108 protein-coding genes, 1 tRNA gene, 1 other RNA gene, 1 pseudogene and 1 riboswitch are annotated in these 108,689 nt (G+C 39.6%); of the genes and pseudogenes, 22 read left to right on the top strand and 89 right to left on the bottom strand.

What is annotated here, in order from left to right; genetic code table 11:
* Positions 1-372: 372 nt before the first annotated feature.
* The 4 genes from NON16_RS16055 to NON16_RS16070 form a co-directional block, all read right to left on the bottom strand.
* Positions 373-681 (bottom strand): hypothetical protein, encoded by a 309-nt coding sequence (locus NON16_RS16055; RefSeq protein ID WP_257350433.1) that lies wholly within the window; start codon positions 679-681, stop codon positions 373-375.
* Between the two features lie 105 nt (positions 682-786).
* Entirely contained in the window at positions 787-2,472 is a 1,686-nt protein-coding gene (locus NON16_RS16060; protein ID WP_257350434.1) for a formate--tetrahydrofolate ligase, read from the bottom strand.
* Between the two features lie 24 nt (positions 2,473-2,496).
* Positions 2,497-2,646, bottom strand: coding sequence for a hypothetical protein (locus NON16_RS16065; RefSeq protein ID WP_257350435.1), 150 nt, complete (start codon positions 2,644-2,646; stop codon positions 2,497-2,499).
* A gap of 76 nt (positions 2,647-2,722) precedes the next feature.
* Positions 2,723-3,598 (bottom strand): CvfB family protein, encoded by an 876-nt coding sequence (locus NON16_RS16070; protein ID WP_257350436.1) that lies wholly within the window; start codon positions 3,596-3,598, stop codon positions 2,723-2,725.
* 160 nt (positions 3,599-3,758) lie between these two features.
* On the opposite strand from NON16_RS16070, the gene NON16_RS16075 reads away from it, so the two are divergent.
* On the top strand, positions 3,759-4,079 hold the full coding sequence (locus tag NON16_RS16075; RefSeq protein WP_257350437.1) for a 2Fe-2S iron-sulfur cluster-binding protein: 321 nt from the start codon (positions 3,759-3,761) through the stop codon (positions 4,077-4,079).
* 275 nt (positions 4,080-4,354) lie between these two features.
* Here NON16_RS16075 and NON16_RS16080 read toward each other — a convergent pair whose 3' ends face one another.
* The 3 genes from NON16_RS16080 to NON16_RS16090 form a co-directional block, all read right to left on the bottom strand.
* Positions 4,355-5,029: an HD domain-containing protein gene (locus NON16_RS16080; protein WP_257350438.1), complete on the bottom strand. Its 675-nt coding sequence runs from the start codon at positions 5,027-5,029 to the stop codon at positions 4,355-4,357.
* A gap of 107 nt (positions 5,030-5,136) precedes the next feature.
* Positions 5,137-5,334, bottom strand: coding sequence for a zinc-finger domain-containing protein (locus tag NON16_RS16085; protein ID WP_257350439.1), 198 nt, complete (start codon positions 5,332-5,334; stop codon positions 5,137-5,139).
* A 334-nt stretch (positions 5,335-5,668) separates the two neighbouring features.
* The gene (locus tag NON16_RS16090) at positions 5,669-6,199 is read right to left on the bottom strand and encodes a type 1 glutamine amidotransferase domain-containing protein (RefSeq protein WP_257350440.1); all 531 of its coding nucleotides are present in this window, start codon (positions 6,197-6,199) and stop codon (positions 5,669-5,671) included.
* Positions 6,200-6,350: 151 nt separating this feature from the next.
* Between NON16_RS16090 and NON16_RS16095 the strand changes: the two genes are divergently transcribed.
* On the top strand, positions 6,351-6,743 hold the full coding sequence (locus tag NON16_RS16095; RefSeq protein WP_257350441.1) for a reverse transcriptase-like protein: 393 nt from the start codon (positions 6,351-6,353) through the stop codon (positions 6,741-6,743).
* A 52-nt stretch (positions 6,744-6,795) separates the two neighbouring features.
* On the opposite strand, the gene NON16_RS16100 is transcribed toward NON16_RS16095, so the two are convergent.
* Both NON16_RS16100 and ssrS read right to left on the bottom strand, forming a co-directional pair.
* The gene (locus NON16_RS16100; RefSeq protein WP_257350442.1) at positions 6,796-7,674 is read right to left on the bottom strand and encodes a 5'-3' exonuclease; all 879 of its coding nucleotides are present in this window, start codon (positions 7,672-7,674) and stop codon (positions 6,796-6,798) included.
* A 112-nt stretch (positions 7,675-7,786) separates the two neighbouring features.
* A non-coding RNA gene (gene ssrS, locus NON16_RS16105) (6S RNA) lies at positions 7,787-7,968 on the bottom strand.
* Between the two features lie 185 nt (positions 7,969-8,153).
* Positions 8,154-8,238: riboswitch (cyclic di-GMP riboswitch) on the top strand.
* Positions 8,239-8,273: 35 nt separating this feature from the next.
* Between ssrS and NON16_RS16110 the strand changes: the two genes are divergently transcribed.
* Together NON16_RS16110 and NON16_RS16115 are read left to right on the top strand one after the other, a co-directional pair.
* Positions 8,274-8,420: an anti-repressor SinI family protein gene (locus tag NON16_RS16110; RefSeq protein WP_257350444.1), complete on the top strand. Its 147-nt coding sequence runs from the start codon at positions 8,274-8,276 to the stop codon at positions 8,418-8,420.
* An 86-nt stretch (positions 8,421-8,506) separates the two neighbouring features.
* Positions 8,507-8,839, top strand: a complete 333-nt coding sequence (locus NON16_RS16115; protein WP_257350445.1) for a helix-turn-helix domain-containing protein — start codon at positions 8,507-8,509, stop codon at positions 8,837-8,839.
* A gap of 33 nt (positions 8,840-8,872) precedes the next feature.
* Here NON16_RS16115 and NON16_RS16120 read toward each other — a convergent pair whose 3' ends face one another.
* The 8 genes from NON16_RS16120 to NON16_RS16155 form a co-directional block, all read right to left on the bottom strand.
* A complete protein-coding gene (locus NON16_RS16120) occupies positions 8,873-9,181 on the bottom strand; it encodes a helix-turn-helix domain-containing protein (RefSeq protein ID WP_257350446.1) in 309 nt (102 codons plus the stop codon).
* Positions 9,182-9,195: 14 nt separating this feature from the next.
* Entirely contained in the window at positions 9,196-9,447 is a 252-nt protein-coding gene (locus tag NON16_RS16125) for a hypothetical protein (protein ID WP_257350447.1), read from the bottom strand.
* 9 nt (positions 9,448-9,456) lie between these two features.
* Positions 9,457-10,077 carry a class D sortase gene (locus NON16_RS16130; RefSeq protein WP_257350448.1) on the bottom strand — a complete coding sequence of 207 codons (621 nt, stop codon included), beginning with the start codon at positions 10,075-10,077 and terminating at the stop codon, positions 9,457-9,459.
* Between the two features lie 6 nt (positions 10,078-10,083).
* A complete protein-coding gene (locus tag NON16_RS16135; RefSeq protein ID WP_257350449.1) occupies positions 10,084-10,809 on the bottom strand; it encodes a TasA family protein in 726 nt (241 codons plus the stop codon).
* Between the two features lie 106 nt (positions 10,810-10,915).
* Positions 10,916-11,512 (bottom strand): CalY family protein, encoded by a 597-nt coding sequence (locus NON16_RS16140; protein ID WP_257350450.1) that lies wholly within the window; start codon positions 11,510-11,512, stop codon positions 10,916-10,918.
* Between the two features lie 75 nt (positions 11,513-11,587).
* Entirely contained in the window at positions 11,588-12,154 is a 567-nt protein-coding gene (gene sipW / locus NON16_RS16145) for a signal peptidase I SipW (protein WP_257350451.1), read from the bottom strand.
* A 5-nt stretch (positions 12,155-12,159) separates the two neighbouring features.
* Positions 12,160-12,846 carry a hypothetical protein gene (locus tag NON16_RS16150; protein ID WP_257350452.1) on the bottom strand — a complete coding sequence of 229 codons (687 nt, stop codon included), beginning with the start codon at positions 12,844-12,846 and terminating at the stop codon, positions 12,160-12,162.
* Between the two features lie 344 nt (positions 12,847-13,190).
* Positions 13,191-13,322, bottom strand: a complete 132-nt coding sequence (locus NON16_RS16155) for a hypothetical protein (RefSeq protein ID WP_257350453.1) — start codon at positions 13,320-13,322, stop codon at positions 13,191-13,193.
* A gap of 96 nt (positions 13,323-13,418) precedes the next feature.
* Here NON16_RS16155 and NON16_RS16160 point away from each other — a divergent pair, with 96 nt between their 5' ends.
* Positions 13,419-13,679: a DNA alkylation repair protein gene (locus NON16_RS16160; protein WP_257350454.1), complete on the top strand. Its 261-nt coding sequence runs from the start codon at positions 13,419-13,421 to the stop codon at positions 13,677-13,679.
* A gap of 88 nt (positions 13,680-13,767) precedes the next feature.
* Here the strand turns inward: NON16_RS16160 and NON16_RS16165 are convergent, their stop codons facing one another.
* The 12 genes from NON16_RS16165 to NON16_RS16220 form a co-directional block, all read right to left on the bottom strand.
* A complete protein-coding gene (locus NON16_RS16165) occupies positions 13,768-15,273 on the bottom strand; it encodes a hypothetical protein (protein ID WP_257350455.1) in 1,506 nt (501 codons plus the stop codon).
* Between the two features lie 44 nt (positions 15,274-15,317).
* Entirely contained in the window at positions 15,318-16,832 is a 1,515-nt protein-coding gene (locus NON16_RS16170; RefSeq protein WP_257350456.1) for a hypothetical protein, read from the bottom strand.
* Positions 16,833-17,491: 659 nt separating this feature from the next.
* Positions 17,492-18,811, bottom strand: coding sequence for a 4-aminobutyrate--2-oxoglutarate transaminase (gene gabT / locus NON16_RS16175; protein ID WP_257350457.1), 1,320 nt, complete (start codon positions 18,809-18,811; stop codon positions 17,492-17,494).
* The gene (locus tag NON16_RS16180) at positions 18,808-20,064 is read right to left on the bottom strand and encodes a peptidase (RefSeq protein ID WP_257350458.1); all 1,257 of its coding nucleotides are present in this window, start codon (positions 20,062-20,064) and stop codon (positions 18,808-18,810) included. The genes gabT and NON16_RS16180 overlap by 4 nt, the downstream gene beginning before the upstream one ends.
* A 128-nt stretch (positions 20,065-20,192) precedes the next feature.
* Positions 20,193-20,855: a 3-oxoacid CoA-transferase subunit B gene (locus tag NON16_RS16185; RefSeq protein ID WP_257350459.1), complete on the bottom strand. Its 663-nt coding sequence runs from the start codon at positions 20,853-20,855 to the stop codon at positions 20,193-20,195.
* A complete protein-coding gene (locus NON16_RS16190; RefSeq protein ID WP_257350542.1) occupies positions 20,798-21,529 on the bottom strand; it encodes a CoA transferase subunit A in 732 nt (243 codons plus the stop codon). The genes NON16_RS16185 and NON16_RS16190 overlap by 58 nt, the downstream gene beginning before the upstream one ends.
* Positions 21,530-21,569: 40 nt before the next feature.
* Positions 21,570-22,940 carry an aspartate aminotransferase family protein gene (locus tag NON16_RS16195; protein ID WP_257350460.1) on the bottom strand — a complete coding sequence of 457 codons (1,371 nt, stop codon included), beginning with the start codon at positions 22,938-22,940 and terminating at the stop codon, positions 21,570-21,572.
* A 187-nt stretch (positions 22,941-23,127) separates the two neighbouring features.
* Complete coding sequence (locus NON16_RS16200; protein WP_257350461.1) at positions 23,128-23,400, bottom strand: YokU family protein; 273 nt, start codon at positions 23,398-23,400, stop codon at positions 23,128-23,130.
* Between the two features lie 11 nt (positions 23,401-23,411).
* Positions 23,412-24,806 (bottom strand): lysine 2,3-aminomutase, encoded by a 1,395-nt coding sequence (gene kamA, locus NON16_RS16205; protein WP_257350462.1) that lies wholly within the window; start codon positions 24,804-24,806, stop codon positions 23,412-23,414.
* A 173-nt stretch (positions 24,807-24,979) separates the two neighbouring features.
* A complete protein-coding gene (locus tag NON16_RS16210; RefSeq protein WP_257350463.1) occupies positions 24,980-26,395 on the bottom strand; it encodes a sigma-54 interaction domain-containing protein in 1,416 nt (471 codons plus the stop codon).
* A gap of 149 nt (positions 26,396-26,544) precedes the next feature.
* Positions 26,545-27,411, bottom strand: coding sequence for a putative beta-lysine N-acetyltransferase (gene ablB, locus NON16_RS16215; protein WP_257350464.1), 867 nt, complete (start codon positions 27,409-27,411; stop codon positions 26,545-26,547).
* A 773-nt stretch (positions 27,412-28,184) separates the two neighbouring features.
* On the bottom strand, positions 28,185-29,039 hold the full coding sequence (locus NON16_RS16220; protein WP_372508827.1) for a sulfurtransferase: 855 nt from the start codon (positions 29,037-29,039) through the stop codon (positions 28,185-28,187).
* Positions 29,040-29,146: 107 nt separating this feature from the next.
* Here NON16_RS16220 and NON16_RS16225 point away from each other — a divergent pair, with 107 nt between their 5' ends.
* Positions 29,147-30,316: an aminotransferase A gene (locus tag NON16_RS16225; protein WP_257350466.1), complete on the top strand. Its 1,170-nt coding sequence runs from the start codon at positions 29,147-29,149 to the stop codon at positions 30,314-30,316.
* 157 nt (positions 30,317-30,473) lie between these two features.
* Here the strand turns inward: NON16_RS16225 and NON16_RS16230 are convergent, their stop codons facing one another.
* From NON16_RS16230 to NON16_RS16240, 3 genes are read right to left on the bottom strand one after another with little or no spacing between them, the layout of a single operon-like run.
* The gene (locus NON16_RS16230) at positions 30,474-30,731 is read right to left on the bottom strand and encodes a DUF2533 family protein (RefSeq protein WP_257350467.1); all 258 of its coding nucleotides are present in this window, start codon (positions 30,729-30,731) and stop codon (positions 30,474-30,476) included.
* Between the two features lie 28 nt (positions 30,732-30,759).
* Positions 30,760-30,942, bottom strand: coding sequence for a hypothetical protein (locus NON16_RS16235; protein ID WP_372508828.1), 183 nt, complete (start codon positions 30,940-30,942; stop codon positions 30,760-30,762).
* Complete coding sequence (locus NON16_RS16240; RefSeq protein WP_257350469.1) at positions 30,932-34,576, bottom strand: dynamin family protein; 3,645 nt, start codon at positions 34,574-34,576, stop codon at positions 30,932-30,934. The genes NON16_RS16235 and NON16_RS16240 overlap by 11 nt, the downstream gene beginning before the upstream one ends.
* Positions 34,577-34,756: 180 nt before the next feature.
* Here NON16_RS16240 and NON16_RS16245 point away from each other — a divergent pair, with 180 nt between their 5' ends.
* Positions 34,757-36,364: a Na+/H+ antiporter gene (locus NON16_RS16245; protein ID WP_257350470.1), complete on the top strand. Its 1,608-nt coding sequence runs from the start codon at positions 34,757-34,759 to the stop codon at positions 36,362-36,364.
* A gap of 101 nt (positions 36,365-36,465) precedes the next feature.
* Here NON16_RS16245 and cshA read toward each other — a convergent pair whose 3' ends face one another.
* Both cshA and dat read right to left on the bottom strand, forming a co-directional pair.
* Positions 36,466-37,944 (bottom strand): degradosome RNA helicase CshA, encoded by a 1,479-nt coding sequence (gene cshA / locus NON16_RS16250; protein WP_257350471.1) that lies wholly within the window; start codon positions 37,942-37,944, stop codon positions 36,466-36,468.
* A 356-nt stretch (positions 37,945-38,300) separates the two neighbouring features.
* On the bottom strand, positions 38,301-39,149 hold the full coding sequence (dat, locus tag NON16_RS16255; protein ID WP_257350472.1) for a D-amino-acid transaminase: 849 nt from the start codon (positions 39,147-39,149) through the stop codon (positions 38,301-38,303).
* A 117-nt stretch (positions 39,150-39,266) separates the two neighbouring features.
* Between dat and NON16_RS16260 the strand changes: the two genes are divergently transcribed.
* Positions 39,267-40,673 (top strand): Na+/H+ antiporter NhaC family protein, encoded by a 1,407-nt coding sequence (locus NON16_RS16260; protein ID WP_257350473.1) that lies wholly within the window; start codon positions 39,267-39,269, stop codon positions 40,671-40,673.
* 177 nt (positions 40,674-40,850) lie between these two features.
* Here NON16_RS16260 and NON16_RS16265 read toward each other — a convergent pair whose 3' ends face one another.
* Entirely contained in the window at positions 40,851-41,735 is an 885-nt protein-coding gene (locus NON16_RS16265; protein ID WP_257350474.1) for a GDSL-type esterase/lipase family protein, read from the bottom strand.
* 284 nt (positions 41,736-42,019) lie between these two features.
* Here NON16_RS16265 and NON16_RS16270 point away from each other — a divergent pair, with 284 nt between their 5' ends.
* On the top strand, positions 42,020-42,313 hold the full coding sequence (locus NON16_RS16270) for a HesB/YadR/YfhF family protein (RefSeq protein WP_257350475.1): 294 nt from the start codon (positions 42,020-42,022) through the stop codon (positions 42,311-42,313).
* A 27-nt stretch (positions 42,314-42,340) separates the two neighbouring features.
* Here NON16_RS16270 and NON16_RS16275 read toward each other — a convergent pair whose 3' ends face one another.
* From NON16_RS16275 to acnA, 7 genes are all read right to left on the bottom strand, one after another.
* On the bottom strand, positions 42,341-42,646 hold the full coding sequence (locus NON16_RS16275; protein ID WP_257350476.1) for a hypothetical protein: 306 nt from the start codon (positions 42,644-42,646) through the stop codon (positions 42,341-42,343).
* Positions 42,647-42,651: 5 nt separating this feature from the next.
* Positions 42,652-43,074, bottom strand: coding sequence for an acyl-CoA thioesterase (locus NON16_RS16280; protein ID WP_257350477.1), 423 nt, complete (start codon positions 43,072-43,074; stop codon positions 42,652-42,654).
* A gap of 10 nt (positions 43,075-43,084) precedes the next feature.
* Positions 43,085-45,544, bottom strand: a complete 2,460-nt coding sequence (locus NON16_RS16285; RefSeq protein WP_257350478.1) for an AAA family ATPase — start codon at positions 45,542-45,544, stop codon at positions 43,085-43,087.
* A 92-nt stretch (positions 45,545-45,636) separates the two neighbouring features.
* Complete coding sequence (locus NON16_RS16290; RefSeq protein ID WP_257350479.1) at positions 45,637-46,149, bottom strand: hypothetical protein; 513 nt, start codon at positions 46,147-46,149, stop codon at positions 45,637-45,639.
* Positions 46,150-46,307: 158 nt separating this feature from the next.
* Entirely contained in the window at positions 46,308-46,448 is a 141-nt protein-coding gene (locus NON16_RS16295; RefSeq protein ID WP_257350480.1) for an acid-soluble spore protein N, read from the bottom strand.
* Between the two features lie 211 nt (positions 46,449-46,659).
* Positions 46,660-46,788, bottom strand: a complete 129-nt coding sequence (locus NON16_RS16300; protein ID WP_257350481.1) for an FbpB family small basic protein — start codon at positions 46,786-46,788, stop codon at positions 46,660-46,662.
* Between the two features lie 234 nt (positions 46,789-47,022).
* The gene (gene acnA / locus NON16_RS16305; RefSeq protein WP_257350482.1) at positions 47,023-49,725 is read right to left on the bottom strand and encodes an aconitate hydratase AcnA; all 2,703 of its coding nucleotides are present in this window, start codon (positions 49,723-49,725) and stop codon (positions 47,023-47,025) included.
* Positions 49,726-50,266: 541 nt separating this feature from the next.
* On the opposite strand from acnA, the gene sspO reads away from it, so the two are divergent.
* Positions 50,267-50,416 (top strand): small acid-soluble spore protein SspO, encoded by a 150-nt coding sequence (gene sspO / locus NON16_RS16310; RefSeq protein WP_257350484.1) that lies wholly within the window; start codon positions 50,267-50,269, stop codon positions 50,414-50,416.
* Between the two features lie 68 nt (positions 50,417-50,484).
* Here the strand turns inward: sspO and NON16_RS16315 are convergent, their stop codons facing one another.
* Entirely contained in the window at positions 50,485-50,748 is a 264-nt protein-coding gene (locus NON16_RS16315) for a hypothetical protein (RefSeq protein ID WP_257350485.1), read from the bottom strand.
* Between the two features lie 148 nt (positions 50,749-50,896).
* Between NON16_RS16315 and NON16_RS16320 the strand changes: the two genes are divergently transcribed.
* The gene (locus NON16_RS16320) at positions 50,897-51,037 is read left to right on the top strand and encodes a small acid-soluble spore protein P (protein ID WP_257350487.1); all 141 of its coding nucleotides are present in this window, start codon (positions 50,897-50,899) and stop codon (positions 51,035-51,037) included.
* Between the two features lie 169 nt (positions 51,038-51,206).
* Here the strand turns inward: NON16_RS16320 and selA are convergent, their stop codons facing one another.
* Together selA and NON16_RS25705 are read right to left on the bottom strand one after the other, a co-directional pair.
* A complete protein-coding gene (gene selA / locus NON16_RS16325; protein WP_257350488.1) occupies positions 51,207-52,589 on the bottom strand; it encodes an L-seryl-tRNA(Sec) selenium transferase in 1,383 nt (460 codons plus the stop codon).
* 95 nt (positions 52,590-52,684) lie between these two features.
* Positions 52,685-52,876: pseudogene (locus tag NON16_RS25705) on the bottom strand (Rdx family protein); the annotation flags it as partial.
* A 183-nt stretch (positions 52,877-53,059) separates the two neighbouring features.
* Here NON16_RS25705 and selD point away from each other — a divergent pair.
* Positions 53,060-54,109, top strand: coding sequence for a selenide, water dikinase SelD (gene selD, locus NON16_RS16330; protein WP_257350490.1), 1,050 nt, complete (start codon positions 53,060-53,062; stop codon positions 54,107-54,109).
* Positions 54,110-54,169: 60 nt separating this feature from the next.
* Here selD and phnC read toward each other — a convergent pair whose 3' ends face one another.
* From phnC to selB, 5 genes are read right to left on the bottom strand one after another with little or no spacing between them, the layout of a single operon-like run.
* On the bottom strand, positions 54,170-54,928 hold the full coding sequence (gene phnC, locus NON16_RS16335) for a phosphonate ABC transporter ATP-binding protein (protein ID WP_257350491.1): 759 nt from the start codon (positions 54,926-54,928) through the stop codon (positions 54,170-54,172).
* Positions 54,928-55,686, bottom strand: coding sequence for a phosphonate ABC transporter, permease protein PhnE (gene phnE / locus NON16_RS16340; protein WP_257350492.1), 759 nt, complete (start codon positions 55,684-55,686; stop codon positions 54,928-54,930). Before phnE ends, phnC begins: the two co-directional genes overlap by 1 nt.
* 5 nt (positions 55,687-55,691) lie before the next feature.
* Positions 55,692-56,609 carry a phosphate/phosphite/phosphonate ABC transporter substrate-binding protein gene (gene phnD, locus NON16_RS16345; RefSeq protein ID WP_257350493.1) on the bottom strand — a complete coding sequence of 306 codons (918 nt, stop codon included), beginning with the start codon at positions 56,607-56,609 and terminating at the stop codon, positions 55,692-55,694.
* Between the two features lie 10 nt (positions 56,610-56,619).
* Complete coding sequence (locus NON16_RS16350) at positions 56,620-57,648, bottom strand: glycosyltransferase family 4 protein (protein WP_257350494.1); 1,029 nt, start codon at positions 57,646-57,648, stop codon at positions 56,620-56,622.
* Positions 57,626-59,566: a selenocysteine-specific translation elongation factor gene (gene selB / locus NON16_RS16355; protein ID WP_257350495.1), complete on the bottom strand. Its 1,941-nt coding sequence runs from the start codon at positions 59,564-59,566 to the stop codon at positions 57,626-57,628. The genes NON16_RS16350 and selB overlap by 23 nt, the downstream gene beginning before the upstream one ends.
* Positions 59,567-59,958: 392 nt before the next feature.
* Here selB and NON16_RS16360 point away from each other — a divergent pair.
* Both NON16_RS16360 and NON16_RS16365 read left to right on the top strand, forming a co-directional pair.
* A tRNA-Sec gene (locus tag NON16_RS16360) sits at positions 59,959-60,055 on the top strand.
* 133 nt (positions 60,056-60,188) lie between these two features.
* Positions 60,189-60,506: a hypothetical protein gene (locus NON16_RS16365; RefSeq protein ID WP_257350496.1), complete on the top strand. Its 318-nt coding sequence runs from the start codon at positions 60,189-60,191 to the stop codon at positions 60,504-60,506.
* A gap of 207 nt (positions 60,507-60,713) precedes the next feature.
* Here the strand turns inward: NON16_RS16365 and gbsB are convergent, their stop codons facing one another.
* Together gbsB and betB are read right to left on the bottom strand one after the other, a co-directional pair.
* Positions 60,714-61,922: a choline dehydrogenase gene (gene gbsB, locus NON16_RS16370; RefSeq protein ID WP_257350497.1), complete on the bottom strand. Its 1,209-nt coding sequence runs from the start codon at positions 61,920-61,922 to the stop codon at positions 60,714-60,716.
* A 47-nt stretch (positions 61,923-61,969) separates the two neighbouring features.
* Positions 61,970-63,445 carry a betaine-aldehyde dehydrogenase gene (betB, locus tag NON16_RS16375; RefSeq protein ID WP_257350498.1) on the bottom strand — a complete coding sequence of 492 codons (1,476 nt, stop codon included), beginning with the start codon at positions 63,443-63,445 and terminating at the stop codon, positions 61,970-61,972.
* A gap of 225 nt (positions 63,446-63,670) precedes the next feature.
* Between betB and cudC the strand changes: the two genes are divergently transcribed.
* The 3 genes from cudC (at position 63,671) to NON16_RS16390 (ending at position 66,571) form a co-directional block, all read left to right on the top strand.
* Entirely contained in the window at positions 63,671-64,231 is a 561-nt protein-coding gene (gene cudC, locus NON16_RS16380) for a choline uptake/conversion transcriptional regulator CudC (protein WP_257350500.1), read from the top strand.
* A 103-nt stretch (positions 64,232-64,334) separates the two neighbouring features.
* Positions 64,335-65,978 (top strand): high affinity choline transporter 1, encoded by a 1,644-nt coding sequence (locus NON16_RS16385; RefSeq protein ID WP_372508829.1) that lies wholly within the window; start codon positions 64,335-64,337, stop codon positions 65,976-65,978.
* A 164-nt stretch (positions 65,979-66,142) separates the two neighbouring features.
* Complete coding sequence (locus tag NON16_RS16390) at positions 66,143-66,571, top strand: DUF2621 domain-containing protein (RefSeq protein WP_257350501.1); 429 nt, start codon at positions 66,143-66,145, stop codon at positions 66,569-66,571.
* A gap of 41 nt (positions 66,572-66,612) precedes the next feature.
* Here the strand turns inward: NON16_RS16390 and NON16_RS16395 are convergent, their stop codons facing one another.
* The 15 genes from NON16_RS16395 to yneA form a co-directional block, all read right to left on the bottom strand.
* Positions 66,613-67,605 carry a DUF3231 family protein gene (locus tag NON16_RS16395; RefSeq protein ID WP_257350502.1) on the bottom strand — a complete coding sequence of 331 codons (993 nt, stop codon included), beginning with the start codon at positions 67,603-67,605 and terminating at the stop codon, positions 66,613-66,615.
* Positions 67,606-67,841: 236 nt separating this feature from the next.
* Positions 67,842-68,306 (bottom strand): CcdC family protein, encoded by a 465-nt coding sequence (locus NON16_RS16400; protein WP_257350503.1) that lies wholly within the window; start codon positions 68,304-68,306, stop codon positions 67,842-67,844.
* Positions 68,307-68,329: 23 nt separating this feature from the next.
* Positions 68,330-68,755, bottom strand: coding sequence for a Na(+)/H(+) antiporter subunit B (locus tag NON16_RS16405; protein ID WP_257350504.1), 426 nt, complete (start codon positions 68,753-68,755; stop codon positions 68,330-68,332).
* A 57-nt stretch (positions 68,756-68,812) separates the two neighbouring features.
* The gene (locus NON16_RS16410; protein WP_257350505.1) at positions 68,813-69,526 is read right to left on the bottom strand and encodes a cytochrome c biogenesis CcdA family protein; all 714 of its coding nucleotides are present in this window, start codon (positions 69,524-69,526) and stop codon (positions 68,813-68,815) included.
* Between the two features lie 201 nt (positions 69,527-69,727).
* Positions 69,728-70,612 (bottom strand): M15 family metallopeptidase, encoded by an 885-nt coding sequence (locus NON16_RS16415; protein WP_257350506.1) that lies wholly within the window; start codon positions 70,610-70,612, stop codon positions 69,728-69,730.
* A 12-nt stretch (positions 70,613-70,624) separates the two neighbouring features.
* Positions 70,625-71,188: a TVP38/TMEM64 family protein gene (locus NON16_RS16420; RefSeq protein ID WP_257350507.1), complete on the bottom strand. Its 564-nt coding sequence runs from the start codon at positions 71,186-71,188 to the stop codon at positions 70,625-70,627.
* A 38-nt stretch (positions 71,189-71,226) separates the two neighbouring features.
* Positions 71,227-72,312: a tRNA 2-selenouridine(34) synthase MnmH gene (mnmH, locus tag NON16_RS16425; protein ID WP_257350508.1), complete on the bottom strand. Its 1,086-nt coding sequence runs from the start codon at positions 72,310-72,312 to the stop codon at positions 71,227-71,229.
* Between the two features lie 302 nt (positions 72,313-72,614).
* Positions 72,615-72,947 (bottom strand): hypothetical protein, encoded by a 333-nt coding sequence (locus NON16_RS16430; RefSeq protein WP_257350509.1) that lies wholly within the window; start codon positions 72,945-72,947, stop codon positions 72,615-72,617.
* A 659-nt stretch (positions 72,948-73,606) separates the two neighbouring features.
* The gene (locus NON16_RS16435; RefSeq protein WP_257350510.1) at positions 73,607-73,822 is read right to left on the bottom strand and encodes a YneF family protein; all 216 of its coding nucleotides are present in this window, start codon (positions 73,820-73,822) and stop codon (positions 73,607-73,609) included.
* A gap of 93 nt (positions 73,823-73,915) precedes the next feature.
* The gene (sirA, locus tag NON16_RS16440; protein WP_257350511.1) at positions 73,916-74,356 is read right to left on the bottom strand and encodes a sporulation inhibitor of replication protein SirA; all 441 of its coding nucleotides are present in this window, start codon (positions 74,354-74,356) and stop codon (positions 73,916-73,918) included.
* 184 nt (positions 74,357-74,540) lie between these two features.
* A complete protein-coding gene (gene tkt / locus NON16_RS16445) occupies positions 74,541-76,538 on the bottom strand; it encodes a transketolase (RefSeq protein WP_257350512.1) in 1,998 nt (665 codons plus the stop codon).
* A gap of 245 nt (positions 76,539-76,783) precedes the next feature.
* Positions 76,784-77,062, bottom strand: a complete 279-nt coding sequence (locus NON16_RS16450; protein WP_257350513.1) for a HesB/YadR/YfhF family protein — start codon at positions 77,060-77,062, stop codon at positions 76,784-76,786.
* 113 nt (positions 77,063-77,175) lie between these two features.
* Positions 77,176-77,403: a DUF896 domain-containing protein gene (locus NON16_RS16455; protein WP_257350514.1), complete on the bottom strand. Its 228-nt coding sequence runs from the start codon at positions 77,401-77,403 to the stop codon at positions 77,176-77,178.
* Between the two features lie 59 nt (positions 77,404-77,462).
* A complete protein-coding gene (locus NON16_RS16460; RefSeq protein WP_257350515.1) occupies positions 77,463-78,131 on the bottom strand; it encodes a YneB family resolvase-like protein in 669 nt (222 codons plus the stop codon).
* Between the two features lie 18 nt (positions 78,132-78,149).
* Positions 78,150-78,464: a cell division suppressor protein YneA gene (gene yneA / locus NON16_RS16465; protein WP_257350516.1), complete on the bottom strand. Its 315-nt coding sequence runs from the start codon at positions 78,462-78,464 to the stop codon at positions 78,150-78,152.
* 159 nt (positions 78,465-78,623) lie between these two features.
* Here yneA and lexA point away from each other — a divergent pair, with 159 nt between their 5' ends.
* Positions 78,624-79,241 (top strand): transcriptional repressor LexA, encoded by a 618-nt coding sequence (gene lexA, locus NON16_RS16470; protein ID WP_257350544.1) that lies wholly within the window; start codon positions 78,624-78,626, stop codon positions 79,239-79,241.
* Positions 79,242-79,705: 464 nt separating this feature from the next.
* Here the strand turns inward: lexA and NON16_RS16475 are convergent, their stop codons facing one another.
* From NON16_RS16475 to NON16_RS16540, 14 genes are all read right to left on the bottom strand, one after another.
* Positions 79,706-80,494, bottom strand: coding sequence for an IclR family transcriptional regulator (locus tag NON16_RS16475; RefSeq protein ID WP_257350517.1), 789 nt, complete (start codon positions 80,492-80,494; stop codon positions 79,706-79,708).
* On the bottom strand, positions 80,495-81,322 hold the full coding sequence (locus NON16_RS16480; RefSeq protein WP_257350518.1) for an alpha/beta fold hydrolase: 828 nt from the start codon (positions 81,320-81,322) through the stop codon (positions 80,495-80,497).
* A gap of 210 nt (positions 81,323-81,532) precedes the next feature.
* Positions 81,533-82,318, bottom strand: coding sequence for a 3-(cis-5,6-dihydroxycyclohexa-1,3-dien-1-yl)propanoate dehydrogenase (gene hcaB / locus NON16_RS16485; RefSeq protein ID WP_257350519.1), 786 nt, complete (start codon positions 82,316-82,318; stop codon positions 81,533-81,535).
* 61 nt (positions 82,319-82,379) lie between these two features.
* The gene (locus NON16_RS16490) at positions 82,380-83,345 is read right to left on the bottom strand and encodes an MBL fold metallo-hydrolase (protein ID WP_257350520.1); all 966 of its coding nucleotides are present in this window, start codon (positions 83,343-83,345) and stop codon (positions 82,380-82,382) included.
* A gap of 64 nt (positions 83,346-83,409) precedes the next feature.
* Positions 83,410-83,919 carry an aromatic-ring-hydroxylating dioxygenase subunit beta gene (locus tag NON16_RS16495; protein WP_257350521.1) on the bottom strand — a complete coding sequence of 170 codons (510 nt, stop codon included), beginning with the start codon at positions 83,917-83,919 and terminating at the stop codon, positions 83,410-83,412.
* A 20-nt stretch (positions 83,920-83,939) separates the two neighbouring features.
* Entirely contained in the window at positions 83,940-85,250 is a 1,311-nt protein-coding gene (locus NON16_RS16500) for an aromatic ring-hydroxylating dioxygenase subunit alpha (RefSeq protein WP_257350522.1), read from the bottom strand.
* A gap of 58 nt (positions 85,251-85,308) precedes the next feature.
* Complete coding sequence (locus tag NON16_RS16505) at positions 85,309-86,604, bottom strand: MFS transporter (RefSeq protein ID WP_257350523.1); 1,296 nt, start codon at positions 86,602-86,604, stop codon at positions 85,309-85,311.
* Positions 86,605-86,723: 119 nt separating this feature from the next.
* Positions 86,724-87,695, bottom strand: coding sequence for a VOC family protein (locus NON16_RS16510; RefSeq protein WP_257350524.1), 972 nt, complete (start codon positions 87,693-87,695; stop codon positions 86,724-86,726).
* Between the two features lie 36 nt (positions 87,696-87,731).
* Entirely contained in the window at positions 87,732-88,514 is a 783-nt protein-coding gene (locus NON16_RS16515; RefSeq protein ID WP_257350525.1) for an aspartate dehydrogenase, read from the bottom strand.
* Between the two features lie 12 nt (positions 88,515-88,526).
* Positions 88,527-89,975 carry an aldehyde dehydrogenase family protein gene (locus NON16_RS16520; RefSeq protein ID WP_257350526.1) on the bottom strand — a complete coding sequence of 483 codons (1,449 nt, stop codon included), beginning with the start codon at positions 89,973-89,975 and terminating at the stop codon, positions 88,527-88,529.
* Positions 89,976-89,989: 14 nt separating this feature from the next.
* Positions 89,990-91,672 carry a thiamine pyrophosphate-binding protein gene (locus tag NON16_RS16525; protein ID WP_257350527.1) on the bottom strand — a complete coding sequence of 561 codons (1,683 nt, stop codon included), beginning with the start codon at positions 91,670-91,672 and terminating at the stop codon, positions 89,990-89,992.
* 23 nt (positions 91,673-91,695) lie between these two features.
* A complete protein-coding gene (locus NON16_RS16530) occupies positions 91,696-92,487 on the bottom strand; it encodes an SDR family oxidoreductase (RefSeq protein WP_257350528.1) in 792 nt (263 codons plus the stop codon).
* A 33-nt stretch (positions 92,488-92,520) separates the two neighbouring features.
* The gene (locus NON16_RS16535) at positions 92,521-93,447 is read right to left on the bottom strand and encodes a VOC family protein (RefSeq protein ID WP_257350529.1); all 927 of its coding nucleotides are present in this window, start codon (positions 93,445-93,447) and stop codon (positions 92,521-92,523) included.
* A gap of 102 nt (positions 93,448-93,549) precedes the next feature.
* On the bottom strand, positions 93,550-94,074 hold the full coding sequence (locus NON16_RS16540; protein WP_257350530.1) for a cupin domain-containing protein: 525 nt from the start codon (positions 94,072-94,074) through the stop codon (positions 93,550-93,552).
* Positions 94,075-94,622: 548 nt separating this feature from the next.
* On the opposite strand from NON16_RS16540, the gene NON16_RS16545 reads away from it, so the two are divergent.
* From NON16_RS16545 to NON16_RS16555, 3 genes are read left to right on the top strand one after another with little or no spacing between them, the layout of a single operon-like run.
* Positions 94,623-95,684 (top strand): ABC transporter substrate-binding protein, encoded by a 1,062-nt coding sequence (locus tag NON16_RS16545; protein ID WP_257350531.1) that lies wholly within the window; start codon positions 94,623-94,625, stop codon positions 95,682-95,684.
* A gap of 24 nt (positions 95,685-95,708) precedes the next feature.
* Positions 95,709-96,515 (top strand): ABC transporter ATP-binding protein, encoded by an 807-nt coding sequence (locus tag NON16_RS16550; RefSeq protein WP_257350532.1) that lies wholly within the window; start codon positions 95,709-95,711, stop codon positions 96,513-96,515.
* A 37-nt stretch (positions 96,516-96,552) separates the two neighbouring features.
* Positions 96,553-97,377 (top strand): ABC transporter permease, encoded by an 825-nt coding sequence (locus NON16_RS16555; RefSeq protein ID WP_257350533.1) that lies wholly within the window; start codon positions 96,553-96,555, stop codon positions 97,375-97,377.
* 47 nt (positions 97,378-97,424) lie between these two features.
* On the opposite strand, the gene glnA is transcribed toward NON16_RS16555, so the two are convergent.
* The 8 genes from glnA to treP all read right to left on the bottom strand — a co-directional run bounded on the left by glnA (position 97,425) and on the right by treP (position 107,640).
* Positions 97,425-98,762: a type I glutamate--ammonia ligase gene (glnA, locus tag NON16_RS16560; protein WP_257350534.1), complete on the bottom strand. Its 1,338-nt coding sequence runs from the start codon at positions 98,760-98,762 to the stop codon at positions 97,425-97,427.
* 44 nt (positions 98,763-98,806) lie between these two features.
* Positions 98,807-99,196, bottom strand: a complete 390-nt coding sequence (locus NON16_RS16565; RefSeq protein WP_257350535.1) for a MerR family transcriptional regulator — start codon at positions 99,194-99,196, stop codon at positions 98,807-98,809.
* A gap of 130 nt (positions 99,197-99,326) precedes the next feature.
* On the bottom strand, positions 99,327-100,595 hold the full coding sequence (locus NON16_RS16570) for a methionine gamma-lyase family protein (protein WP_257350536.1): 1,269 nt from the start codon (positions 100,593-100,595) through the stop codon (positions 99,327-99,329).
* Positions 100,592-101,869, bottom strand: a complete 1,278-nt coding sequence (gene hflX, locus NON16_RS16575) for a GTPase HflX (protein ID WP_372508830.1) — start codon at positions 101,867-101,869, stop codon at positions 100,592-100,594. Before hflX ends, NON16_RS16570 begins: the two co-directional genes overlap by 4 nt.
* A gap of 56 nt (positions 101,870-101,925) precedes the next feature.
* Positions 101,926-102,870 (bottom strand): stage V sporulation protein K, encoded by a 945-nt coding sequence (gene spoVK / locus NON16_RS16580; RefSeq protein WP_257350537.1) that lies wholly within the window; start codon positions 102,868-102,870, stop codon positions 101,926-101,928.
* 384 nt (positions 102,871-103,254) lie between these two features.
* Positions 103,255-103,974, bottom strand: a complete 720-nt coding sequence (gene treR / locus NON16_RS16585) for a trehalose operon repressor (protein WP_257350538.1) — start codon at positions 103,972-103,974, stop codon at positions 103,255-103,257.
* Positions 103,975-104,060: 86 nt separating this feature from the next.
* Entirely contained in the window at positions 104,061-105,743 is a 1,683-nt protein-coding gene (gene treC, locus NON16_RS16590) for an alpha,alpha-phosphotrehalase (RefSeq protein WP_257350539.1), read from the bottom strand.
* Positions 105,744-106,227: 484 nt separating this feature from the next.
* Positions 106,228-107,640 carry a PTS system trehalose-specific EIIBC component gene (gene treP / locus NON16_RS16595; RefSeq protein ID WP_257350540.1) on the bottom strand — a complete coding sequence of 471 codons (1,413 nt, stop codon included), beginning with the start codon at positions 107,638-107,640 and terminating at the stop codon, positions 106,228-106,230.
* A 460-nt stretch (positions 107,641-108,100) separates the two neighbouring features.
* Between treP and NON16_RS16605 the strand changes: the two genes are divergently transcribed.
* Positions 108,101-108,526 carry an HTH domain-containing protein gene (locus NON16_RS16605; RefSeq protein WP_257350541.1) on the top strand — a complete coding sequence of 142 codons (426 nt, stop codon included), beginning with the start codon at positions 108,101-108,103 and terminating at the stop codon, positions 108,524-108,526.
* Positions 108,527-108,689 lie beyond the last annotated feature (163 nt).

The following is a 108,689-nucleotide window of genomic DNA, read 5'->3' on the forward strand; positions in this document are numbered from 1 at the left end:
TGCTTCGCCGCGCCCCTCATCCGCTACAGCCACCGCAATATTTTTCTTTGAGACGTCTAAACCTACGTACTTTGTGGTATCCTTCATACTAACTAGCTCCTTTCGTAATTATAGCTCTGATTTGGTATGTTGTTGCCTTAAACACAGTATTACCAAATTAACCTACGTTGTTACGAACAGGGGCTAGTTTCGTTCATGATAACTTATGCTTGCGAGTGCAAGCGCTGGAGATTCTGAAACATAACACGCTTTTTGTGTTTGTCGAAGAATTGAAGCGACGATCTGCGCACCTGGGCGCTGCAGCTAGACATCGCATCTATGTAGCAATATTTACCCTTTCTTTACTTCTGAGAAAGAATCAATTTTGAGGGATTAATCGAATGACTTCTTTTCGAAACCATCGAAAATGTCTTCAAGCTCTGTCATAAAATTCAACTGGAGCGGGGCGGGAAGTTTGTTCGATACCCCCTCAATTTCCGGCATGGACTCCAATTGCTCCAACTTGTCTGGTTTCGTTGATAATTGTAAATACCATTTCTTTAGCTCATCAATCATCAAATAAAAGTGACGTTCAAACCGTTCAGCCCACTCTGCACCATCGTCTCCAAAGGTACTTTGCATTTGCTCCCAATCAAATAAAGCCTTATCTAACGCTTGTTCCACGGATGTAAACTCGTTCATGTTTTCTCCTCCGATCTATTAATCTTGTATTTTGCATACGCATAATGGAAAGAAGAGGCTGACTCATATGAATCAACCTCTATCCATTCATTCAGTTATCGTTTCTTAGAACAACCCAACTGCTTTTCCATCGTCAGTAACGTCCATGTTCATTGCAGCAGGTTTCTTCGGTAAACCTGGCATTGTCATTACGTTCCCTGTTATGGCTACGATAAATCCTGCACCTACTGAAGCGCGAAGTTCACGAATCGAAATTTTAAACCCTTCCGGGCGTCCAAGTAGTGTTGGATCATCAGAAAGAGAATATTGTGTTTTGGCCATACAAACAGGTAAGTTACCCCATCCATTCGTTTCAAATTCTTTCATTTGCTTTTTCGCTTTCGTAGATAATTCAATACCATCGCCACCGTACACTTTTTTCACAATCGTATTCATTTTTTCTTCAATTGAAGAATCAAGTTGATACAGTGGTTGATAATTATTTTCTGAAGACTCGACCATATTTACTACTTTCTGTGCAAGTTCTTCTCCACCTTTGCCGCCATCAGCCCATACTTTAGCAACGGCAACTTCTATTCCTTGTTTTTGACACCATTCTTTAACGAATTCAACTTCACGATCCGTATCCTTCACAAAATGGTTGAGTGCTACAACAAAAGGTAATCCAAATGATTGTATTGTTTCAATATGCTTTTGAAGGTTAACCATACCTTTGTCTAATGCTTCCAGATTTTCTTCCCCTAGTTGATCTTTTGGCACTCCACCATGCATTTTTAACGCACGAACTGTTGCCACTACAACAACAAGACCCGGATCGATTTCTCCATAGCGAGCTTTAATATCAAGAAACTTCTCTGCTCCGAGGTCAGCACCAAATCCAGATTCAGTGACGACGTAGTCGCCAAGCTTCGAAGCCATTTTAGTAGCAATGACACTGTTACAGCCATGTGCAATATTCGCAAAAGGACCACCATGGATTAACGCAGGCGTATTTTCTAACGTTTGGACAAGATTTGGATGGAGTGCGTCTTTTAATAGTAAGGTTAGCGCTCCTTCCACTCCAAGGTCTTTAACAGTTACTGGTTTTTTATCTTTGTTATAAGCGATAACCATTTTAGAAAGACGTTCTTTCAAATCGCGTATATTACGTGCAAGACAGAAAATGGCCATAATTTCAGATGCCACGGTAATATCAAATCCGTCTTCACGTGGAACACCTTGAACTGGTCCACCTAGTCCAACAACAACATTTCGGAGTGCACGGTCATTCATATCAACTACACGCTTCCAAACAATCCTTCTTGTATCGATATTCAGTTCATTTCCTTGATGAATGTGATTATCGATTAAAGCAGCGAGTGCGTTGTTAGCAGTAGTAATCGCGTGAAGGTCTCCTGTAAAATGAAGGTTAATTTCCTCCATCGGCATTACTTGTGAATAACCACCACCGGCAGCTCCACCTTTCATACCCATGCTTGGTCCAAGGGATGGTTCTCGCAACGCGATGATTGCCTTCTTCCCAACCCGATTAAGAGCTTGTCCTAATCCCACCGTTACCGTTGATTTACCTTCTCCTGCAGGGGTTGGGTTAATAGAAGTCACAAGAACAACTTTACCTTCTTTTGTATCCTTAAGACGGTCCATTACATCAAGTGAAATCTTTGCTTTGTAACGTCCGTAGGGTTCTAATTCTTCTTCTTTCAAATCCAATTTCATAGCAATTTCTTGGATTGGTAATAAATCCGCCTCTTGGGCAATTTCAATATCAGATTTTACTGCCTTTTCAACCATTCCTTTTCCCCCATTATCTCTTTGTTAATGCGTTTTTATATTGTTTTCAGTTGGTGATATTTCGGGTTCAGGATCGCGCTCCTCGTTTAAACTCGTAACAAGCAGTTGAATCAAAAGAAAAGCAACAATAATCGTCCAAAACCACCATTTTTGCCAGATTGGTTTCGTTCGCATACCTTAACGCCCCTTTATTACGATAACAATTCTCTGAAAAAAATGAAAGCACTTTCACATACAACCTATTCTCAACTTACTTCTTTTCAATTAACCGTGTTCCTTCAGGAGACTGCTCCACTTTTTTCTCTTTTAACAACTTTCCAATCGCTCTTTTAAAAGCAGCCTTTGAAAGATGAAACTGCTCCTTTATTTCATCGGGGGAGGATTTATCATGATAAGGCATAAACCCATCATTTTCAGATAAATAAGCTAGGATTGTCTCAGCATCCTCCCCATAGGCAATTTCTTTAGGTGCTTTCAGGGAAACATTTATTCGTCCATCCTCGCGTATAAATGTAACGCGAACTTTTACTCTTTCGCCGAGTCTTACAATCCTATCTGTTTCATCTTCATGGAGAAAAGCAATATATTGTTCATCTGTAAAAATGAGCACACCGAGCTCACCGTGACGGTACACATAACCTTCCAAGTATTGATTTCGAATCGTATCTGGAGCAGGCTCAGACAACGTTTCAATCTCTTCGCTTGTTGCTAAATCTGCAAAGAGTCGGCCTCTTTTATCAATTTTCATGCCGCAATATAGCTTATCGCCCTCTTGTGGCCATAAGTTCCGATCCGTTTCAAGATCGTCCTTAGATAGCAGTAGATCCTTCTTAATCCCAATGTTCAGGAAAACACCTAAATTATGCTTCACACCCACAACCTCAAGCCATGCAACACTATTTAAATCGATAAATGGCATCGTCATCGTAGCTGCAAGCCTACCTTGATGGTCCTGGTATAGAAATACGTTTACCTTTTGATTTTCTTCAAGTCCTTCAGATGCCTCTAGTTGATGAAGAAAAACCTCATCACGATTCGAGTTCATCAATATGTATCCGATTTCCGTCGTACGTGCCACTGTTAAATGAAGTGTCGTACCCGGTTTCATTGCATTCAAATTCATCATGTAAACATCCTCTTTTTCATTCTTTTTACATATATACTACCCTATTATAACAATTGTTTAGCTAAATAATCTAATCTTGTTGATTATCGTTCCTATCAGCTAGGGTATAGTATAATGTAGATTAGTTATCACGAAAAAATAATTTCAAGGAGGAATTATAATGCCAAAAGTAACAGTGCCTGATCACGGGACATTTGAAGTTGAAGAAGGAAAAAAACTTGTACTTGCTCTCGAAGATAATGGAATTAATATTCTCCATCGTTGTGGCGGAAAAGCTAAATGTACAACTTGCCGAGTCGAAGTCACAGCTGGTGACCTTGGGGCATTGACCGATATCGAAACGGAAGCTTTCTCACGTAAAGGGATCCAAGAAGGACTGAGATTATCCTGTCAAGTCAGGGTGTATGACGATGTTACGGTACAACCCGTGATGACAGAAGGTAATTCAGACCTTGATGCAGGACCCCGCCCAACTGAGTAAGAACGAATATGGGATAAGAAAAGCGCAAGCGCCCTGCTTAGCCACGAAGGTCACTGGAAGACCGACGAGGAGGCTTTTGCCGCCGCAGGAGGCCTGAAGTGATCCAAGTGGTTGGGCGCTGAAGCTGGACATTACATCCATGCCGCAAACTTTTATACTTTCTTAACGTGTAAAGAAAACTTGGCTCAGCCAAGCCTTTGGCGCCAGCTGAGCCTTAGCTGCGCTTATACTATAGAAAGTATTTTTATACTTTCTTATCGTGCTAAAAAACTGACTCAGTGAGTCAGTTTTTCATTTGATCCATCCCCTTGCCACTCTTCTAAAAAATCTTCAACAAACTGTTCGATAACAGTATGCCGCTCTTCAGCAATTTGTAACGCTGTCTCGGTATTGATCCGTGATTTAAGCTTTAATAGCTTTTCATAAAAATGATTCATTGCCGTACTCTTTCCATTTCGGTATTCCTCTTTAGACATTGTTTTCAATCTAGGAGGGATTTTCGGGTCATGCATGGGATGACCTTTTGCACCTGCATACATGAATGTTCTTGCAATGCCTATCGCTCCAAGTGCATCAATCCGATCGGCATCTTGAACAACTTTTCCTTCAATAGTACTCATTCCATGTTGTGAACCGCCTTTAAACGACATTGTGGTTATGATCTCAATAATGTGGATACAATCCGACTTAGCCACACCTAATTCATTTAATAACTCTTCCACTCCTATAACCGCTTGTTCTTCATCATCAACAATTTTATCATCGATCACATCATGAAGAAGCGCAGCAGCTTCACAAATGAACCGATTAGCTTGTTCCTTTTCAGAGATAGTAATCGCAAGTTTCCGAACACGTTCAATGTGGAACCAGTCATGCCCTGAAGTATCATCTTGTAGTTTTTCCTTCACATAGTCCTCAATCTGTTTTAAAATTTCCGTTATCGTGTGCATTCTTTTCCCCCAGTTAAATACTAAAACAGCATCTCCTGAGAAATGCTGTGCCAAATCATACTTATATACTCTACACAAAAGTTATTTTACCATCTGGCTCAGGAAAATCAGTTGTTCTCTGTTTGCTTTGTAAGTAGTGCTACTCCAAGTGTTTGAAGGCGTTGCCCGATCGAACAATCCCGATTACAAAACCGTTGTGCATACTTCTTTCCATAATCTTTTCGGAACGCATCACGAACAAAACAATCTCGACAATACGTATTTAACGTCCATTCAATTTCCTCTGTCACAACCCTTCGTTCCATACGATTCACTCCTGGTAAAATATTAACTATAGTATCTCATATAATAACTATTTTATTGCAAAATCATTTATTTTCTACTCTAAAGTTTGCCACAGTTAAGGAGCCAGAAATCCTCTAACGATAAGAGGGAATCTGGCCCGAAAATACAAAAAAGTTTTTTGTTGCGAATAACGCTTAGCACATCTAACCAGAGCGCTTCCGCTTTTCTATGATGTCTAGCTTCAGCGCCCAGGTGCGCAGATCGTCGCTTCAATTCTTCCACAAACACAATAAGCGTGTTATGTTGCAGAATCTCCAGCGCTTGTCACACCTAACCAGGGCGCTTCCGCTTTTCTTATTTCGATTTGTTTTCTAAGACGTTTATTAATTCACGTAAATAATCAGGTAGATCGGGTGGCCGTCTACTTGAAACAATATGCCCATCAACAACTACTGCATCGTCTGTCCAGTCTGCCCCTGCATTTGTCATGTCATCTTTAATTCCAGGTGTACTGGTAACTCTTTTTCCACTTAGGATCCCAGCAGAAATCAAAACCCATCCAGCATGGCATATTTGGCCGATTATCTGCTTTTGATCGTTCATATATTGGATGATTTCAATCACCTTTTTGTCTCTTCGAAGTTTATCCGGGGCCCATCCACCAGGAACAAGTACTGCATCATATTCATAGAAGTTCACATCATTATAGCTATAATCGGAAACAATCGGAACACCGTATTTCCCTACATATTCCTTATTCTCTTGGTCGCCAACTACATGAACAGTCGCACCCTCTTCACGTAGTCGTAGCACAGGATACCACATCTCAAGATCTTCAAAATCGTTTTCAACGAAGGCAATGACTCTTTTATCAGACAGTTTCATTATGAGAACCTCCCTATTTCTAATATAGATTCGTTACCGATATCCATTACAAGTCGGTTAGGAATTCCTACCTTAATGGGTATCGTAGTCCTATTCCCGTTATGTATGCTATTATAACGTTAGCATTTTGAATTTAAGTAGGTGAATAACATTGATTCAGATCTATACTGATGGTGCTAGCTCAGGCAATCCAGGTCCGTCTGGTGCTGGCGTATTTATAAAAGGGCTTCCCACTGGTGCGGAGTTCTATTCCATTCCACTCGGTGTGATGAGCAATCACGAGGCCGAGTATTACGCATTGATTCACGCCTTAACGATTTGTGTAGAAAAAGGATACAAAGTGGTTTCATTTCGGACCGATTCCCAACTCGTTGAGCAAGCCGTTGAAAAAGAATACGTTAAAAAGAACCTTTATCAACCACTTCTTCAACAAATTCTTATACTGAAGGATCAGCTTGACCTCTTTTTCATAAAATGGATACCGAGCTCACAAAATAAGAATGCCGATGCGTTGGCTAGAAAAGCCATACAGCTAAATGTTTAAATAATGACTAGAAGTTCCTATAGGTACCATGTCAGGTTTTTCGGGTTACCTATTATGACATTCGAATGCGCAATTCTAGTCGTTCAATCTCTTCCTGTAGCCGTTCACGATCAAGCTTCAGTGAATAACCATCCCAAGGCGATTCCATCAGGACTGGAATATCTGTATAAATCGTGACAAGCTCTTTACTCAAAAACGCCAAATCTCTACCTTCTGCTATCTTTTTCCGATACCGTTTAAATAGCGGGTCAAGCTCTTCCTCCTCATAAATCGCTTCAACATTGCCATATTGCTGGATCAGTGGAAGAGCAGCTTTTTCCCCTACACCATATACTCCAGGTATGTTGTCACTCTTATCACCAAGCAATGCTTTCACATCAATCCATTGTGAAGGCTGAATACCGTACTCCTCGTTAAAATGCTTTAATGTGTACGCATTTTCTTCCCTCTTTTTCGCGATGATCTGAGATACGCTCCCTGTTATAAGTTGGAGTAAATCACGGTCATTACTATAAATAAAACAATCGCCATCCATTTCATCCGACCATCGACGGGAGAGTGTCCCTATAATATCATCCGCCTCATACGGACTCAAAGTCAACTGCGTAACTCCGACCACATCAAACAGTTCCGTCAACGTATTATACTGTTGAATCAATGGCTCGGGAAGATCATTCCGTGTATTCTTATAATCCGGAAATCTTTGTTTACGGATTGTTTCTTCACGTTTCACATCCCAGGCAATCAGGATGTGTGAAGGCTCGTACTTTTCCAAGAGATTCAACAACTTCTGAACATTTACTCGCAAAGCATTTGTATATAAACCTGTACTGTTTCTAGGTAGCTCATGGTCCTCTTTTCCATAGCTTGTAGCAAAATAACAACGGCTCAATAAGTTAAAGCCATCGATCAATAATAATCGGTTCCCCATTTGATTTACCCCCATCACAGATAATCAATCTAGTATTATTTTAACACATTCCCAAATAAATAAGAGAGACTGACTCGTCGATGAAACGAATCAGCCTCTGTATTAAATAGTTATGTAACCCGCACTTGCCGTGGCACTTCATGACTCATAAACCTACTTTTTTGCAGGTGGGTACCCGCATCAATCCGTTCGTCTTCCACTCAAGGCGGCTTGACGTCAGGGTTGAAATTTAAGGTTCCCTTTGTCATGGTATCGGTTTAAGACATAAACGTGCCACTAACAATGCAGGAACTTAATTATAACTGGAAAGTAGTATTTTTGTAAAGACAGCAGCACCACACTATTATTTTCCTTTTATTCGGGTATATTGTTGCAAACAATGGATAATTCGACAAAAAAAGATGGTATTTTTTTCAAATTACTACAAACTTCTAAGGAAAAAAGAACTATGATTAATACTATGATAAAAATTAGTCACCTCTTGTTAAAGGCAAACTCGTCGAAAGACTTGGACGCAAAGTCACGGATTTAAAATCTAAGGACTATGATAGTTGGACTACCCTGGGGCAAGTTATTCTATGATGGAGGGATAATCGGGTATGGAAAAAGGGGTCAAAGAGAATCATTTAGATAGCGAATGGATTGAACTTATGAAGGTCGCAAAACAAGCAGGATTGACGAAAAATGAAATAAGGGAATATTTCCAGAATCACTTCTCTTTGAAAACTATAGCACCAAAGGCGTAATTGTCTAATACATAAGGTGTTTCCAGACTTTTTATGGTATAATAGCAACACTAAAGAACTGTCATATGACCTGAAGGAGTTCAAAAATGATTGGAGAACGTCTTAAACATTACAGAAACAAAAAAGGGATTTCTCTGTCAGAGCTTGCTGATCGTGCAGGTGTTGCAAAGTCATATTTAAGTACAATCGAACGAAATGTCCAATCAAATCCATCCATCCAATTTTTGGAAAAGATTTCAAACGTATTAAATGTCCCTGTCGATACGTTGTTGCATGACCCAGTTGATCGTGAAACAGATGATTTAGACAACGATTGGCTTGATCTTGTGCAAGAGGCGATGCAATCCGGCGTATCGAAGGATGAATTCAAGAGCTTTCTTGAGTATAATAAATGGAAGAAACAGCAGGACAACAAATAAAGCACTAGTCGCGGTATGAACTGGACAGTGCTTTTATTTGATTCCATATGTCATGTGTTGATGTTGAAGGAAGTTTCGCACATCCTCTCTCGATAGTCCTAATCTCCTCGCTTCATCCATCAATCGAATCCACTCTGGATCAATGTACAAGTCCCCCATCTCAAAAACATCCATATCCAGTTCTTGTGCAATTTTTACCATTTTAAAAAAAGAAGGATTCGGTATTTTTCCATTCTCCAAATTAAGGATATATGCTTCAGAAACCTGGACACGCTTTGCTAATTCGATTACAGACAACTTATATTCCATTCTCAATTGTCGAACTATATCCCCAAGGTACAACGTCAAGTCCCCTTTCATGTTGAGAAATCAATCAATGTACCCACCTTTAACTCTCTGAACAAGATATCATCATCAGGTACATACATTTTGGGAGCTCGAATTGCCTTTTCTAATTTCTCAATAGCAGCTTTCGTATATGCATATGGACAATTGCCTACGACTTGATAATCAATACGAAGCTGGCCAACATTTTCATGTAAATGCGTTAAACAAATTTTCCGGTTATTTATAAACGAAATATAATCCCCAGTAATACGTCGAATCAAATTATTCACCTACTTGATATAATTTTCCAAACTCGCTTGGACAATCAACCGATGGGTAGGATCTTTCATCGGCTCACACGTAATTAGTGTTAATACACTTTTGTCTTGCTTTGATTTAAGAATAGATGTGTCCTCTGGAAGAACGATTGTGGTATTAAAAACAACGTATCTATATGTACCCTCTCTAGTTGTAATGTTAATTTCATCCCCAACGACAATTTCATCAAGCCGGTTAAAATCTTTTCCGTATGTGTAGCTACGGTGAGCTGCTACTGCTGCATTTCCTTGTTCGCCAATTTGTCCTGTTCCTTCTAGGTGGCCTGCAGCATTTTTCATATTTTCAAGGGTGGCTCCCTCAACGATCGGCATCCTTAAATCGATCTGGGGTATTTCAATTTTTCCAATTAGTTCACCTGAGGAGAGAGCCTCTGTTTCTTCCTGTACTGGCTTCTTTTTAGTGTGAAATACGTCATTTAATGATGTATAACTAAGCTTCGCATCTTGTGAAATTTCCTCCCAATCCCCGAGTAGTTCCTCCTGATGGTTCAAACTATACTGAGCTTTAATGACAGGAAAGGCTGCAACTACAATACCAACGATGATCAAAAAAAGTGAGAAAATCACTTTCATATGCAACTACCTTTTAACCTTAAATCTAGGGCGATCACCATTAAATCTCTTGCTAAGTACCCCTACACCAACCCCTGCTATCATCATTCCTGATAAGTAGTACCAGATTGGATTCGATTCACCTGTTTGTGGGAGACTACCACCTTCTGTTGAATCAGAACTTTCGTCTTGATCATCATCTGTCTGATTGTCCCCAGGCGGATTACTATTTTCATCATCTTCAGTATCAGTAGGAGGTTCTTCTGTATTTCCATTACCTCTAGCAGTAAAAACAAGGTCAAATGCAGTTTCTAACCCTTGAAATTCGTTTCCTGATTCAGGTGGAAACGAAACAGTTACGACTAACTCGTCCCGATCATGATGGGCTAATTTCTTTTCTATTAGTTGGTCAAATTCACTTAGTTTTCCTTTGAATAATACGGTACCATTCTTATCCTCAACATTTATTAATAATTGCTCATAAAGCTTTTTAGATCCATCTTTAAAAGAAGCTAACGTCGTATAACTAAAATCCACATTCCCATCGTTCTTAACAGTTAATTTGCGCTCTGCCCAATCACCTGGCTTAAGGTTTTTCAAATCGAAAAGATAGCTTGAAGGTGACGTACTAATATCTAACACTGGCGAGCTTTTATCAGCACCTGTTGACATGATCGGTTTATACACAACGAATGCCAACATAAAGACGCTATACAAGCATATGATTGTCATGAACACTTTTTTAATTCTCATGAACATTACTCCTCTATTTAATTTTTGGCAAAGGAGCTTCATAGTTTAAGATCATAAAAGAAATGAGGAGGTGAGATTATCCCACCTCCCCTTGTTGGAAAATTGATTATTTTTCTTCACCAGCTGTTTGGCTACCAACGAAATCCCATACCAGTTGTAAAGAATCTCCTTGGAATTCGTTTTGATCTGCACCGTTATCTACGAATTCGAATTGGACGTAAAGCAAGTCACTTGATCCCGCTACTAAGCCTTCACTACCCCACTCGTCACCGAACATGTGTTCGAATTGAGCTTTTACAGCTTCTGATGACATCGCTTTAAGATCAGCAAGTGTTGTAGACCAAACTGGAACATCTAGCTTATCAACATTGAACATAAAGTTTACTCGTATGTGTTCGCCAAAGTCACCAACATTATCACCCGCAGCATCCGTTACCGAGTAATCCGTGTTTACCACAACATTTTTAATGTCTAGTGAACCTCCATTAACAAGTTCAAAAGATCGAAGCATTGTATCACCAGGTTTGATATTATCCACATTTATGATTTCTTGTGGATCAACGGATAGATCCAATGTACCTGCTGCAAATGTATTCGTTGATGTTGCAGTATCACTAAAGTACGCATACGTTCCTCCCCCTACTAATGCTAAACCTAGTGCTGCAGATGCTACACCCATACCTAACTTCTTCTTAATACTCATAACCTTTTTCCTCCTTTACCCTAGTGGGTATGTAAAGTTTTTATTTGAATCCGCACATGCGGAAATTCAACCCATTTAATTACTTGAAGATGTTTCTTCTTTTTTTGGAATATCAATCTCTTTAATCGATTTCCAAATTGTAAATACCGAATAGATGATTAGTAGAATCCCTGGTATTACTAGTAGAATCGCTGTGCCAATTTTCGAATTCGCAAAGTTCATGAAGTAGCCTACGAACGGGATCGTGAATCCTTCATATTTGGCAACAACATTTTCTGCTAACACTGGCTCTAAATCGGCACCGTCATTGTTGTCACCTTTCGTAATGTATTGAACGTGGTTCCCGCTGTTTTTCACTTCGATAATCCTATGAGTGATAAGCGTTTCAGCATTTTCCTTAAAAGTGATGATGTCGCCTTTTTTAAGTTTTTGTTTATCGATAGTAGGATCGACTGCAATAATCGAACCAGTATCAAAGGTGGGTTCCATCGATCCAGACAAGACGGATTTCAATTGGTAGCCATAAAAATTTGGTTCTCCACCTGATGCTTTAGAGCTGACGACCATAAAGATCATGACTACAAACACTGCAATTAAAACCCAGGATGTGATATTGCTAACCCATTTTAATACCTTTTTCATGTACATCACTCCGTAGTTTTTGATGTGGAATCATCAGATTGATTATTTTTGTTTGGTTGTGACTTTTTTGGTTTTTCACCGGTTTCGTTTGCTCCAGGTGCGGGTTTAACTTCGGAAGTTTTCGCTTCTTCACTTGGACTCTCTTCTTCAGATTCTTCGGTCGATTGATCTTCCTCAACTTCTGTAGGTGGTTCACTTTCAGTAGACGAATCATTTTCAGCTGGTGGCTGTTCTGGCTCCTCTGTTTTTTCATTCTTCTCTATGTTATCTTGCTGTTTATCACTAGACTTGGATTCAGCGTCCTGCGGGCTACTCTTTCCTTTATCTTTGTCTGAACAAGGTGCGTTCGTGTGGTCATCACAATCATCTTTGTTATGGCCGGGATTATCTGGATCTGTCTGTTCTCCAGTATCTTCATCACCGTCTTCAGGGTCATTTCCTATTCCTGCATTGTCTTTACACACATCCTTGTGTGACTTCTTATAATCTTTGTCAGCACAAAAGTCAGCAGCGGCTGTGATCCTACCTTGTAAATTGCTAGAATCACTGAAATAAGAATAGGTACTTTGAACGGTAAAACCGAAAAGAAAGAAAATAAGGAGTGCGAGTGTAAAGTTTAGGAAGACATTGTACTTCCTCTTTCTTGATGAGCCTTTTCTAGTTCTCTTTTTCCGACTTGGGAATTCTGTCAATCATTTCACCTACTTATCTATTAGATTTTACTGAGTAGGTCCGTTATGTTCTATTGTTTGTTCTTTTTAACGAACATCTTATAATTGGAGTATAAACCGTTATAACGAACAAAAAAAGCATGAAAAACAATCATATTGTTCCATTTAAAGAACTTAAGGATATGTTACCTTCTATTTTCTTCTTTTTTCTTAGTTTTTTAAAATTTTTGGTTCTTTAGAACGAACAATAAAAAACACCAATCCTTATCGGATCAGCGTTTTCAGAGATTGGATATTTTTGTCTTGCTTTTAAGTTGTGTATCTAAGGTACTACAATGTTTCTTTTTTACTAGAACAAGCTTCTCCTACTCACTTTCCATCTTCTTCTGTTCAACTTCTGCATAGCTGTTGTTCTCTGCTTGTTCTGAACGTTTTTGCATTTCTTTTGCATTGTTATTTCGTTGTGCGTTTGCATTACCCTTCTTTTGTTTACCCATTTCAATTCCTCCTACTTCGGTTTCTTTTTAATATGTACTGTTTTCAATTCATAATTCATCCAATTTTGGTAAAGCTATAGGCAGGAGGTGTTCAACATGAGTGGACCATACTTATGTCCGAACTGCACAACAAACAGAACTCGATTCAACATGATCGAACAGATTCCGAAGGCAATTAAAATGGATCCTGAGTCTGGTGAGGTTGTTCAGGAATACACGAATGACAATCTGGATGCATTCCATATCCCGTATAAAGGCTCTCATTACCGAGTTCAATGTGGAGCATGCGGACTGATCGAAAATGAAGAAACGTTTAAAGCTCGTGCAAGTTCATCGAAAAATCCGTTTTTATCATGACAAAAGCACCCTAAGCAGGTGCTTTTGCTTTTTATTTAAAAGTTGGAGTGTCAAGCTCACCTTTCGAAATATAAAGACCCTAGGTGCCTTAATCAATAGTTGGTCGTTCAAAGGTGATTTGATTTTTTGAAAAGGTTTGTATTTCCGGAATATTTAATAGTTTGACATGAATTTCATCAGTTTGCTTAAATTGTTTTGCTTTAAATCCATAGTATAGTGATTTCCCTCTTTTTGTTGATAAGCCATAATTCTTCTCAATTTTTAATGGTGTCCCATTCCTATCTGTCACTTCCAGCATCGGTTGATTTCCAGCCCGATATTTTTTAGGTATCTTTTCCTTTTGTTCTTTCGTCATAAACCATATATCTACGTATCGTTTGTTCTTATTGTTCACGTAAAGTTCGTAGCCAACAGTTCTGCCTTTTTTCACTAATTTTTTGAGTACAAACTCATTCTCCCCATAATTTCCAACTTTGTGGTCAATTAGAAGTTGTGTGGTATTGGCAATTGGATTTGCAGCTTTATCCTTTACTACTTTTTTGAATGAATGAAGTTCCTTCGCAGTTATCGTAAATTTAATCTCTTTTTCTGATGGATTGATACCGTTGATTAGCTGGATGTTTAATTTATTATCCCCGGCTATTGGTTCCATGTTGGGTACAATCAAATAAAACTCACCGTTCCCATTCTGTAAAAGTCCTGAAGTGTGCACATAATCATTTATTTTAAAAGTGATTTTCTGAAACGTTTCACTTTGATTTGGAAACTCCAAATACAATCGGCTATTCTTTAAATACACATCTAAACGCTTAAACAAAACGTGATTTCCACTTCCGATATCCACTTTTTTATTTAATTTTATTGACTTAAGAACCTTATTCCTTTTACCTAAATCCATATGAAATGTGATATCATCGACCTTTGTTGCAGATTTTTCCTTTGTAATATGAACGAGTTCAATTTCTTCAAAGCTTACATCCTCAATTAACCGAATAGCATCCTCAGTAGATTTTAACTGATCTTCGTCTTTAACCCAATTTGTAAGTGTCTGATTGGTCTGCTCGGTTTTCTTTGTATCGATCCATATCATTCGGTACAACCGATTCTCATAAACAATCCCTTCACTAACCCACCTGTATGGACTATTTGAAATGGACACATCAATTCCTAGCTCGAGGGGATCTTTCCCTTTTGCTTGTAACGAAATCCGATTCATCGACAAATATGGGACTGACCCTGGCTTTTTGTCATCAGGTAAGAGATTTAGGCTGTATGTTACTAAAAAGCCAAGATTATCCTCCCATACCTTTTCGATTCTAAGTTTTCTATTGCTCTCTAATATTGAAACTTCAACGTGATCTAAATCGGTTGCAAAATCATGCTCATAAACCTTTTTTAAAGTCTCTGAATCGTAAAACTTCATTCCAGCAATCAGTTTCTTTTCAAGGGCTTCTTTAGATTCAACAACGTTAAATGCATCTGTATCAACTGCGAATGACGTCTCCTCGTTATGCTTAAACCATTCACTAATCAAGAAAAATACGGCAATCATAGTAATAACAAGGAACACCTTTAGCCCTTTTTTACCTCTCACGTAAAAAATCCCCTTTTTATTATAAATGCAGAATCACTTGTCTTTTAATTATCCGGTTGAAATTTATCCGGCACCTTGATTTTCACTTCATTTTCCTCAATATGAAGGCTTTCCGGAAGTTGGAACAGTCGGATATTAATTTCATTTAAGTTCATAAATTGATCTTTATTTAAACCTAAAACATCAACCCCGTTTCTACCAAATTGCTCTTCAGTCGGAATTGGTTCACCTTCCTGATCAGTTAGTTCAAAAAAACTAAAAGGGTAGGTCTGTTCAAATGATGGATGTTGTTTTAACTGTTCTTGATAACGAGTATAATCCTGGAAATTAACACCATAAGAGTGATCGGATTCCTGCTCGACCTTAATCTCGATTCCGACATAATTCTGTCCTAATCCTTGAGGTGACATGGCAAGTTGGTATAACGTATAATCTGTTCCCCCTACAGAGCCTATTTTACGATCGAAGGGTAAGGTTAGATCTTGCTTTTCTGTCATTTTTTTCTTAAACGCTTCCAATTCAGGTTGTTTAATGACGGTTGTTAACTCTTTTTCACTATGAAATACTGCCTTTTTAAATTCGATATTATATTGGGATAGCTGTTGACTCGGATCAAAGGGAAGGTGGACAAAAGTTCTTCCTTCCTCATCTTCGGCAATGATTAATTCATGAAACGTTTTGTTTAACATGACTTGAAACTTATTCAAGTTGTTTTGAGATGGATTTGCTTCAAAATATAATCGTTGATAATTTAACCCAAAGATAAGTTTTTTTATCTCAATTGCAGTGTTATTCTCAAGCTGAATGGTTTTGTTAATGGGAACGGACGCCAACGGCTTTGTCTGACTTGAGAAATCGACATTCAATGGAATATCTTCAATTACGATCCCTCTCTCAGAACCATCTACTAATTTAGCGTCGTTAATGGCCACACTATCGACTTGAGCGAATGCTTCATCGAAGTTAAACATTCCCTTTTCTTTGTCTTCAATCCAACCCAAGAATTTCTCCATGACCATTTCATTCAATTGCGGACTGAACCATAAGGCACGATATAATCGACCATCCAATACGACCCCTTCACTTAGTTCAGTAAATCCATTCTGTCCATGGAGTAGGTGCTGTACATCCAGCCTGATCGCTTTCTCCTTATCGTTATGTAATGTGAGTCCTTCAAAATTTAAAGAAGGGATCTCATCCGGCTTTTCATCCCCTGGCAATAGGTTCATACTATACAATAAGTAAAAGCTGAAGTTATCATTCCACATTTCATGGAATTGAACATCACGATTCAGCTCCATGACTGTAATCTTTTCCTCTTCAAATGAATCCATTAAGTTATAGTGATAAACACTTTTCAAAATATGTGCTTGATAATCATCCATATATCCAAGTAAAATCTTATGTAACTCGTCTTTGGATTTGGCAACCTCAAATACTTCTTCATTTACGGAAACCGCTGATTTTCCGTTTTCCTGAAACCGTTCTGCTATGTAAAAGAAACCGATTACAACTAGTATAATTGCGATGAATCTTACCCCTTGTTTTTTCTTTTTCATGACAACCCCCTTATCTTTTCATCGTACCATAATTTTCTTCACCTGGGAGTTAATCTGTAAGAATTTTGGGATAATTCATATAAAGAAAACTTGGCTAGCGCCACGCCTTAGCGCTGGCGATCGCCTTAGTTGCGCTTATACTATAGAAAGTATTTTTATACTTTCTTAACGTGTGTCCCGAATTTTCTAGTTGAATTGTTCTCAGTACGGATAGATTCCAGGTTTTCCGGATGAATTATTCTCAATGCGGATGGATTCCAGGTTTTCCAGATGAATTATTCTCAATGCGGATGATTTCTGTAAACTCCGGATGATTTCTATTAAGAATAGCTGTTAATTTGCATGTTTTTCATTAAATGTGATCTTCTTGTACTCTTGAAGAATACTCATTGCTACTTTTAAGGCTAAATGGCTTTAAACAGATCTCTAAAATGTACAATCACCAAGTCTAAAGACCATTTCGAATCAAAAGTTATCCACAGCTTAAGGATTTTATAGTTTTCTGTAGTTTTCAAAACAACAAGAAAAGCGCAATCGCCCTGTTCAGCCCTGAAGGTCACAGAAGGCTAGACAGTACATCTATACAACAAAAATTTTATGCTTATCTCCGTAAAAAGAACCACTCAAGATATAAATTACTCTTAAGCGGTTCTGTTGTACTAGCTCGTAATCGTTTGTTGGAGTTCTTGAAGTTGCTTCTCCATTCGATTTAACCCTTCGTCCAGTTGTTCATCAGTGATTACAAGGGGTGAAAGGATTCTCACAATATTACTGTATAACCCTGCTCCCATAATCGCAACACCGTTCTTGTTGCATTGTGAAGTGAATTGCTTGGTTAAGATCGGATCGGGTTCCTTCGTTAATGGATCTTTCACAAATTCCATCGCACACATTGCTCCTAGTCCGCGTATATCGCCAATGAACGAGTATTCTTTTTTCCATTGCTTAAAGCGGTCCATAATCCTCTGACCAATCATGTTGGCGCGGTGTAAGAGATTATCTTCTTCAATAGTCTCAATTACCTTTAAAGCAGCAACACATCCGAGTGGACTTCCTCCATACGTTCCGCCGATTTCACCAGGATTGGGAGCATCCATTATCTCAGACCTGCCTGTTACTGCACTAATCGGCAGCCCAGCAGCGATCGATTTTGACATTGTCATTAGATCTGGATGGACACCGAAGTGTTCTGTTGCGAACATTTTTCCTGTTCGGCCAAATCCAGTCTGAATTTCGTCCATGATCATAACAATTCCATATTGATCACAGATTTCACGAATGCCTTGCACAAACCGTGTAGATGGAATTACAAATCCACCTTCACCTTGCACGGGTTCAAGAATGATCGCTGCAACTTCCTCTACCGGAACCTCTGAAAGAAAGAAGTCTTCAAATTCTCTAAGGATGGCTTCATCAACTTCCTCTGGAGTTCGCTCATCACGATAATAATATGGGTAAGACATTTTATAGGTATCTGGTGCAAAAGGACCGAAACCGAATTTATACGGCTTTACTTTACTAGTTAAACTCATCGCAAGCAATGTCCTGCCGTGGAAACCACGATCAAATGAAATAATCGCTTTTTTACCCGTGTACTTACGAGCAATTTTAACCGCATTCTCAACCGCTTCAGCTCCACTATTTAAAAAGAACGTCTTTTTCGGAAATTCACCTGGTGTAATTCGATTTAAGGTTTCTGCAAGTTCTACATATGGTTCATACATCATGACGTGGAAGCATGGGTGAATATATCGGTCAAGTTGTTCCTTTAACGCTTCAACGACCTTCGGAGGGCAGTGACCCGTATTTAGCGTTCCAATCGCCCCCGCAAAATCAATAAATTCATTCCCATCTACATCCTTCATTAAAGCTCCGTTTGCTTCTTCAACAAATGAAAGAATCGTATTAAATGGCCCGCGGGGTACATTTTCTTCCTTTCGTTTTAAAAGTTCTTCAGCTTTTGGTCCAGGATAGTTCATAGGTTATCCCCTCCACACCAGTCATAGATTACTAAGGTGAAAATTTGAGCAGCTTCGAAAATTTTATCAATTTCGATGTATTCATTTGGGTAATGTGCAACAGAGGTTACACCTGGTCCAATAACAATTGACGGGGTATTGCCGACTTGTGTAAGAAGACCACCATCCGTTCCCCATGGTGATGCTTCAATGACAGGCTCTTTTCGAGTGACTTCTTTAAATCGATTTTGTAAGATTCCCATCAACTCATGCTCTACATCGATTGCTCCTGGTAGCCATTGTGCACCGAACCATTCGATTTTCAATGGGTGATCGTTGAGCCATTCATCATCAATCTCAGCTAAAACACGTTCGAATTCTACTTTTACCTCTTCTAAACTTTCTTCAGGACCAACTCCAATTCTGCCTTCAATAGTAACTTCATCCGGAACAGATGATGGCCAACTACCACCATTGATCGTTCCAATATTGATAGGCAACGGAATCGGAGTGTTTTTGTATAGAGGACTCGTAACCCTACTATTACGAACGTGTTCAAGTTGTTGGATCTTTTTAACGACAAGCATAACTTTTTCAATGGAGCTAACACCTTCATATCGCGTACCGCCATGTGCAGCTCTTCCGACTACATTCACACGAAACCACATTGAGCCTTGTTGTGATGGGAATATTTTCATATTGGTCGGTTCTGGAATAAGTGCGGCATCTGCTGTGTGCCCCCGAAGTATTGCTGCTAATGTACCTGCACCGCCGCTCTCCTCTTCTATAACACTATGAAAAAGAACATCCCCTTTAAGGGAAACACCTAAATCTTTTAAACATTGCAGGGCAAGCAGGAGCGAGAGATTGCCCCCCTTCATATCGGTAACTCCTCTACCATACATTTTGCCATCTTTAATGTGTCCACTGTATGGATCTTGCTCCCATTGGTTTAGATCACCTGAAGGGACAACGTCAATATGCCCATTTAATACAAGGGATTTCCCACCACCCGTACCTTCCCATTTCCCGACAACGTTTGGACTTTTGGAAAAGTCTTTTCGGGTCGCACAAAAATATGGGTGATTTAAGAACTCCTCGTCGTCCGGAACCCAATAATCAACCTCTAAACCCATTTCAATTAACCGGTCCCTTACAAGCTTTTGGACACCTTCTTCTTGCCCCTGCACACTTCCCTCTTGGACGAGTTTTTGTAGGAATGAGATTGCTTCTTCCCGATTAAGTTCCATCCATTTCCAAACCTTTTCTCGCATGGTATCCCCTCCCTTTATGTAAAGAAAACTTGGTAAGGACGAACGCAGTGAAGACCGAACCTTAGTTGCCCTTATACTTGGTTCCAAGGTCAAGCTTTGGTACAGACTGAGCCTAATAAAAACTGGGGCTAAGAATTAATCGAGAGCATTGTACTCACCTTAAAGTCCGCATCCGTTGCTTGTTCAATTTCTTCTAGGGTATATGGACTCATTATTTCAATTAATTCTAGACCGTCCACGTTTATTTGGAACACAGCCATTTCAGTTATAATCATGTTTGCACCTTTTTGTACGGTTAAGGGAAGGGTGCAGTGCTCAACTATTTTGGATGCCCCGTCCTTATTTGTATGATTCATAAGGATGATTACCTTTTTTGCCTTTTGAGCAAGATCAATCGCACCACCCATCCCTGGTACTCGTTTTCCAGGTACAATCCAGTTGGCAATATCTCCATATTCACTTACTTCAAGAGCTCCTAAAATAGTCAAATCAAGATAACCTTTGCGTATAATCCCAAATGCAGTAGCACTGTCAAAATAAGATGCCCCTTCGTTGAGCGTTACTGGATACCCCCCCGCATTCGAAAGATGTCCATCTTCTGTACCTGGATCGGGGGAAGGACCCATTCCTAAAATTCCATTTTCCGTATGAAGCATAACCCCTAATTCTGGTTTCAAATAGTCACCTACAAGTGTTGGAATTCCTATTCCGAGGTTGACGACCATTCCTTTTGTTATTTCTTGCGCAGCGCGTTTGGCGATACGTCCTCTCGTTTCAGCTCCCAAACCCATTTCCAGTCCACCCCTTTGCTTGGTACAATATAATCCACAAACACCCCAGGAGTTACGATACACTCAGGGTCAAGTTCACCCGTTTCAACAATTCGTTCAACTTCCACAATGGTAATATCACCAGCCGTTGCAACAAGTGGATTTGTATTCCGTGCGCTTTTATCGAAGGTTAAATTCCCATATCGATCTGCTTCTTTCGCAAACACGATCGCTACATCTGCAGTGAGTGCGGGTTCAATCATATAAGGTCGGTTCTCTAGTGTGACTTGCTGTTTTTCTTTTTCCACACGTGTACCAAGTCCTACATCAACAAGAATACCCCCAAGTCCCATACCTCCAGCCCGGATCTTCTCGGCCAGAGTTCCCTGCGGGTAAAATTCTACATCGAGTTCACCGTCGTGCATCTGTTTACCGGCTTCAGGATTTGAACCAATATGAGAAGCAATGAGTGATTTCACCCTTTTTTCAGTAATTAATTTCCCGGGTCCAATCCAAGGAAAACCGACATCATTTGATATAAGCTTTATGTCTGTGATACCTAGGTCAAGAATCAAATTGACAAGGGTAGGAGGTGCACCTACACCACCGAATCCGCCGCACATCAACGTCATACCATTTTGAAAATGATCGGTGATCTGTTCATAACTTACAACTTTTGCAGGAATATCGTGCATCAAGTGCGCATCCCCCTTCTTCTAATTTTCAAACACCGTATTAGCTGATCGACCGGTGGTGAAGCAGTCCTTCTTGATCAAGCTCAAAGCTGATTTCTGCAACCGCTTTCTCGAGAGTTGAGACGAGAACCCGTATTTCTTCTTTAGTAATCGTTAGCGGAGGAGCAATAATAACTGAATCACCTGACGTACCGTTAATTCCTCCAACTGCTGGGTATACGATTAACCCTTTTTCAAAACATCGTTTAATCATTCGCTCTGTTACAAAGGTATGAATTGGGAAGCATTCCTTCGTATCTGGATTACTAATAAATTCAAGCCCCCACATCATACCAAGGCCTCGCAAGTCACCAATAAGTGGGTATTTATGTTGTAATTGCCTAAGCTCTTGTTCCAAGATCGGGACATTGAAAGTGGATAAATCAATCACTTGATGCGCTTCCATATAATTAAGGACAGCTAGTGCAATCGCTGCTGATTGAGGGTTACCACTCAACGTATGCCCACTCATTATTACTTTTGAACCACTATTGATTGTGCTAATAATGTGCTCAGAAATCATCGTTGCACCAATGGGTGTATACCCCCCGCTTAAGCCTTTTCCAATCGCCATAATATCGGGTTCGATGCCCCAATGGTCCATTGCAAACGCTTTTCCTGTACGCCCAAAGCCTGTCATCACTTCATCGGCAATTAAAAGCACCTCATATTTATCACAAATTTCTTTTATTCGTGCATAATATGGTTCAGGCGGTACAATTGCCCCACCGGCTGCACCGATAATGGGCTCAAATACAAAGGCTGCCACTTTATCCGGACCAATGCGTTGGATTGCTGTTTCAAGCTCATTGGCACACTTCATACCGCAAGATGGATACGTATCGTAAAATGGACACTGATAACAGTATGGTGGTGAAACAAGTGGGTAATCTGCTAGTAAAGACGAAAACCGGTTTCGACGAAGAACATGACCGGACATCGAAAGAGCACCAAGAGTAATTCCATGATAACTGGTCCACCTTGATATAACACGGTCTTTTTCCTTACGTCCCTTTTCCTGCCAGTATTGAACAGCAATTTTCAATGCCGTTTCCATTGCTTCTGATCCACTATTTACAAAAAATACATAATTTAAATCTCCGGGTGCAATTTGTGAAAGCTTTGAAGCTAATTCCTCCGCAGGGCGATTGGTAAACTGAGAACGGTAAACAAATGAAATCTTTTCAGCTTGTTCCTTCATCGCCTCGATTATTTCTGTAACACCATGCCCAATATTGGCTGTGACCGCTCCTGATGCTCCGTCCAAATATCGGTTTCCTTCCGTATCGTATAAATAGATTCCTTTCCCATATGAAACTTCTGGGTATTGAGCTCCAAGTAAAGGTTTAATGAGATGTGATTGGTTGGCCATGGCGGATGACACCTCTTTTCTGTTTATGTTGATATTCAAGGGTCTGACTCTTAATGGGAATACTTATAGGGGTCTGACTCCTCCACTGACTCTTTAGTTGGAGGAAGTCTGACTCCCTACAATAGAGAAAATCCCATGGTGAGGCGATCTGACCACCTGTTTAAATCAACAACTCATGATAGATACGTTATGCTTTAAAATAATTTCGTTGTAGTAATCGTGGTTGCTCCATAAGAACACTATATGAAATAGAATTCGGTAAGAGCTTAGTGTTGATTAGCATTAATTGATCCTCTATATCATCAATTAATGTTTCCTCCTGATAGATCATCCCACAATCGGGACACGCTACTGAGGGCATTTCTGTAATTTCAATTGCCCGGGTTCCATCAGGCAGTTCCCAATAACACGTTTTCTTATCTTGATAGGCTTCGTTGGAACCACACCACATACAATGCATTCAATCCCTCCTTAATCTCCTGCCGTCTTCTTTTTCTGTTCAGCTTGCCATTTTCGTTCAATCATTTCGTCACGTTTGGTTCGTTTATCTTTTAAAGAACTGTGTTCAGTGTCTGTTTCATAGGTTTTACGACGATTGAAACGTTGTAGTCCTTCTGGCACAAGGTTGAATGCCTCATCCTTCATTAATCCTGCTACACCGATCGATTTCGGTTTTTCAGTAATCTCATATACTTCATCAAAGTATGCATCAGCGCGTCCTGGAACGTACTCCTGTGGTTCTGGATATGTTGTAATTACGCCCTCAAAATTACGTAGTACAACCTTATCGGCACTTTGTGAAATCATATAATTTGGCTGTAAGGAGATTTTTCCTCCTCCACCAGGTGCATCACATACGAACGTTGGGACTGCGTACCCAGAAGTGTGACCGCGAAGGGCTTCAATAATCTCTAGTCCTTTTGAAACCGGTGCTCTAAAGTGTCCAATACCTTCTGATAGATCACATTGGTAAATATAATATGGACGTACACGAATTTTGACAAGATCATGCATCAATTTTTTCATAATATGTGTACTGTCGTTTATTCCAGCAAGGATAACCGCCTGATTTCCTAATGGTACTCCAGCATCGGCAAGCATTTCACAAGCCTTTTTGGATTCTTCGGTAATTTCAATCGATGTATTAAAATGTGTATTCAGCCAAACAGGATGGTATTTCTTAAGAATGTTGCACAAATTCTCTGTAATTCGTTGAGGGAACACGACAGGTGCACGAGTTCCGATCCGTATAATTTCCACATGTGGGATTGCCCTTAAGTTTTTCAATACATATTCAACAATGTTGTCATTAATTAAAAGTCCGTCTCCACCTGAAATTAATACATCTCGAACTTCAGGTGTCTCAGCAATGTAGTTAATTGCAGCATCGAGCTGTTTCTTTGGAACACCCATTCCAATTTGTCCAGAGAAGCGGCGCCGCGTACAGTAACGACAATACATCGAACACTGATTCGTAACGAGGAACAAAACACGATCAGGGTACCGATGTGTCAGACCTGGTACGGGTGAATCTTCATCTTCATGGAGCGGATCTTCTAAATCATATTTCGTTTTGTTAATTTCTGCAGAAATCGGCACGGACTGCATACGAACCGGGCAACGAGGGTCATCTGGGTTCATTAATGACGCATAATAGGGTGTAATGTTCAGCGGGATTGTCTTTGTTGAGATGCGCACACCGTCTTCTTCATCAGGTGTAAGATTAATGACCTTTTTCAAATCGTCAACCGTTCGGATTGTGTTTGTAAGCTGCCAGAGCCAATCATTCCATTGCTCTTCCGTTACATCTTTCCACAACTCAATGTCCTTCCAATGGCGTGTTGGTTTATAAATAGATTGAAGCATGTCATTCCCCCTATTTTTTAGTCTCACCCTGAATAATGCAAGTTTTGTGCCAATTTTAATTATTCTGTATAATAAGTGGCTAATTTACTATATGAGTGGACGTATATAAAGGGTGAATGACTAATCAAAAGGAATTTAAGAAGGTTTTTATCCAGTTATAGAGAAAATACCGCCTAATTTTCGGCAGTGCTTTTATGACTGAACTTTGAGATTTTGTATTGCAGCGTTTGTCTAGGTATTTTCAAAAGCTTGGCCGCACGTTGAATGTTTCCATCTGTTGTTTGCAATGCTTTTTGTATCCATTTTTCCTCTGTGTCAGAAATCGCTTCCCTTAAGGACGGTATAGACGTATCATCATTAACCGGTTCAGATGTTTCGATCAAATGAATTGGCAAATGCTCAATCATTAACGTGTTCCCTTCAATTACATTTAGCGCCGACTCGATTGCGTGCTCAAGCTCTCTGACATTCCCCGGCCAATTGTATTGTTCGAAAAGTTTCTTAACCTCATCAGAGACATGCGTGACTAATTTTCCAAGTTTAAAATTATAACGTTGAACAAAATGATCTATTAAAAGCGGCAGATCTTCCTTTCGCTTACACAATGGCGGTATTTTAAAATAAACGACATTAAGACGATAATATAAATCCTTTCTAAGTGTTTGTTCCTCAATACAGATTTTCGGATCTTCATTCATTGCCACGATTACACGAACATCCACTTTTTTCTCTGATGTACTTCCAACTCTGCGAATTTTTCCATTCTGTAATGATCGGAGAATCTTTGCCTGAGTTTCGAGTGGCATCGAGTTAAGTTCATCCAAAAATAAAGTACCTCCATCGGCGAGCTCAAATAAACCTGGTCGTTCAACAGCACCCGTATAGCTTCCTTTAGATGTTCCAAATAATATACTTTCTAACAAAGAGGATGGTATAGCTGCACAGTTTTGAGCGATAAACGAACGTTTTCTACGATCTGATGCATTGTGGATAGCTTCAACAAGCAATTCTTTCCCCGTTCCCGTAGCACCGTAAATCATTATAGGGGACGATGATTCTGCTGCTTTCAACGCTTTTTCTTTTATTTTGTTGAATTCATTATTATTCGTCAGGATGTCTGTCATTCGAAAATTTGTACCATTTTCATATACCTCTGACTTTTTATTCACATGATTATCATTCACTCTCGCTTCTAAATCGAGAAGTTTCCATGACAATTGTTGAATTTTCGTGAAGTCTTTAGCGATTTCCACGGCTCCAACTACTTCATGATCGACCACAATCGGTAAGGTTGTGTTTACAGTCTCAATTAATTTACCTTTCACATTTGGATACCGTTGATGTTGATTGAAAATGGGTTCTCCTGTTTCCATTACTTTTAGAAGGGTACTTGTTTCTTTTGAAAAGGTCGGGAAGACATCCAACAAATGTTTGCCTAATACATCAAGAACGTCAACCCCATCATGACTCGCTGCAATTTCATTATAAAAGACGGTGGTCCCTTCAGCATTTATTACATGAATGCCTTCATCGATAGAACTTAGAATGGCTTGTAACATTTCCTTTGTATTGGTCACATCAAGTAGCATTCTTTCTCCTCCTGATCAAGCTGCCCAATTTTTGTCATGACGTGCTGATTTTTCGGCACCTTTTCCTACACGTTTAAAAAGTATAAAGTTTTGTTGTATAAATGTACTGTCCAGCTCAAGCACCCAGCCTGCGGGCCAACCCAGGGTGCTTACGCTTTTCTAATAGATAGGTCACAAACCCATAAATTCATATCCTCTAACTTGTTAAAAATCTTGCAGTTCTTTGTGAACCGCCCCGTATACGTATACTTTCTTTGTTGGAATACGGCATTCATTCCGAAAGAAAGTGCACGGGCAATCGAATAAGTACAATATATTGAGTTCTCTTTCAAATCTTCTTCAAGTTTTGCGATTAACACTTTCATTAACCCATTTTTCCGATGAGCCGGAAGTGTCGCACAATCGGTTATTTCAGCATTATGATACGTCATATTTATTTCAGCAGAAGCAGCACTAACGATTTGTCCTTCATATTCTGTTAAATAAAAAATCGAGTCCCCTTGAATTAACCTCGAAATAAAGGTAGGGTCATTCATTGGGGTTGGATAGATTTCAAAGACGGCTTGATACAATTTTGCTAACCCCTGTGCATCGTCCATACAGGCTTTTCGAAAAATATAACCTGAAGCTTCTGGCGACTCTAACGTACAGGAAAGCTTTTGTACTTGATGAAGAGTATCGTCTTCAATCATCCAGTGCTCACTTGTTCTACGAGCGTTTTCCTTATACATGGCCATCCCATAAGCATCATTTCCATTAAAGTAACCCTGAAAAATCGCTTCAACCTGATAGCCATATGATAGGAAAGTAGACCAGTCCTCCTGACGAGATTTAATAATGATCTTTGTAAACGGATAGTCGTTTAATAAATTGGTAATTTCGTTGTGAATGGAATAAACATTCCCTCGATAATCCTCTACCTTCAATCTTTCATTAAAGTGGTCAAGACTTGCATTCATCGTAAAGTCAGCTCCACTTATGACTCGCTCTTCATTGTATACGTTTATATCTTTCATTTTGTACTGGCCCCTTTCACACTTATTGTTGCTGCCTAAGCATTATTTTCAATAAATATATGTATATATCCTGCAAGGATGCGACAAGCGTTCCAAATTAATTTTATTATAAGAAAAGCGGAAGCGCCCTGTTCAGGTGTGATAAAGAAAACTTGGTCAGCGCCAAGCATAGCGAAGGCGCTTGCCTTAGTTGCGCTTATGCTTGGGAGTGCAAGCGCTGGAGATTCTGTAACATAACACGCTTTTTTCGTGTTTGTGGAAGAATTGAAGCGACCTCGAACACCTGGGCGCTGGAGCTAGACATCATAGAAAAGCGGAAGCGCCCGTTCAGGTGTGAAAAGCGCTGGAGATTCTGTAACACAACACGCTTTTTGTGTTTGTGGAAGAATTGAAGCGACCTCGAACACCTGGGCGCTGGAGCTAGACATCGCATCTATGCAGCAAATTTATACATTTTCGCAAAAGAAAAACGAGACAAACTCGGTTATCTCTCTCCTTATTTGCGTTAAGGAATCGAAATAGCTTATGAAGAGTTAGTCTCGCAATTTATTATAATTGTAGTTTATGATTTAAAATCCTCTAAGATGCGATTGACTGGAATGACAATACACCTAATTCATTTACTAAATGGATTTCTTATTTAAATTTATTGTTTAAGTACGGTACGTGAAATTTTACCATCCTGCCTAATCCAAACATTTCAACATTTAGTACGTGTTCAAGAACAAAAAGAGCCAAGATTAATGAAGTTCAACTAAAATCAACCCTTTTAGTTAGTCGGATTCAATTTCGTGTTCTTTATAGGAACACCAATCGCTCCAACTTCCTACATAGAGTTTACTTTTTTCTCCGATTTCGTCTAGAGCAAGTATATTTACACACGCTGTAACACCAGAGCCACAATAACTTATAATTTCTTTATCCCGGTATTCTTGAAACCGATCTTCTAATTGTCCTATTGACTTCCATTTTCCATCCTTAAGATTCTCTGCAAAAAACAGATTTACGGCTGTTGGGATATGGCCAGCTTTTGGATCGATCGGTTCATTACGTCCAGCATAACGGTCTTCTCCACGTGCATCGATAAGAACGGTTCCCTGTTCTTTAATTCCTGACTGTACATCTGTAAGCTCGGCAACCATTTCCTTCTGAATATTTGCTTTAAATTCGGTTTCTTCTACATCTGATTCTTGATCTGTTGTTGGAAGGTTTTGCTCTATCCATTCCGTATAACCACCATCGAGAACATAGACCTTCTTATGTCCAACATATTTCAGCATCCACCAAAGCCTTGCAGCCATCGCTGATTGTTGTGCATCATAGACGACGACTGTTTTTGATCCATCAATCCCAATCGATCCTAGAAAGATAAGAAATCCTTCCATGTCTGGTAATGGATGACGCCCACCGTGTTCATCCACCTTGCCAGAAAGATGCTTCTCAAGATCGGCATACATTGCACCAGGTATGTGTGCCTCATGGTATTCATTGTACCCTCTCTTTGGATCTTTCAAATCAAATCTACAATCTACAGGAATAACATTCTTATCTTCTAGTCGATGCTTCAACCAATCTACCGTTACGAAATTTCCCACACGTATCCACCTGCTTTCCTTTGTTGCTTCCATTGTACAAAACCTCAAACCTATTTAATAGTTAAAGGTGTTTCATTGACGTAACCCCTATTAAACGCTACACTTCTATTAGATTTTAAGCTTAAGGAGAGGAACCACCAGTGGAACAATACCTTAATCCTCGTGTAAAAGAGATCCAAATATCAGGAATCCGACAATTTTTTAATCGAGTTGCAAACTATCCAGATGCGATTTCACTAACAATCGGTCTTCCTGATTTTCCAACGCCTGACCATGTTAAGTCTGCTGCCAAACGAGCTATTAACGATAATTTCACAACGTATACGCATAATGCTGGCTCAATAGAATTGCGTAATGCCATTTCAGACTTTGTACGAGAAAAATACAATTTGGACTATCATGCAGAATCAGAAATCATCGCAACAACGGGTGCAAGTGAAGCAATTGATATTTCGTTGCGTACTATTTTAAAAGAAGGGGATGAGGTGATCCTTCCTGGTCCTGTTTACCCAGGATACGAGCCAGTTATCCGAATATGCGGAGCAATCCCCGTCCATGTTGACACAAGACACACTGATTTCAAATTGACAGCATCTTTAATCGAGAAACATCTTACTGAAAGAACAAAATGTGTAATATTGCCCTATCCGTCTAACCCAACAGGAGTCTCTCTTCAACAAAATGAGATTAACGAAATCGCCTTACTCTTAGAAGATAAAAATGTTTTTATTATCTCTGATGAAATTTATAGTGAGCTGACTTATGATAAACCGCACAGCTCGATTGCTGCACTTAAACAAATGAAAAAAAAGGCGATTGTCATTAATGGTTTGTCCAAATCACACTCAATGACCGGTTGGCGAATCGGATTTCTGCTTGCACACCATACGATCGCCCAACATATCTTAAAGGTCCACCAATACAATGTAACCTGTGTGTCATCCATTACCCAGCAGGCGGCTATAGAAGCCCTCACAAACGGTAAAAACGACGCGGTGCCAATGCGGGATACCTACAAGGAACGTTTAGACTACGCATTTGATCGCCTAAAAAAAATGGGACTTGACGTTTCTGAACCGACTGGTGCCTTCTACCTTTTCCCATCAATCAAACCTTTTAAAATGGACTCATGGACCTTTGCAACCACATTACTTGAAGAAGAGAATCTTGCTGTGGTTCCAGGAATTGCCTTTTCAGAGTTCGGTGATGAATATATCCGAATCTCGTACGCTTACAATATGAACTTATTGAGTGAAGGACTTGACCGGCTCGAACGCTTTGTACGTAACTTGGCTAGCGCCACGTCTTAGCGCTGGCGATCGCCTTAGCCCCTAAAGGGATGACCTAAAGGCCCTTGCGCTTATACTATAGAAAGTATTTTTATAACGTGTAAAAAGAGGGACTAACGGATATTTCCGCTAATCCCCCTTTTTTAGAAAGTAAGAACGTATAAAATCAAGTTCTTTATTACCGATTACATAAGGCTTCTATCATTGCACTCGTCACGTTTTTGCGTTGTGGGACGATACCTTTACGGGCAATTTTATTGATATCATCCGTTACCCCGTTGATATGATGTAATGCTTTTTCGAATGGTTGACCACCCTTACATTGATTTAAAGCCTCTTCAATCCACTTCTCACGTTCTGCATCAAGTTCTAAGAATGATTGAATACGTTGATGTTGTTCTTGGCTATGTTGACTGATTTCTTTATGGACAGACAAATTTTTTCCCCCTCATATTGGTTCTTTCCTATTTACCTTTTTTCTTTTCCATCAATTTTTTCACTTGTTCTTTCGGATTCCAACAATCGAATTTGTATTCAGGTCTTGTTTGAAAGCCAAGACGCTGACAACGATATTCGATCGGTTTCTTACCTCGATACGTTCTAAAGTGAATACAGCTTGCACAGCAATGAAATCGTTCATCGCTCACTAGTAACATCCTTTTGTTCTGACAGTAATACAGTAAGCTTTCGTTTCGTATCTATTAATTCATCAACCTGTGCAGACGAGTTAAGTGCCTCAATTAGCCCGTTATAATAGTGTTGTATTTCATTTTCAAAAGCATGGCGTAACTGTTCTCCTTCTGACCGCAATGCCTTTAAATAATGTTCGATAAATTGTTTCGTATATGCCGCCACGAGCTCTTCTAAGTGAGGTTTGAACGAATTCGATAAACCATCCTGCATTTGATCCTTTCCATTCCCTTCAAAAAACTGCTTAGGGTTTTTGAAGGTTCTTAATAAAGGCGTTAGCGCTGTTACAACCGTTCCACTCCATTCTGAGTCGATATCCGGTGTATTCAATTTAGTCTCTTCAGGTGAAATGAGAGTAACTCCATTCTTTTGCTCAGAAGAGAACGTTGCTACAGATTCATAAAAGCGTTGTCTTATCGTGTTTATAAATCGTTCCATTCGTAGCGAAGTTGCCCTTAGTTCCTGGTCTAGTTGAAAGGACATCCCGTTGAGTAGTTCATTTAGACAGAGTGTAAGTTGTTCACGCTTCATATCCTTTGTCAAAACCGATGGATTAAAGGCGACTTTGAACTCCTCATTAAATGTCAACATTAAACGGTGAACAACATAGTGCAACAACTCCTTAACTTCCTGCTCAGTAGATTGCCCGAACGATTTGAATGAAAAGGTTCGAATATATTGAACAACCAAATCATTTTCTGACTTCAGGTCGCTGATTTCTTGTTCACGTTGTTTCTCACCAGATTGCGCTCGAATGATCCATTCGTCTACTCGTTCTAATCCTAGATTCATTAATGCTAGAGCTTGTTTTTGAGCGAGAGAATCACGCCCCTGAACAGTGTTTTGCTGAAATGATTGTTCAAACGTATTAAACTGGGATTGATCACTTGACTTGTTTTCTTTTCGCTCTGTAAGTGCTTGTTTACTCGATACTGCAAACATCCTCGGGTGGCGTATTCCATATTCAATAAGTTGAGTTTCAACATAGTCACTCACTGCTTGTCGTTCCTCACCATTAACCGCAAGATCTGCCGCATTGATAACAAAATACATTTTATCCATTGAAAATGTATCTTTTACACGGCCTAATTGAACTAAGAAATCCCGATCAGCTTTAGAAAAAGCATGATTGTAATAGGTGACAAATACAATCGCATCGGCATTTTTTATATAATCAAACGCAACGGATGTATGTCTTGCATTAATTGAATCAGCTCCAGGAGTATCAACAAGTGTGATCCCTTGACGAGTTAGCTCGCAATCATAATAAAGTTCGACGGATTCTGTAAAACAAGCACGCTCTTCCTGTGAAACAAAACCGGCAAAATTCGTATGGTCTAGAACCTGTGTACTTCCGAGATAATTACGCATCGCTTCATAGCCCTTTTTAACAGCTAATAAAAAGCTATGATGGGGATCAGGTCGTTCGACTTCAATATTATTAATGATTGTTATTGCTTCTTCTAGCGTAGAACACGTATACCCAAATCGCTTTAAAGAACCTTGAAGTTCTTCTAGCAAACTGTCTTCAGATTTCAACTGAATTTTCACTGTTCCATGGACATTCTCTTCTGTAACAGGCATAATCTTGTTTATCGTTGCTGTCGTTGGGTTTGGGGAGACAGGTAGGACATCATCCTTCATCCAAGCATTTGCGAATGATGATTTCCCTGCACTAAAGGCTCCAAATAAAGCAACTGTAAACTCCCTATTCTTCATTTTGGATGCCTGTTGACGCATCCTCGAAATAAGATCTTCCATCGACCTCCAAGATGATAAAGACTCTGCTGCATGATTCAAACGTTTTGCATCTGTGTATCTATCACTTTCTGTAAGTACGTTTGGTTCACTCTCAACTACTTTTTTTGAGGGTGAATGAACAAATGTATTACAACTATTCTCTTGGATTGTTTGTAACGTATTGATTTCAATCATTTCTTCATGCTGTTCGTCTAACTGAGAACACCACTGTATGGCTCGCTCCCAATTCTCTTCGGTACCGTCCTCTTGAAGTTTATGATTCAATTGCTCTTTCTCAGCTTTAAATGACGCTACAGTCTCATTCATGCGATTAAAGCCTTCGATTTGTTCATGAATTCTGTACAGGTCATTATCTAGTATCACTCGCGCTGGACGTTGTTTTTTATTATAATCCTCTTTAATTGACTCCACAATTTCCAATGCATTGAAACGGTAATTTCGTTTGATTGTATCTTCAACATCTTTATTAAACTGTAAAATATAGGCCTCATTGAATGTTGCACCTTGCTGGATGAGAGATTGTACGTCCTCTGATTTAACTTGAAAGCACAAATTATGGATTCGTTCCTCGATGTCAGGGGTTGTTAATTCCAGTTTTTTGACCAGCTTGAACAGTTCTTCTTTCACATGCCACTCCAACTCTGTCGAAGTATTCTTATTGACCGCATCAATGTAACGATTCATCCTTGATTCACGCTCTTCAGCTGTTTTTCTTCTAGAAAATAATATCCCTGTTCTAAAGTTTCCTTCTAATGATTCAAGAACTTCTTTTCCAAGTTCCCGTATCTCATAAGGAATTATCCGAGCGTTTTCAATCCCAGTTTTTAAAGACAGTAGAAAATGCTCTTCTTGACGCTTGTACTCAGTAATTAATTCCTCTTTCTTCGCTTTCGTGAGTTCCCAATCCTTCGTAATAGTTTCCAACTCACTTAATTGGGATTCTACTTCCTCAATGGAAGGGTACGCAGTTGAAAGATAGTTCTCAATAAGCTGAGTAGATATTTGAGCGAGCGTTCGATCAATGTACGTCCCTTTTTCACCTTTAATTTGATCCAGTTTACTCTTTAATTGTGCAAGTTCATTATTGGGATACTCTTTGTTACGAATGGAAGTGAAAAAGAATTCAACAGGATGAACACCCCATTGTTTAAATGAATCAATAATAGACTTCCGATAGGTTGAAAAAGGAAGCTCTGAGTCAACGTGTTTATCAATTTGGTTAACGACAAGTACGAGCTCCTTACCTAAATCGTACATTTTTTTAGTGAAATTGAAATTTAATTCGGACTGTACGTGATTGTAATCCATTACATAGACAATCACATCTGCTAAATGCAGCATCGATTCAGTAGATACCCTATGAGCATCATCGACTGAATCGATACCCGGTGTATCCATAATTACAGTAGAATTTTCTAAGTAAGGATGCTTCTTATGAATCTCGATCGATTGGATATCCGCACCATTTTTAGATGCTCGTTTAATGGAGTCCAGATCAAGTTCGCCTGCCATAGTTTGTACATTACCGTTATGATCCGTTAACTTTACACTTGGCTCACCACTTTTGATCGTTACAACATTAGCACTTGTCGGGATCGGTGAGGAAGGCAGTATCTCTTCATTCATAAGCTCATTAATCATACTCGATTTCCCAGCTGAGAAATGTCCGCAAAAAGCGATCGCCAAATCATCATGGAACGCTTTTTGTGCAAGTTCATTGAATTTATGAGATACAGGATCTCCATAATCTTGTTTAACAAGAAAGTTAGAAATTTGATAAAAGCGATGGATCCTTTGCTTTTGTATTTGAGTTATTTTTTTTATCTCCATATGTTCACACCTGATTTTTATACGTTTTGTTTTACTTTATCATAATTAACAACATCTGTGCGGAACTTTGTCATAATTTGATTGCGAACGCTCTATCATTTGAATGTCTAGTTCTTTAATGGGTAAAATATGGATAGAAAAAGATACAGTCAAATGATATTGATAGAGGAGGGAGAGGTTATGGAAACTCATTTTGAACTCGTGCTTTTATTGTTAGCGATCGCTGCCGGGATAACTGCAATTGCTAAAAAGCTCAATAAACCGTACCCGATTGCATTGGTCATCGTTGGTGCAATTATTGGTATTCTCCCTTATGAAGGATTAGAGGAGCTAAAAAGTTTCTTCGCTGAAGATGAAATTTTTCGATTTGCAATTATCTCCATCTTCCTTCCTACGCTACTCGGAGAAGCAACCCTGAACCTACCCTACGCCCATTTACGAGAAAACAAGCTTCCAATTCTATTACTTGCTGTTGCTGGAACAATGATTACATTTGTTACTGCAGGCTGGATGACTGCCATGTTTTTAGGACTATCCATACAAGCTGCACTTGTGTTCGCAGCCTTGATGGCTCCGACTGATCCGATTAGTGTCTTATCAATATTCAAAACATTGGGAGTCAACCAGAGACTTTCGACCATTATGGAAGGTGAAAGTCTCATTAACGATGGACTTGCCGTTGTACTATTTACAATTGCCGCGTATCAATATGACATGATTATTAATGCTGGAGCAGCAGGAACCACCATTGCATTAGCTGAATTTTTTAAAGTAGTGATTGGAGGATTACTTGTCGGAGGAGCATTTGGCTATTTCTTTTCAAGATTAACCTCCTTTTACGATGATTATCCATTGGAGATCGTCTTCTCCATGCTTTTATTTTATGGTTCATTTTTTATTGCAGAAGCCTTTCATGTCTCGGGCGTCATAGCCGTAGTAATTGCAGGGTTAATTTTCGGGAACTATGGTCGGAACATCGGTATGAGTCCGACAACAACCTTAAGTATCCGAACGTTTTGGGATGTAGCATCTCTAGTCGCAAATTCACTCGTCTTTCTTCTTGTCGGTCTTGAAATAACTAGGATTATCTCAACAGTCAATTGGCTTCAAATTCTCATTGCAGTAGCGATCGTTCTTCTCGCTAGAAGTTTGGCTGTTTATACTTCCGTATCTTTGGTACGATCGTTACCATCAAAATGGAAGCATATTATTAATTGGGGTGGTCTGAAAGGCTCGTTGTCATTGGCACTTGCACTTAGTTTACCCATTGACTTTCCGTTCCGTGAGGAAATTTTAATGCTTGCATTTGGAGTCGTATTCTTTTCACTCGTAATTCAGGGATTAACGATAAAACCACTAGTTAATCTTCTCGGAGAAAAATCGGTGCAAAGTGAGCAGCTTCAGTACGATCGAATTTCAGCTCGTATTTATCGGTACAATTCAGGGAGAAAAAAGTTGTTGAAAATGACGGAACAAGGAACACTTTCAACTATCGTTTTCCAGAAGTTGAAACGGCAATATGAAGAGGAGTTGGATGAATTAAATGATGCTCTCGAGGCGCTCTATGATCGAGAACCAGCACTTCGAAGAGCATCAACGGAACGAGCTGTTCGAGAAGCACTTTATGCAGAGCATGAAGCTTTAGAGGATTTAGAACGACATCATTTAGTATCAGATCAGATTACCAAGGAGGAGAAACGTTATATCCGCGATTTACTTGAACGTGATGAAATGGTTGATCGCGTGGGAGTTATTCCTGATAATGATCAACCTTCAAATAATGAATAAGAAAAGCAGAAACGTCCTGTCAAAAAGAAAGAAACCTCCAATTAATTGGAAGTTTCTTTCTTTTTGTATAAGATTTTACCACATTCGCTCCACCTATTGAGTTATTTTACTCGGTGGCGGGAAGATCGGTGTGAACGTTTTTGTTGATTGTTTGATCGATTATTGTTCGAGCGATTATATGGTCGTCCTTGTCCACGAGGTCCAGATGACCCGCGACGCTTATTATCAGAACGGTTGTTTGATGATCGTCTTTTCGAATCAAGTGGCTTTAAGGAAGTGATTTCAACTGGTGTTTTATCCGGTTCCTTTGTTAAATTCTTTAACGCAGCTGCAATCAAATCCCTCGCATTAAGGTTGTTTAAAAGGTCGTCTGCGACAGCGTGGTAATTTGTTAAGTCAGCCGAATGCACACTTTCAGATAATTGGTCAGCAGCAATACGCTGTTGTCCTTCTAGTGCATCAGTTGAGCTTGGAATCTCCATTTTCTCCATACGGCGCTTCGTGATTTTTTCAATCGTTTTCAAATGATCGAATTCTCTTCCTGTCATGAATGTAACTGCCATACCTGATTGACCAGCACGTCCTGTTCGGCCGATTCTGTGGACATAACTTTCTGGATCTTGCGGAATGTCAAAGTTGTATACGTGCGTTACTCCAGAAATATCGATTCCACGTGCCGCAACATCAGTAGCCACAAGAATATCAATGCGTCCTGATTTGAACTTCTTCATAACGCGGTCACGTTTCTGTTGTGTTAGATCACCATGGATTCCATCAGCAGAATAACCACGTTTAATAAGTGCATCCGATACTTCATCGACTCTTTTTTTCGTACGCCCAAAGACAATAGCAAGTTCTGGTGCTTGAATGTCAAGTAGACGGCAAAGAACATCAAATTTCTCTTTTTCATGCACATTAACATAGCGTTGATCGATTTTTTGAACGGTCATTTCATTTGCCTTAACTTGAACAATTACACGCTCTTTCTTCATAAATTGATCAGCTAGGCTCTTAATCGCACGTGGCATTGTCGCTGAGAAAAGCATTGTTTGGTGTTCAGATGGAATTTGACCAAGGATTTCCTTAATATCGTCAATGAATCCCATGTTCAGCATTTCGTCTGCTTCATCAAGTACAACCGTTTTTAAATCATTCAGTCGGATTGTTCTACGTTTCAAGTGATCGAGAAGACGTCCAGGAGTACCGACTAAAATTTCCGGCCGCTTTTTTAACGCTTTAATTTGCAGATGAATCTGTTGTCCACCATAGATAGGTAACGTACGGATACGTTTATGGTGTCCGATCTTGTTTAACTCCTCTGCAACCTGTATCGCAAGTTCACGTGTTGGTGTTACGATTAAGGCTTGTGCTCCACCAACTTCTTTATCAATATTTTCAATCATCGGAATTCCAAAGGCAGCTGTTTTCCCAGTACCTGTTTGTGCCTGACCGATTAAATCTTTTCCTTCGAGTGCGGCTGGAATTGCATCCTTTTGAATTGGTGTTGGTTCTTCAAATCCCATGTCGTTAATGGCCTTTAACGTTCTTGTTTCAATACCTAAATCTTTAAATGTTGTCAAATCTGTTAACTCCTTTTTTGGTATCGCCATGGTTCATTCGCATCTAATTGAAACTTTTCGAGGTTGTTGTCTTATTATTAGACTTTTTCGTTCACAATTATATATTTCCCGCATTTTCGTTTTTCTATATAAGGTAAAAGCATGCATTTTATTAATCAAAAGCATCTGTTCAAAAGTTTATTATAAGATCGAGATCGCGGAAAGAATCTGTAGATGCAGTACCGTCCATAGCATACATCATTAAAAAAGGCACTTCCGTTTTCCGGAAATGCCTGACTCCGTATTTTTTAAATACGAGCTACCGGTTTAATGTGTCGAACACTACATTATCATGGTATCCATCGAAATGCAAGGATTCAATTTGTAGCGTTTTGTACTTCTTCGACCTTTTCATTAAATTTCATCTGAAGTTTTTTTGTAATAGGACCACGTTCTCCAGAACCTATTTGATGGTCATTAATCATTGTTACAGGGGTGATTTCCATCGTGGTGCTGGTTACAATTACTTCATCGGCATCCAGAAGCATTTCTTTATCGAACGCTTCTTCTTTTATCGGCAAGTATTCCGATTTTGCAATTTGAATAATTTCATTTCGTGTAATCCCATTTAAAATATAGTTATTCGCCGGATGGGTAAAAAGTGTTCCTTCCTTAATAATAAATACATTGGTCGAGCTTCCTTCTGTTACCGTATTTCCTCTTATTAGAATAGCTTCTTCACAATTGGCTTCCTTTGCCTGCTGTTTACAAAGAACATTCCCTAATAAATTCAAACTTTTGATGTCACAACGCAACCATCGGATATCCTCTGTTGTTATCGCTGATATACCGTTTTCCATTTTATCAATCGGACGAACGGTTTCTTTTGTGTAAGCAACCAATGTAGATTGTGGGTGAATTGGGAAGTGATGCATGCGTTCAAAGACCCCACGCGTAATTTGTATATATATTTGCCCGTCTTTCAAGTTTGTCGCTCGTACAAGGTCATTTAATCGTTCAACCAATAGCTCGATCGGATATGGTAAGTGGATTTGGATTTCTTTCGCGCTTCGTTCTAGCCGTTCCATATGTTCAGCCATTCCAAATGACTTCCCATTATAAACACGAATGACTTCATAAATGCCGTCTCCAAACTGAAACCCGCGGTCTTCGATATCAATATGAACTTCTGAGCGCTGAAACAATTTATCCTGTAATAAAATCATGTGTAACCCTCCATTTGACAGTATAATATTTATTCCTAATCGCAACCTATATGAAGATGTACCAGCTCCAAAATAGTCCGTATTATTTTGGAAGCTTGACTAACAAGGGGTGATAAAATGGATGCAAATTGGCTTTCGATCGTACCTTTTCTTGTTGTAATTCCACTTTCCATTTTAACAAAACAAGTATTACCTGGTATACTTATCGGCTTAATCGTAGGCTCTTATATCATAAATCCTTCACTTGTTGGCGGAATTGAAACGATGCTATCCTATCTTGTTACTGCACTCGTAGATAAAAACAATATAAAAATCATCGTCTTTCTTTATGTTTTTTCGGGACTTGTCGGTATGATAAAGGTTGCTGGTGGAATAAAAGGATTTGTTGAGGCAGCGTCTGAGCGTGTCGATACAAAAAGAGAAGCGATCTTACTTACATATGTTTCGACAATTGGAACATTCAGTGCTCCGAGCTTCCGTTTCGTAACGATTGGACCAATTATGCGCGCCCTGTTAAAAAGAGTGAACATGACAAAAAAAGAACTCGCTTTTGTAATTGAAACTACTACAACTCCGATTATAGTTCTCATACCAATCGCTACTGCTTTTGTTGGTTACATGGTTTCGGTCGTTGAGCTTGGATTGCACAATCAGAATTTAGAAGGTGATGCATACAGCCTGTTCATCCAAAGTATACCTTTTAACTTTTTTGCCATCACCATTTTCCTTGTGGGAATATACCTAAGTTTCTTTCACCGCTCATCAGAAGGTGAACAAAAAAAAGCACCTACACAGAAGGAAGATGATGATGACTGGCATAATTGCGACCCAGCGGTATCCATGGATTTACCTTCCAAGCCTTTTAATTTACTCGTACCGTTGTTCCTAGTGATCGGCCTTATACTTCTATTGACATGGTGGGATGGCCATCAAAAAGGATTTGGTTTCTTTCAAGCATTTATTAAGGCAAATGTATTAGATGCCATGGTTATCGCGCTATTAATTACAACCTTTTTAACCGTTATCCTGTTCGTAGTCCAACGTTTCAAGTTGAAAATGTTAATAGAAAGTTTTGTTTTTGGCGGGAATAATTTAATGGCTGTTATTTTACTGCTCTCGGTTATCTGGGGTCTTGCATCTGTTACCGAAGACCTTGGATTTTCAACATTCATAACCGATCATGCAGGTTGGATTCCACCTCTGTTCGTTCCTCCTATCCTATTTCTATTCGGATCTGCGGTATCGTACTTTATTGGATCCGCATGGGGTACATGGGGAATTTTGATGCCGCTAGGAATTTCCATAGCTTCTATCGCTAATGTCTCCTTACCACTTGTCATCGGTGCTGTTTTTGCAAGCGGAACATTTGGAGCATTTGCCTCTCCGTTAAGCGATGATACGAATACTATAAGTCGGATTCTCAATTTACAAGTAATCGAATATGCTCGGTTTAAATTAAAAGCTGCACTCATTGCGGTAGGGATATCGAGTATTCTTTATGGTGTGATAACCTTCTTTTTATAAGAGGTGTTCAAAAAGTCAGAGGCTAACAGGATGTGAATCAGATCAATGTTGTTACAGGATGTAACGTTTTTAGTTGATCTTCCTTAATTGTCAAAGGACATGACGATCTTAGTTGAAGTTCATAAATATTCAGTTCTTTTTATCCTCCTTTGAACACGCACTATAAAAAAAATACATTTAATCCTCAGACAAAACGATATATTCTTCTATTCGTTCTGCCATTTTTAAATACCCGTTTTGATTAGGGTGCAATTTATCAGAGGAGAAATATTCTTTGCTATCTTCACCAATAAAAATATCTTCGATCGGTATAAAGCTTGTATTGTCGTTTAATTCCGCGACAAGTTTAATCGTTTCGTTCCATTCTTCAATTACTTGGTCAACTTCATCAATATCTTGAAAAAAGTTGTGAAATGGATTAAACAAACCAACTAAGTAAATGTTGGCTTCTGGGTTCATTGTTCGCACCGATTGGACAATAATAAAGAGGTTTTTGCGGTATTGTTCTAATCCTGCGTCAAACACATCGAGATTTAAATTAAAAAAGTTATATTCAACAATATTGAGAATGTCGTTTCCACCAATAGTAATAAAAATATGGTCAGCTTCCTTAAGGTGCTTCTGTACTTCTTCTGTTTCAATTTTCTTCACAAGTTTATCACTTGGATACCCGTGTATTCCAAAGTTCTTCAAGCTGACATCTTCATCTGTTACATCTCGAATGTATTGAGAAACAGGCTGAATGTACCCCTTCTCTGTATCATCACCAGAACCTTTCGTTAGCGAATCACCCAATCCGACTACATGGATGTCTTCAATCACTGTTTCCGGTACAGGTTCAGCTTCTGCTCTCTTATTGTTATCCTCTTGCTTTTCTTTAGTATCATCCTTGGATTCGTCAGGTGACTTATTTTCTGAATCCTGCTTTTCTTTTTGTACAGGTTCGTCAAGGATCGGACCCATTACAGGACTAGTTGGTTTGGGATCATTAAATATAAGAACAAGACCAATCGTAGTAATTATAATAATAATGGCTAATAATATGCTCTTCTGTTTTCTCATGTTGACCCCCACTTCTGACAGTAATCATACCGCAATTTCTTTTTTATCTTTGTGCTGCTTTTATTACTACTATACCATGATTTCCACATTAATATGAGGACCCGAATAGATGGCAAACAGTTGCAATGACATTGATCTGTTGATAAGGTTAAATAAATCTTGTGCTCAGCTGAGATTTATCCTTCCTGAAGGTTAACTTAACAACGCCTTGCAAACTTAAAATAGTTCCAATTAAATCATAAATACAATTTTCCTATAATACCGAATCAATAGGAGGCTCATACATGAAGTTAACAATTACACAGCCAGCGGTTCATTGGTTCAAAAAGGAAATGGAATTAATAGAAGGGGACTCAATTCGACTTTTTGCCAGATTGGGTGGATGTAGTACTGTCCAAACCGGTTATTCCATTGGGATTGCAAAAGAATCACCTTTTGAACCAGGTTCGTCAGTTGAAGTAGATGGCATTACATTTTTCGTAGAAGAAAAGGATCTCTGGTACTTTAATGGCTATGATTTATCAATAAAATTCCGTCGCAAATATGATGACATTACTTATGACTATACGAAGCAATAAAGAAAAAGTGATCTCAAGCTACCCTGTTTATTTATCGAGCTTGAACCGTTTAATTTGCTCCCACTGTCCTTCTTTTTGCAAGATTGAAAGCTGTCGCCCACCAAAGAGATCAAAGTGGGGGTAGTCTGAGCGGTTATCAATCCATTGGGTTAGTAATCCGTGTTGTTCCCCCCACCTTATGAGCTCGTCTAAATCTCCGCAGCCCGCTTTTGTCACAGAGTTACAAGTTGGGAACCGCTCGTCGATCCAATAATGGGTCAAAAAAGAAAGTCGATTATTCTTTACATTCCTCTTCCAATTTTCTAGTTCATCCTTCGTAATACCGAACGCCATACAAACTATGTCCCCTTTACAATTTCAGAATATACCCGATGCCATTCTGGTAGGCGTTTTTTCATATTGATCGGTCTGAATGAATCCTTATCCACACACGTATGTGTTGAGGTTCCTTCGATACATACGCTTCCTTCCTCGTTGTATATCGCGTAGCCATAAACCGCACGTATTCCAGTGTAGGTGGCCAGCCAAGTATGAACTTCAGCTTGCTCTCCATAACGGAAGGGTCTTTTATACTTGATCGTAATATCGGTTACAGGCGATAAGATTCCTTCTAATTCCAGCTTTGCATAACTGAAACCGAGTTCTTTAATAAATTCCGTTCTACCTACCTCAAACCAGATTAAATACGTAGCATGATGAACGACACCCATTTGATCTGTTTCAGCATACCGTACATCAATAATTGACTTGGAACGAACCATACTTTACCTCCTAATTCGACTGTTTGATTGCATTATTGAAATCGTCTATTGTCAATAATGTAATTACCCGATTGTTCTTCCCATTTTCAACATCTGTAATACGGAAGGCTTGCTGTTGAATGGCATTGTTAATCAGATCTATGGCAAAACGACCATTCCCAGTAACCTTTCTATTAATGAGTTCGTTTTGTAAAAAGGATTCGATTCCTTTCTCCCACTCATAATTGTACAAATCCGAATATCGCTTCATTATTTCAATTAATTCATCAGTCGTATAATCATTAAAGTAGAAGTATTTTTTAAATCGAGATGCAAGTCCTGGATTACTACTTAACAGCTGTTTTATTTCACTTGGATATCCCGCTAAAATCACTACTAAGTTTTCATTATGTTTCGTCATTTCTTCCACGAGTGTATGAATCACTTCTTTTCCAAAGTCATTTGCAGCACCTGAAAATAAAGAATACGCTTCGTCAATGAACAATACCCCACCAAGTGATTCCCGTATTTTTTTACGTGTTTTGAGTGCGGTCTGTCCCGAATAGCCTGCAACAAGATCCGACCTGCCAGCAATGACCAAATGACCTCTTTTCAAAAAGCCCTTTTCCCTCAAAATCTTTGCGTAAATCGATGCTACAGTTGTTTTTCCAGTGCCGGGATTTCCGACAAAGACAGAGTGCAATTGAAGCGGCACGGTTGGTAGCGATTGTTCTCGTCTTTCGTGTTGAACTTGTACAAAGGAACTTAACGCTCTCACTTCTTGTTTAATTTCATCAAGACCAACCAAATGACTGAGTTTGATATCGGGACCATCCTCTGAATCACTTCCAATACCAGGAATGTCCTCTTTTTTGATAACTGTATAGTCGTGAAAAGTTAATTCGTCCTCTAAGGATGTATTTGCACCTTTTTGAAAGATCACATCTAGAACCAGGTCCCTTACCGTTCTTGCATTACCAAATGTGTCATCAACTCGTAGGCTTTCAATCCGTTCACTTAATTGATTCAATGCGTCTTCAGTAAACGTGTAATCATTATCAAACGCTACTTTTTCAGCAATACTCAGCAATTCTTCTATTGAATAATTCGGCAGATAAATGTGATTACTTTCCGGAAACCGACTCCTAAGTCCTGGATTCGACCAAAGAAAGTGTCTCATTTCTTCAGGGTAACCTGCTAAAATCACAGCAAACTTTCCTGCGTACTCCCCACTTGTCATTGCGGATACAAGTGTATCGATTACCGTCTGCCCATAATCGTTTCCAGATGAGCCTTCACGCTTCAAGCTGTATGCTTCATCAATAAATAAAATACCTCCTAGAGCAGTTTCAATCACTCTCATGGTATTTTCTTCTGTTTGACCAACATAAGCGCCCACAAGATTGGAGCGATCAACTTCAACTACTTCTGCTCGAGGGAGAATACCTAACTCATGGTAAATACTTGAGAGAAGCCGGGCTATTGTCGTCTTTCCTGTACCAGGGTTACCTGTTAAAATCATGTTTAAACTGGGTTCATCTTTCATCTTGAACCCTTTTTGCTCACGCATCTTTTGAAATTGAAGATAATTATAAAGCTGGTGGACTCGGAAACGAACCTCATCCATCCCAATCATTTCATTGAGCTGGACTAATGCCGAGCTTTTTTGTCGAACCCCAGTTTGGGAGCTCTGATTCCATTTGCTTTGGATTTCTTCAACTGACTTTATAAGCTCTTTTATTTCGGTTTGTAATTTGGAAGGATGAAACGATCCCGATAAAGAAGAACGATATTCCTCTGCTGCATTCGATAACCTCGTTAGATCCCCAAGCAACCTTTTTCCTTGATCGGAAACTTCTTTGTACTGCTTAATTAAATCATTATTTTCAATGATTTCTGCCGCTTTTTGGCCATCGTTTATTATTTTGTTCAGCCATTTTTCACCGTTAAGTGCCTCTACAGCGACATTTACAACTTCAGAAGCTGCTTTACGTTTTGATGCAACATTATCTGTTTCGCGAATGATGGGAAACGTTATTGGTTTAATCCATTCCTCTAAGTCATAAATAAAAAGTTTACTCACTGTTTCATTCACAAAAGAATCTTTTGGACTCAATGAAACCGCACGAATTAATCGATTTCTCATCGTAGCATCTATTTTACCAAGACGTTCAAATTGAACTTTTACAAGTAAAGCTAAAATTTGAGCTTTCAGATGTAAAAATTCACCCTTATGCTCACTAGTCGTTAATGTTTCACTTTGCTCTTCAACCTCATGTAACAGCTTCAGAAGGGCAATTTCTCCATGCTGACCTATATTCTTTTTATCCTGAAACGATTGAACAATTGATTTTACTTGATTACAATCTTTCTTATTGGTTTGCATTTCATTAACACCACCTGCATAAACAATCGCCATCATTATATCATATAGATCCCCATACTCCTTTAGAGCTGTTTTATCACATATAAAAACAAATGGATGATTCATCGGACATCAGTCGCACCATCGTTTAATAGGAAGTTCCCTATTAGTCGGTTACACTCACAGCCTTGAGCCATCCATTATTTCTTATTATTTAGTTACATTGTTTTCAGCACCATAGGAGTTACATTATCGATGCATAACGCACAAGCTTCTTTCAAGTTGTTCCAGTAGTTCACAATCGAATCGTCTTCCTCTTCGCTCATGGCTATCTCTAGCCAACTCAATTCTTCTTGTAATCGTACAGCAGATCCAATCCATGTCTTCTTATCACCGACTTTCATATAAAAAGGATCCTCAAAACGAAAGGGTAGGTAAATTCCACGGTCATTAGGATGTAGGACGATGTGCTGATACACCGTTCCCTTCGTCAGTTTTGCATAAAACAAAAGTACACCATCGTTTTTAGCTGTACGTTTCTTAAAGTTATGTAAGGTTTGTGCATCACCTAATTCGATTGTCGTAATAGGAGCGTCCCAGTTTAGTACTTCTTTAAAAGGAATGAGATGACCTAAACCTTGCATACTTATTTCAAGTTGTCGATAAAATGGATCATTGTCCTCTTTATTCCTTGATATATCTAAAGGTTGAATCAACGCTTGTATTGTCATTTCCACACACTCCTCCCCATATCATAAAAAGATTCGTATAGGTAATGGGTTTCGCGTCGGCTTATCTCGTATTTTGTCAAATTTACAGACATGTAAAATAAGGAAGTGACCGACTCCAAAGGTGAGAATACCTTTGGAGTCAGCCAGAAGATAGGTTATTATCCTTTTGGAGGGATATACTGCGGTTGTTCATTGGATTTCATACCCATTTGTTTCCCTTTGTTTCCTCCGCCTACTCTTGGTTGTGTTCCCATATGATTCGGAACGTATTGTTCAGGGTGACGTTTTGGATTACTCAAAATGATCAACCTCCTTCACCCAGTATTATTCCCCTATGTTAAGTCATTATGATGTAAAAAAGACCCGCTGCACTGTAATGGTCAATGGGTCTCTTCAATGGGCCAAGATTGGAATGTTTCATTGAGGCTGACGTTTTTTGTAAAAATCTATCTCCCGGCTTTTCCTTTCTGAACGAATAAAACCGAAGATGTATCTGTACTGACGTCAAAATTAGCCATTCTTCAAATGCCGCTTTTCTAACCGTAGTTCTAACCGTTCCATCGCCTCTTGATCCTTTAATAATTCTTGTTTATTGTCGGATACTAGATCCTTAAACGAACGTTTTTTCGATTTTCTCATTTAATTACCTCCTCTTAAAAACGATTTCTTATTGTCTACTATGCCCAAACCATTTCCTTTTTATTCTAATTATCAGAAGATTTACACAGAAAAGCGAAAGCGACCTGGTCAGGTACAATAAGGAAAACCAGGTAAACACATACCATTTTAGGCGATCACCCTCACTTTATATATCAAAAGAGGCTGGCTCATCTAATGAGCCAACCTCTAATTTCATTCTCTATTGAATTGATACTAAAGTTTGTTACGTAGGACCATTTGAAGAATACCACCATGACGATAGTAATCAATCTCAACTTCACTATCAAAACGGGCAATGACTTCAAATTCTTTCTTGTTCCCAACTTCATCCGTTGCTGTTACGTTCAACATTTGACGAGGTTTTACACTTTCATCGATTTCTACTTGAATCGTTTCCTTACCAGTAAGTCCCAATACTTCAGCGTTTTCTCCCTCTTTGAATTGAAGTGGAAGCACACCCATTAGTACAAGGTTACTACGGTGGATCCGTTCAAAGCTTTCAGCAATAACAGTTTCAATGCCAAGTAAGTTTGTACCTTTTGCAGCCCAGTCACGTGAGCTTCCCATACCATAATCTTTACCTGCCAGTATTGCGAGTCCTGTACCATTTTCCTGATACTTCATGCACGCATCATAGATATACATAACTTCTTCTGTTGGCCAGTATGTTGTCCAGCCACCCTCTGTACCCGGAGCAATTTGGTTACGTATACGAATGTTTGCAAATGTACCACGCATCATAACTTCATGGTTACCACGACGAGAACCGTATGAGTTGAAATCAGATGCTTTTACTCCGTTATCCATTAGGTATTTTCCAGCAGGACTATTTTTTGCAATTGCTCCTGCAGGAGAAATATGGTCAGTTGTTACGGAATCACCAAATTTACCAACGACACGTAGATCATTAAGTGGCTTTACCGTTCCAGGTTCGCGTGAAAGCCCTTGGAAGAATGGAGGGTTTTGGATATAAGTTGAATCATCATCCCAACTGTAAAGCTCTTCTTCCGTTGTATCAAGTTCATTCCATTCCTTGTTGTCGTCAAACACACGCTCATATTCTTTCTTAAAGAGTTCTGGTTGAACAGCCTCTTTCATTGTTTCTTTTATTTCGTCGGTTGTTGGCCATAGATCCTTGAAATAGACATCGTTGCCATCTTTGTCTTTTCCAAATGAGTCGTTCTGAAGATCAAAGTCAACAGTCCCAGCTAACGCATAAGCAACTACGAGTGGGGGTGAAGCTAAATAGTTTGCTTTTACAAGCGGGTGGATACGTCCTTCAAAGTTACGGTTACCAGAAAGAACGGAAGATACAGTTAAATCACTCTTCGAAATACCTTCTTCAATTTCTTCTGCTAATGGTCCTGAGTTACCGATACAAGTTGTACAACCATAACCTACAAGGTTAAATCCTAGTTTTTCCATATACGGCATTAATCCAGCGTCTTCTAAATAACCTGTTACTACTTTAGAACCTGGTGCCAAACTTGTTTTAACGTATTCAGGTACTTCTAAACCTTTTTCTACTGCTTTTTTCGCGATCAGGCCTGCCCCTAACATAACACTAGGGTTTGATGTATTCGTACAGCTGGTAATTGCAGCAATTGCTAAATCACCCGTTTTCATATTGGAGACTTTACCATTCGGGTGTTTAATTTCTACAGATTTATTAATAGCTTCCTTATCCAAACCAAATCCACTATGTCCTGCTGGTGCGACAAGCGCACGATTGAATGCATCTTTCATTTCAGAAAGTGGGATTAAATCTTGCGGACGCTTAGGACCTGCCAAATTTGGTTCAAGCTCAGAAAGATTCATATCCACAACATCTGTAAATTCAGGATCCTGTGTACCAGGTGAATAGAACATTCCATTTGCTTTCGCATATTTCTCAACAAGTTGAATTTGCTCAGGAGAACGTCCTGTTAGGCGCATGTAATTAAGGGTTTCATCATCAACAGGGAAAAATCCACACGTTGCTCCATATTCTGGTGCCATATTAGAGATTGTCGCACGGTCAGCCAGTGTCATGTCTTTAAGACCAGGTCCAAAGAACTCAACAAATTTGCCAACCACATTCTGTTGACGAAGTACTTGCGTAACTTTCAATGCAAGGTCCGTTGCCGTTGTACCCTCTGGCATTTCTCCGGTAAGTTTAACTCCAATAACCTCAGGAACTGGGAAGTATGAAGGTTGACCAAGCATTCCTGCCTCCGCTTCGATACCACCAACACCCCATCCAAGTACACCGATTCCGTTAATCATTGTTGTATGAGAGTCTGTGCCGACTAATGAATCTGGGAATGCAACTAATTCCCCATCTTGTTCATTGGCTTGAACTACGGAAGCTAAGTATTCAAGGTTTACCTGGTGTACAATTCCTGTCGCAGGAGGAACCGCACGGTAGTTATCGAATGAAGTTTGAGCCCAACGCAAGAACTTATAACGCTCTAGGTTACGTTCAAATTCACGCTTCATATTAAATTTCAGTGCGTCCTCTGTTCCAAATTTGTCAACCTGCACAGAGTGGTCAATGACGAGATCAACAGGGATTTCTGGATTAATTTTTTCAGGAGACCCTCCCATATCGGCCATTGCTTTTCTTAGTGAAGCAAGGTCTACAACTGCAGGGACTCCCGTAAAATCTTGTAAAATAACACGGGATGGTTTGAATGGAACATCAATTTCTTTGACATCCTTCGTTCCCCATTTTGCTAAATTTTCAATGTGTTCTTTGTCAATTACTTTTCCATCGTATTGGCGTAATACAGATTCTAGCAATACTCGTATGGAATATGGTAAACGTGAGACGTTCCCTACTCCGGCATTTTCTAATGCTTTCAAGTCATAATAGTGGTATGTCTTTCCATTTGCTTCAAACGTTTTTCTAGCATGATATACATCGTTTGTTGACATGCCAAAACCTCCTTCTCCTATCCATGATACATGACAGTGTATGGGCTGTCGAAACTTCTACATTTATGTTGCAAAATGTTTTATCCTTCCTAACATCATTTTAAAATAACGTAACACATAAGTAAATTACAATAATGTTATTAAAGTTAATAAGTTACCCTTATGGAACACAGTTGATCAATTTTGTTCATACATTCTCTATTAATGCGTGTTCAAAAAGGAGGATAAAAAGAGCCGAGAAGTTCGAGGCGTGAAAATCTTGAGGACCAGAACGACGAGCGGTACTTGCATGATTACTACGAGTTGTACCGAGGAAGCTTTCACCCTAGAATACACTTGTGGACGCAGGTAAATATGGAACTTCGACTAATTACTTCACGTCCTGTGAAAACGTCGAAGTCAGCACGTCCTGTGCAAGTCCGGAAAGATCGAACAACGAAGAAATTCGACAGCTATTTTTACCGGACTTTTTGAACAACCTCTATTAGTATAGTTCATACTAGAGCGCTCAAACTAATACAGTCAGGAGGTGACAAATTCAATGGCTACGAAAAAACAGAACTTAGAGAAGAATACTGTTTCCGATCGTCAAGCTGTAAAGCAATCTAATCAATTTGATCATGAGTTTGCAAACGAGCCTTTACAAGAAATTGAAAAACAAAACAATAAAAAACGTAAGAAAAACCAATAAGTTTAAAAACGTACAAATAAAAGAGGAGGTGACCTTGAAAAGGTACCTCCTACTAAGTGAATGGTTTGTTATGTCTGGTCATATTGTTGACCAAGTTTAAATAACTCTTCTTGATACTGTCGAAGTTGAACCCGTTGATGCTCGCTTGCAACCTCTAATGCATTTTCAATTTGTTGAAGGGCTTCATTCATTTCTTGTTGAAGTTGTTGTTGTTTCGCAGCATAATCATAATCCGTTGCATTTTCAAGTTCTGTATCCTTAGCCTGAATGGCTTGTTCATAACCTTGTTGTGCAGCTTGAAATGCTTGCTGTTTATCCTTGTGATAAGGCATAACATTCCCTCCTTATTTTTATACGGCCTGTTGTTAATATGGGATAGGATAGTCGGATTTATTCCTCAATTTAGTTAGTGTATTCCCTTTGATTCGTGTATACACTTCCAGCTTGAACTACATAATAAACTAAAAGGAGGATGAATTTATGGCAGAAAAAAATACCTACAAAGACCAGCGTAAAAATGCCCCAAAAGGAAATAATCCAGGTCAACCTGAACCCCTTGATGGTTCCAAGAAAGTTAAAAATAGAAATCACACTCGACAAAACCACGGAGGGACATTGTAAAGCGTCCCTTCTTTATTTTGAGTAAAGAAAGTATAAAAGTTTGCGGCATGGATGTAATGTCCAGCTTCAGCGCCCAACCACTTGGATTACTTCAGGCCTCCTGCGGCGGCAAGCCTCCTCGTCGGTCTTCCAGTGACCTTCGTGGCTAAGCAGGGCGCTTGCGCTTTTCTTAAATTGATCCTAAAACCTGCACAATCAATTTTTGTTCATCTTCTGTGATCGTGCGAAAATCTAGAAATAATTGATTGTCTTTGATTCGGGCAATGATCGATGGATTAGCCATACGAAACTTTAGATGTAACTCTTCGATTGTATACTTTTTATGCACTATTGAAACAACATAAGTTGACAGTTCAACCTCTGGCATCGTCCCTCCGCCAATTTGGGAGGTGCTCTTAACAAGGTTGAACGTATAACTTTCAAGAGGATTAACTTCCTTAATAAATGTCTCTGCCTTTGTTCGTATTTCCTCTATAGGAAGCAAAATATCCCTTAGGGTTGGAATTTCTTCTTCATTTTTATATTTATAAGCGAAAAGAGTTGCTTCCAATGCCGCTAAAGTAAACTTGTCAACACGTAACACTCTTGCAAGCTGATGCTGTTTCAGTTTATTTATTAAACTTTCCTTACCTGCAATTATGCCAGCCTGAGGACCTCCGAGCAGCTTATCCCCACTAAAGGAAACAAGGTCAACTCCTGTTGCAATCACATTTTTGACAAGAGGCTCGTTCCCGACTCCTTTGTCCTGTAAATCAAACAAAGCCCCGCTTCCAAGATCTTCATAGGTAAAAACATCAGGATGTTTTTCTGCTATCTGAACCAACTCATTCGTATTCACACTTTTGGTAAACCCGAAAATTTTAAAATTACTTGTGTGCACCTTCATTAACATAGCTGTTTCATGATCAATTGCTTGTTCATAATCACGTTGATGTGTCTTATTCGTTGTACCTACTTCTTTAAGTAGCGCACCACTTTGTTCCATGATGGAAGAAATTCGGAAAGAGCCGCCGATTTCAACAAGCTCTCCCCTGGAGACGATGACATTTTGCCCACTAGCCAATGCACTTAACGTCAGGAAAACAGCAGCTGCATTGTTATTTACAATCATAGCTGCTTCTGCACCAGTAATTTCTTTAAGGAGACGTTCCACAAGTGAGTGTCTCGAACCCCTTATTGCGTTATTTATATCATATTCAAGATTCGAATACTGTCTGGCAATGTCTGTCATATGTTTGATTGCACGTTCACTCAATCTTGCTCTGCCTAGATTCGTATGTAAGATAACACCAGTTGCATTTATCATTGGGCGAAGAGTCGGTTGAAAGGATTGACCTTCTAGCGTTTCAAATACTGTATCTATAATCTCCGCTTTAGTAGATGGTCCATCCCATTCATCATTCAACATTTGATTACGAATATGGTCTATCTGCTCTTGCACAAGTATCGTCGCCCCATCCACCGATAACGAACTTTCCTTTACGACTTCTTCAAAACGGGTATCAGCCTGGAGTGTATGTACTGCAGGGAGCATCTGTAACAATGTTTTCATTGAAAGGCATCCTCCTGTTAAGTGTCCGAATGGGCGAAAAAAGGATGATTCATTTTCAAGAGACATTACGTCCCATTATGAATCATCCCCAATCCCTAAACGGTAACCTCTTCTATATCATTAAATAATTGTTCATGATCTGGAAACTTTCCTGTTTCTAGCTTTGAATAAAGTTTATTTCCATTTACAGTTATTTCAAATGCACCACCAGAACTAGGTATGAGTTCTAAAGTAGTTACCTCTGATCGAAAACGATTAAATAGTTCTTCCGCGAAACTCGCGGCTTTAGGAGAATAGTTTCACTGCATGCAAAATTCAACTGAAATTTTGTAATTCATTTGTAAAATCTCCTTCCGTTTTTGTTCCAAAAGTAATTATCTGATTGAAATTTTCTGAAATTAGGTTCATTGTAGTATATTATTTCTCTTTTCGCAAAAAAAATGTTTATACTACCAATAGGAGGTGCTGAAATGTCAAAAGAAGAAAAGATCAGACTCACTACCCTTTCATCAAAAGGTGGTTGAGGCTGCAAAATTGGTCCTGAAGACCTGGCGCAAGTCTTGCGTCAATTACCAAAACGAGAATACGATCCAAACTTACTTGTAGGATTAGATACATCGGATGATGCAGGTGTCTACAAGCTTACAGATGAACTTGCTATTATACAAACTGTCGACTTTTTCACTCCAATCGTAGACGATCCATATATGTTCGGACAAATTGCTGCTGCAAACTCATTGAGTGATGTCTACGCAATGGGTGGAAAACCAAAAACAGTAATGAACATATTAGGTTATCCAATTAAATCACTAGGCCCTGACATGCTCGCTGAAATTTTAAAAGGTGCTGCTGATAAGGTGAAAGAGTCTGAAGCCTTAATCGTTGGGGGGCACTCGATCGATGATCAAGAACCAAAGTTCGGCTTATCTGTAACGGGATTGGTTCATCCCGATAAGGTTTATAAAAACGTTGGTGCCAAACCTGGGGATGCACTCGTTCTCACAAAACCAATCGGGGTCGGTATCCAAACAACTGCTATCAAAAAAGAGAAACTGACCGAGCAACAGCTCGATAAGGTGATTGAAACGATGGCAGAACTCAACAAAATGGCTGCAGAATTATTAGAAGATTTCCATCCGAATGCAGTAACAGATGTTACAGGATTTGGTTTGTTAGGACATGCTTCAGAAATTGCCAAAGGAAGTAACGTTTCTATACATGTGCAGTACTCCAATGTTCCTATACTTGATGGTACATTGACACTTGCTGAACAGGGTGTTGTGCCTGGTGGAACGAAGGCAAATCATAAGTGGATTTCCGATTGTGTGGAGTACAATCATTTAAATCAGATCGAACAGTGGATTTTATGTGATGCCGTTACTTCAGGTGGATTACTTATCAGCATGCCAACAAAGGAAGCAGAGCAATACGTGAAAAGAATGCACGAACAAGGTAGGACTGATACATCAATCATCGGTAAAGTCACTGAAAAACAAGATTGTTATTTATATGCAACGTAAAAAAACTTGGCTTTATTGCCAAGTTTTTTTGCACGTAATGATGGAATGACTAAATCGAATTCAAGTTCTTTCATCATAAATCTCTGCTAAAATATCATCTGTTAACTCTTCAGCTTTTCCATCGAACACAAGTGACCCTTCTTTAAGTGCCAAGATCCTCGTCGCATACCGTTTAGCAATTGTTACGTCATGGACATTGATTAGGGTTAACAATTTATGTTCTTCATGAATCTTCCCTAAAATCCGGAAAATCCGATTTGCGGTACCTGGATCAAGGCTCGCAACAGGTTCATCACCGAGAAACACCTTTGGCTTCTGGATTAAAGCCCTCGCAATGGCTACCCTCTGTTTCTGTCCGCCACTCAAATGCTCCACACGCTTACGCACTTGATCCCCAAGCTCTACTTCATTGATGAAGTCCAGGGCATTCGAACGCTCACCTTTAGTGAAGAAACCTAGGATGTTCTTCCAATCTTGTCGCCTCCCAAATGTTCCTGTTAACACATTTTGCAAGACCGATAATCGAGGAATTAAATTAAAATGTTGAAAGATCATCCCCATATCCGTCCGAACTTTACGCAATTGTTCTTCTCCATAGACGGTTATGTCGTTTCCATTGTAAAACACATGTCCTACCGTAGGCATTTGTAAACCGTTTAAACAACGGATTAATGTTGACTTGCCAGCGCCGCTCTTTCCAAGAACACAAACAAATTCACCCTCATAAAGCTCAAGATCGATCTCTGAAAGAGCGTCCGTCTTTGCTTTAGGATAACGTACGGTTAAATTTCCGATTTTTAATACAGGTTCTCGCTTCATCAGATCACCATTTCTCTGATTTTACTACCAACAAAATCTACAACTACTACCATAATCATAATTAATAATACATCGACCGCGACGGATGAATATTGAAACGTTTTAAAATGGTTAAAAAGCTGTTGGCCTATCCCGCCGCCTCCGATAAAACCAAGGATTAGAGACGTACGAATAGCCACTTCAAACCGATAAAAATAATGGGACAAAACATTTGGCCAAATCTGCGGGAGAATCGAAAATAAATTACCAATCCACCGTCTCGCTCCAACTGATTTCATTGCATCCTGTGGACCATCATCTGCCGCTTCAATTAACTCAGAGATGAGCTTTCCTAGTACACCAACATTATGAAGGACAATAGCAAGTACCGCAGGAAAAGGTCCTAATCCAAGAGCTGTAAGGAAAATAAGTCCGAACACTATTTCAGGAACAGATCGTAGAAAGCTTAAACCAAGTCTCATAAACCCATAAAAAAAACGGAAACGGCTCGTATTCCGAGCCGCGATAAAACTTAACGGTAATGCAATCACTAAACCAAGAAGGCTTCCTAAAAACGCCATTGCCAATGTGTCAAGACTCTCCATGATCATGGCAGGAAATATTTCTGTATTCAACGGGAACCAATACGATAAAAAATCAATCATATTACGAAAATCTTTAAACTTCGATAGATCAAATTCAGTTGCTCTCATACTCACATTTATAAAAAGAATTAATACGAATCCCGTTATTAAGTGACGTTTCTTAAACCAGACCATGGATTCTACTCCTTAATAATACCCTGCTTGACTGCTGCTTTTCGGATACTTTCATAATCTTTATTGCTTGCTTCAGTGAATCCAGAAGCTCCAAAAGCATTTAAAATCTCTTTATCTTTAATACCCACGAAAATGGCCTGTAGCTTTTTAATCAGGTCATCATCCATGTTTTTATTGACTGCCCATGGATATTGGAATAACTCTTCAGATTTCCAAATAACTTTCAGCTGCTCTCCATCCACCTTGCCAGAGTCAACAAGCTGATTGTAGATTGCACTATCAATCGCACCAGCTGTAACTTGTTTGTTCTGAACTGCTAATGCTGTTGCATCATGTGAACCGGTATAACGGACCGTTTTAAATTCGTGGTCATCCTTTGTTTTGAATACACCGCGATCTTTAAGCTCAATACTTGGAATTAATGAACCTGATGTAGAATTTGGATCACCGAAAGCAAAGTCAACTTTCTTACTATCTTTGACCAACTCATCTAGAGACTCATATGGTGAATCCTTATGAGCAATGATAAAGGAATGATAAAATGGCTCCCCATCAACGAGCTGTGTAATGATCGCTTTTGCTCCACTCTTCTCATGAGCAATCACATACGTAAGCGGGCCAAAGAATGCCATATCGATTTTGTCATAGTTCATCGCTTCAACAACACCGTTGTAATCAGGATACGTTTCAACAGAAACCTCTCGATCCAATTTTTCGGACAAGAGCTTTTGCAGTTTATCCATTGCCCCCTGCATCTCACCTTCTGTTTGTGCAGGAATAACTCCAATTGTTAACTTATCTTTATCTTTATCTTTATTACCTTCACCGCTTCCTTCATTAGATTCCATATCTTCGCCACCACCACACGCAACTAATGCGAGAAATAATACGAAGACGACTAATAAACTACCCACTTTTTTCATACGTTTCACCTCATAATGTTTGATAGATCTGTTCATATTGTTTGATTTCACGATCCAGACTAAACTTAGTACTAGCTTTTTGTTTGGCATGGTTTGAAATCTGCCGATACAGGTTCTTGTTTGATATTAATTGAAGGACATACTTCATAAACTCATCCGGGTTGTGATAAATAAACCCATCAACTTTGTCTTCAATTAAGCTTTCATTCCCTGCATTAGACCTTGCTATTACTGGCTTTCCTGCATTCATTGCCTCCATTAAGGTTAACGGTTGACCCTCTGAATGAGAGGTGTTGATTACAATATCTGCCCAATCATACAATTCGTACATTGAACTGAGCGGGACCCCTCTTATGTAATCGAACCATGAATAGATTTCTTGATGCTTCCGAACTTCTTCATATACATCTTCTTCGAGCGGTTCTCCAACGATAGTAAATTTTAGCATAGGATAGCGTACTTGTAATAGTTTTAACGCTTCAAAAACACAAAAAACGTCCTTAACCGCTCGTAAACCTGCTGGAAGCAAAATATTAGGATACCCTTCTCTAAGTTTGAAAGACTTTTGCTTAACCTTATCTGGGATCCACACACTTTGTGGAATGACAAACACTCGGTCTTCTTGGATTGGATACATACTCTTTAAGATATCTGCAGCTTCATTAGTAAAAACGGTGACAGCATCTGCATTCGTAATGAGCTCCTTCATCTTCTTTCTTTGAAGATGATTATCAATATTTTGGTGAACATCAGTGCCTCCAGAGGTGAGAAGGTATGGTTTGTTGATTTGATAGTTATTTTCTTTCTGCCACGAAACAAAGCGGTAAAAGTGCAGAATATGAAGAATATCACAGTCATCCATCCGCTCTCTACTTCCATCGTTCCATGGATCTTCGGTATAAGCAAAAACTTCTACTTCATAGCCTTCATACTGGAGACCAGCGACAATTCGACGAGCTGTCGTTGAATTACCTCTCTTACTATACAAATAGGGTGTCCAAAAGGCTATTTTCTTCTTAGCTGCATCTATACTTCTCAAGTTTGTGTGGCACCCACTTTCGTTCATTCTCCATTCGAACGGTTATACCCAATTCGTCCATTCGTTCAAGAAACATTATGCAATACTTTCTTGATAGATCGAGGACTGATTTTGCATCTTGCACTGTAAACATCTCAGGAACATGTTGAGAGAGTTTATCTATCGCTTCTGTAAAAACATCATAGTGCACAAATGTCCCATCATCTAGTACTATCGCGTTTCCTGTTTCGAGCAAATAGTTCTCAAGCTCAGTAAAATAATGTTCTGGAATCGATTGTTGATCAAACATCACTCTGAGTCCATCATGTTTGAACCCAGCACTTTTTAAGTTTTCAACGACATGGTTCAGTCGCTTTTCCCATTTTTCCGGGAAAGTAGGATTGTGGGCAGCGATTAGTATAAGCGGCCCATTTTTGTTTACCTTTTGTTTCTCGATTAGTAACCCTATGACATATTCAATCAACTGACTAGGATATGCCACTTTTAGTTCCTGAACGATTTCTGCCTTTTTCCGGCCCAACCTCATTGGGAATTGGGAATGAAAGCCTTCAAGCTCACTTATGAATTTTTCGCTCATCTGATCTATTAATGTGCTCAATGTTAGGCTGTTTGTATTCACTGAGACTACCTCGTTTTGTTCAATTAATGAGTCAACATTCTTATTAATTTGCTCGATCGGTTCCCCTATTTCTTTACTAATATCTGCAATGGTTGCAACCTTCATTTTGTGGAGGGCATGTACAATTCTTTCTTCTGGTGTCCCCTCCTTTTTCTGTTCTAAAGCTTGGATCGTATCTTGTCCAAATTTATACTTACTTCCTTGAGAATCCAGTATCCATCCTCCACCTAACGTTTCTACTGGAGAGGGTCGTCGTAAAATAAACCGATCCCCTCTTAATACTGCAATAGGCTCATCAAGTCTGATTTGGCAAAGGACTTCTTCTGTTTGCAATTCGGTAAGTTCATTACGATCAAAAAAGACAATGGTCCCCATCACTTCAGATGTTCCTGAATGAAAGTTAACCCTTGATCGTTGTTTGAGAGGAAATTTAGGGGCATCCTTCACATTCAGCACAAGGTCAATCGTTTGCGTTAATTGAACCGCTTCATTTTTTGTCAAAAGGTTCCCTCGGGAAACCTCACTAGCGCTAACTCCACCAAGGTTTATTGCTGCACGCTGTCCTGCTTCTGAACTGTTCACGTCCTGTTTATGTACCTGTAATTGTTTAACCCTGACTGTTTTGTTTTGGGGTAGCAGGATGAGTTGATCACCAACATGCACAGTCCCGTCAAAGATAGTCCCTCTTACGATTGCTCCTTTTCCTTGTAATGTGAATGATTGATCAATTGGCATACGAAAAGGTGAGGACGCATTCCTTTTTGTTGTCTTAGGTAAGGCTTTTGTTAGTCCAACTCTTAATTCGTCTATACCAGACCCTGAAATACTGTCCGCAAAATAGAGTGGTGCATTTTCAAATACCGTTCCCGTTAATTCTAACTCTATATCATCTTGAACCAGCTCAAGCATCTCTGGATCTACTTTATCCTTTTTCGTAACAACTATTACCGCATGTTCGATCCCTAAATAATCCAAGATTTCTACATGTTCCTTTGTCTGTGGCATGACACCTTCATCGCCTGCCACAACTAAAACAACCAGGTCAATACCAGCTACACCTGCGATCATTTGTCGAATAAACTTCTCATGACCGGGCACATCGATAATTGAAGCTTTATGATCATTACCGAGTTCGATCGGTGCAAAACCTGGCTCAATGGAAATATTTCTTTCTTTTTCTTCCTTCAATCGATCTGTATCTATATTCGTTAATGCCTTTGTTAAGGCGGTTTTCCCATGGTCTATATGACCTGCCATACCAATTGTAAAAAATGTATTGGACATGTCCTCACCTACCATCCTCAAGTTTCCTACTTTAACTTTATCCACTGAGGGTTATAGAATCAAGCAATTACAACTTTTAAGATGATATTGTTGACTATAGTACTCAACAATTTTTTACATAAAGCAGCTCGTTTCGATCATTTCTTTTATTCAGACGTTTCATTTAAAATTCTTTTTGGTCTCTATATTAGACTGACACGGGCTGATTGTGTAGCTGGTGCTTACCTAGGTCTTCAAAACTTTTTGGGAGGCGCGTGCCGTCTTAATCTAGTCATATCAAATATTTTTAGAGATTTGTAGGTTTTTGTGATTGTTCTTTAAGCACTTTATCTTGTATACTAGACCTTGTAAGTGATCAAGGAACCCTTTTGGACATGTCTGTAAAGACTGTTATATCAACATTCTATGGGGCTGGTTGTGTAGCTGGTGCTTACCTAGGTCTTCAAAACCTTTTGGGAGGCGCGTGTCGTCTCTGGTGGGTTCGATTCCCACACAGTTCCGCCAATACATACCCACTGAGAGGTCGGCTATAAGAGCTTGCCTCTCTTTTTGTTACCCAACAACCTAATTCGTTGAAAGGATAGGGATGTATCTTTCGTAAAAGTATACATAATAAATAATAGGAGGAAGTAATCAAATGAGCGTTCTGAAAACAAAAACGTTCTACTTGAAGAAAAGTGATCAAACGTTCGTGATTCGATCCGCAAAACCTAATGAGGCATCTGATCTATTAACCTATACAAGAACGATTTTCAAGCATGAAAACAACCTGATTACAACAATAGAAGAATTTAGAAATGATGAAGACAAACAAAGGAAATGGATTGATTCGACTAATGAGCATCCAGGCCACTTATTGATCATTGCTGATATAGAAGGTATAAAGAGAAAACAAATCAAACGTGAGGATGGCAGCTATGAGGACTTGATACAGATGGCTATTTTCTTTAAATAAGGAAGAGGACCGGGTCTGTATCTCGTACCCAGTCCTCTTCTATTCAAATAGACGGCCGTTTTGAGGTTTTTTCAGCGATTCTCAGATTTTTACAGCCGTATTTTAGTGTTATCAGCCGTTCTCAACATTTTTCAGCTGAAACTTTGCGTTATCAGCCATTCTCAGCCAAACTCATAGTCTATGAAACTAATAATGGATATCAATCTATTAAACTGTCTTTGGAGTTAGATCATAGCAACGGTTGTAGATCCACTTATAGCTTTCTTCATCCAGTTTACGTGGGTTACCAAACGTTTGCGGATCCTTCATCGCTTCCTTCGATAGACGCGGAATCATATCCTTTCCTACACCTTGTTCTTCAAGCGTTGGGATATCCATTTCTTCTACAAGGCTATATACTTCGTTTACGGCCGCTTTTGCTGCTTCGTCTTCGGACATACCATGTGTATTTACACCCATTGCTTGTGCGATTCGAGCGAATTTTGATGGTGTACCTTTCCAGTTGAATTCCATAACTGGTCCGAGCATTGCTGAAACACATTGTCCATGTGCGACTGGTTCAATTCCACCAAGCGTTTGTGCCATTGCATGTGCTGCCCCAGCAGACTCACTACCGTAAGAAAGCCCTGCAAGCATAGCTGCCTGTGCCATTCCATAACGTGCTTCAATATCATCAGGATTTGCATAGGCACGACGGATGTATTTTGAAACATACTCGATTGCAAGTAGTGCTACCGCATCTGTGATCGGTTGTGCAAAATGCATTGTGTAGCACTCAATCGCATGGGATAATGCGTCAACACCCGTCATTGCGGTGACATGTGGAGGCATAGAAACATGCAATTCTGGATCGATGATCGTCATGTGTGCCGCGATTAACGGTCCACCCGTGTTGAACTTGAATTCACGGTCTTCATCTGTAATAACTGCCCACTGTGTTACCTCAGATCCTGTACCTGCTGTGGTAGGGATTGTGGTCAGAGGTGGAATACGCTTAGTTAGTGGCTTCTTCCCTTCTGCCGCTTCATATTCCAATACAGACTCGCCATGTACTGCTTCTACCCCGATTGCTTTTGCAGTGTCCATAGAGCTTCCGCCGCCAACCGCAATTAGTCCATCACAGTTTTCTTCTGTAAATACTTTTGAACCTTCATTAACGACCCGGACTGGAGGGTTTGGTTCTACTTTATTAAATACAACGATCTCGATTTCTGCTTTTTCGAGTGTATCTGTTACGGGCTTCGTTACTCCTGCATTATAAATTCCAGGATCTGTCACAAGAAGTACTTTAGTAACGCCTAAATTTTTCACTTCTTCTCCAACGTGCTTAATTGCTCCGATTCCGTGCTTGATTACTGTCGGAATTTCAAATGTGTGTAACTTTGTCATGTGTTCAAAGTTCATGTTTAATGCCATGATGATCTTCCTCCTTTAAGATGTAAAAAATTATTGATGGTAAATGATTATCCTTTAAACCAGTTCACTGGCTCAGGCTGATGATTTTCAAAAATGTGTTTCACTTCTGTATATTCTTCAAGTCCCTGCTTACCAAGTTCACGGCCAATGCCGGATTGTTTAAATCCGCCCCAGGGCGCTTGTGCAAAGTAAGGATGGAAGTCATTAATCCAAACCGTACCTAGGCGGAGATTACTTGCCACACGGTCAGCTTTTTTCGCATCTGTTGTCCAAACGGCTCCTGCAAGGCCATACGTGGTGCTGTTTGCCCGCTTCACGACCTCTTCTTCGGACGTAAACCGCTCAATGGTTAAAACAGGTCCAAAGATTTCTTCTTGAACGATTCGCATATCATTTTCACATTCTGTAAAAATCGTCGGTAGATAGAAAAAACCATCCTGCAGTACTGAATCTTCAGGTCGTTTTCCACCGACGACAAGCTTTGCCCCTTCTTCTTTACCGATTTCTACATATTTTTCAACTTTTGCCCGGTGTTCTGCGGAAATTAATGGGCCAGATTCTGTATCTTTGTCAAAACCATTTCCCAGACGAATTTTTGAAGCACGTTCTACTAGTGCATCAACAAATTTGTCATGGATAGAGTCTTCAACCAAAAGGCGTGACCCTGCTGAACAAACTTGCCCTGCATGAAAATATACTGCATTCAATGCTTGGTCGACCGCAGTTTCAAAGTCTGCATCTGCAAAGACGATGTTCGGGTTTTTACCGCCTAATTCGAAGGCGATTTTTTTCATATTACCTGCTGCAGCGTTCATAATCTTACGCCCAGTCTCAATACCACCGGTAAACGATACAAGATCAACATTGTGGTTTTCAACCATCTCCTGACCTACCGTTGCACCTGCGCCTAATACGAGATTAACAACACCTTTAGGGAAACCGACTTCCTCTAAGATTTGAGTCATTTTTACAGTGGTAAGTGGTGTGATTTCACTAGGCTTCATAATAATTGTGTTCCCTGCTGCAAGAGCGGGTGCAATCTTCCATGATGCTTGTAGAAGTGGATAGTTCCAAGGTGAAATCTGTGTACAAACACCAACTGGTTCTCTTACCACTTTGCTGGATGACTTCGGAATCGGTGATTCAATAATTTCTCCACCATCTTTATCAGCCAAACCTGCAAAATACCGGAACACCTCCGTAATGTCATCCATATCGGCAACACTTTCAGTGAGCGTTTTACCGGTATCCAAGCTTTCTAATCGAGCAAGTTCATCTTTATTCTCTTGAATCCTTTCAGCGACTTGAAAGAGCATATACTCTCTTTCATTTGCTGGAGTGGATGCCCAATTGCCATCATCAAAAGCCTCTCTCGCTGCCTCGATCGCTCTCTTAGCATCACGGGTATCACCTTCCGTTGCAATTGCTACAACTTCTTGATTGAATGGATTAATGATTTCGCGGGTTTTTTCAGATTCGGAATCGATCCACTGCCCGTTGATGAACATTTGTTGTCGTTCCATCGAATCCCTCCTCGTTAAATTTGTTAAATTTTTTTTTAACGTTTTGAACATTTTTCATGCTAACAGAGTTTATTTTTGAATGCAAATGTACAAGCTTTGTAGAGGGAACCGCTCAACTTACCAATTTGACTTTAACTTTAAGACCTGTATCATAAAGTATGTAAAATTTATATTTAACATTTTTTATAGACTTATTACCCTAAAAATAGAAAGGTGATTAAATCCGTGAGTAAGAAGGAACAGTTAGAAGCTTTGGAGAGCGCCAAGAATACAGTCATTCGTTCTATAGCTGAGACTATGGATTTGTATGGTGTAACGCCTTCAATCGGACGATTATATGGAACTATGTATTTTCGCCGTGAATCGATGACCCTTGATGAAATGAAGGATGAGCTTGGAATGAGTAAGCCTAGTATGAGTACAGCGGTAAGAGCCTTACAGGAAATCGACATGATGAAAAAAACGTGGAGTAAAGGATCACGTAAGGACCAATTCGTTTCCGAGAAAGACTTCTTTAAGTTTTTCTTCCAGTTTTTTTGTAAGATGTGGGAACGGGAAGTGAAAATAAATCTTGATGCAATTAATCAAACCCGTACAGAGATTAAAGAGCTATTAAAACAAAACGATCTTGACGAAGAGGTTCGTGAAGAAGCTGAACATAGCTTGAAGTTAATAACGGACTCTACTCATTATTATTATTGGTTGGAAGACTTAGTGAAGAGTTTTCATTCGGGTGATATCTTCGACCTTGTACCAATACCGGAGAAAGAAACTGAAAGCGAATAACAACCTGCTGGGAGGGTAATTGTCTATGGTTTATTGGTTAAATGGCCTTTAGTTAGGCTGCAAACCATTTAAACAGATACAACCAGAATTCTAACAGGAGGAGATGCACGTTTTGACTAAACAATCTACTAAAGAACAATTTAAATCGAATCGAAACATGTATTTATTTCTTACCTTTATCGTCGCCTCATTTATTTATATTCTAGTAACGAATGACGGAATTAATTGGGGCGGTTTTATTTCAATGATCATCTTTTATGGCATTGTCTATTATATCGGAGCCGTCTTTGCGAAGAAAAAATCAAATACGATTACGGATATGATGATTGCCAAGCGTTCCATGCCATTATGGATAGCGATGTTCACAATGGCAGCAACATGGGTTGGTGGAGGTTATATTGTCGGCACCTCCGAATCAACATACTCAGCTGGGCTTGTTTGGGCTCAAGCTCCATGGGGATACGCATTGAGTCTAATCATTGGTGGTATTTTCTATGCAAGAAAAATGAGAAGGTATGAATTTATGACGATGCTTGACCCAATCGAAATGCGATTTGGTAAGAAAGTCGCTGGAATTCTTTATATTCCAGCTCTCTTAGGAGAGATATTTTGGAGTGGAGCAATCTTAACAGCACTCGGTACGACATTCGGAACGATTCTTGGTCTAGATTTCCAAACGTCTATTATCATTTCAGCAGTCATTGCTGTTGCTTATACAGTCGTAGGCGGTATGTGGTCAGTGGCGCTGACAGATGTTGTACAGATGCTTTGTGTACTCATCGGTTTATTCATCGTAGTTCCATATGCGTTAATGAATGTTGGTGGACTCTCAGAAACGATTGCTAATTATAAAGTGGAAATGGCAGGTTACGTCAGTTTGTTCCCACCGTTAAAAGGTTGGGAAGATCCTGCATGGGGCAACCTCTATTGGAACTGGTGGGATTATGCTCTCTTACTCATTTTCGGAGGTATTCCATGGCAAGTTTACTTTCAGCGCGTACTTTCCGCTAAAAGTGAGAATACAGCAATGTGGCTTTCAATAACAGCTGGTTTTATTTGCATTTTAGCAGCGATTCCTGCAGTTTTAATCGGAATGATTGGCTTGAACGCTGATTGGGCTAGTGTTGGTACAAGTGAACCGGAAAATGCTGCGATGGTCCTCCCTTATGTGTTGAATTATTTAACACCCGGAGTTGTCGGTGCAATCGGATTAGGCGCAATTGCAGCAGCCGTCATGTCGTCGATGGACTCTTCAATCCTATCAGCATCAAGTATGGCTGCCTGGAACGTCTATCGACCATTGATTAAGCCGAAAGCATCTGATAAAGACCTGAAAAAGGTGATTAAGCGCTCGATCATCCTAGTCGGAATAGCATCAACCATTATTGCCTTAAACGTTAAAAGTGTTTATGCACTGTGGTATTTATGCGCTGATCTAGTGTATGTCATATTGTTCCCTCAGCTTACAATGGCACTCTTCTTTAAGGGGGCAAACAAGTATGGCGCCATCGCTGGATTTATCGTTTCACTCATTCTTCGTATTGGCGGCGGTGAGCCAATCCTTAACTTACCCGTTTGGTTACCGTATCCAATGATTGAGGATGGAGTTGTATTGTTCCCATTCCGCACACTTGCAATGGTCTCTGGTCTCTTTACCATTTACATTGTGTCCAAACTTACTCGTCGCCTTTGTAAACCAATGCCATTACGTAAACCGGATCATAAACAACCAAACAAAGCAGCTTAAGTCTATATAGCTTATGAAAGCTACTAGATACTAGTTAACGATAATTATATTATGTTCAGTAGTGTGATTAAATACATTTGTCTTTCCATCAGCACTTGATTTCACAATTTCAGGACTAGTATAATAAGACAGTAGATAAGCTATAAAAAGTTAGAGGTGTCTCTATGTTAAGCGGTTGGTTTGGTGGATTTATTGTATTATGGACAATAATCCTCATCACATTGATGGCAATCGGTGGATTTTTTATGTTTCGCAAGTTCCTCAAACGATTGCCAAAAGAAGATGGTATGTCTATACTCGATTGGCAGGATAAATATATTAAAGAAACAAAACATTTATGGAATGATGACCAAAAACTCCTTCTCGAAGAACTCGTACAACCCGTACCGGAACTCTTCCGTGACGTCGCTCGTGAAAAAATCGCGGGGAAAATCGGAGAACTCGCTCTAAAAGAACGTGCCACAGAGATCAATCAGGACTTGATTATCCGTGGGTATATAATCGCCACACCTAAACGAGATCATAAGTTTCTAATCAAAAAGCTCAATCAAAAACAAATTGACCTATCGCCGTATGAAAGCTTGTTAGGTTAGGAAAACGAGGGTGCTCAACTGACCCCCGTTTTTTATTTATACTACTTCTTTCTGTTTGGCGATAAGGGTGGTTGCTCCATCCATCCTCTGTGAATCATGATTTCCAGTCCCTCTGCAGAGTATTTTAAAACCTCGGCAATAGTCGTAGAATAATGAACAGCCAAATCTTTTCTCATCGACACAGACATACCATAACTTAGAGTGGTAAACCCGATCTGGTTGGAGGTGCTAATGAAAAACATGATTAACCTTTCAGAAAAAGGAGAATCTGTTGAATCCGTAACTTCCATTTCGACTGGAAAACTAGGCATGCTATCGTTCTCTTCTAATATTTCATTAAAAGTTTTGATCTGCCTTTTGCTTAATTTCTTTCCTTTTATTAAGTATTCTTTGACTTCCTTATCATTTGTAACTTGTATAAGCCCCATCAATAAGTTTAATCCTATACAATTTCTCTCAACTACGAAAAAAATCTCTCCTAACTCTAATACATCTAAAGGTCTCCCCTCTCCAAGCCAGGTTTTAAGCAACGACGGTTGATGTTCAATAAATTCTATACTTTTTGGATAATTAATTTTAGGAGGTCTGTCATAAACCCCTTTCGATAACATTAAATCTAATGATGTCTTATATAATTTTGTCCTTTTAAACAAGCAGTCCTCAAAAAATGCACTAATATCTTGACGGGCAACTTTCCCTATTGCTGTCGCGTAAAAAATTGTAACCACTTGTCCACTTCTATATAGAAAACTGAGTGCGAATATATCTGTAAAAAGGGCAGGGGCCGATAAATTGACATCCTCATCTGTAAATCCTTTTGGCACTGGAAAGTTTTCCTTCTGTAGTATCTTCTCGACCTGTTTCATAAAACTTTCATTTAAGGATAACGCTTCTTTGATTAATGGCTTAATTTCAGGATCCTTAAGATGTTGTAGAAAATGTTTATAAAAACATCTAGTGACTGAGTTTTGGATATAGGTAGACCATAAAGCAGCAACTTCAGAGGTTGTTAGTTGAATATTTTCAGTTTTCACGTTCGACCCCCTTGTTTTTCCTTAGTTTTATCCAAGTTGTCTACTTTATTCGTAGGAAAAGCGGAAGCGTCCTGGATAGTACGAAGGTCACCGCAAGACCAACGAGGTGGTTTATGCCACTGCAGTGGGACTGAAGGGAACGTTGCAGCTAGACATCACACCTAAGGAGCAAATTTATATACACTTTCTTAACGTGTAAAAAAAGAGATGCTCTACAAGCTGTAGAATCATCTCCCTTACCCTTCACTATACGTCTGTAGTTTTTTAAATTTAAAATACATCGCTAATCTCCATGGGGCGATCATACCGAAAGCAAGAATAAAGAAAAGTCCACTTGTTTCTTCAATGGATATCTGCTGACCTAAGTAGAGTTTCAACCCAATGCGCACAATAACTAAACCAACTAGGATTATGATAAATACTTTCGACCTCTTTAAATAGATATCATTTGAACGCTTTTCGAAGGTTGATGTTCTGATTAATAACAATGAAAAAACACATCCGACAATAAATGCTTCGAGAACCTCTGCCCATGGAACTCTAGCTGGAGGATAAAGAAACATCAAGAATCCAGTAGACATAAATAATGGAGGTAAAATTATCTTTTTGACAGTTGCTGGCTTCTTTGCTGCTCTCATTCGCACAAAAAGAGCAACACTTGCCATAAGAAGTGCTAATATGCTACTACCTATAACCCACACAATTATTTCTTCCCTTCAACCTACTAGCCGCGATCATGAGCAATTGACAGCATGATCGTCATCGTGACACCTATAACCGTTATGTATACTCCTAAATCAAACAGCATTGCTGTAGCAAGTTCGGTTTTTCCTAATAGAGGAACATCAAAATATCCGTACGTATGGCTCAAGAATGGTTGACCGAATAAGAAAGAACCTGCTCCAGTGAAAAAGGCAATCAAAAGACCTGCACCAATGAAATACCTGAAATTCACTCGCAATACCCTTCCCATCGTTTTCAAACCGAACGAGATGTAAAGAAGAAGGAACCCTCCTGATGCCATTAAACCACCTATAAATCCGCCCCCGGGTGCATTATGCCCCGCAAGGAGTAAGTTCACAGAAAAGGCGAGAATAACGAATACAATAATCGCTGATGTTGTTTTTAAGATAATGTCATTTGACCGCATAGATTCCTTTCTTCCTCTCCTACATACTAAAATTAGTAAAGATCATGTAAAAATGGACTAAAAGCCTTGAAAACCATTAAAGACTCGATTCGTCAAAAAGGATGTCACCTTTGTCATCCAATCCAAATACAAGAATACACCCATCACGATCATTAATCCACCGCCAACACGGATCACCTGTTGGCTACGGCGCTGCAACCACTTCATTTTACCGATAAAAAAGGACATGATGAAAAATGGAACAGCAAAGCCTGCTGCATATGCACCCATATAAATCATTCCCATCCCAGGATTTGATGCAGCTAATATAATGACCCCAGCTAAAATAGGCCCGGTACATGGAGTCCAGCCTGCAGCAAAGCCCATACCGATTCCGACAGACCCTAGATAACCTCCTGGACGTTTCTTGAATCCAACCTTCCGTTCTTTCATTAAAAAGGTTGGTTTAAATACACCAAGTACAACCAGTCCAAAGAAGACAATTAAGATAGCCCCAATTTCCCGAATCAAATCTTTATATTGGAAAAAGAAATCCCCAAACCAAGACGAGCTTAGCCCCAGAAATATAAAGATAATTGAAAAGCCTATTAGAAATAGAGCCGTATGTAAAAGCGCCCTCTTTTGTAAAATCCCTTGCTTCTCCTTCAGTTCATTCACCGATACCCCTGTTACATATGATAGGAAAGCTGGGTATAACGGCAAACAACACGGTGAAATGAATGAAAGGAAACCAGCACCAAATGCCAGGAACAGATTAACGTCCGCAGCCATATATTCACCTCCTAACCCGTCAATTTACGGTCTAGTAGTACGTGTTCAAAAAGGAGGACAAAAAGAGCCGAGAAGTTCGAGGCGTGAAAATCTCGAGGACCAGAACGTATGCTATTAATACGTGAGGACCGGAGAGATCGAACAACGAAGAAATTCGACAGCTATTTTTACCAGACTTTTTGAACAACCTCTAGTACTAGTTTACTTCGAAGCGTTAACCTGTTCAACATCAACACCCATGTATTCTTCAAGTGTCACATTTTGTTCATGGATTCGCTTTGCATGCTCTTTTCCCACATACCGTAAATGCCATGGTTCATACTGGTAACCTGTTATTCCCGATTTCCCTTCTGGATAACGGATGATAAAACCAAACTCATGAGCATGTTGCTTCACCCATTTTCCCGCTTTGGTTTCACCGAACTTTTCAATTAATTCAAAGTTTACTGCAGGGGATGTTACATCCATTGCCAGTCCTGTTTGATGCTCACTCTGCCCAGGGTGAGCACTGAATTTGTTTGCCTTTTCTTCACCATCTTGCTGTACATTCGATGCAAAGATGGCTTCTTGTCGATCATATGAACGGTATCCTGATTGAGCGAACAACGGAATATTATCCTCTTTTGCTTTAGCAAACATTTCTTCTAGGGCTTTTGCAGCTACACCCTGCAGCTTTTTCTTCGGAACATCCTCTTTGAAAGGAAATGGAACGTTTGGAATTGTCAAATTCTTAGGAACAAATGCTGCTGGAAGATTACGCTTTTTGTTTACAAGAACAAGAGAATCATTTACATTCGTTACAACCTTCGTACCATCAGCGGCGACAGTAACCGTTTCCTCTAACGACGGAAGATTTGGTTGGTTATTTGATGGGTCTTCTTTTTCGTCTGTTTGCTGTTTGTCTTCCTTACCATTCTGATCCTTAGAGTTATTGTCGTTTTGTGAATTTTGCTCATTATTATTTTTTTTCGATTGCTTTTGATCTTCACTAGATGGATTAGAATCAGCAAACGGATTATTAAATGAACAACCTGTTGTTAATAGGGTGCATACTGTCAAAATAGTCATTAATGATTTTAGATTCATAATTTCACACCTTCATACCTGTCGATTAGTATTTTTACGATTAACATTCCATATTAAAATAAGCAAACCAATGCTGAGGGATGCAAGTATCAACTTTCCTGTTAAATTCCATTCTATAATATGATAAACCGAAAGTGACTCTAACAAAAGTGCGGGAATTTTCCCAACCGTACTCGCAATAAAGAATGTCCACGTTGAGACGATACCAATAGCTGCAACGAAAGTAACAACTCCAGATGGAACAATCGGCATTAATCTTAAAGAGAAGATTGCAATAAAAGCCTTCCTGCCTTTTAAATCAATTACTCTTTTTACAAAGTTATGCTGATCCAGCCTATCTCTAAGATTAGACTTAAAACCGTTTCGATATAACAGAAATGCAATTAGAACACCGATCGATTCCCCGATAAAAGATACAAACATCCCATCCCAAAACCCAAAATAAATAATATTAGCCGCTGTTACAAAATAGCTTGGAAGTATCCCTGCAATCGCAATCAGTATATTCAGGATAATGCTAATTATGAGTGCATATTCACTGTATTCATCCAAGATCCTGAGGATGGATGTATCCATAGTTTGTCACCTCAAACCAATTTTTGCTTAGGAACCGTTTAGCTTTTATTCATAGTCGATGCACATGCGAAACTAGCCTCGGCCTCTTGTATGGCACTTCTAATTCTTTTCAAGCCTGTTTCGAAATGATCAATGGATAACTCTGTTACAGATGATTGGTACTGTTTAGCCGCATGATCATATCTTGGATCATAATAATGCTGTAAAAGTTGCCGCACAATTTCTTTGTAATCACTTCGCTTAAACGCATCCATCACAATTTCAGCAACCGTTGGCGTTAGTCGTTTTTGCAGTTTCGAAAGCGCCTCACCAATTTCATCAGTATAAAGCTCTGGTTCATAGACACTACAAATGTAATTTACCCGTTTCTCAAAGGGAAGAGTAATGTGGATTCGATGCGCTTGCTCTTTTCCATCTAATATACAATCTGGTAAGAGAACTCGTCCAATTCGCTTACTTTCAGATTCAATAATATAAAATGATGCCTCTTCAAGTTCTTGGAGACGTTTAAATAATGCCTGATCAAATTGTTTTTGCGACTTACCTTCAATACCAACTTGTCCAAATATCGAACCCCGGTGACCTGCCATTTGCTCTAGGTTTAAGACAGGATAACCTTCCTCTTGTAAGATCTCTAAGTAATCCGTCTTTCGTGTTCCCGTTAATCCTTCGAGTACAACAAACGGTTTTGATTGTTCTTGATAGTGATCGAGTGACGCGACAATCGATTTTCTATAGGAACGTATGCCCCCTTCTAATTGATAACAGGACATTCCCATCATTTTCATTACAGTTGCGACACTCTTACTTCTCATTCCTCCGCGTGCACAATATATGAGAAAAGGCTTGTCAATTGTATCGTTTAGCTGTTTAAGATTGTTGAACATCCATGATAGTTTTGGTGAAACAATCGAAAGGCCAAGCTCTTTGGCCTCTTCCTTACCAATTTGTTTATAGGTTGTGCCAACCTCAGCACGTTCTTCATTTGTAAAAAGAGGTACACTATTAGCACCTTCAATATGAAACTCTTCAAACTCGCCGGGCGAACGAACATCAATTAAATGATAGTCGCTAAGTTCGCATGATTGGAGCTTGATTACCGGAACCGCATCTTGATCTGTCATCATTTATCATCCTTTAATGATTCCCACATGTTGTCTCTATTGAAATATATTTCGCTTGTCTGCTAAACATATCTGTTTCTACTTTAGCACTTTTAACACTTGTTTTCACCTTTAATGCGATCTTTCATGGATATGCGCTCCACAAAAACCTGATTATAGAAAGGATTTTTAAACTTTCTTATGACATTAACAGCGAGAAAAAGACGTAATTCGTTAACAATTACTCGTGTCCGAGATCGTAAATCGTTCGGACTTCATAATATAAAAGCCCCCCATATGATACAGAAAGGCTTATGTTCCACTTAATCTTTATGCACTGTAACATTTATATCTCTATTGTCCGCCTGTCTGTTTGAAGATCCTGCGTCTACCATCAGAAGGATACCTGTAATAATATGCATTGTCATTCCTAAGAACGGAATCCATGCTAGACAACTCGTTACAATCCCTAAAATACTCCCAGATTTTCCGACACCTTCCTTGCTACTAATTACTAATGTTGCAATGTGTAGACCTAACATCACTAACAAAGGTAAATACCAAAACCCCATAACAATACCCGCACCAATTAACGGAATACCGAGTAGGATTTCAAGACCCCCTGACACCCATTTCAAAACTCTTGAAGTACTCAATTCCACTTCCCCCTTTCCTTCCTCTTTTAGCATATTATGCCATCATCATTTTGATTTCCCTTTTCTTAAATAATGACCTCTTTCAATTTAAAAACTACATCTTAAGTAGTATTTACTTGCCGCTTTAACTCTTTTATACTTTAATGGACAAACTCATTAAAGGGATACCCCTTTACCCCCATGTATTTTGACAGTGATTATTTAATCACTGTCCTTTTTTTATAGGTTAAGAAAGCATAAAATTTGGATGCATAGAGGTACTGTCTAGTTCCAGCGCCCAGCCACTTGGATCACTTCAGTCCCTCTACGGCTACAGCCTCCTCGATTGCCTTCCAGTGACCTTCGTGGCTACCCAGGGCGTTTACCCTTTTCTTATGATTAAAATAAATTACTCAACTACTTTATAGAATTAAAAAAATATTTTACAGACGGTATGATAGAGGTATTCTTCTAGAACACCTTCTAATTCCACTAGAAAAAACCACTTTCCCTGGTTAATCATTCTCCAGAAAAGGTGGTTTAAATTAATGAAAAGAAAAATTAAGCATATATTTCAAGTTTTGATGAAGAAAGGTTAATCAATCTCCTGCTTTTTGATCTCTACCTTTCCCAAAAATTAACCTTCAGATGAAGCGAAACCCCTTGTACCATAAGGCTTCCTATTTCATTTGATTTTGCATTGCTTTCATCATTTGGTTAATCTTTTTCTGCGATGGTTTTTGTCCCATCTGCATCATCATAACTCGCAGCATATTTTCATTAATAGGTGGATTTTTCTTAAGGTAAGACATCATATATTTGCGGGCGATAAAAAAGCCAATCGCAGCACCGGCGAGCAACGCGATTAAGCCCACAACGAAATACATCCAATCCATTCTTATAATTCTCCCTTCTCGTTGTCTAGAACTAGTGTACTATAAAATCTATTTCAAACTCAATAATATCAACAAAAATTTATATTGCTGTTATTAAATATAGTGCGCCTGTTTCACGGGACTAAGCCAGCCTACACCTTCTTCTTCAAAATTAATGGCGAGAAAACTGCTTTCTACCTTTCTCAAATGTTCGAATAACAAGATCTCGGCTTCATAACTTCCTTCAGAAATTAATGATAGGTTTCTGCCGTTATTCTGCAGCATAGCTTTACTTGTCTTCGAATAAAGGGTTAATTCCTGCCTCGCTCTTTGTAACCTGTATCCTTTTTGTAAGGCATCTATTTTTTTTACGTGATAATCGAAAACATAGAAAGGAATCGTTTTTGTTATGTATAGAAGCTGTTTTTTAATCGTTTCCTTTAAATGAGGAGCTGGATCCGATGCTTCTACAAAGAAGTGATATAATACTTGCTCACGTCCAAAATAATGAAAAGCTACTTCCTTTTCGATTAAGTAAATATCATGTTTACGCACCAACTTCACCCCTAGCAAATAGAACTTGTCCCAAAAGTATAACGAACTAGGAGTGCAATGGGTGTCAGTCTGTGTAGATGGCTCTGACTTTTTTTGTCGAATACAAAGAAACTTACATGAAAAAGGAATCAGCTCCATTAGTATTGTTCTATTTTTGTTAGAGTCTGATTCCTTTTTTGGTTTTTTATTTATTTAGTAATGCTTTAACTTTTGCTACAACATTTTCAACCGTAAAACCATATTCTTTCACAACCGTATCTCCAGGTGCAGATGCCCCAAATCGATCAATAGCAAGAATATCGCCATTATCGCCAACGTATTTATGCCATCCATGAGAGGAGCCCATTTCAATCGCAAGACGCTTATTAATCGCCTTTGGAAGTACACTCTCACGGTAATCTTGAGGTTGTTCTTCAAATCGATCCCACGAAGGCATGCTTACTACTGATACGTGAATCTCTTCTTTTTCGAGCTCAGACTTCGCTTCAACAGCTAAGGATACCTCAGAGCCAGTTGCGAGCAACATTGCATCTGCAGGACCTTCTTCGACAGGTGAGACAACGTATGCACCTTTACGCACACCTTCTTCACTAGAACCTTCAAGTGTAGGTACACCTTGTCTAGTAAGAACAAGTGCGGTTGGTTTTGTTTCACTTTCCAGGGCAATTTTCCATGCTGCAACTGCTTCAGTTCCATCTGCAGGACGGATGATACCGAGGTTATGCATTGCTCGTAGTGAAGATAGCTGTTCTACTGGTTCATGAGTCGGTCCGTCTTCCCCTACTGCGATTGAGTCATGAGTTAATACATATGTGACAGGCATTCCCATTAATGCGGATAATCTCATTGCTGGACGAAGGTAATCGGAAAAGACGAAGAATGTCCCTCCGAATACTTTTAAACCACCATGTAAAGCCATTCCGTTCAATGCTGCTGCCATAGCAAACTCACGAACACCAAACCAGATGTTTCGTCCACTGTAATCATTACGGGAGAAAGTTCCCTTGTCTTTCATCATCGTCTTATTGGAACCGGCAAGGTCTGCTGAACCACCAAAAAATTGTGGAACACGATTAGCAATTGCATTTAATGCTTCCCCAGATGATGCACGAGTAGCAAGCTTGTCCTCACCTGCTTTATAAGTAGGCAGCTCCTTGTCCCATCCTTCTGGAAGTTCACCTTGCATTGCTGTTTGTAGCTGTTGAGCAAGTTCAGGATATTTGTTTTGATACGTGTCAAATAGTTCGTTCCATTGTTGCTCTTTGTTAGCACCTGCTTCTCTCAGTTCATTAAAGTGATCACGTACTTCTGCAGGAACATGAAAATCTTCTTCAAAGGTCCACTTATAAGACTCTTTTGTCATTTTGACTTCATCTAATCCAAGTGGTGACCCGTGAGATGCGGACTTACCTGATTTGTTTGGAGAACCATGACCAATAACGGTTTTCACTTCAATTAACGTAGGTTGTTCGGTATTGGCTTTTGCCTGGGCAATCGCTTTATCGAGTGTATCAATATCGGTACCCTCTTCAACAAAAATGACTTCCCAACCATAGGCTTTAAAACGGTCCTCAACACTTTCAGAAAATGACATATGGAGTTCTCCATCAAGAGAAATGTCGTTAGAATCGTAAAGCACTACTAAACGACCAAGACGTAAGTGCCCTGCTAAAGACGCGGCTTCAGCTGACACCCCTTCCATTAAATCTCCATCTCCGCAAATACTAAACGTATAGTGGTCGATTACATCTAGTTCTTCTCGGTTATATGTAGCTGCAAGGTGTCGTTCCGCCATTGCCATACCAACAGACATTGCAATTCCTTGCCCAAGTGGTCCGGTCGTTGCCTCTACACCAGAAGTATGCCCATACTCTGGGTGTCCTGGGGTCTTACTTCCCCACTGTCTAAAGCTTTTCAAATCATCCATTGATACATCATAACCATATAGATGCAATAAGCTATATAAAAGCATCGAACCGTGACCTGCTGACAGTACGAAACGATCTCGATTAAACCATTCCGGGTTCGATGGATTATGGTTCATATGTTTGCTCCATAAAGTATAAGCCATTGGAGCAGCTCCCATAGGCATGCCAGGGTGCCCTGAATTTGCTTTTTCAACACTATCGATGGATAACGTACGAATCGTGTTGATCGATAATTGCTCGATTGAAGTTGACACGCGGTTCATCCTTTCCTTGTTCACTTTATTCTTTCATTCCTATCCCATGATATACTTTTCGGTTAATTTTCACAAGACCGGCGTAGTGTTTGAATTTACATTATATTTGACTGTGTAAATACATAAAAGAGTCAGATACCTCTGAAATAACATTTAGAATTAATGTTATTTCATCAGAGGTGTCTGACTCCATAGTTGAGCTATTGTAGTAAGACATGACTTTTGTCAAGCTTACTTCTTTACACTTAGGCAATACTTGGTAGATCTATTGAAAAGTTTTCGCCAGAATCATCGCAATCCATCTTCATCTGATCAACAAACCATACTTCATGTGGCTTAACAAAAAAGCGGATCCCTTCGATTTCCTGAACATAATCCCCGTCTTGAGGTAATCCTTTCTCTACTCCAAGACAAAAGCCAATACCAGTTCCTGCGTATCTTACGAATAATTGCAGTCCGTCACCTGCTTGTAAGTCTAGCTCTTCCTTGTAAAGCTGAACAGCTGGATTTGAAATCGAGAACATCAGTATATCCACCCCTTATGAGTTGTTATATAACAGTATATCAAAAAAATCGCCTGATGCAATACAAAAACAAGCCCAATTTGATAAAATTATCAAATTGGGCTCTCAAGTAATTAATGATTACGTTTTTGTTCGTTTTTAAGTTTTTCAGGTGTAACATCATTACCTTCAGGATCAACAACTTTGATGGTACGTAGTTGATTTTTAAAATCTCCCCTGAACGCCTTAAGGTATTCCTTGCGTAGCTTCTGTTGTTCTTCTTTTTCTTTCGGATCCAGTCCATCCGATTTAGATTTCCGTGCAAGTTCATTTATTCGATCTATTTTATGTTGAGGTAGCATTTTTAAACTCCTTCTTTAATTGTTGTTTCTATATTGAACACACACATATAGTAACTTATCTACTTATATTTTTCTACTGATTCAATTCCGGTCTCTGTACTAGTATACTCTTGGTACCTTCTATGAACAGTCGCTTTAGAAACATGGTAACCAAAACCACGAAGTGTACTCGCGATTTCATGAAAAGTTAATTCCAAGTTACGTAGTCGAACGATTTCACTTATAGGAACTTCTATTTTGTTCCTGCCACCGGAAGTTAACTTTGAAAGGTTCTGTTCAGGACGATAACCATTTTCCACCGCTCGCTTCATCCCTCGTCTAATCTTTGCATTATGAAGTTTACGCTGGTATTCCTCAACAAGACTAACAATTTCCATTACCATGGAGTCCGCTTCTGTTACTTGAAGCTCACCGTTCTGACTGATGGTATAAATACGGGTGTTATATTTCATAAGTGTATGTAAAATGGCAATTTTGGCACTTCCACGCCCAATTCTTGTCTCATCTTGAACAAGTAGAATATCTATCTTGTTTTCACGTGCGAGATCGAGAATATGTAAAATTCCATCCCTTTCAACGTCGTACCCACTTTTCTGCTCGTGTATGATTTCAACAATCGTTATATTCAAAGTATCAGCTAGTTGCTTCAATTCTGATTCCTGACGCTGAAGGGATGAAACCTGCGTTTCCTTATCTGTGCTGACCCGGCAATAGATGACTGCTTTCATATTTCTGTCCTCTCTTAATTAATTTGAAGCGATTTGTACCATTTTTGTTTCAGTAGAAACGGGAATGACAACCGTCTCACCTGGTTGAAGTTGTTCTGCATGTAGTTCATTTTCCTGTTCGACCCATTGAATGAATTCATCTGGAGACAACTTATGCCCGCCTTGGAACTTTTCAGACAGTTCCCATAGAGTGTCCCCTTGCTCAATTGTAATATTAACGTATGATTGATCTGCTTTTGCTTGGTTTGATATGAAAGTGTATGATCCCATTATTAACATAATGGTTACAAATACGATAACAAAAGACCAACCGCTCTGTCCCTGTTTTTTCATTATAAATCCCCCCGACACGAATGTTTGTTCTTATATGATAATTTTAGTTTATTAGGAACATCTGTTCTTGTCAACAGTTTTTTTCGAACTTATGTTTGTATATTTGTCCAACAAATGGTATACTTGGTGAAACAATCGAGGAGAATTGAGGTGGACAGAGTGAAATTATCACGGCGACAAGAGGACATTCTAAATTACATAAAACACGAGGTTCAACGCAAGGGGTATCCCCCGTCTGTCCGAGAAATTGGGGAAGCAGTAGGATTAGCTTCAAGCTCAACTGTTCACGGACACCTATCAAGACTTGAGAAAAAAGGGCTTATTCGCAGAGACCCTACGAAGCCTCGAGCAATCGAAGTCATTTCTGATGATTTGGCATCAAGCATTCCAAAAAGTGATTCAGTTAGTATTCCGGTAATCGGTAAAGTTACCGCTGGACAACCTATTACAGCAATTGAAAATGTTGAAGAATATTTCCCTCTTCCTGACCGGGTAGTTGGGGATGAAAATGTATTCGCGCTGGTTGTCCAAGGTGATAGTATGATTGAAGCAGGCATTTATGATGGAGATATGGTCATCGTGCGGCAACAGCAAACGGCAGTTAATGGTGAGATTGTTGTTGCAATGACAGAAGAAGATGAAGCAACGGTAAAACGATTCTTTAAAGAAAAAGACTATATTCGATTGCAACCAGAAAATTCATCACTTGAACCAATCATATTAAAAAACGTAACAATCCTAGGAAAAGTCATTGGCGTCTATCGAATGTTTCATTAAAAAAGCAGCGATGCAATTTTGCATCGCTGCTTTTTTGTATATCCATTTTTTCAAAATTGTGAAGCCTAAAAATTTCTCCTGCTTGGTCCAACCATTTGATTAAAAGATTAAGAATTTGGCTTTCCTGAATACTATTCTATGTTAGTATCTCTACGATTATCATCTTTCCTTCTAAGATCCAATGGGCCAAGAAGTCTATCAAATTATATACCATATTACTATGTTGCATTACAAAGAAATCAGTTTTTGCATAATGATAAGCTGATAAGAAAAGCGAAAGCGCCCGTAGACATCGAATCTATGTAGCAAATTTTTATAATTTCTTAACGTGCAGAATAAAAAGCCCACCTCAAAAAAGAGATAGACTATGAATCTTATTGATTTGGCTCAATTGTTCTTTTATTTCCAAGTAACTGGTCACTCTAAGAATCAAGTCTCTCATAAGCATAATTTCATAAGAGTGCCTATTTAGGAAGACGATAACCAGAAAAAGCAGAAAGTTGGTTTGCGGTCTTGCAAAGAGCTGGTAAAACAACCTCTTCACTAAATTTATCATCAAGTGTAGTAACAGGAGCAACTACATTGACTGAAGCAATGACGGATCCCTTATTGTTAAAAATAGGAGCTGCAATTGAACGAATCCCACTTTCAAACTCCTCATTACTTATCGAATACTCTTTTTGCCTGATGCTATTTAATTCCTGCTTAAGCTCCATAATCTGCGTTTTTGTTTGTTCAGTAAATGGTTGTAGTTCAGTACCAAATAATATTTTCTTTAAATTTTCCTTTGATTGATAAGCCAGTAATATTTTCCCCATAGCAGTTGCATGGGCAGGTAGCCTTGAACCGATTGTAACGTTAATCGTAGTTACCCCTTTTCCTGGTATTCTGGCAATATACGCTACTTCTCTGCCATCTAAAATCCCAATGTGAACTGAAGCACCAGTTTGATCTCTCAGCTCTTCTAAATAGGGTCTCGCAATCTCAGGAAGTTGCATCGTATTTAAATAAGTAAATCCTAATTCTAATACTTTCGGGGATAACTCATACCGTTTTGTACTTTCATCTTGGCGCAAGTACCCCATCGTTTGGAGTGTATATAATAATCGAAACGGGGTAGTCCTGCTTACGCCCAAATTGTTTGCGATTTCAACTAACGAAAGTGTTGGCTTGTCCTCGTTAAACATTTTTAATATCTCCAAACCCCTCACTAGAGAATTTGAAAGATATCGATCTTTCTCTTCGTTTGACACTTATGTTTTCAACTCCTTTTTGTACGTTCCATCTGTGTTACATTTTTGCAAGAAGTGAATGACGTGTGAATTAAATGTAGCTGGATCCTCTTGATAGCATAAATGCCCCGTCCTAGGAATAGTCACAAATTCCGATTTGGGAATTCCTTCGTGAATGATTTGTGATTCACTAACAGGTGTTACCTTGTCCTCCTCACCACAAATAATGAGTGTCGGAACACTTATAAGCGGGTATAAATCCATTTGATCAGCATGGTACAACGAATACGCCACAGATCGGTATCCAGACGGTCTTACTTGTGACATTATGTTTGTTGCTTGACTACGTACTTCCTCTGAAGCATGTGGAGAAAGCAAATGTTGTACCCGCTGTATTGCATGCTCCCTAGGAGGCAGCGTCTCAATAGAAGATAGTCTGTTTTGTAGCTTTCTTTCATTTTCATCATCATCCAGAGCTGCAGACCCTCTTGTCGCATCCGCAAGAATTACCGACTTCACAACATTCGGATAGAGATGAACGAAGTCAATCGCAGTTGCAGCTCCCATTGAATGTCCAAGAAGATAAATCTCCTGCATGTTCAACCTATCCAAGAAACTTTTAAGAATGATGGCAAAATCCTTGAATTGGGTAAGTTCCTTTGATGGGTCTGAACTTTTGCCATACCCCGGAGCATCCCAAGCAATCACTGTATAGTCTTCTTTAAGCTCCTCTATCTGCTTTCTCCATGACAGAGAATTATTCCCCATTCCGTGTAACAATATTAAAGGGGCTCCGTTTCCTTCCATCTCATAATGAATCCTTAAATCATCCACTTGTACATAAGGCACTTTATTCCCCTCCAATTATATGATGTTTAGTCTAAATGGTAAATCCTGCTTTTTGATGAAAAGCTCAAGCGCCCTGGGTAGCCCCGAAGGACACTGGAAGGCCATCGAGGAGGCTGTCGCCGCCGCAGAGGGACTGAAGTGATCCGAGGGGCTGGGCGCTGGAGCTAGACATCACATCTAAGCCAACAAAAATTTATGCTTTCTTTTCTTTCAAGACAATCCTCTGACACCGAGACCGCCATCGCTTGATATGACTTCTCCAGTAATAGCTCTGGATTGGTCTGAGGCGAGAAGAACGTAGCTTGATACATGGTCTTCCGGTTGCATTGCCATCCTTAAAGGATTCCTGTTTTTAATACTGGCTTCTCTTTCCCCTGAAGTCTTAGATATACTGTAGGGCCTAAGAGAAGGGGTTATTGTTAGATCTGTAATTGTTCCCCCTGGTGCGACACCATTGACCCGAACATTTGGTGCCGATTCGAAAGCCAATTGACGAATCAATCCGAGCCCAGCATGCTTACTTGCTGTATATAGGACCCCTCCACCATCCGGATAAAACGAAGCCCCGGAAATCGTAAAAATCATGTTACCTTTTGTCTTCATTAATTCAGGTAAGGCAGCTCTTGCACCGAATAAATAACCCTTTACATTGATTGAAAAAAGTTCCTCGTATGCTTCATTTAAAACATCCGGCTTCAAATCTAACAGTTTATTAAAACCGTCAAACACCCCTGCATTTGCGACGAAACTATCAAGTTTTCCAAAACAGTTTACCGTAGAGGATACTGCCCTTTCATTATCTTGGTAATTTTTGACATCTCCACAAACTGTATGAATGCGCTCCCCGAATTTTTCTTTGAGTAAAGCTAACCTTTTCTCCGATAGATCAAACACACAAACCTTTGCCTGTTCATTCAAAAACCGTTCTACAATGGAGCTCCCAATCCCTGCTCCTCCACCAGTAATAAGCGCGACTTTTCCTTCTAAACTCCCCACGGTTTACCACACTCCTTCTATGTTAAACGTTGATGCCACCCGAGCTAATCATCCAGTTATCTTATTCTTTTTGAACTTCTACCTTATCTCCCACTTCAATAGACATAAGATCTTCACCCACTACAACTTGACCGGAATACGTAGCTTTGGTTCTATTTAACAGATCAGCTTCGTCTTCCTTTAAACCTCCAAGCAACACGATATGCGTATAAACAGCAAGCTTAGGTTTCACTTGGCTAAACACATTACCAGCTTCTTCAGGTGTCGTATGGAGTGATAGAATATTAGAAATGGCCTCCGATTTTTCTGCTTCTCCAGGCTTTGCAGCCGCAACTTCATGTATGATTAAATCTGCACCTTTTGCAAAATGAATCAAGTTTTCACTATATCGAGTATCACCCGAGATGACGACCGAATGTCCTCTATAATTAATACGATATCCATAACTCGGTTCAATTGATTTATGATCGACCAGGAAAGCAATTACTTCGACACCATCATGTTGGTAGATGACACCTTCCTTAATATCAGTTGCCTCAACACGAATACCTTCCGTGTTTCCATTACCAGAATTCTCACGAGCTTCAATATCAGCAGCGAATGCTTTTTCCATGTGGGACATCATTTTTTTCGTACCTTTTGGTCCCCATACTTTAAACGAATGCTCCCTATCCCCAGCAGTAGGTAACGAACCTGTCAACCAAACGTCGGGGATTCCTACAGTATGATCAGAGTGCAGGTGAGTAAGAAACAACTTGTCTACGCTTCCCGGGGCAACGTTCGCTTGATGTAGTCTCAGAGCCGTTCCACGACCAGCATCAAATAGTAATGTTTCATCTCCCGCTTCAACTAAGGTACCAGGTCCAAATCGCTCCATACTAAGAAGGGGGGATCCAGTTCCTAATAAGGTAACTTTGAAATGCTCCGAGGGATCATTCCAATTTCCAAGTAACGGTGATGAAAATGTTAACAAGCTTAATGCAACTAGTAGAATTCCCAACATAATAGAAATCCATTTCTTCGTCATACAACCCTCCATTTTTTCAATGATTGGGTTGACCCAAACTACAAGATGGGTCCCCCCTAGTATGTTAAACGAAAATAGCTAGATTTCGTGTATTTAACGTTGTCTGATCAACTATGAAAAACCGTTTTGAGAGTTTCCATTCACCCTCAACATACGTAAATTCATCCTGACGTTCACCGGAAATCAAATCATGATGAATATCTGTAGAACGACTTCTATAAATCAGTAAATAGCTGTGGACTACTGCTTTTTCATTTTCAACGTATTCGAGAACCCGCACATTACTTACAAACCTTCGTGTACGTGATGGAGGCATTTCAGCCCAAGCATAGTCCGTTTTAAGCCGGTCTACTCTCATTTTCATCGTTTCGATGTCATCCTGAAATGCAAACATCTCTTTTGAATAATCCGGTCGTTCCATTCCTTCTTTATTCACACGTACCGGCATCTCATACTTCAAGTCTGTATGCATTAGGTTAAACCAGCCATCAAAGTCAATCTCATCAATCAATTTGGCTTCATCATATAACCATTGTTCAAACTCATGCTTTGCAAGTACCTTCTCAATACTCATAACCTATTTCCTCCTGTCTCCTATGCCTTCATCATATCTAACCAATAGGAATAAAAGTTACGTGATCCAGCTTCTGTGAATTTATCCGGATAAACCACCCCGGGCCCTATAAAGTCCTTAACTGGCTCACGGTGCATCCCCATCGTATAATTATAGTTAAAGTTTTTGACGATAGGTAAGGTTCCCGCTGCAGCCTGGGTGATATCGGTGAACACCTCGGTGTCATCCTGTTCAAAAATACCTGATGGACTAAAGGTTAGGATGTATGACTCACGTGAACGATACTTCCAATCTTCTGATGCATTTTTATCAACTAGGAACCAAGTCATGACCTCCATCTTATCTGGAGCTATCGGCTTCCATAGACGAAGTGTCGTATTGGAAATAAGCTTTCCTTTTACTTTTGTGTGTGACACTAAAAAAGACAGGTTTGGAAATACTGTACCAATCATGTTTTTGACATTTGACATCAATTCAAATTGGTCAGATGATAAATTTTCCTTATATTCTGGTATGAGTTCTTCCGGAAATGCAAAGTCAGGATTCGGCATACCAATATTACAGCCATGCCCATTTTTTACATGTACTTGGTATCCCTTTTTCGAATAGGCTGCATTCGGTACCATTCCCAATTTAGCAATTGATCCATGAGTCACCATTGTGTGATAAGAATCACTAACAAAATTATCGGATCCAATTTTCCATTGAGAGTGAACGATGAACTTTTGTGGTGGTCCGATCACTTCCATTTCGGTACGGCCTACCACGATATCAAGATACCATTTGAAATCACCGAGGAATTCTAATAACGGTTCTGGATTTTCGTTCCACGTTCCAAAAATCAGCCCTTTATACGTATCTAATGTTACATTGTGCAATGACATTTTCTCCATATCAAGCTGTCCACCATAAATATCCTTCTGTAATGGTACGCCAATCAATTCACCGCTGTTTTTATAAGTGAAGCCGTGGTATGGACAAGTGAACTGTCCTTTATTCCCTTTATCTGCACGGCAGAGCTTCATGCCACGGTGTGTACACATGTTGTAGAATGCTCGAAGACTACCATCCTGTCCCCTTGAAACGATGACTGAATAACCAGCCAAATCTCTAGTTATAAAATCACCTTTGTTCGGAAGCTCTGATTCGTGACCAAGAAGCAACCATGTTTTCATAAAAATCTTTTCATGTTCCAACTTGTTGACATTTTCATCTCCCATAATGTAAGCAGGGATTACTCCGTCTTCAGGTCGAACGGTCTCACTCAAATAATTAGCTACTTCTTCACGCGACATTTCGTCCAAGTGGACATTCGTTTTCGTTTCTATCATTTGAAATTCCTCCTTGCAGTTGATCATCATTTACTTCTATCAATCTATACGTTTGGAGTTATGCACTATAATTGGTAATACCATTTCGTGCTGATTGTTCATTAAGGAGATTAACTTCCTCTGCTTCTTTTTTCAATGTGAACAGATACGCTATGAAACCTAGTCCCGCTACTACAATCAACAAGACGATAGAAGGGCCAAAGTCTCCTCCAGATAAGTCTCTCATCCACCCCATAACGTAGCTTGCGAGACCACCGAATATATTCGTGAATCCCATCAGTCCCGCTGCACGACCTGCTGTTTCCTTTGTAGAATATTTTACGATAAATAGGTTACTAAGATGGAAGACACCACCCATCGTACCCATGGCAAGTCCTAAACTGAGGCCTGCGATGACCGGTATAGTTGTTAAAGACGCTACAGTTAAAAAAGATCCGCACAATACGAACAAGATGGTGGCCAATAAGCTAGGACGTTTTGTTTTATCTGATAGAAATCCGCATATTAGAACAAAACCTAGTGCAAATAACCATGACAAGGAAGTGATTCCGCTCATTGCTTCATAATTGAAACCCTTTCCTTGAATTAGATAGGTTGGAAGCCAAATACTAATTCCGAAAAAGAGGAATGAGGACATAACCATTCCAAACCAAACGATCCAGAAACGAAAATCCTGTGCAAAATTCTTTTTTGTCACATTTTTTTCAAATGAATCGGTTTGACGGATATAAGCCAATTCTTCTTTGCTGACTTTAGGATGTTCTTCCGGCATGTTGCGCGTCAAGAAAATAAACATCGGGATATTAATGAGCAAGTTACATAACGCAAGGAAATAGAAGGATGCATGCCAAGACAATGTAGAAATAATAAGTGTCAGAAAAACGGCTCCGATTGCCGGCCCAAGGTAGTTTCCAGTTATCCATGATGCTTGTGCACGACCAATTTCATTTCTGTTAAACCAGCTGGCAATAAACTTACCAGAGACTGGAATCATCATTCCTTCTCCAATACCGAGGATGATCCGACTCCACATGAACATTTCATACGAGTTAGCCATACCTGCCATAACCATCGTAACTGTCCAAACAGCGATTCCCAAAAGCGCAGTTTTTCTCGCACCCAGTTTATCGATGACAAATCCCCAAAAAACATTGGATAAAGCATAGGCTACCATAAAGATAAACGTTAAGAAGCCGATTTTAGCATTCGCGCTGTCACCTGTCAGCCCAAGATCGTTCAAAAAACCTGGATCCGTTTGTACGATCGAAATCCCTAACTTATCAATTTGTCCGAAAAACCAAAAGAAAAAAATCGGCATCGTAATATATATCCAGCGCTTTTGCATACTAATCATTGTTTACAACCTCCTTTTAATATGAGAATTTTCATGAACTCCATGAACGATACATTTTCTGAACACGACTAACCTATTTCATTTGATCGAGTCTAAGGAACGTTATAGCAGTTCCAAGTTTAATCCTCATATTTTTCAAGAAGTTCAATGATTACTTTATAGGTTGAAGTTGTGTCCATGTAGGCATATTCACCTTTACCATTCCAGAAGTATCCCTTTTGGATGAGTGGATACCCCATTTGCTCAAGCACGTCGATTTTGTCTTGGATGTTTTTGACTACGAATGCAATGTGATGGACCCCTTCACCTTTCGTATCCAGATGGTCCTTCCATATACTCTGTGAATCGTCATCCGGCTCAATCAGTTCAAGTTCAATAAGCGGTGTCTTTATGAACATGAATTTCGCTTTTGCTTCAGTTGGCTTGCCTTGAAATTCGATCTTTGTAATTTCACTCGGGCCCGCTGTAATGATTGAAGGCTTTTCTATCCCGAACAGCTTACAATAAGCATCTGAAGCAGATTCGATGTCATGGACGACGATCGCTATTTGCGTAATTGTATCCGTCCCAAGCAATGGTTGAATTTCGCTTTCTTCCGCAGGTTGGTGGGAACTATTCGTTTGCGGCTCTTCACGTTCAAGTAGCTCAACAAGTGTTTTATGAACATCTAATGTGTCAACATAGGCGTATCTACCATTACTAGACGTAAATTCACCTGTTTGTAAGACAGGAAAACCATGTTCTTCCAAAGTAGTGAGCTGATCCTGCATATGATCGACGTCAAAGGCAATATGGTGGATTCCTTCTCCAACCGTATCCAAAAATTCTCGCATCGTACTAGGGTCACCATTCGGTTCGATCAATTCAATTTGTACCGAGGGAGTATTTATAAAAACAAGCTTACTGCGTGCAGCGGATGGTTCTCCTTTAAAAACAACTTGGGAAATATCTTGTGACCCTGTTAAAAACCATTCAGGTTTTGGTATGCCTAGAAGTTTTGCAAAAGCTTCAGAAGCAGATTCAATGTCATGGACAACGAAGGCGATTTGATTGACGACACTATTTCCTATCAACGGCTTAAGCTTATTCATCGTGCACTTCCTTTCATAAAAAAATCAAAACGGTACTTATCCTAAAAGAATCATCTCACGTCTATTTTTCAAAGTTGAAAGAACACTGAGAGCCGCTAAATAACTTGTTTTCGGGTTTTCAGGCATCGGATCGTTCTCCACGTGTACTTCTAATCTTCCAAATGCCCCTTTAGCTTCAATATAATGAATATTTTTATCGACTTTGGGATCAGCTATGATTTTCACTTCGGTTTCTTGACTCCCTAATCCAGCTAGAGATAATATAATCGATACATTTATGTTTTTTGGAAACCGTTTAATCGCTTCTGAAGCAGGTCCTCTAAATATCACCTTTTCTTCGTTCAAAGACTTTTCACCAAGTGATTTAGGTGGTTTTCTCGTTGTTATTGAAACGGAATCTAGTTGATTAATAGACTTCGCAGCCTTTAAAATATCTAATCCACCGATCGCACCGGATGGTAGATAAATTTTCGTCCCATGGATCCCACAAAGATGATTGAGTTTTTTATAAAATGAGTTGTCTCCTAATGCCCCTACACTTACAATCAATAAATCTTTCCCGTTCTCAATAATGGTTGGAGCGTATTCTTCCACCACTTGGATATTGGCTGCTTCAATAACTAAATCAATTCCAGAATTCATGAACCCAGTGAAATCCTCATAAACTTCGATATCATACGTTTTAGAGAAAAGGGATAAGTCTTTTTTTCGCCCCTCATATACTGCATCAATGCGACATTCCGGTAGAGCTCTATTGATATTTAAGGTTTCCAGAAGAAACTTTCCTATATTCCCACATCCAATTAATCCAATTTTCATACAATGTTCTCCTTAATCAGCAAAGCCATAGCAATCTGTGAATAACTCCAACCCACCCCAGCGTGTTTCCTGGCTAAGTCCACTTTCCTTAATTCCAGGAAAGTCCAAACGAAGATTTTGGAAGACGGTATGATTGTTATGGAATACCGCTCCTGCTTCCAAACGATCAGCGATATCAATAGCTGCCGTTTCATTTGAAGTCCAAACAGAAGCTCTTAAGCCAAATTCAGTATCGTTCGCCATTTCAATAGCTTCATCTAAATCAGCAAAAGGAATAACCGGAATAATCGGTCCAAATTGTTCTGCTCTCACTAGCTCGCTGTCGTGACTAAGATTGGTGACGATAGAAGGGAGCATAAAGTATCCTTCTTCCCATGAAGCAGAATCTAATTTTTGTCCAATTGACTCTACTTGTGCCCCGATTTGCTTCGACCTCTCAAGCAATTCTTTAACAAAATTGAATTGGGAACGGTTATTTAATGGTCCCATCGTTGTATCTGGCTGGATACCGCTACCTACGACTACCCGTTCAAATTCTTTCTTCAGCTTGTCAACAAACTCCTCATAGCGTGATTCGTGAACGTATACTCGTTTAATTGCCGAGCACACTTGTCCAGATGCTCGCAAAATCCCCAGCCGAATACGTTTTATTGCTGCCTCATTTAAATCGGCATCTGGTAGAATAAGAGCGGGGTCATTACCTCCGAGTTCCATATATAGCTTTTTGACCGAGTTTGAAGATAGACTCATTATCTTCTTGCCGGTTTCCGTACTCCCCGTAAAAGCAATCGTACGAACACGCGTATCCCCACAGAGCGCCTCACCAACAACAGAGCCTGATCCGGTTACAATATTAATGACTCCTGGCGGGAAAGAAGATTCGATGATTTTCAAGCACGACATAACGGTTAACGGACAGTACGTTGCTGGTTTTATAACAACAGTATTTCCAGCAAGAATAGCAGGAATTGCTCGTTTAAAAGTTAAGATCATTGGCGAGTTCCAAGGGGAAATTACAGCCGTAACACCGCGAGGACGCTTACGAATTTGTACTTTTTGAGCCTGTCCTTCCACATGAACGGGTTTCCACCATTCCAACAACGTATCTGCACCTTTACTCATCACTTCGACACAGCGCAAAAGGTCTTTTTTCGCTTCTACCATTGTTTTTCCGTTCTCTCGTACAAATAAGGAAACATGCTCCTCGATAACAGTACTTAACTTTTCCGCGGCTTCCTTCATCCGTTTCGCCCGTTCGTCGACCGAAGTTCTCGACCAGGCTTTAAAGGCGTTCTCAGCTGCATCCACAGCCTGGGTGACATCTGTTTCAGAACATAAGGCAACCTCACCAACAAACTCGGTTATCTTTGCAGGATTACGAACTTCTTTAATCTTTGAAGAAGTTTTCCATTCTCCTCCTATTAAATACTGACTTGAAACTTCAGGGAATACACTAATCACCTGTCATTCCTCCTCTACAATTTCTTAGGCCTAAATGCTTCTGCTGCGCCTGGAGGACCTCCAAACGGCTTTGCCATCGGCCCTACTGCTTCCATATCTACCACGATCATTGACGGTTTTTGTCTAGAAACTGCAGCTTGCAGTTCAGTGCTAAACTCTTCTGGGGAATTTACCTTTTCAGCAGCAATACCCATTGATTTTGCCAGCATTACAAAATCAGGGCTTAATAAGTCAACAGCTACTCTTCGCCCGTAAGCGGCATCTTGAATATTACGGAGCACTCCATAGCCTTCATCGTCAAACAAAACAATTATTATTGGTAGGTTTTCTTCTGCAGCAGTAGCTAGTTCACCAACATTCACCATAAACCCGCCATCCCCAGCCATTAAGACGACACTTCGGTCCTGGCATCCGATTTGTGCTCCAATAGCGGTTGGTAACCCTTGTCCAATTCCTCCACCTGAAGCATGGATTGATGTGCGAGGTGTTTTTATTTCGAACAATCGACTGCCCCAAACATTTGCAGGAACCGTGACGTCTCTTACCAAAATAGTCTCTTTTGGTAACGATGCTCTCATTGCATTTAAGATGTCTTCATACGGACCAAGCGTTTCTTTCAACACATTGCGAACTTCATCTCTAACCTTTTCTACTTCTTGAGTGTAATCAGGTTTTGGAAGAACCAATTGTGTTGAAAGGGCTTCCAAAAATTGTCGTAAAATTTGTTTCGCATCACCAATCAGTCCATGCTCTACGGAATAGTTACGATTCAATGCATTCAAGTCTGCATCGATCGAAATATGTTCCTTCGGGGTTTTTACTTTCCAGTTGGCTGTTTCATTTCCACGAAAACGAACACCGATACTGATTAATAAGTCTGATTTGTTAAGGAGTTTTTTTACCGCATCATAGGAAGCAAAATGTCCAATGCAGAGAGGATGGTCTTCAGGAATGGCACCTTTTCCTGATTGGCTAGTAATAACAGCTGCTCCAATCAACTCAGCCAATTGTTTTACTTCATCTGAGCCTCCAGAAGAAATAACTCCTCCGCCGGCCCAAATAACTGGACGTTGTGCCACGGCAATTTTGTCAATAATTCGTTTCGGTACTTCTGGGATCGTCACGGATTCATTACCATCCGTATCAACAATATTGACTTGTGGAATAATCGCTGATTGAAAATCAATAGGGATTTCAACAGTAATTGGTCCTGCAGGAGCTTTCAATGCCTCATTTATTGCTTTCCGTATCACAGGAACCATTTGTTCTGGTTTACGTAACCGGCAGGCTTCCTTACAAGCCCCTTTCATCATTGAAAGTTGGTCTTTACACTCATGAATATATCCTCTTCCAGTTCCTAAGTAAGACGAGCCGACTTCACCCGTAATATGTAGAAGAGGAACTCCCGCACTCCATGCCTCAACTAGCGAACCAGCGGCATTTCCTGCTCCGGTACCGGTACTTGTTAAAACAACTCCAATCTTACCTGTCGCTCGTGCGTAACCATCAGCCATATTGACAGCTCCACTTTCACCCCGTGCCGTGACGAGACGAATGGTTCCCTCCCGTAAAAGGGCATCATAGATCGGCATATTATGAATACTTACTATGCCAAAGATAACTTCAACACCTGCGTGTACAAGCTCTTGTACGAGAGCATCTGCCGTAGTGAATTCTGTTTGAACTTGTGTTTTCATTTCGCATCCAACCTTCTGTAAATTTACAATGCTTTTCCGAGCCCACCTGCTACTTCAATGGTGGATCCGGATACATAACTTGCTTTATTTGACGACAAGAAAACAATGACACTCGCAACTTCTTCAGACTCACCAACCCTACCTAGCGGAATTTTTCTCTTTTCCGCAAGTTCCGTATACCAAGAATCAGGATCAGCATCCGGAGCATTTTGCATTCTTCTTCGTTCCCATTGATCTGTACGAATCAAGCCCAGACTTACAGAGTTAACCAGGATGTTATCTGGCGCCAATTCATGAGCTAATGTTTTGCTAAGATTTAATAAACCTGCTCTTGTTGCTGCTGTCGCCACCATATGTCGTTCCGGTTCTTTGGCTAGTGTCGCATTAATATTAATAATTCTTCCGCCACCACTTTTTGCCATATATGAATGAACAGCTCGTACGGCATAAATAATCGCAAAATATTTAAGTTGAATTTGCTCTGTCCACTGTTCATCGGTAATATCAAAGAAATGCCCCATCACACTACGTCCGGCAGAATTGACTAGTATATCAACTGCTCCGAGGGTCTCTGCAGCTGAACTTATAAACTCATAGACTTCATTTTCCTTTGTCACATCACAAGATCCCGTAAATATTCTTTCAGGTTCTGCAAAGTTCTTAAGGTGCTGATATGCGTTGTCTATCCTTTTGTGATCTCTTCCACAGACTGCGACCTTTGCTCCTTCTTGCAACAGCATTTCAGCCGTTTTCAAACCAACACCAGATGTACCTCCCATCACAATGGCGACTTTCTCTTTTAGTCCTAAATCCATCGGTCTCTTCCTTTCCTTAATTACCGTCAGTGGTTAATGATCTTTCTGTCTAGCTACCAATTTAGTTGCCCAACCTTCATCAGGTTCTCCGGCCATAGCAGCGCGAGCTTCTGGTGATGGCGGACCGGCAATTCCCCATCGATCTATTAAATGAGGTACACGCTTCCACGTTAATGCTCTCCATTCAGATTCATCTTCAATAGAGACAAGGTAGCACGTATATTCCATGACAAACCCCGCTGGGTCTTGAAAATAACAAAAAACGTTGTTACCTGGACCGTGACGGCCTGGCCCCCACATTTCCTCATACCCCGCTTTTCTTACGTTTCCAATCCCTCGCATTACTTCATCCACATTATTAACCTCATAGGCAATATGATTTACCGATGGATGTGATGCTTGATTAAAGGCAATGGAGTGATGATTCCTATTGCATCGTAAAAAAACCATCTGATGTTCACTCCAATCGGAAACTTTAAAACCTAATACCCTCGTGTAAAAATCCACCATTTTATCGATGTCTACTGTATTTAAAACAACGTGGTTCAGCTTTACCGGATCAACATTTTTCTTAGACCATTCCGACGTATGGATCTCCACCCAAGCTGAAAGTTCAATACATCTTCCTTCCGGATCTAAAAACCTCAAACCATAACCAACACCTGCCTCATCAAGATATCCTGGAGGTTGAACAATCTGAATATCCAAATCTGCTAGTGTTTCTGCTGCTTGATCTACCGCATTTTTATCGACCATACCGAACGCAAGGTGATGCAAGCCTCTTTTCTCGTTTGCCTTCAAACTTAGAATGTGGTGTTCCGGTCCTTCCCCACGAAAGTAAACAGACTGCTTATCTTCATAAACCTTGTCCAACCCCCAAATATCATCATAAAATCCTGCCTGTTCTGACAATACGGGAGTTAGGAGACTAATGTGTCTTAAATGTGTAATTTCAAGCATCTTTTTCATCTCACCTTCTTAATAGGATCCTGGTTTGATGGTTTCCATACAGGATTTAGTACCCCTGTCCCCTGTATGGAAACTGTGTACGATTTAAGTGTTTTATTTCATTGCAGCTTCTCTTTCTTTCTTTCGTTCTAACCTTAGTTCTTCAAGTTCACTTCCCTCAGGATAGGTGGGCAGTTGAGGCTTGTTTGCTCCAAGCATGACTAACATGAGCGCTTCTTCATCACTATCATTTCTTACTCCACGATAAACCCCTGGAGGTGCACTGATACAGTCCCTTGTATCCAATGGGATCTCATACGTTTCATCTTCAACTCCAATAGTGGCAGTTATTTTCCCTTTAAGAACAAAAAAGACTTCTTCAACATCCACGTGAAGATGCGATGGTCCTTCTGAACCCGCTGGTAAAACCATAGTGCTAAGCGTAAAATGTTCGGCTTCAATAACTTTGGCATCATTGTTGGCAGTTGCACCTCTGCCAATGTATCTCATTTGTGCACGTCGATATTTTGGATCAACCTCTTCCTGAAAAGCTAGAACATTCCAATCTGGGCTACGGTCATTTAATCGAGCAACGTATTTTTTTTCAAATTCTTGAATCGAGAATGCTTTCTCAGACATAATAATTCCTCCTAATAAGTTTTTATGTTTTATATACAAAACCATGTTTCCTAACACAAATAAAGTATAGAATTATCTGAAAATATTGTCAATACATTTTCGAAAAAAATAAAAAACTGGATGATGAATCTATGGTTGTATTATTACAAGACATAAACTCTCAAATAAGATTCTAGATCCATAGTAATAGCAAATGTAACTTGAACCTATGTTCGTACTTTGCAGAAGGCTTATATGTAATTACATCAACTAAATCAATGGATTCGCCTATGACAAAATTTTCTGAATAATCATTGACAATAGGAAGACGTTTCCTTAAAATTAGTTTATAAATGAAAACGTTGTTTCATATATAAAACAACGACTTCTAAAAGGAGGGATTCATGTTTAAAGAAAGTTTTTAGAAAAACTATTGAAGCTAGTTATACTTAGGGGAAAAAGCCAAACATGCCAAAGAAATAACCAGATGTTAGTGAACTTAAAGAGTTGCGTAATCAGCGTATAAGAAAGAGGAATAATCATTAAAAACGAAAAATAGGGGGAGTTATATGTTTAAGAAAAATCTCATCGTAATTACTATCAGCACTATATTAGTAGTTTTAGCTGGTTGTAATGGAACAAAAAGTGAAACTGCTACTGGAACTAAGGATGATCAATTAACAACAATTACTTTTACAGAGCCTGCTCGCATTTTATCGTTAGCCCCTTTTTATGTAGCGATTGAACAAGGGTTCTTTAAGGAAGAGGGCATTGAAGCTAACATTTCTTCAGGAGGAGGGGGAGCCCAAGTAATTGCTTCGTTGTTATCAGGACAGGCTCAGTTTGCGATATCTGGCCCACGTAGCATGTTTGCAGCGATTGAAGCAGGCGAAGATTTAGTGGCCATACAATCCTTAAATTCAGCCTTAACATATGAGATTGCTTTATCAAACCAGTACCTAAAAGATAATAAACTCTCGGTTGACGCAGCGCTTAAAGATCGGATTGCTGCATTAAATGGTGCAACGATTGGCACCAACCTTGTGGGAGATTCCGGAGATATCTATACACGATATTTAATGAAACTTCATGGACAAGATCCTTCATCACTTAAAACAGTTAAATTAACAGGTGGAGGTCCTAAAATTGGCGGTATGAAGGAAAGTATTGTCGATGGCGGCATAAGTTCTCCTCCGTTTTCTTTACAAGTTCAAGAACAGGGGGTTGGGGATCTATGGATTAAATTAAGCGAAGAACCGATGTACGCGAATATGGTATGGGAAGTGGTTTTTGCTGACAAAGAATACTTAGAAAAGAATCAAGACCTGGCAGTGAAAGTAGTACGGGCAGTAGGAAAAGGAATCGAATTCACCCGAGATAATCCAAAAGAAGCGGCAGAGTCAATTGTGTCTTATTTTGATGGGGTTAATGTAAAGGTTTTAGAAAAATCCTTAATTGGACTGAAAGATACTTTTAAAGGGTATGGGGAGATGAACCAAGAGGCTTGGGACAATGCACAAGATCCGTTAGTGGAATATGCTGAAATGTCCGGAGTCAAAATGGAACATGATACGAAACCAGGTGGCATTTGGACGAACAAGTACATTGAAGAGGCCTTTTCAACAAAATAATCCACAAAGAAAAGGATGAATGAAATGAATGGAACACAACTAAAGAATAATGTTAAGTTATCCTCAAAATATTTAGATGTTACTTATATAAATAATAAAACAGGAACTGAAGTAATAGCACTGCAGAATATTAATTTAGATATAAAAGAGGGTGAATTTATCTGCATAGTGGGCCCAAGCGGATGTGGAAAAACCACGTTTTTAAATACTGTTGCGGGGCTCCTTAAGCCAAGTAGAGGTACAATTTCACTTGATAACCAAGAGGTGGATGGACCAGGAAAAGACAGAGCTATGGTTTTTCAAACCCCAAGTCTTTTTCCGTGGCGAACAGTAATGGCTAATGTATTGTATGGTATTGAAGTTCAAAAACGAGTCTCCAATGAGACAAAAAAAAAGGCCCAGGACTATATAAGTATGGTCGGTCTTAAAGGTTATGAACATCATTACCCTCATGAATTATCAGGAGGAATGCAACAAAGGGTAAATCTCGCTCGGGCTTTAACTGTGGATCCTTCCCTATTATTGTTAGATGAGCCGTTTTCGGCTTTAGATGCGCAAACAAGAGAATTTATGCAGGAAGAATTACTCCGAATTTGGAGTGAAACCAAAAAGACGAGTCTATTTATAACACACCAAATAGATGAAGCCATCTATTTAGCTGACCGAGTGTTTGTTTTTGGTGCAAGACCTGGACGAGTTGTAGATATTGTAGATATCAATATTCCTAGACCAAGGGATTTGAATATTAAACGTGACCCTAAGTTTTTACATCTTATTGATCATATATGGTCCATTATCGAAAAAGAATCGGCAAAGCAAGGTTTTCAATAGAAAGGAAGATTCATAAAACGTAGAAAGGAAAATGTCGATGCATAAAAATGAAGTTGTCCAGCTTTCATCCAACCTATCAAAAGGAAACCTTAAGAAAATAGGAAATAGAAACAGAGGGTTAATTCTTAGTATTTTATCTGTTGTTTTATTTATTGTCGTGTGGGAAGTAGTCTCTCGGAATGAATGGATTGACCCATTATTCATCAGTTCTCCCCTAGCAATTGCACAGGCAGCAGTAATCATGGTACAGGAACCCACATTTTGGCAGAACATGAGAGTAAGTGGATATGAGTTTGGTGTCGGATTTCTTTTAGCAATGGTCATAGGGATTCCAGTGGGTGTATTCTCTGGTTGGAATAAAACCTTTAATGCACTTGTAAATCCTTTTATATCTGGGTTATATGTAACACCTAAAGTAACGTTATTGCCTGTAATTATTATTGCTTTTGGGATTGGTCCAGGATCTAAAATTGTAATTGTTTTTTTAATGGCCTTCTTCCCAATTGTTATGAATGCTCAAAAGGCAATGCATACACTAGATCAGAATTTAATAAAAGCAGCACGTACTTTTACAGCTAATGAATTGCAAATTTTCAAAATGATTGCACTGCCATCAACAGTTCCTTTTTTATTGACTGGTATACGATTAGGTATAGGACAGGGGTTAATAGCTGTAGTAGTTGGTGAGTTGTTTGCTTCCTCTGCTGGTATTGGTTTCCAGTTAACAAATGACGGTCAAAATTTACAAACAGATCGAATGTTTGTAGGAGTGTTCGTCATCACTTTAACAGGAGTTATTCTCACTACATTGTTAGGAATAGTGGAAAAGCATTTCTCCTCATGGAAGCCTGAAAAAAATTAAAAAAACAAAAAACCCTTAACACCAATAAGTGTTAAGGGTTTTTTGTTTTAATAAAGCGACATATACTGTTCGCGTTCCCATGGATGCACTTGCGTCCGGAACATATCCCATTCAATTTCTTTCAATTCAATGAAGTGTTCGGTTGCATGTGCCCCAAGTGCAGTTGTAAGTGTTTCGTTCTTTCTGAAAATATCGAGGGCGTCTTTAAGTGTAGCAGGAAGATCCTGAATTCCAGCTTCTACACGTTCTTCTTTATCCATCACATAAATATTTCGATCAATCGGATCTGGAGCTTGAAGTTTATTCTTAATTCCGTCAAGACCTGCAGCAAGCATAACCGCCATAGCTAGATAAGGGTTCGCTGCTGGGTCTACACTACGAACCTCAATTCGAGTACTAATACCACGAGATGCAGGAATTCGAATCAGCGGGCTTCGGTTCTGCATAGACCACGCTACGTAGCAAGGCGCTTCATAACCCGGCACTAATCGCTTATATGAGTTCACCGTTGGGTTCGTAATCGCTGTGAATGACATAGCATGCTTTGCAATTCCGGCAAGGAACTGCATTGCCACTTCACTTAAGCCTGTCTCTGTACTAGGGTCATAGAACACATTTTCTTTCCCTTTAAAGAGTGACATGTTCGCATGCATACCAGATCCATTTACACCAAACAATGGCTTCGGCATGAACGTTGCATGAAGTCCATGTTTACGCGCAATTGTTTTGACAGCGAGCTTAAAGGTTTGTATATTATCGCATGTAGGAACGGCAGAAGCATATTTAAAGTCGATCTCATGCTGTCCAGGTGCAACCTCATGATGGGATGCCTCAATCTCAAAGCCCATATCTTCAAGCTCTAGTACAATATCACGACGACAGTTTTCACCAAGGTCTGTTGGTGCTAAATCAAAATAGCCGCCTTTATCGTTTAATTCAAGAGTCGGTTCACCATTTTCATCATTTTTCAATAAGAAGAATTCAGGCTCTGGTCCAATATTAAAGTCTGTAAATCCGAGATCTTCCATTTCCTTAAGCACTCGTTTAAGAATCCCTCTAGGATCCCCATCAAATGGTGTTTCATCTGGATTATAGATATCACAGATGAACCTAGCTACTTTCCCTTTTTCAGAAGTCCATGGGAAAACGACAAATGTGTCAAGGTCTGGAAAGAGATACATATCTGATTCCTCGATACGAACAAACCCTTCAATTGAAGAACCGTCAAACATCATTTTATTGTCCAACGCCTTATCCAATTGACTTACAGGAATTTCAACGTTTTTGATTATTCCAAGTAAATCCGTAAATTGAAGACGGATAAAACGTACATTCTCCTCTTTAATCAGCTTTAAAATGTCCTCTCTTGAATACTTCGAACTCATCACTTTTTTCCTCCTTGTTTTGTAAAGCATGCCTTATATTTGTTTTAATGAAAAAACCTAGCTAATTCACCTTGAATAAGTGAGGCTTTTCCGTGACGACCCGCCTGATAAAGTTCTCTTTTAAGGTGTTTGTGCAGGTCCCCTTCAGATGGTTCTGTACGCCGTGCGGAATGAGGTAGACTATAACCCTTTTCTTTCATTTCAAAGACTTCCCGAATTCCTGCAAGGTTTACGCCTCTTTCAAGCAGGGCTTTAATTTCAAGCAATCGGTCAACATCATTGAATGAGAACATTCTAGTATTCCCTTTCGAACGTGCCGGTGTTATCAGCTTATGTTCTTCATAATAACGAATTTGTCTGGCTGATAACTCTGTTAATTGCTTGACAATACCAATGGGAAACAACGGCATGTTTCTGCGAACTTGATCTCCCATTATGCATACCCCTCTCTTAATTACTTATTAACAGTATATGTGATGTTAGATAATTTGTCAATAAGATGTTAGATAATCTTACACAAATAAAAAAAGGGAGTGTGTGTTGCACTCCCTCTAGTTGATTCCCCTATTCCTTTTGATTTAAACCTGTCTGAATAATCTCCTGTACGGCTGATATCACGGCGAGCTTTATATGTGAATACGTAAGTCCGCCTTGGACATATACCTCATAAGGTTCACGTATCGGTCCATCTGCCGTTAACTCAATGCTCGCCCCTTGAATGAATGTTCCAGCAGCCATAATAACATCATCCTCATAACCTGGCATGTAGCTTGGATGGGGTACAGCATGTGAATTTACGGGAGACATACGTTGAATCGATTGACAAAAAAGGACCATTTTATCACGGTCTTTAAATGTAACTGATTGGACCAAATCAGTTCGGACACAATCCCAGCTAGGACTTGTTTCAAAACCAATCTCTTGAAGTAAAGCAGCTGTAAACACCGCACCCTTTAACGATTGACTTACTACGTGTGGTGCAAGAAAGAATCCCTGGTACATATCGAGTAATGTATCAAGAGATGCTCCAGCTTCCTTACCGATACCGGGAGAAGTGAGGCGATATGAGCACAACTCTACAAGTTCTTCACGACCTGCGATATAACCACCGATTTTAGCAAGTCCTCCACCAGGGTTTTTAATGAGTGATCCAGCAATTAAGTCCGCTCCAACATGTGTTGGTTCCAAAACTTCCACAAACTCACCGTAACAGTTATCAACAAAGACAATCACGTTAGGATTGATCTCTTTGACAAAACGGATCATTTCTTCTATTTCCGCAATTGTAAACGATTTTCGATCAGAGTATCCTTTGGAACGCTGAATGCCAATTAGTTTAGTCCGTTCATGTATATGGTTTTGTACGGCTGAAAAGTCAACCCGACCGTCCGGTTTAAGATCTACCGCGCGATATGATATTCCGAATTCCTTTAAAGAGCCTTTCCCGCTGCCCCTGATACCTACAATCTCTTCAAGAGTATCATAAGGTTTTCCAGTCATATATAGTAGCTCATCACCCGGTCTTAGAACACCAGAAAGAGCGATTGAGATTGCATGCGTTCCTGAAATGATATGAGGACGTACAAGTGCAGATTCCGCACCAAACACACTTGCGTACACACATTCAAGAACATCTCTACCAGTATCGTCATAACCATAACCCGTGGAAGGAGTGAAATGGAAATCACTCACTTGATGTTCGCGAAAAGCTTCGAGAACCTTCTTTTGGTTACTCTCTTCGATAGCGTCAATTTTTTGATGCATAGGTTGAATTCTTGTCTCAATTTGATTTACTAACTGCTTCATTTCTCTGTTACCATTATAATTCATCATTCAGAATCTTGTACTCCTCGTGTAGTCATTGACTCGATTTTATCGTAAATCGGTAGGGAGGCATGAACATATCCTTCACATTCATATACCTCTTCCGTATCATCCCACTGACGCTTCTGTAAAATAGTTAATGTTTGTAGCTGGCTTAATAATTTTCCATCTGCTGTGCCGACCTTGATGTTAAATGGAACCATCGTTGCTTTCACAGCTGATTCGATTGCAGCTAACAGCTCTATCCGGTCGCTGTTACGATGGGCAGAAACCTCAATTGCATCATATAATGGATATACCGATTCATGAGGTCGATCCTTTTTATTAAATACGGTTAAAACAGGAATCTCATTTGCACCAAGCTCTTTAAGGAGCCTAAGCACAGTTTCAATATGCTTGTCCCGGTTTGAATGAGAGACATCAACCATGTGGACGATCAAATCTGCTTCACTAACTTCCTCTAGTGTGGATCGGAAGGCTGCGACAAGACCTGTAGGTAAATCCTGAATAAATCCGACAGTATCAGTTACAAGAGTCATCATCCCACTCGGTAGCTTTAATTTTCTGGTCATCGGATCGAGCGTTGCAAAAAGTTGATCCTCTTGAAACGAATCTGCTTCTGTTAACTGATTGAACCAAGTCGATTTTCCTGCATTTGTATATCCAACAAGTGCAATCTGATGGACCTGGTTCAACTTTCTTCGCTCTCGGTAACGTTTTCGGTGAGAGGAGACATTTTTCAGTTGTGTCCGTATATCATTAATACGGTTACGAATATGTCTACGGTCTGTTTCGAGTTTCGTTTCACCTGGTCCTCGTGTACCTATTCCTCCACCGAGTCTGGAAAGCTGAATACCCTTCCCAGCAAGTCTTGGTAGTAAATATTCTAACTGAGCGAGTTCAACTTGAAGCTTACCTTCTTTAGAATTAGCTCGCTGTGCAAAGATATCGAGAATTAATTGCGTTCGATCAATTACCTTCACCTCAAGCGCATCAGTTAGGTTTCTCATTTGACTCGGGCTTAATTCGTGATTGACGACAACAAGATCGACCTCTATTTCGTCGATCAAGTTTCGGATTTCTTCCACTTTTCCTTTTCCAAATAAAGTAGCAGGATGTACCCGTTCCCGTTTCTGGGACACTTCCATAACCGGGTTGCCTTGTGCTGTTTCTGTCAGTGCCGCCAGTTCCTTCATCGACGATTCAAAAAGGGTGTCACTTCGGTCAGGTAGTTGACACCCCGCTAGTAATGTTCGTTCGTTAATTGGTTTATCGTTGGCCAAACTCTATTCCCCTACTTTCGGTCGTTCTGTACTGTCAGAATCCTGCTTACATCTTATCAAATTCGGGATTGTTCTGCTAGGTGAAGGTCCTTTTCGCTAATCGTCATTAAATAATCTTTGCCTTCTTTACCTTCTTTTAAAAGCCTCATCGATTGCTTTCTCATCGATTTTTCAAGCAAATTCCGTATATAGCGACCATTGGAAAAGGTCTGGTTCTCTTTAGCAAGTAATTGAAGAAGATGATTCCGTAATTTTCGTTCCGCATCATGCGCTAATTTGTATTCACGTTCTTTCGTCATGCGAATTGCGATTTCCATAAGTTGATCAACCGTGTAATCAGGGAACGTGACGACAACTGGAAAACGCGAAGGAAGGCCTGGGTTTAATGTCAGAAAGTGATCCATTTCATTCGAGTAACCAGCAAGGATTAATATGAAGTCATTTTGTTGATCTTCCATCGACTTTACAAGAGTATCAATTGCTTCTTTTCCGAAATCCTTTTCACCACCACGAGCAAGTGAATACGCTTCATCTACGAATAAAATTCCCCCAAGAGCCTTTTTAACAAGTTCTCTCGTTTTCTGAGCCGTATGGCCAATGTATTCACCAACTAAATCCGCTCTTTCAACTTCAATGATGTGTCCTTTTGAAAGAACGTTCATGTCATGAAAAAGTTTCCCAATCATTCTAGCTACCGTTGTTTTTCCTGTACCTGGATTTCCTTTGAACATCATATGCAAGACTTGCTTACCAGTTTTCAAGTTGACCGACTCTCTGCATTTGTTAATGTACAACCACGCATAGATTTCATTGACAAGATCCTTGAGCTCCTGCATACCTACGAGTGTGTCTAATTCCTTCTGAATATTCTTTAAAGGAACATGTTTTTCTTTTGTTTCTACATCAGTGAGCCAATCGTCCTTAGGTATAGATGAAGGTGCACTATGACCGAGAACGACATTGATCTGAGTTTTCGAATTACGACTAATCGTTTGTTGCAAGACCCCTCACCTCTCATTCGGATTCTTGTGTATTATACGTGGGCTCATAAAATGTGTGACAAATGCCTATACGTATAAGAAAAGCGCAAGCGCCCTGCTTAGCCACGAAGGTCACTGGAAGACCGACGAGGAGGCTGTTGCCGCCGCAGGAGGCCTGAAGTGATCCAAGTGGTTGGGCGCTGAAGCTGGACATTACATCTATGCAGCAAAATTTTATACTTTCTTAACGTGCAAAAAAAAGATGACCCTTAACTTTAATTAACGAGTCACCCTTAGCCTGTTATGAATGAGACCGTCTAGCANTATGCAGCAAAATTTTATACTTTCTTAACGTGCAAAAAAAAGATGACCCTTAACTTTAATTAACGAGTCACCCTTAGCCTGTTATGAATGAGACCGTCTAGCAAAGTCGACAAAACGAAACTTATCAAGTCGATGTCTAGATTCGGTATATTGAAAAAGACGAGCATCATCAAGATAGACAAAATTTTTCACAAGGACCGTATGATCATAATCACGAAGATCTAATCTTGTTTGGACCGCCTCGGTTGCTCTTTCAACCGTAATTTCCTTTTTCGCAAAACTGATCGGCAGCTGCAGGTCGTTTTCGAGGTAATCATATATTGAATGCTTGCAAATTTCTTTTGTCAGCGAAGGAACAACACTCTCTAGAAAGTAGTCCTGATCTAAAATAATTCGTTCCCCATCAATTTTCCGTGTCCGAACTACCTTCCATACTTTATCTTCAGTTGAAATGTTTAACTGTCGACAGAGAAAGGGATCTGGTTTCATCAACACGAGTTCATGAACGTATGTTGATACTTGTTTTCCGAGTTTTTGCGTTAGTTCTTTAAAACTGACAAGACCCGATACAGGAAAGTTGAATTTACCAACATCAAGGACGATTGATCCTTTTCCTTTCACCTTTTGGATAAAGCCATTTTGGGCAAGTAAATTAAGGGCCTTTCGAGCAGTTTCCCTTGAGGTATCATAGAGTTCTGTTAGCTCATGCTCTGAAGGCAACTTACTGTCAGGCAAATAAATTCCACTTTCGATCTTTTCTTGTAAATCATTATAGATTGTTATGAACTTGTTCTTTATCAAGGTAATCACCATTTATGAAAGAAGTTCAAATCGTAGAACTTCTTGTTTCTGATTTGTCCACTTCTGAACAGAGTATTTATAGTCTATCATTTCTTTTTCAAGTAATAAACAATGGATTCGTAAGGTCGTAGTTGTACCGTTTGATAATCCTCATCTGCATCATGATAATTGGTAATCAGGATCTCTGCCTCATAATCCGATACTTCAACAGAATCTGGCAAGTGGAATGTTACAGGTTCCTCATAAAAGTTATTTACGACTATGAGCTTCTCATCCTTCCCATTGCGGACATAAGCAAAGATTGAAGGATCATCCTCGAGAAGGAGTTCATAATCCCCTGTAGTTATGAGCTCATGCGTTTTTCTTAATTCTATTAACTTTTTATAATGGTAAAAAGTAGAGTTTGAATTGTCAACTGCTCGTTCCGCATTAATTTCTTTGTAATTTTCCGGAACAACAATCCACGGTTTCCCAGTTGTAAAACCAGCCTTTTCACGATCTGACCATTGCATCGGGGTTCTTGAGTTGTCCCTCGATTTCTGTTGTAGAATATCGATAATCTCCTCTTCCGATACACCGTTTTGTTGGAGAAAATTGTATGCATTGATTGATTCGACATCCCGATAGTCAGCAAGTTTATCAAAATTCGGATTAATCATTCCAATTTCTTCACCTTGATAAATGTACGGTGTCCCCTGCATCATATGGATCGTTGTCGCAAGCATTTTTGCTGACTCTACTCGAAATTCACCTTCATCTCCAAATCGAGATACGATCCTCGGTTGATCATGGTTACACCAGAACAGAGCATTCCATCCATTTCCTTTATTCATTTGGACCTGCCACCTCGAAAGGATCTCTTTCAATTTTGTAAAATCAAAATCAGACTTTGTCCATTTTTCACCGTTATCATAATCAACTTTTAAATGATGGAAGTTAAAGGTCATATCCAATTCGTTCCGTTCAGGATTCGTATATTTAATGCAGTGATCGACACTTGTGGATGACATTTCCCCAACAGTCATCACGTCATATTTCGAAAAAACATGTGTATTCATTTCATTGATGAATTCATGAATTCTTGGACCATCTGTGTAGTACTTACGACCATCACCTGGTGGTTCTGTGGACTTATCATCTGGGAACTGCTGATTCTTTGAAAGCAGATTAACGACATCAAGCCTGAACCCATCAACGCCTTTATCAAACCAGTACGTCATCATTTCATAAACATGATGTCTTAATTCTACGTTTTCCCAGTTCAGGTCCGCTTGGGTAACATCAAAAAGATGAAGATAATACTCTCCTGATTGTGTATCATATTGCCATGCGGACCCGCCAAATTTAGACTTCCAGTTGTTCGGTGGACCTTCCTTCGCTTCTTTCCATATATAAAAATCTCGATAATTGCTGTTGGGATCGTTGAGAGCTTCTTGAAACCAAGTATGCTCTGTGGAAGTATGATTGACGACAATATCCATGATGACCTTGATCCCACGCTCGTGAGATTCAGTCAATAATCGTTCAAAATCCTCCATTGTTCCATACTTTTCATGGATTTTATAATAGTCACTAATGTCGTACCCATTATCTCGTTGTGGGGAATCATAAATCGGGGTTAACCAAATGACATCTACCCCGAGCTTATTTAAATAATCAAGCTTTTGTATGATTCCTTCTAAGTCGCCAGTACCAGAACCCGTCGTATCATTGAAGCTCTTTGGATAAATTTGATATACGACTGATTTTCTCCACCAGGCCTGTGTCATAATTCCACTCCTTTAAATTCATGATGTTACTTCTTAGGGGCCTCAAACGCTATTAGTGCGTGTTCAAAAAGTAGACGAATCAGAAACAAGAAGTTCCAGGCACGACAGTTTTGAGGACCGGAACGACGAGCGGTACTTGCATATAAGCTACGAGTTGTACCGAGGAAGCAATCTTCAAAGGTAAGCTAGTAGACGCAGGTACATATGGAACTTCGACTAACTGCTTCACGTCCTGTGAAAACGTCGAAGTCAGCATAAGGAAAGCTACACTGAATAGTCATCGCAGACACAAAAATGGTTTTAGATTTTTGTGTTGATGTCCGTGTGCAAGTCCGGAAAAACCGAGTAACGTAGAAATTCGCCGTTTATCAGTTGGATACTTTTTGAACAACCTCTATAATGTGGTATTTATTTTTCATCTGAACAGTTACCCTTAAGATAAAAATGTTTGTTTACGTAAGGTATCCGTTGTAGATTGATTGATTTATTTGCCCTTTTTAATTTTGGCATAAAGGAATGTAGATACGAAAGGTACAACAATTACTACTGCCATACCGGTAAAGAACGCACCCCAGAACTCATCCTTGATAGATAGGAATCCTGGAACACCGCCGATACCGATTGAAAATGCCGTAACACTATTGAGCGCCAAAATTAATCCAGCAACCGCTGACCCGATCATCGCAAAAACAAATGGGTACTTAAAGCGGATGTTTACACCGAACATCGCTGGTTCGGTAATACCGAGATATGCAGATAAACCTGATGTACCTGCTAGACCTTTCAACTTGTCATCTTTAGTCGCAAACATCATCGCAAATGCAGATGAACCTTGAGCAATATTAGACAAGGCGAGCATTGGCCATAGGAATGTCCCACCTGTATTTGAAATCAATTGAAGGTCAACCGCAAGAAACGTGTGGTGCATACCGGTTATGACGAGTAAGGAATAAAAGCCTCCATAAATAATTCCACCGAGTGCGGCAAAGTTATCAAAAATCCCAACAAATGCATCGGTTACCACATTACCAATAGCAAACGTAATTGGACCAATTAAAATAAATGCTAAGAATCCTGTTACGAGTAATGTAATTGGTGCTACTAATAATAATTTAATCGAATCTGGAATCCGTTTATTTAAAAATTGTTCCAGTCTTGCTAATACATAAGACGCGACAAGAACAGGGAGTACCTGACCTTGGTAACCCACCTTTTCAATCGTTAATCCGAAAATATTCCATACAGGGATTTCTCCTTTTTTCAGAGCGTCCCCATATGCCCATGCGTTCAAAAGATCAGGGTGAACGAGCATTAACCCAAGAACGATCCCGAGCAGCGGACTTCCGCCGAATCGTTTCACGGCTGACCAACCTATTAACGCAGGTAGAAAGACGAATGCAGTATTCGCGATTAAATTAATAATACTGGCTAGGTCCCCCCATTCTTGATGAACTTCTACAATTGATTTTTCGTCATAAAAAATCCCTTGTCCGACAAGAACGTTATTCAATCCCATTAAAAGGCCAGCAGTCACAATAGCCGGTAAAATCGGAATAAAGATGTCTGCTAAAACTTTAACTGCTTTTTGCAATGGGTTTAGCTTTTCAGAAGCGGCCTGTTTCACATCTTCCTTAGAAGCTTCTCCAATACCCGTCTCTTCGACCATCTTCTTATATACTTCATCAACGGTTCCTTGGCCAATCACGACTTGGAATTGTCCATTGGCAGAAAAAGAGCCTTTCACGATATCAACGGACTCGAGTTTTTCCTTGTCTACTTTCCCCTCATCATGTAATGCAAGCCGCAGGCGTGTGACACAATGGGTTGCTGTATCAATGTTGTCACGACCACCGAGCGCCTCCACAATGGTTAACACTGTTTCTCGACTTATAGTCACGATTTACTCCCCCTTAACTAGAAAGCGTTTTCATTTATTTCTCCCTTTAAATTTACCGCTTCCAAATTTTCATTACTTGTATATACATGTTATAAAGTTAAGTATATTCCTGTATAAACAAGTTTGTCAAACAATAAAAAAAGACCCGCATTGGGTCATTTTGAACTGTATCCCGAATAATGGACACTTATAAAAAAAGTCCGTTATTCGGGATTTTTTGTGTTAACTTACACGGAAAACCCGTTATAATCAAAACAAATGGAGAGAACGGGGAATCAAGTATGAGTAAACGAATCTTTAACGAATTTCAACGTAGACAACTAGAGAATAATCCAAATGTCAGCCATGTTTCAGATCGCGCTATCGGTTATCAACCAGCATTCAAAGTAAAGGCTGTGAAGGAGAACCTGGAAGGAAANCCGTTATAATCAAAACAAATGGAGAGAACGGGGAATCAAGTATGAGTAAACGAATCTTTAACGAATTTCAACGTAGACAACTAGAGAATAATCCAAATGTCAGCCATGTTTCAGATCGCGCTATCGGTTATCAACCAGCATTCAAAGTAAAGGCTGTGAAGGAGAACCTGGAAGGAAAAGGTCCTAAAGCTATCTTCCTAGAAAGTGGATTTGACTTAGGGATGATTGGACTGGATAAACCAAACGAATGTCTTAAGCGCTGGAGACGAACGTATGAAAAGTATGGTGAAGAAGGTTTCCTTGAAGAGCGTCGCGGAAAAGGGAGTACTGGGCGTCCATCTTCGAAGGCACTGACAGCTGAACAAAAGCTCGAGAAAGCAGAAGCTCGAATCCAATTCCTACAGGCAGAGAATGACTTCTTAAAAAAGCTCGAAGAACTGGAGAGGCAGGCGAAGAAAAAGAAATAATTACGACATCTGTGAAGTTTGAACTCATTGAGGAAACCATACGGAAACATAACATAAAAGGAATGATCACTTATCTTTGCCAATTGGCATCTGTGAATCGGACAAGCTATTATGCATGGCTCAAAGCAGAGACGAAACGCCTGGACAGGGAACGGCAAGACGA

This window comes from Pseudalkalibacillus decolorationis (genome assembly GCF_024609785.1).
Classification (GTDB): domain Bacteria; phylum Bacillota; class Bacilli; order Bacillales; family Fictibacillaceae; genus Pseudalkalibacillus; species Pseudalkalibacillus decolorationis.

Bases quoted from the DNA above. Each gene is read 5' to 3' on its own strand.
- NON16_RS16055 (WP_257350433.1), bottom strand. From the start codon at position 681: ATGAACGAGTTTACATCCGTGGAACAAGCGTTAGATAAGGCTTTATTT.
- NON16_RS16060 (WP_257350434.1), bottom strand. From the start codon at position 2,472: ATGGTTGAAAAGGCAGTAAAATCTGATATTGAAATTGCCCAAGAGGCG.
- NON16_RS16065 (WP_257350435.1), bottom strand. From the start codon at position 2,646: ATGCGAACGAAACCAATCTGGCAAAAATGGTGGTTTTGGACGATTATT.
- NON16_RS16070 (WP_257350436.1), bottom strand. From the start codon at position 3,598: ATGATGAATTTGAATGCAATGAAACCGGGTACGACACTTCATTTAACA.
- NON16_RS16075 (WP_257350437.1), top strand. From the start codon at position 3,759: ATGCCAAAAGTAACAGTGCCTGATCACGGGACATTTGAAGTTGAAGAA.
- NON16_RS16080 (WP_257350438.1), bottom strand. From the start codon at position 5,029: ATGCACACGATAACGGAAATTTTAAAACAGATTGAGGACTATGTGAAG.
- NON16_RS16085 (WP_257350439.1), bottom strand. From the start codon at position 5,334: ATGGAACGAAGGGTTGTGACAGAGGAAATTGAATGGACGTTAAATACG.
- NON16_RS16090 (WP_257350440.1), bottom strand. From the start codon at position 6,199: ATGAAACTGTCTGATAAAAGAGTCATTGCCTTCGTTGAAAACGATTTT.
- NON16_RS16100 (WP_257350442.1), bottom strand. From the start codon at position 7,674: ATGGGGAACCGATTATTATTGATCGATGGCTTTAACTTATTGAGCCGT.
- NON16_RS16110 (WP_257350444.1), top strand. From the start codon at position 8,274: ATGGAAAAAGGGGTCAAAGAGAATCATTTAGATAGCGAATGGATTGAA.
- NON16_RS16115 (WP_257350445.1), top strand. From the start codon at position 8,507: ATGATTGGAGAACGTCTTAAACATTACAGAAACAAAAAAGGGATTTCT.
- NON16_RS16130 (WP_257350448.1), bottom strand. From the start codon at position 10,077: ATGAAAGTGATTTTCTCACTTTTTTTGATCATCGTTGGTATTGTAGTT.
- NON16_RS16135 (WP_257350449.1), bottom strand. From the start codon at position 10,809: ATGAGAATTAAAAAAGTGTTCATGACAATCATATGCTTGTATAGCGTC.
- NON16_RS16140 (WP_257350450.1), bottom strand. From the start codon at position 11,512: ATGAGTATTAAGAAGAAGTTAGGTATGGGTGTAGCATCTGCAGCACTA.
- sipW (WP_257350451.1), bottom strand. From the start codon at position 12,154: ATGAAAAAGGTATTAAAATGGGTTAGCAATATCACATCCTGGGTTTTA.
- NON16_RS16155 (WP_257350453.1), bottom strand. From the start codon at position 13,322: ATGGGTAAACAAAAGAAGGGTAATGCAAACGCACAACGAAATAACAAT.
- NON16_RS16160 (WP_257350454.1), top strand. From the start codon at position 13,419: ATGAGTGGACCATACTTATGTCCGAACTGCACAACAAACAGAACTCGA.
- NON16_RS16170 (WP_257350456.1), bottom strand. From the start codon at position 16,832: ATGAAAAAGAAAAAACAAGGGGTAAGATTCATCGCAATTATACTAGTT.
- gabT (WP_257350457.1), bottom strand. From the start codon at position 18,811: ATGAACTATCCTGGACCAAAAGCTGAAGAACTTTTAAAACGAAAGGAA.
- NON16_RS16180 (WP_257350458.1), bottom strand. From the start codon at position 20,064: ATGCGAGAAAAGGTTTGGAAATGGATGGAACTTAATCGGGAAGAAGCA.
- NON16_RS16185 (WP_257350459.1), bottom strand. From the start codon at position 20,855: ATGGGTTTGGGAGCTGAAACGAGAGGACGTATCGCCAAACGCGCTGCG.
- NON16_RS16190 (WP_257350542.1), bottom strand. From the start codon at position 21,529: ATGCACGATATTCCTGCAAAAGTTGTAAGTTATGAACAGATCACCGAT.
- NON16_RS16195 (WP_257350460.1), bottom strand. From the start codon at position 22,940: ATGGCCAACCAATCACATCTCATTAAACCTTTACTTGGAGCTCAATAC.
- NON16_RS16200 (WP_257350461.1), bottom strand. From the start codon at position 23,400: ATGCATTGTATGTGGTGTGGTTCCAACGAAGCCTATCAAGATAAGAAA.
- kamA (WP_257350462.1), bottom strand. From the start codon at position 24,806: ATGCTTCAATCTATTTATAAACCAACACGCCATTGGAAGGACATTGAG.
- NON16_RS16210 (WP_257350463.1), bottom strand. From the start codon at position 26,395: ATGCTACTTGATGTGACCAATACAAAGGAAATGTTACAAGCCATTCTA.
- ablB (WP_257350464.1), bottom strand. From the start codon at position 27,411: ATGAAAGATATAAACGTATACAATGAAGAGCGAGTCATAAGTGGAGCT.
- NON16_RS16220 (WP_372508827.1), bottom strand. From the start codon at position 29,039: ATGGAAGCAACAAAGGAAAGCAGGTGGATACGTGTGGGAAATTTCGTA.
- NON16_RS16240 (WP_257350469.1), bottom strand. From the start codon at position 34,576: ATGGAGATAAAAAAAATAACTCAAATACAAAAGCAAAGGATCCATCGC.
- NON16_RS16245 (WP_257350470.1), top strand. From the start codon at position 34,757: ATGGAAACTCATTTTGAACTCGTGCTTTTATTGTTAGCGATCGCTGCC.
- dat (WP_257350472.1), bottom strand. From the start codon at position 39,149: ATGATTTTATTACAGGATAAATTGTTTCAGCGCTCAGAAGTTCATATT.
- NON16_RS16260 (WP_257350473.1), top strand. From the start codon at position 39,267: ATGGATGCAAATTGGCTTTCGATCGTACCTTTTCTTGTTGTAATTCCA.
- NON16_RS16265 (WP_257350474.1), bottom strand. From the start codon at position 41,735: ATGAGAAAACAGAAGAGCATATTATTAGCCATTATTATTATAATTACT.
- NON16_RS16270 (WP_257350475.1), top strand. From the start codon at position 42,020: ATGAAGTTAACAATTACACAGCCAGCGGTTCATTGGTTCAAAAAGGAA.
- NON16_RS16275 (WP_257350476.1), bottom strand. From the start codon at position 42,646: ATGGCGTTCGGTATTACGAAGGATGAACTAGAAAATTGGAAGAGGAAT.
- NON16_RS16280 (WP_257350477.1), bottom strand. From the start codon at position 43,074: ATGGTTCGTTCCAAGTCAATTATTGATGTACGGTATGCTGAAACAGAT.
- NON16_RS16285 (WP_257350478.1), bottom strand. From the start codon at position 45,544: ATGAATCATCCATTTGTTTTTATATGTGATAAAACAGCTCTAAAGGAG.
- NON16_RS16290 (WP_257350479.1), bottom strand. From the start codon at position 46,149: ATGACAATACAAGCGTTGATTCAACCTTTAGATATATCAAGGAATAAA.
- NON16_RS16300 (WP_257350481.1), bottom strand. From the start codon at position 46,788: ATGAGAAAATCGAAAAAACGTTCGTTTAAGGATCTAGTATCCGACAAT.
- acnA (WP_257350482.1), bottom strand. From the start codon at position 49,725: ATGTCAACAAACGATGTATATCATGCTAGAAAAACGTTTGAAGCAAAT.
- sspO (WP_257350484.1), top strand. From the start codon at position 50,267: ATGGCTACGAAAAAACAGAACTTAGAGAAGAATACTGTTTCCGATCGT.
- NON16_RS16315 (WP_257350485.1), bottom strand. From the start codon at position 50,748: ATGCCTTATCACAAGGATAAACAGCAAGCATTTCAAGCTGCACAACAA.
- NON16_RS16320 (WP_257350487.1), top strand. From the start codon at position 50,897: ATGGCAGAAAAAAATACCTACAAAGACCAGCGTAAAAATGCCCCAAAA.
- selA (WP_257350488.1), bottom strand. From the start codon at position 52,589: ATGAAAACATTGTTACAGATGCTCCCTGCAGTACATACACTCCAGGCT.
- phnC (WP_257350491.1), bottom strand. From the start codon at position 54,928: ATGAAGCGAGAACCTGTATTAAAAATCGGAAATTTAACCGTACGTTAT.
- phnE (WP_257350492.1), bottom strand. From the start codon at position 55,686: ATGGTCTGGTTTAAGAAACGTCACTTAATAACGGGATTCGTATTAATT.
- phnD (WP_257350493.1), bottom strand. From the start codon at position 56,609: ATGAAAAAAGTGGGTAGTTTATTAGTCGTCTTCGTATTATTTCTCGCA.
- selB (WP_257350495.1), bottom strand. From the start codon at position 59,566: ATGGTAGGTGAGGACATGTCCAATACATTTTTTACAATTGGTATGGCA.
- NON16_RS16365 (WP_257350496.1), top strand. From the start codon at position 60,189: ATGAGCGTTCTGAAAACAAAAACGTTCTACTTGAAGAAAAGTGATCAA.
- gbsB (WP_257350497.1), bottom strand. From the start codon at position 61,922: ATGGCATTAAACATGAACTTTGAACACATGACAAAGTTACACACATTT.
- betB (WP_257350498.1), bottom strand. From the start codon at position 63,445: ATGGAACGACAACAAATGTTCATCAACGGGCAGTGGATCGATTCCGAA.
- NON16_RS16385 (WP_372508829.1), top strand. From the start codon at position 64,335: ATGCACGTTTTGACTAAACAATCTACTAAAGAACAATTTAAATCGAAT.
- NON16_RS16390 (WP_257350501.1), top strand. From the start codon at position 66,143: ATGTTAAGCGGTTGGTTTGGTGGATTTATTGTATTATGGACAATAATC.
- NON16_RS16405 (WP_257350504.1), bottom strand. From the start codon at position 68,755: ATGCGGTCAAATGACATTATCTTAAAAACAACATCAGCGATTATTGTA.
- NON16_RS16410 (WP_257350505.1), bottom strand. From the start codon at position 69,526: ATGGCTGCGGACGTTAATCTGTTCCTGGCATTTGGTGCTGGTTTCCTT.
- NON16_RS16415 (WP_257350506.1), bottom strand. From the start codon at position 70,612: ATGAATCTAAAATCATTAATGACTATTTTGACAGTATGCACCCTATTA.
- NON16_RS16420 (WP_257350507.1), bottom strand. From the start codon at position 71,188: ATGGATACATCCATCCTCAGGATCTTGGATGAATACAGTGAATATGCA.
- mnmH (WP_257350508.1), bottom strand. From the start codon at position 72,312: ATGACAGATCAAGATGCGGTTCCGGTAATCAAGCTCCAATCATGCGAA.
- NON16_RS16435 (WP_257350510.1), bottom strand. From the start codon at position 73,822: ATGGATTGGATGTATTTCGTTGTGGGCTTAATCGCGTTGCTCGCCGGT.
- NON16_RS16450 (WP_257350513.1), bottom strand. From the start codon at position 77,062: ATGTTCTCGATTTCAAATCCAGCTGTTCAGCTTTACAAGGAAGAGCTA.
- NON16_RS16455 (WP_257350514.1), bottom strand. From the start codon at position 77,403: ATGCTACCTCAACATAAAATAGATCGAATAAATGAACTTGCACGGAAA.
- NON16_RS16460 (WP_257350515.1), bottom strand. From the start codon at position 78,131: ATGAAAGCAGTCATCTATTGCCGGGTCAGCACAGATAAGGAAACGCAG.
- yneA (WP_257350516.1), bottom strand. From the start codon at position 78,464: ATGAAAAAACAGGGACAGAGCGGTTGGTCTTTTGTTATCGTATTTGTA.
- NON16_RS16490 (WP_257350520.1), bottom strand. From the start codon at position 83,345: ATGACGAAGAAATGGATTTCTATTATGTTGGGAATTCTACTAGTTGCA.
- NON16_RS16495 (WP_257350521.1), bottom strand. From the start codon at position 83,919: ATGAGTATTGAGAAGGTACTTGCAAAGCATGAGTTTGAACAATGGTTA.
- NON16_RS16500 (WP_257350522.1), bottom strand. From the start codon at position 85,250: ATGATAGAAACGAAAACGAATGTCCACTTGGACGAAATGTCGCGTGAA.
- NON16_RS16505 (WP_257350523.1), bottom strand. From the start codon at position 86,604: ATGATTAGTATGCAAAAGCGCTGGATATATATTACGATGCCGATTTTT.
- NON16_RS16510 (WP_257350524.1), bottom strand. From the start codon at position 87,695: ATGAATAAGCTTAAGCCGTTGATAGGAAATAGTGTCGTCAATCAAATC.
- NON16_RS16515 (WP_257350525.1), bottom strand. From the start codon at position 88,514: ATGAAAATTGGATTAATTGGATGTGGGAATATAGGAAAGTTTCTTCTG.
- NON16_RS16525 (WP_257350527.1), bottom strand. From the start codon at position 91,672: ATGAAAACACAAGTTCAAACAGAATTCACTACGGCAGATGCTCTCGTA.
- NON16_RS16530 (WP_257350528.1), bottom strand. From the start codon at position 92,487: ATGGATTTAGGACTAAAAGAGAAAGTCGCCATTGTGATGGGAGGTACA.
- NON16_RS16535 (WP_257350529.1), bottom strand. From the start codon at position 93,447: ATGCTTGAAATTACACATTTAAGACACATTAGTCTCCTAACTCCCGTA.
- NON16_RS16540 (WP_257350530.1), bottom strand. From the start codon at position 94,074: ATGTCTGAGAAAGCATTCTCGATTCAAGAATTTGAAAAAAAATACGTT.
- NON16_RS16545 (WP_257350531.1), top strand. From the start codon at position 94,623: ATGTTTAAGAAAAATCTCATCGTAATTACTATCAGCACTATATTAGTA.
- NON16_RS16550 (WP_257350532.1), top strand. From the start codon at position 95,709: ATGAATGGAACACAACTAAAGAATAATGTTAAGTTATCCTCAAAATAT.
- NON16_RS16555 (WP_257350533.1), top strand. From the start codon at position 96,553: ATGCATAAAAATGAAGTTGTCCAGCTTTCATCCAACCTATCAAAAGGA.
- glnA (WP_257350534.1), bottom strand. From the start codon at position 98,762: ATGAGTTCGAAGTATTCAAGAGAGGACATTTTAAAGCTGATTAAAGAG.
- NON16_RS16565 (WP_257350535.1), bottom strand. From the start codon at position 99,196: ATGGGAGATCAAGTTCGCAGAAACATGCCGTTGTTTCCCATTGGTATT.
- NON16_RS16570 (WP_257350536.1), bottom strand. From the start codon at position 100,595: ATGATGAATTATAATGGTAACAGAGAAATGAAGCAGTTAGTAAATCAA.
- treC (WP_257350539.1), bottom strand. From the start codon at position 105,743: ATGACACAGGCCTGGTGGAGAAAATCAGTCGTATATCAAATTTATCCA.
- NON16_RS16605 (WP_257350541.1), top strand. From the start codon at position 108,101: ATGAGTAAACGAATCTTTAACGAATTTCAACGTAGACAACTAGAGAAT.